This is a genomic window from Microbacterium sp. WCS2018Hpa-9, from assembly GCF_031843745.1.
Lineage (GTDB): Bacteria > Actinomycetota > Actinomycetes > Actinomycetales > Microbacteriaceae > Microbacterium.
This window is the reverse complement of sequence record NZ_JAVTIY010000011.1, coordinates 1-110,476: the sequence shown is the minus strand read 5'-3', so window position 1 is coordinate 110,476 and position 110,476 is coordinate 1. Positions and strand designations below refer to the sequence as shown.

95 protein-coding genes are annotated in these 110,476 nt (G+C 68.2%); 56 read left to right on the top strand and 39 right to left on the bottom strand.

Translation table 11 applies throughout. The features are described from left to right. Nucleotides 1-33: 33 nt before the first annotated feature. Genes RQG82_RS18880 through RQG82_RS18865 form a run of 4 tightly spaced genes read right to left on the bottom strand, consistent with a single transcriptional unit; the run spans nt 34 to nt 4,109 of the window. Entirely contained in the window at nt 34-801 is a 768-nt protein-coding gene (locus RQG82_RS18880) for an ABC transporter ATP-binding protein (protein ID WP_311260331.1), read from the bottom strand. After that, on the bottom strand, nt 798-1,763 hold the full coding sequence (locus RQG82_RS18875; RefSeq protein WP_311260334.1) for an ABC transporter ATP-binding protein: 966 nt from the start codon (nt 1,761-1,763) through the stop codon (nt 798-800). Before RQG82_RS18875 ends, RQG82_RS18880 begins: the two co-directional genes overlap by 4 nt. A gap of 46 nt (nt 1,764-1,809) precedes the next feature. Next, entirely contained in the window at nt 1,810-2,787 is a 978-nt protein-coding gene (locus RQG82_RS18870; RefSeq protein ID WP_311260330.1) for a branched-chain amino acid ABC transporter permease, read from the bottom strand. 5 nt (nt 2,788-2,792) lie between these two features. Continuing rightward, nucleotides 2,793-4,109: a branched-chain amino acid ABC transporter permease gene (locus RQG82_RS18865; protein ID WP_311260329.1), complete on the bottom strand. Its 1,317-nt coding sequence runs from the start codon at nt 4,107-4,109 to the stop codon at nt 2,793-2,795. A 298-nt stretch (nt 4,110-4,407) separates the two neighbouring features. Between RQG82_RS18865 and guaB the strand changes: the two genes are divergently transcribed. The 9 genes from guaB to RQG82_RS18820 all read left to right on the top strand — a co-directional run bounded on the left by guaB (nt 4,408) and on the right by RQG82_RS18820 (nt 14,359). Beyond that, nucleotides 4,408-5,910, top strand: a complete 1,503-nt coding sequence (guaB, locus tag RQG82_RS18860; protein ID WP_056375811.1) for an IMP dehydrogenase — start codon at nt 4,408-4,410, stop codon at nt 5,908-5,910. Nucleotides 5,911-6,105: 195 nt separating this feature from the next. Next, nucleotides 6,106-7,149, top strand: coding sequence for a response regulator (locus RQG82_RS18855; protein ID WP_311260328.1), 1,044 nt, complete (start codon nt 6,106-6,108; stop codon nt 7,147-7,149). Further along, on the top strand, nt 7,149-8,138 hold the full coding sequence (locus RQG82_RS18850; protein WP_311260327.1) for an ATP-grasp domain-containing protein: 990 nt from the start codon (nt 7,149-7,151) through the stop codon (nt 8,136-8,138). The genes RQG82_RS18855 and RQG82_RS18850 overlap by 1 nt, the downstream gene beginning before the upstream one ends. Continuing rightward, the gene (locus RQG82_RS18845; RefSeq protein ID WP_311260326.1) at nt 8,135-8,848 is read left to right on the top strand and encodes a PHP domain-containing protein; all 714 of its coding nucleotides are present in this window, start codon (nt 8,135-8,137) and stop codon (nt 8,846-8,848) included. Before RQG82_RS18850 ends, RQG82_RS18845 begins: the two co-directional genes overlap by 4 nt. Next, on the top strand, nt 8,833-10,335 hold the full coding sequence (locus RQG82_RS18840; protein ID WP_311260325.1) for a glycosyltransferase: 1,503 nt from the start codon (nt 8,833-8,835) through the stop codon (nt 10,333-10,335). Before RQG82_RS18845 ends, RQG82_RS18840 begins: the two co-directional genes overlap by 16 nt. Beyond that, nucleotides 10,332-10,475: a hypothetical protein gene (locus tag RQG82_RS18835; protein WP_311260324.1), complete on the top strand. Its 144-nt coding sequence runs from the start codon at nt 10,332-10,334 to the stop codon at nt 10,473-10,475. Before RQG82_RS18840 ends, RQG82_RS18835 begins: the two co-directional genes overlap by 4 nt. After that, nucleotides 10,472-10,819, top strand: a complete 348-nt coding sequence (locus tag RQG82_RS18830) for a response regulator (protein WP_311260323.1) — start codon at nt 10,472-10,474, stop codon at nt 10,817-10,819. Before RQG82_RS18835 ends, RQG82_RS18830 begins: the two co-directional genes overlap by 4 nt. Then, entirely contained in the window at nt 10,816-12,603 is a 1,788-nt protein-coding gene (locus RQG82_RS18825; RefSeq protein ID WP_311260322.1) for a PAS domain-containing sensor histidine kinase, read from the top strand. Before RQG82_RS18830 ends, RQG82_RS18825 begins: the two co-directional genes overlap by 4 nt. Nucleotides 12,604-12,670: 67 nt before the next feature. Further along, the gene (locus tag RQG82_RS18820; RefSeq protein WP_311260321.1) at nt 12,671-14,359 is read left to right on the top strand and encodes an ATP-binding cassette domain-containing protein; all 1,689 of its coding nucleotides are present in this window, start codon (nt 12,671-12,673) and stop codon (nt 14,357-14,359) included. Between the two features lies 1 nt (nt 14,360). Here RQG82_RS18820 and RQG82_RS18815 read toward each other — a convergent pair whose 3' ends face one another. Beyond that, nucleotides 14,361-15,440, bottom strand: coding sequence for an FAD-dependent oxidoreductase (locus tag RQG82_RS18815; protein ID WP_311260320.1), 1,080 nt, complete (start codon nt 15,438-15,440; stop codon nt 14,361-14,363). A gap of 76 nt (nt 15,441-15,516) precedes the next feature. On the opposite strand from RQG82_RS18815, the gene RQG82_RS18810 reads away from it, so the two are divergent. The 8 genes from RQG82_RS18810 (at nt 15,517) to RQG82_RS18775 (ending at nt 24,694) form a co-directional block, all read left to right on the top strand. Beyond that, nucleotides 15,517-16,632 (top strand): GuaB3 family IMP dehydrogenase-related protein, encoded by a 1,116-nt coding sequence (locus RQG82_RS18810; RefSeq protein WP_042539210.1) that lies wholly within the window; start codon nt 15,517-15,519, stop codon nt 16,630-16,632. Between the two features lie 57 nt (nt 16,633-16,689). Further along, nucleotides 16,690-17,448: an SURF1 family cytochrome oxidase biogenesis protein gene (locus tag RQG82_RS18805; protein ID WP_311260333.1), complete on the top strand. Its 759-nt coding sequence runs from the start codon at nt 16,690-16,692 to the stop codon at nt 17,446-17,448. Between the two features lie 236 nt (nt 17,449-17,684). Further along, complete coding sequence (locus RQG82_RS18800; RefSeq protein ID WP_311260319.1) at nt 17,685-22,304, top strand: ExeM/NucH family extracellular endonuclease; 4,620 nt, start codon at nt 17,685-17,687, stop codon at nt 22,302-22,304. Between the two features lie 126 nt (nt 22,305-22,430). Further along, nucleotides 22,431-22,721: a WXG100 family type VII secretion target gene (locus RQG82_RS18795; RefSeq protein WP_311260318.1), complete on the top strand. Its 291-nt coding sequence runs from the start codon at nt 22,431-22,433 to the stop codon at nt 22,719-22,721. A gap of 26 nt (nt 22,722-22,747) precedes the next feature. Further along, nucleotides 22,748-23,296 carry a hypothetical protein gene (locus RQG82_RS18790; RefSeq protein ID WP_311260317.1) on the top strand — a complete coding sequence of 183 codons (549 nt, stop codon included), beginning with the start codon at nt 22,748-22,750 and terminating at the stop codon, nt 23,294-23,296. Beyond that, on the top strand, nt 23,289-23,594 hold the full coding sequence (locus tag RQG82_RS18785; RefSeq protein ID WP_311260316.1) for a hypothetical protein: 306 nt from the start codon (nt 23,289-23,291) through the stop codon (nt 23,592-23,594). Before RQG82_RS18790 ends, RQG82_RS18785 begins: the two co-directional genes overlap by 8 nt. 3 nt (nt 23,595-23,597) lie before the next feature. Next, on the top strand, nt 23,598-24,347 hold the full coding sequence (locus RQG82_RS18780) for a hypothetical protein (protein ID WP_311260315.1): 750 nt from the start codon (nt 23,598-23,600) through the stop codon (nt 24,345-24,347). After that, complete coding sequence (locus RQG82_RS18775) at nt 24,320-24,694, top strand: DUF2510 domain-containing protein (protein WP_311260314.1); 375 nt, start codon at nt 24,320-24,322, stop codon at nt 24,692-24,694. The genes RQG82_RS18780 and RQG82_RS18775 overlap by 28 nt, the downstream gene beginning before the upstream one ends. Before the next feature lie 15 nt (nt 24,695-24,709). Here the strand turns inward: RQG82_RS18775 and RQG82_RS18770 are convergent, their stop codons facing one another. Continuing rightward, on the bottom strand, nt 24,710-25,513 hold the full coding sequence (locus RQG82_RS18770; protein ID WP_311260313.1) for a DeoR/GlpR family DNA-binding transcription regulator: 804 nt from the start codon (nt 25,511-25,513) through the stop codon (nt 24,710-24,712). 250 nt (nt 25,514-25,763) lie between these two features. On the opposite strand from RQG82_RS18770, the gene RQG82_RS18765 reads away from it, so the two are divergent. From RQG82_RS18765 to RQG82_RS18715, 11 genes are all read left to right on the top strand, one after another. Then, complete coding sequence (locus RQG82_RS18765) at nt 25,764-27,059, top strand: sugar ABC transporter substrate-binding protein (protein ID WP_311260312.1); 1,296 nt, start codon at nt 25,764-25,766, stop codon at nt 27,057-27,059. Between the two features lie 83 nt (nt 27,060-27,142). Next, on the top strand, nt 27,143-28,066 hold the full coding sequence (locus tag RQG82_RS18760; RefSeq protein WP_311260311.1) for a sugar ABC transporter permease: 924 nt from the start codon (nt 27,143-27,145) through the stop codon (nt 28,064-28,066). 3 nt (nt 28,067-28,069) lie between these two features. After that, a complete protein-coding gene (locus RQG82_RS18755; protein WP_311260310.1) occupies nt 28,070-28,915 on the top strand; it encodes a carbohydrate ABC transporter permease in 846 nt (281 codons plus the stop codon). Between the two features lie 46 nt (nt 28,916-28,961). After that, on the top strand, nt 28,962-29,825 hold the full coding sequence (locus RQG82_RS18750) for a ketose-bisphosphate aldolase (protein WP_311260309.1): 864 nt from the start codon (nt 28,962-28,964) through the stop codon (nt 29,823-29,825). Between the two features lie 30 nt (nt 29,826-29,855). Further along, nucleotides 29,856-31,052, top strand: coding sequence for an ADP-dependent glucokinase/phosphofructokinase (locus RQG82_RS18745; protein ID WP_311260308.1), 1,197 nt, complete (start codon nt 29,856-29,858; stop codon nt 31,050-31,052). Continuing rightward, the gene (locus RQG82_RS18740) at nt 31,049-32,026 is read left to right on the top strand and encodes a carbohydrate kinase (RefSeq protein WP_311260307.1); all 978 of its coding nucleotides are present in this window, start codon (nt 31,049-31,051) and stop codon (nt 32,024-32,026) included. Before RQG82_RS18745 ends, RQG82_RS18740 begins: the two co-directional genes overlap by 4 nt. Nucleotides 32,027-32,067: 41 nt before the next feature. Beyond that, nucleotides 32,068-32,538, top strand: coding sequence for a DUF3817 domain-containing protein (locus RQG82_RS18735; RefSeq protein WP_311260306.1), 471 nt, complete (start codon nt 32,068-32,070; stop codon nt 32,536-32,538). Further along, the gene (gene guaA / locus RQG82_RS18730; RefSeq protein WP_056508382.1) at nt 32,535-34,121 is read left to right on the top strand and encodes a glutamine-hydrolyzing GMP synthase; all 1,587 of its coding nucleotides are present in this window, start codon (nt 32,535-32,537) and stop codon (nt 34,119-34,121) included. Before RQG82_RS18735 ends, guaA begins: the two co-directional genes overlap by 4 nt. A 154-nt stretch (nt 34,122-34,275) precedes the next feature. Continuing rightward, the gene (locus RQG82_RS18725) at nt 34,276-35,214 is read left to right on the top strand and encodes an L-lactate dehydrogenase (RefSeq protein ID WP_311260305.1); all 939 of its coding nucleotides are present in this window, start codon (nt 34,276-34,278) and stop codon (nt 35,212-35,214) included. Nucleotides 35,215-35,329: 115 nt separating this feature from the next. Beyond that, nucleotides 35,330-35,758: a YciI family protein gene (locus RQG82_RS18720; protein ID WP_311260304.1), complete on the top strand. Its 429-nt coding sequence runs from the start codon at nt 35,330-35,332 to the stop codon at nt 35,756-35,758. A 1-nt stretch (nt 35,759) separates the two neighbouring features. Next, nucleotides 35,760-37,049, top strand: coding sequence for an RNA polymerase sigma factor (locus tag RQG82_RS18715; protein WP_311260303.1), 1,290 nt, complete (start codon nt 35,760-35,762; stop codon nt 37,047-37,049). A 79-nt stretch (nt 37,050-37,128) separates the two neighbouring features. Here the strand turns inward: RQG82_RS18715 and RQG82_RS18710 are convergent, their stop codons facing one another. After that, nucleotides 37,129-37,401 (bottom strand): GlsB/YeaQ/YmgE family stress response membrane protein, encoded by a 273-nt coding sequence (locus RQG82_RS18710; RefSeq protein WP_042539239.1) that lies wholly within the window; start codon nt 37,399-37,401, stop codon nt 37,129-37,131. Between the two features lie 160 nt (nt 37,402-37,561). Beyond that, nucleotides 37,562-38,488 (bottom strand): Bax inhibitor-1/YccA family protein, encoded by a 927-nt coding sequence (locus RQG82_RS18705; protein WP_311260302.1) that lies wholly within the window; start codon nt 38,486-38,488, stop codon nt 37,562-37,564. Between the two features lie 87 nt (nt 38,489-38,575). Here RQG82_RS18705 and RQG82_RS18700 point away from each other — a divergent pair, with 87 nt between their 5' ends. Then, nucleotides 38,576-39,562 (top strand): glycerophosphodiester phosphodiesterase family protein, encoded by a 987-nt coding sequence (locus RQG82_RS18700; RefSeq protein ID WP_311260301.1) that lies wholly within the window; start codon nt 38,576-38,578, stop codon nt 39,560-39,562. 24 nt (nt 39,563-39,586) lie between these two features. On the opposite strand, the gene RQG82_RS18695 is transcribed toward RQG82_RS18700, so the two are convergent. Next, on the bottom strand, nt 39,587-40,048 hold the full coding sequence (locus RQG82_RS18695) for a hemerythrin domain-containing protein (RefSeq protein ID WP_311260300.1): 462 nt from the start codon (nt 40,046-40,048) through the stop codon (nt 39,587-39,589). A 29-nt stretch (nt 40,049-40,077) separates the two neighbouring features. Continuing rightward, entirely contained in the window at nt 40,078-40,473 is a 396-nt protein-coding gene (locus RQG82_RS18690; protein ID WP_311260299.1) for a YccF domain-containing protein, read from the bottom strand. Nucleotides 40,474-40,640: 167 nt separating this feature from the next. On the opposite strand from RQG82_RS18690, the gene RQG82_RS18685 reads away from it, so the two are divergent. The 4 genes from RQG82_RS18685 (at nt 40,641) to ligD (ending at nt 48,329) form a co-directional block, all read left to right on the top strand. Then, nucleotides 40,641-43,475: a lamin tail domain-containing protein gene (locus tag RQG82_RS18685; protein ID WP_311260298.1), complete on the top strand. Its 2,835-nt coding sequence runs from the start codon at nt 40,641-40,643 to the stop codon at nt 43,473-43,475. Nucleotides 43,476-43,631: 156 nt separating this feature from the next. Continuing rightward, nucleotides 43,632-46,085: a UvrD-helicase domain-containing protein gene (locus RQG82_RS18680; protein ID WP_311260297.1), complete on the top strand. Its 2,454-nt coding sequence runs from the start codon at nt 43,632-43,634 to the stop codon at nt 46,083-46,085. 26 nt (nt 46,086-46,111) lie between these two features. Beyond that, nucleotides 46,112-47,236: an SseB family protein gene (locus RQG82_RS18675; protein WP_311260296.1), complete on the top strand. Its 1,125-nt coding sequence runs from the start codon at nt 46,112-46,114 to the stop codon at nt 47,234-47,236. 40 nt (nt 47,237-47,276) lie between these two features. Continuing rightward, nucleotides 47,277-48,329, top strand: a complete 1,053-nt coding sequence (ligD, locus tag RQG82_RS18670) for a non-homologous end-joining DNA ligase (protein WP_311260295.1) — start codon at nt 47,277-47,279, stop codon at nt 48,327-48,329. Nucleotides 48,330-48,332: 3 nt separating this feature from the next. Here the strand turns inward: ligD and RQG82_RS18665 are convergent, their stop codons facing one another. Both RQG82_RS18665 and RQG82_RS18660 read right to left on the bottom strand, forming a co-directional pair. Continuing rightward, a complete protein-coding gene (locus RQG82_RS18665; RefSeq protein WP_311260294.1) occupies nt 48,333-49,376 on the bottom strand; it encodes an ATP-dependent DNA ligase in 1,044 nt (347 codons plus the stop codon). Nucleotides 49,377-49,428: 52 nt separating this feature from the next. Continuing rightward, the gene (locus tag RQG82_RS18660) at nt 49,429-50,880 is read right to left on the bottom strand and encodes an NAD(P)/FAD-dependent oxidoreductase (protein ID WP_311260293.1); all 1,452 of its coding nucleotides are present in this window, start codon (nt 50,878-50,880) and stop codon (nt 49,429-49,431) included. Between the two features lie 41 nt (nt 50,881-50,921). Here RQG82_RS18660 and RQG82_RS18655 point away from each other — a divergent pair, with 41 nt between their 5' ends. After that, nucleotides 50,922-51,407 carry a hypothetical protein gene (locus RQG82_RS18655; protein ID WP_140036409.1) on the top strand — a complete coding sequence of 162 codons (486 nt, stop codon included), beginning with the start codon at nt 50,922-50,924 and terminating at the stop codon, nt 51,405-51,407. A 48-nt stretch (nt 51,408-51,455) separates the two neighbouring features. Here the strand turns inward: RQG82_RS18655 and RQG82_RS18650 are convergent, their stop codons facing one another. Both RQG82_RS18650 and RQG82_RS18645 read right to left on the bottom strand, forming a co-directional pair. Further along, nucleotides 51,456-52,691, bottom strand: coding sequence for an acyl-CoA dehydrogenase family protein (locus RQG82_RS18650; RefSeq protein ID WP_311260292.1), 1,236 nt, complete (start codon nt 52,689-52,691; stop codon nt 51,456-51,458). Nucleotides 52,692-52,770: 79 nt separating this feature from the next. Then, the gene (locus tag RQG82_RS18645; protein WP_311260291.1) at nt 52,771-53,433 is read right to left on the bottom strand and encodes a TetR family transcriptional regulator; all 663 of its coding nucleotides are present in this window, start codon (nt 53,431-53,433) and stop codon (nt 52,771-52,773) included. Between the two features lie 268 nt (nt 53,434-53,701). Here RQG82_RS18645 and sucC point away from each other — a divergent pair, with 268 nt between their 5' ends. Together sucC and sucD are read left to right on the top strand one after the other, a co-directional pair. Continuing rightward, nucleotides 53,702-54,868 carry an ADP-forming succinate--CoA ligase subunit beta gene (gene sucC / locus RQG82_RS18640; protein WP_311260290.1) on the top strand — a complete coding sequence of 389 codons (1,167 nt, stop codon included), beginning with the start codon at nt 53,702-53,704 and terminating at the stop codon, nt 54,866-54,868. A 27-nt stretch (nt 54,869-54,895) separates the two neighbouring features. After that, nucleotides 54,896-55,798 (top strand): succinate--CoA ligase subunit alpha, encoded by a 903-nt coding sequence (gene sucD, locus RQG82_RS18635; RefSeq protein WP_042539277.1) that lies wholly within the window; start codon nt 54,896-54,898, stop codon nt 55,796-55,798. 149 nt (nt 55,799-55,947) lie between these two features. On the opposite strand, the gene RQG82_RS18630 is transcribed toward sucD, so the two are convergent. Next, nucleotides 55,948-57,405, bottom strand: coding sequence for an NCS2 family permease (locus RQG82_RS18630; protein WP_311260289.1), 1,458 nt, complete (start codon nt 57,403-57,405; stop codon nt 55,948-55,950). A gap of 91 nt (nt 57,406-57,496) precedes the next feature. Here RQG82_RS18630 and RQG82_RS18625 point away from each other — a divergent pair, with 91 nt between their 5' ends. From RQG82_RS18625 to purH, 3 genes are read left to right on the top strand one after another with little or no spacing between them, the layout of a single operon-like run. Beyond that, nucleotides 57,497-58,882: a DUF6350 family protein gene (locus tag RQG82_RS18625; RefSeq protein WP_311260288.1), complete on the top strand. Its 1,386-nt coding sequence runs from the start codon at nt 57,497-57,499 to the stop codon at nt 58,880-58,882. Between the two features lie 43 nt (nt 58,883-58,925). Beyond that, nucleotides 58,926-59,513, top strand: a complete 588-nt coding sequence (gene purN / locus RQG82_RS18620) for a phosphoribosylglycinamide formyltransferase (RefSeq protein ID WP_311260287.1) — start codon at nt 58,926-58,928, stop codon at nt 59,511-59,513. A 40-nt stretch (nt 59,514-59,553) separates the two neighbouring features. Beyond that, nucleotides 59,554-61,161: a bifunctional phosphoribosylaminoimidazolecarboxamide formyltransferase/IMP cyclohydrolase gene (gene purH, locus RQG82_RS18615; protein ID WP_311260286.1), complete on the top strand. Its 1,608-nt coding sequence runs from the start codon at nt 59,554-59,556 to the stop codon at nt 61,159-61,161. A 29-nt stretch (nt 61,162-61,190) separates the two neighbouring features. On the opposite strand, the gene RQG82_RS18610 is transcribed toward purH, so the two are convergent. The 10 genes from RQG82_RS18610 to RQG82_RS18565 are packed head-to-tail and all read right to left on the bottom strand — an operon-like array spanning nt 61,191 to nt 71,772. After that, nucleotides 61,191-61,730: a hypothetical protein gene (locus RQG82_RS18610; RefSeq protein ID WP_311260285.1), complete on the bottom strand. Its 540-nt coding sequence runs from the start codon at nt 61,728-61,730 to the stop codon at nt 61,191-61,193. Then, entirely contained in the window at nt 61,727-62,827 is a 1,101-nt protein-coding gene (locus RQG82_RS18605) for a C45 family peptidase (protein WP_311260284.1), read from the bottom strand. The genes RQG82_RS18610 and RQG82_RS18605 overlap by 4 nt, the downstream gene beginning before the upstream one ends. Further along, complete coding sequence (locus RQG82_RS18600; protein WP_311260283.1) at nt 62,824-63,501, bottom strand: FMN-binding negative transcriptional regulator; 678 nt, start codon at nt 63,499-63,501, stop codon at nt 62,824-62,826. Before RQG82_RS18600 ends, RQG82_RS18605 begins: the two co-directional genes overlap by 4 nt. Further along, nucleotides 63,471-64,490 (bottom strand): P1 family peptidase, encoded by a 1,020-nt coding sequence (locus RQG82_RS18595; protein ID WP_311260282.1) that lies wholly within the window; start codon nt 64,488-64,490, stop codon nt 63,471-63,473. The genes RQG82_RS18600 and RQG82_RS18595 overlap by 31 nt, the downstream gene beginning before the upstream one ends. Beyond that, nucleotides 64,487-65,260 (bottom strand): ATP-binding cassette domain-containing protein, encoded by a 774-nt coding sequence (locus RQG82_RS18590; protein ID WP_311260281.1) that lies wholly within the window; start codon nt 65,258-65,260, stop codon nt 64,487-64,489. The genes RQG82_RS18595 and RQG82_RS18590 overlap by 4 nt, the downstream gene beginning before the upstream one ends. Continuing rightward, entirely contained in the window at nt 65,257-66,252 is a 996-nt protein-coding gene (locus RQG82_RS18585) for an ABC transporter ATP-binding protein (protein ID WP_311260280.1), read from the bottom strand. The genes RQG82_RS18590 and RQG82_RS18585 overlap by 4 nt, the downstream gene beginning before the upstream one ends. Beyond that, complete coding sequence (locus tag RQG82_RS18580) at nt 66,249-67,133, bottom strand: ABC transporter permease (RefSeq protein WP_311260279.1); 885 nt, start codon at nt 67,131-67,133, stop codon at nt 66,249-66,251. Before RQG82_RS18580 ends, RQG82_RS18585 begins: the two co-directional genes overlap by 4 nt. Further along, nucleotides 67,130-68,095, bottom strand: a complete 966-nt coding sequence (locus RQG82_RS18575) for an ABC transporter permease (protein WP_311260278.1) — start codon at nt 68,093-68,095, stop codon at nt 67,130-67,132. The genes RQG82_RS18580 and RQG82_RS18575 overlap by 4 nt, the downstream gene beginning before the upstream one ends. 1 nt (nt 68,096) lies before the next feature. Beyond that, nucleotides 68,097-69,707: an ABC transporter substrate-binding protein gene (locus RQG82_RS18570; protein WP_311260277.1), complete on the bottom strand. Its 1,611-nt coding sequence runs from the start codon at nt 69,705-69,707 to the stop codon at nt 68,097-68,099. 37 nt (nt 69,708-69,744) lie between these two features. Then, the gene (locus RQG82_RS18565; RefSeq protein WP_311260276.1) at nt 69,745-71,772 is read right to left on the bottom strand and encodes a primary-amine oxidase; all 2,028 of its coding nucleotides are present in this window, start codon (nt 71,770-71,772) and stop codon (nt 69,745-69,747) included. A gap of 141 nt (nt 71,773-71,913) precedes the next feature. On the opposite strand from RQG82_RS18565, the gene RQG82_RS18560 reads away from it, so the two are divergent. Together RQG82_RS18560 and RQG82_RS18555 are read left to right on the top strand one after the other, a co-directional pair. Continuing rightward, nucleotides 71,914-72,933, top strand: a complete 1,020-nt coding sequence (locus tag RQG82_RS18560; protein WP_311260275.1) for a LacI family DNA-binding transcriptional regulator — start codon at nt 71,914-71,916, stop codon at nt 72,931-72,933. Beyond that, the gene (locus RQG82_RS18555) at nt 72,930-74,081 is read left to right on the top strand and encodes a CoA transferase (RefSeq protein WP_311260274.1); all 1,152 of its coding nucleotides are present in this window, start codon (nt 72,930-72,932) and stop codon (nt 74,079-74,081) included. Before RQG82_RS18560 ends, RQG82_RS18555 begins: the two co-directional genes overlap by 4 nt. Here RQG82_RS18555 and RQG82_RS18550 read toward each other — a convergent pair. Next, complete coding sequence (locus tag RQG82_RS18550) at nt 74,078-75,427, bottom strand: PucR family transcriptional regulator (protein ID WP_311260273.1); 1,350 nt, start codon at nt 75,425-75,427, stop codon at nt 74,078-74,080. The genes RQG82_RS18555 and RQG82_RS18550 overlap by 4 nt on opposite strands. An 89-nt stretch (nt 75,428-75,516) precedes the next feature. On the opposite strand from RQG82_RS18550, the gene gabT reads away from it, so the two are divergent. The 8 genes from gabT (at nt 75,517) to RQG82_RS18510 (ending at nt 86,572) form a co-directional block, all read left to right on the top strand. Next, nucleotides 75,517-76,842, top strand: coding sequence for a 4-aminobutyrate--2-oxoglutarate transaminase (gabT, locus tag RQG82_RS18545; protein WP_311260272.1), 1,326 nt, complete (start codon nt 75,517-75,519; stop codon nt 76,840-76,842). After that, complete coding sequence (locus RQG82_RS18540) at nt 76,839-78,023, top strand: acyl-CoA dehydrogenase family protein (RefSeq protein WP_311260271.1); 1,185 nt, start codon at nt 76,839-76,841, stop codon at nt 78,021-78,023. The genes gabT and RQG82_RS18540 overlap by 4 nt, the downstream gene beginning before the upstream one ends. Next, on the top strand, nt 78,020-79,468 hold the full coding sequence (locus tag RQG82_RS18535; protein ID WP_311260270.1) for an aldehyde dehydrogenase family protein: 1,449 nt from the start codon (nt 78,020-78,022) through the stop codon (nt 79,466-79,468). Before RQG82_RS18540 ends, RQG82_RS18535 begins: the two co-directional genes overlap by 4 nt. Before the next feature lie 80 nt (nt 79,469-79,548). Beyond that, nucleotides 79,549-81,048: an AlkA N-terminal domain-containing protein gene (locus tag RQG82_RS18530; protein WP_311260269.1), complete on the top strand. Its 1,500-nt coding sequence runs from the start codon at nt 79,549-79,551 to the stop codon at nt 81,046-81,048. Then, nucleotides 81,045-81,542, top strand: coding sequence for a methylated-DNA--[protein]-cysteine S-methyltransferase (locus RQG82_RS18525; RefSeq protein ID WP_311260268.1), 498 nt, complete (start codon nt 81,045-81,047; stop codon nt 81,540-81,542). The genes RQG82_RS18530 and RQG82_RS18525 overlap by 4 nt, the downstream gene beginning before the upstream one ends. Nucleotides 81,543-81,902: 360 nt before the next feature. Beyond that, the gene (locus RQG82_RS18520) at nt 81,903-83,834 is read left to right on the top strand and encodes an ABC transporter ATP-binding protein (protein WP_311260267.1); all 1,932 of its coding nucleotides are present in this window, start codon (nt 81,903-81,905) and stop codon (nt 83,832-83,834) included. Beyond that, nucleotides 83,831-85,645 (top strand): ABC transporter ATP-binding protein, encoded by a 1,815-nt coding sequence (locus RQG82_RS18515; RefSeq protein WP_311260266.1) that lies wholly within the window; start codon nt 83,831-83,833, stop codon nt 85,643-85,645. Before RQG82_RS18520 ends, RQG82_RS18515 begins: the two co-directional genes overlap by 4 nt. Nucleotides 85,646-85,771: 126 nt before the next feature. Then, entirely contained in the window at nt 85,772-86,572 is an 801-nt protein-coding gene (locus tag RQG82_RS18510; protein ID WP_311260265.1) for a hypothetical protein, read from the top strand. A 51-nt stretch (nt 86,573-86,623) separates the two neighbouring features. On the opposite strand, the gene RQG82_RS18505 is transcribed toward RQG82_RS18510, so the two are convergent. The 7 genes from RQG82_RS18505 to RQG82_RS18475 form a co-directional block, all read right to left on the bottom strand. Then, nucleotides 86,624-88,057, bottom strand: a complete 1,434-nt coding sequence (locus RQG82_RS18505; RefSeq protein ID WP_311260264.1) for a GH1 family beta-glucosidase — start codon at nt 88,055-88,057, stop codon at nt 86,624-86,626. Further along, the gene (gene yicI / locus RQG82_RS18500; RefSeq protein WP_311260263.1) at nt 88,054-90,288 is read right to left on the bottom strand and encodes an alpha-xylosidase; all 2,235 of its coding nucleotides are present in this window, start codon (nt 90,286-90,288) and stop codon (nt 88,054-88,056) included. Before yicI ends, RQG82_RS18505 begins: the two co-directional genes overlap by 4 nt. Next, a complete protein-coding gene (locus RQG82_RS18495; RefSeq protein WP_311260262.1) occupies nt 90,288-91,175 on the bottom strand; it encodes a carbohydrate ABC transporter permease in 888 nt (295 codons plus the stop codon). The genes yicI and RQG82_RS18495 overlap by 1 nt, the downstream gene beginning before the upstream one ends. Then, nucleotides 91,175-92,140, bottom strand: a complete 966-nt coding sequence (locus RQG82_RS18490; protein ID WP_140038630.1) for a carbohydrate ABC transporter permease — start codon at nt 92,138-92,140, stop codon at nt 91,175-91,177. Before RQG82_RS18490 ends, RQG82_RS18495 begins: the two co-directional genes overlap by 1 nt. Before the next feature lie 58 nt (nt 92,141-92,198). Then, nucleotides 92,199-93,506: an extracellular solute-binding protein gene (locus tag RQG82_RS18485; protein WP_311260261.1), complete on the bottom strand. Its 1,308-nt coding sequence runs from the start codon at nt 93,504-93,506 to the stop codon at nt 92,199-92,201. A 124-nt stretch (nt 93,507-93,630) separates the two neighbouring features. Continuing rightward, nucleotides 93,631-94,644: a LacI family DNA-binding transcriptional regulator gene (locus RQG82_RS18480; RefSeq protein ID WP_311260260.1), complete on the bottom strand. Its 1,014-nt coding sequence runs from the start codon at nt 94,642-94,644 to the stop codon at nt 93,631-93,633. 210 nt (nt 94,645-94,854) lie between these two features. Further along, the gene (locus RQG82_RS18475; RefSeq protein ID WP_311260259.1) at nt 94,855-95,313 is read right to left on the bottom strand and encodes a GNAT family N-acetyltransferase; all 459 of its coding nucleotides are present in this window, start codon (nt 95,311-95,313) and stop codon (nt 94,855-94,857) included. A 179-nt stretch (nt 95,314-95,492) separates the two neighbouring features. On the opposite strand from RQG82_RS18475, the gene RQG82_RS18470 reads away from it, so the two are divergent. Next, nucleotides 95,493-97,712: an NADP-dependent isocitrate dehydrogenase gene (locus RQG82_RS18470; RefSeq protein WP_311260332.1), complete on the top strand. Its 2,220-nt coding sequence runs from the start codon at nt 95,493-95,495 to the stop codon at nt 97,710-97,712. Between the two features lie 124 nt (nt 97,713-97,836). Here the strand turns inward: RQG82_RS18470 and RQG82_RS18465 are convergent, their stop codons facing one another. Next, entirely contained in the window at nt 97,837-99,357 is a 1,521-nt protein-coding gene (locus RQG82_RS18465) for a L,D-transpeptidase family protein (RefSeq protein WP_396653638.1), read from the bottom strand. Nucleotides 99,358-99,453: 96 nt separating this feature from the next. Further along, nucleotides 99,454-99,861 carry a RidA family protein gene (locus RQG82_RS18460; protein ID WP_140036438.1) on the bottom strand — a complete coding sequence of 136 codons (408 nt, stop codon included), beginning with the start codon at nt 99,859-99,861 and terminating at the stop codon, nt 99,454-99,456. A gap of 25 nt (nt 99,862-99,886) precedes the next feature. On the opposite strand from RQG82_RS18460, the gene RQG82_RS18455 reads away from it, so the two are divergent. The 5 genes from RQG82_RS18455 to nagB all read left to right on the top strand — a co-directional run bounded on the left by RQG82_RS18455 (nt 99,887) and on the right by nagB (nt 107,412). Continuing rightward, nucleotides 99,887-101,104 (top strand): alanine racemase, encoded by a 1,218-nt coding sequence (locus tag RQG82_RS18455; RefSeq protein ID WP_311260257.1) that lies wholly within the window; start codon nt 99,887-99,889, stop codon nt 101,102-101,104. Next, nucleotides 101,095-104,349 (top strand): family 20 glycosylhydrolase, encoded by a 3,255-nt coding sequence (locus RQG82_RS18450; RefSeq protein ID WP_311260256.1) that lies wholly within the window; start codon nt 101,095-101,097, stop codon nt 104,347-104,349. The genes RQG82_RS18455 and RQG82_RS18450 overlap by 10 nt, the downstream gene beginning before the upstream one ends. A gap of 79 nt (nt 104,350-104,428) precedes the next feature. Further along, nucleotides 104,429-105,616 (top strand): ROK family transcriptional regulator, encoded by a 1,188-nt coding sequence (locus RQG82_RS18445; RefSeq protein ID WP_311260255.1) that lies wholly within the window; start codon nt 104,429-104,431, stop codon nt 105,614-105,616. A 58-nt stretch (nt 105,617-105,674) separates the two neighbouring features. Continuing rightward, nucleotides 105,675-106,640 (top strand): ROK family protein, encoded by a 966-nt coding sequence (locus RQG82_RS18440; protein ID WP_311260254.1) that lies wholly within the window; start codon nt 105,675-105,677, stop codon nt 106,638-106,640. Then, a complete protein-coding gene (nagB, locus tag RQG82_RS18435) occupies nt 106,633-107,412 on the top strand; it encodes a glucosamine-6-phosphate deaminase (protein ID WP_311260253.1) in 780 nt (259 codons plus the stop codon). The genes RQG82_RS18440 and nagB overlap by 8 nt, the downstream gene beginning before the upstream one ends. 12 nt (nt 107,413-107,424) lie before the next feature. Here nagB and RQG82_RS18430 read toward each other — a convergent pair whose 3' ends face one another. Genes RQG82_RS18430 through RQG82_RS18415 form a run of 4 tightly spaced genes read right to left on the bottom strand, consistent with a single transcriptional unit; the run spans nt 107,425 to nt 110,118 of the window. Further along, complete coding sequence (locus tag RQG82_RS18430) at nt 107,425-107,832, bottom strand: NUDIX domain-containing protein (protein WP_311260252.1); 408 nt, start codon at nt 107,830-107,832, stop codon at nt 107,425-107,427. Next, nucleotides 107,825-109,189, bottom strand: coding sequence for an FAD-linked oxidase C-terminal domain-containing protein (locus tag RQG82_RS18425; protein ID WP_311260251.1), 1,365 nt, complete (start codon nt 109,187-109,189; stop codon nt 107,825-107,827). The genes RQG82_RS18430 and RQG82_RS18425 overlap by 8 nt, the downstream gene beginning before the upstream one ends. Beyond that, a complete protein-coding gene (locus RQG82_RS18420) occupies nt 109,186-109,557 on the bottom strand; it encodes a YrdB family protein (RefSeq protein ID WP_311260250.1) in 372 nt (123 codons plus the stop codon). The genes RQG82_RS18425 and RQG82_RS18420 overlap by 4 nt, the downstream gene beginning before the upstream one ends. A 30-nt stretch (nt 109,558-109,587) precedes the next feature. Further along, nucleotides 109,588-110,118, bottom strand: coding sequence for a hypothetical protein (locus RQG82_RS18415; protein WP_311260249.1), 531 nt, complete (start codon nt 110,116-110,118; stop codon nt 109,588-109,590). A 72-nt stretch (nt 110,119-110,190) separates the two neighbouring features. On the opposite strand from RQG82_RS18415, the gene RQG82_RS18410 reads away from it, so the two are divergent. Then, nucleotides 110,191-110,476 (top strand): hypothetical protein (locus RQG82_RS18410; protein WP_311260248.1); only part of this gene is annotated, 286 nt, incomplete at its 3' end.

Genomic DNA, 110,476 nt, shown 5'->3' with positions numbered 1-110,476 from the left:
CGCCCCCCCCCCCTTCTCCGTGTGTCTGCCGCGTCAGGCGGCGTCGGTGCCGAGCGTGCCGAGGTAGAGGCCGATGACCTTCGGATCGTTCAGCAGGTCGCGCCCTGTGCCCTCGTATGCGTCCTTGCCCTGGTCGAGCACGTAGCCGCGGTCGCAGATCTGCAGGCAGCGACGAGCGTTCTGCTCGACCATGATCGTGGTCACGCCCGCCTTGTTGATGTCGGAGACGCGGATGAAGGCATCGTCCTGGCGCACGGGGGAGAGGCCGGCCGAGGGCTCGTCGAGCAGCAGCACCGACGGGTCCATCATGAGCGCCCGCGACATCGCCACCATCTGGCGCTCGCCGCCCGAGAGCGAACCCGCGCGCTGCTTGAGGCGCTTGCCGAGCTCGGCGAAGATGCCGGTGACGAACTCGAGGCGCTCTGCGTAGATCTTGGGGTTCTGGTAGAGCCCCATCTGCAGGTTCTCCTCGATCGAGAGCGAGGGGAAGACGTTGTTCGTCTGCGGCACGAAAGCGACGCCGCGTTTGACGAGCTTGTCTGCCTTCAAGCCGACGATGCTCTCTCCGTTCAGGGTGACGTCGCCGCCGCGGACGTTGACCATGCCGAAGATCGCCTTCAGCAGGGTCGACTTGCCGGCGCCGTTGGGGCCGATGATGCCGATCAGCTCTCCCTGTCGTGCGACCAGGTTCGCGCCGTTGAGGATGTTCACTCCGGGCAGGTAGCCCGCGTGCACGTCCTTCAGCTCGACGACGATGTCGTCGGGTGTCGGCGACGACGCTGCGGGGGTGGCGGCGCTCATGCGTTGCCCTTCTGGTCGGGGTCGAGAGTGCTGGTCGCTTCGAGCTCCGCCTCGGCTTCTGCTTCGATCTGCTCTCGGAGCTTGGCTGCTGCGGCGTTCTCGATCACGGGGATGCGACCGGTGACGGCACCGAGATCGAGATCCTGATGCGCGCCGAGGTAGGCGTCGACCACGGCGGGGTCTTCCATGACCTCGTCAGGCGGCCCCTCGGCGACGATGCGCCCCTCTGCCATGACCACGACCCAGTCGGCGATGTGGCGGACCATGTGCATGTCGTGCTCGACGAACAGCACGGTCATGCCGAGACCCTTGAGATCGAGGATGTGGTCGAGGAGCGACTGTGTGAGGGCCGGGTTGACGCCGGCCATCGGCTCGTCGAGCATCACCAGGGTCGGGTCGCTCATGAGCGCGCGGGCCATCTCGAGCAGCTTGCGCTGCCCGCCCGAGAGCGATGCGGCGAAGTCCTTCTCCTTGGCGTCGAGCTTGAAGCGGGCGAGCAGCTCGCGCGCCTTCACCTCGATCTCCTGGTCCTGCTTGCGCCACAGGAACGGGAAGAGGCTCGACCAGAAACCCTCGCCGCGCTGCCCCGGAGCCCCGAGCTTCATGTTCTCGAGCACCGTGAGCAGCGACAGCGACTTGGTCAGCTGGAACGTGCGCACCTGCCCCATGCGCGCCACCTTGAACGAGGGGACGCCCGAGAGGCTCACCCCGTCGAACGACCAGGTGCCGCTGTTGGGCTTGTCGAATCCGCACAGCAGGTTGAACAGCGTCGTCTTGCCGGCGCCGTTCGGGCCGATCAGCGCCGTGATCGCGCCGCGCGGGATCTCGACGTGATCGACGTCGACGGCGGTCAGGCCGCCGAAGCGTCGCTGCACGGCGTCTGCCACGAGGATCGGATCGACCTTCGGCACTCCGGGAGCCGCAGGGCCCTTCGCGAGACCGGTGGTCTTCGGACGTCGGATGCTCCCGGTGGCGGGCGCCGTCTCGGCGCTCTCGTCGGGGGTCAGTTCATTTGACAAAGGTCATCTCCCTCTTGTCTCCGAGGATCCCCTGAGGACGGAAGATCACGAGCAGCATCAGTGCGACACCGACGAAGATGAACACCAGGGTCGAGGCCTGGCTGTCGGACATCGGCAGGATTCCCGCCTTGGCCATGGACGGCAGCAGGTTCGCCATGAACGCGAACACGACCCAGAAGAGGATCGCGCCGAGCGTCGGGCCGAACACCGTGGCTGCTCCACCGAGCAGCAGAGCGGTCCACAGGAAGAACGTGAGCGAGGTCGTGTAGCTGCCGGGGACCACGGCCGAGGGGAGGACGAACACGATCCCTCCGGCTGCGCCGATCACACCACCGACCACGAGCGCCTGCATCTTGTAGGCGAAGACGTTCTTTCCGAGCGAGCGCACGGCGTCCTCGTCTTCACGGATGCCCTTGAGTACACGCCCCCACGGGCTGCGCATGAGCGACCAGACCAGAAGGATCGCGACGAGCAGGACGATGAGTCCGAACACGCGGTTCCACAGGTCGTTCGCGCTGTAGGTCCACGGCCCGAACCCGTAGGTTCCCGGGGGGAAGGGATTGGAGTCGCGGAACCCGCCGTTGAACTGCGCGAGACCGTCGGCCGAGTTGGTGTACTCGTCGAAGATCTGGGTGGTGAAGAGCAGGCGCACGATCTCACCGGCCGCGATCGTCGCGATGGCGAGGTAGTCGGCTCGCAGCCGCAGCGTCGGGATGCCGAGGAGCACTGCGAACAGCGCGCCGCCGAGCAGGCCGATGAGCATGCCGATCCACCAGGGGAGACCGAAGGTCAGCACGGAGATGGCGTAGCCGTACCCGCCGATGGCCATGAAGGCGGCCATGCCGAAGTTGAGGAGTCCCGCGTATCCGAAGTGCACGGCCAGACCGGTCGCCGCCAGCGCGTACGCCAGGGTGACGGGGCTGAACAGATAAGCGGCCGTGTTCGAGAAGATGCTTCCGAAGTCCATGGCGATCAGCCCAACCTTTCCCTGCGTCCCAGCAGACCCTGCGGTCTGACGAGGAGGATCACGATGAGCACGACCAGGGCGCTCGCATACTTCAGATCCGAGGGGATCCAGAGGGTGGAGACCTCGACCGCGATGCCCACGATGAGCGAGCCGACGAGCGCGCCGAACGCGGTGCCCAGGCCGCCGAGGGTGATGGCGGCGAAGATGAGCAGCAGCATCTGCATGCCCATGTCCCACTTCACACCGGGGCGGAAGTACGCCCAGAGGATGCCGGAGATCGCCGCGAGGGTGCCGGACAGGATCCAGACGTAGCGGACGACCTTGTCGACGTCGATGCCCGACGCGGCGGCGAGCTGCGGGTTGTCGGAGATGGCCCTGGTGGCCTTGCCGATGCGGGTGCGTGTCAGGAAGAACGCGACTCCGACGATCACGACGATGCTGACGACGATCCCGATCAGGTCGATGTACGACAGCGAGATCGGCCCGAACCGGAACGGCTCGGGGCTGGCACCGGGCAGCTGGCGGGTGCCGCCGCCGATCATGTACTGGAAGGCGTAGCGCAGAGCGAGCGACAGGCCGATGCTGACGATCATCAGCTGCACGACCCCGAGCCCTCGTCTGCGCAGCGGACGCCAGATGCCGGCATCCAACGCCCAGCCGAAGAGACCGCCGCCGATCACTGCCGCGATGATCCCGAGCCACAGCGGCAGATGCCAGAAGCTCGTCGTCACGAGGGCGACGAGGCCGCCCCAGGTGACCATCTCGGCGTGCGCGAAGTTCGACAACCGGGTGGTGCCGTAGATGAGTGCGGCGCCCATGGAGGCGAGCGCGAGCAGCAGGCCGAAGTTCAGGCCGCCCACGAGACGCGAGAGGAGCTGATCGATGAAGGACGTCGTCATCCTCTCGCCCTCACCGAGGAAGAGGTTGAGGATCTTGGTGCCGGTCAGACCGAACTCGACCTCGAACGACGCCGTCGTGCCGGCGATCGGCTGCGTGCCCTCCGGAAGCTGCGCCGCGTCGACGATCACACCGTCAGGGAGTGTCTCCTCGTCGACGGTGAGCGTGTAGGTGTCCTTCTCGGGAACGTACAGGCGCCACTTGCCCTCGGCGTCCGTCTCGGTCTCGCCCTCGAAGCCGCCGCCCTCGATCGTCATGACGACGCCTTCGACGGGGTCGTCATCGAACGTGATGACACCGGCGAAGTAGAACTCGGTGATCTCCTGGCCGTCGTCCGTCTCTTCGGCGGAGGCCGCTGCAGGAGGCTGCAACCACAGGAAAGCGATGGCGAGGAGCGACGCCAGCAGGATGATGACCCACCGCATTCCGCTTCGATTCGCCGAGATCGTCGGACGCACAGAACCTCCAGCCCAGTACACAGGCCATGACGGAGTTGTGCATCGGCCCTGATGTACGACGGTATGAGCGTAATGTGTCGGCTCTGTTTCAACCAAGGCACGATCTGCTCACAGTGAGAACGATCCCATCACGAAGTTGCGAATATGGCCCCTCTCGGCGCGTCGTGCTGCGCAGGACGCCTGGAGGCACGGGAATTTCCTCAGCCTCCCGACGCTTAGAATTGGTACACCCTCACCCCAGATCGCGCCCGCAGGAGGACAATCCATGGACCAGCACGACCCCTTCGGCTTCGTCGGACTCACGTACGACGACGTGCTGCTCCTCCCGGGGCACACCGACGTCATCCCCAGCGAGGCCGACACCTCGTCGCGGATCACTCGCCGGATCTCGGTCGCGACACCGCTGCTGTCCAGCGCGATGGACACCGTCACCGAGTCTCGGATGGCCATCGCGATGGCCCGAGAGGGCGGCATCGGCATCCTGCACCGCAACCTCTCGATCGCCGACCAGGCCGCGCACGTCGACCGCGTCAAGCGCAGCGAATCGGGCATGATCACCGATCCGATCACGACATCGCCGGATGCGACCGTCGAAGAGGTCGACGCGCTCTGCGCCAAGTACCGCATCTCGGGTCTTCCGGTCGTCGACCCCGACGGACGCCTCGTGGGCATCATCACCAACCGCGACATGCGCTTCGTCTCGGGCTTCGAGCGTCAGACCACCTTCGTGAAGGACGTCATGACGTCGGAGGGCCTCGTCACCGCACCGGTGGGCGTGGCCGCAGGCGAGGTCATCGCGCTCTTCGCACACCACCGCGTCGAGAAGCTGCCGCTCATCGACGACGACGGCAGGCTCGCGGGCCTCATCACCATCAAGGACTTCGACAAGAGCGAGAAGTACCCGCTGGCCACGAAGGACGACCAGGGTCGCCTGCGCGTCGGCGCGGCCATCGGCTTCTTCGGAGACGCCTGGGAGCGCGCGGAGGCCCTGCGCGACGCCGGTGTCGACGTGCTCGTGGTCGACACGGCCAACGGCCAGTCCCAGGGCGTGATCGACCTCGTCAAGCGGCTCAAGGCCGACGAGAGCTTCGCGCACATCGACGTGATCGGCGGCAACGTCGCGACGCGCGAGGGCGCTCAGGCGCTCGTCGACGCGGGCGTCGACGCCGTCAAGGTCGGCGTGGGACCCGGTTCGATCTGCACCACGCGCGTCGTCGCGGGTGTCGGCGTGCCCCAGGTCACCGCCGTGTACGAGGCATCGCTCGCGGCACGCCCCGCCGGTGTCCCCGTGATCGCCGACGGCGGACTGCAGTACTCGGGCGACATCGCCAAGGCCCTCGTCGCCGGTGCTGACGCCGTGATGCTGGGCTCGCTGCTCGCCGGTACCGACGAGTCGCCGGGCGAGATCGTGTTCCAGTCGGGCAAGCAGTTCAAGCAGTACCGCGGCATGGGCTCGCTCGGAGCCATGCAGACCCGCGGCAAGCAGACCTCGTACTCGAAGGACCGCTACTTCCAGGCCGACGTGCCGAGCGACGACAAGCTCATCCCCGAGGGCATCGAGGGTCAGGTGCCGTATCGCGGTCCGGTCGGCGCCGTCGCCTACCAGCTCGTCGGCGGACTGCGCCAGTCGATGTTCTACGTCGGTGCTCGCACCATCGAGGAGCTCAAGCAGCGAGGCAAGTTCGTGCGCATCACCGCGGCAGGGCTCAAGGAGTCGCACCCGCACGACGTGCAGATCGTGGTCGAGGCGCCGAACTACAAGCGCTGAGACAGAGACAGACAGAGGGCCGGATGCCACAGCATCCGGCCCTCTGTCGTGCTGCGCGGTCGTTGCGGTCTATTGATATGCCAGTATTTAGAGACACCCGCTCGACTTCCCCTCGAGCTCTCCGCGCGAAGGGCGCAGGGAGTGACATGCCGGACGCTGATCGGCAGGGGACTTCCCCAATGAGAGCCGCAGAATATGCCCCAGGATGCTCCCCGCGTCCTCGTCGTCGATGACGACCCTGACGTCGCCCTGCTCGTGAAGACCGTGCTCGAGAGGCGGGCCGGCTGCGAAGTCTCGGTCGCGCATGACGGCCACTCCGCCGTCGAGCGCCTCGAGACCTTCACCCCCGATGTGGTCGTCACGGACATCGAGATGCCCGGTCTCGACGGCCTCGAGCTGCTGGCAGAGCTGCGTCGCAACGATCCGCTGCTGCCCGTCATCGTGATGACCGCGCACGTCTCGGTCGAGTATGCGGTGTCGGCCCTGCGCGCGCAGGCCGACGAGTTCCTCACGAAGCCCCTCGACAACGTCAAGCTCGTCGAGGCCGTCCTGCGCCTCGCGACCGAGGGCCGCGCGCGGCGTGAGGCCGGCCGCACCAGGGAGGTCGTGCTCGCCATCGGCGCGCACCCCGACGATGTCGAGATCGGCGTCGGCGGGATCCTCGCCGCGCACGCCCAGGCCGGCGACACGATCACCGTCCTCACCCTCTCGCGCGGTGCTCGCGGCGGAGACGCCGACAGCAGGCAGCACGAGTCGCTCGCGTCGGCCGAGATCCTCGGCGCACGGTTGTTCGTCAAGGACCTCGTGGACACCGAGATCTCCGGCGGCGGCGCCACGGTGCGGTTGATCGAGGAGGTCGTCCAGGAAGTGCAGCCGACCATCGTCTACACCCACTCATCGAACGACCGCCACCAGGATCACCGCGCCGTGAGCGAGGCGACGATCGCCGCGACCCGCAGAGTCGGTACGGTCGCGTGCTACCAGAGCCCCTCGGCCACCATCGACTTCCGTCCGACGCGGTTCGTGCGGATCGATCAGTACATGGCGCAGAAGCTGCGACTGCTCGAGTGCTTCGGCTCGCAGACGGCGACGCGCGACTACCTCGAGCCCGACTTCGTGACGGCCACCGCCCGATACTGGTCGCGGTTCGGCGGCGGAGCTGCCGTGGAGCCACTCGAGGTCGTGCGCGAGACCGCCGAGTTCATCGGCGCCCACGAGCTCACCCGACGGGAGAGCTGATGGCCTCGCGCGTACTGGTGACGGGAGCCGGGGGACCTGCCGGAGTGGCCGTGATCCGCTCGCTCCTGGGCCGATCCGACCTCGAGGTCTTCGCGGCCGACATGGACGGCTGGGCCAGCGGGATCTACCTCGTCCCGCCGACGCATCGCCGCCTCGTGCCCCCGGGGCGCGACGACGACTTCGTCTCGACGATCGCCCGCATGGTCGAGGAGGATCGGCTCGATCTCGTGATCTCCACGGTCGATGTCGAGCTCGCGGCCCTCGCCGGCCGCCGCGACGAGCTGGCCCCGGCGGTGCTTGCCGCACCTTCGCAGGACACGCTCTCCGTGGCGCTCGACAAGCTGCTGCTCGCCGAGCGCTGCGAGGCGACGGGGCTCACCCCACGCACCGTGCTCGCGGGTCCCGACGCACTGGCCGTCGACTGGGAGTTCCCCGCCTTCGCCAAGCCTCGCCAGGGCGCAGGCAGTCGTGGCGTGCGACTCGTGCCCGATCGGGCGGCGCTCGAAGCGCTGCCCGAGGACGAGGGCCTCATCGTGCAGGACTTCCTCCCCGGCGAGGAGTACTCGGTCGATGTGATCTCAGACGCCTCGGGCTCAGTGGTGGCGGCCGTGCCGCGGACCCGGGCCAGGGTCGACTCCGGTGTCGCGATCGCCGGACGCACGGTGCACGATGAGGAGCTCGAGAGCGCTGCATCGTCGATCGCACGTGCGATCGGTCTCGTGGGGGTCGCCAACGTGCAACTCCGGCGCGACCGTGCAGGCCGCGCCGTGCTCCTCGAGGTGAATCCGCGGTTCCCCGGTGCTCTTCCGCTCACGATCGCCGCGGGGGTCGACATCCCCTCGCTCGTGGCCGACCTGTTCCTCGGCCGCGAGATCCCGTCGAAGATCGCCTTCCGTGAGGTCGCCTCGGTGCGGTTCCTCGAAGACGTGATCCTCGAGGTCGACGAGGTCCTCGTCTCGGCACACGCGGGGCATCAGGAGGAGCTGTGACTGACGCGCTGCTTCGAGGCGATCACCATGTGCACTCGACGTTCTCGGACGACGCGGTCTCGACTCTCGCCGAGAACGTCGCGGCAGCCTCGGCGGCGGGGCTCACGACCGTGCGCCTGGTCGACCATGTGCGCCGGTCGACGCCGTGGGTGCCCGACTATCTCGCCGCGGTGCGCGCGCTGCAGGTGCCGGACGGTCTCACCGTGCTGACCGGTGTCGAGGCGAAGATCCTCGATGCCTCGGGTGATCTCGATATCCCCGAGCTGCCCGCCGGGATCGACCGCATCCTGATCGCCGACCATCAGTTCCCCGGCGTCGACGGACCGCTCGGCCCGAGCGCCGTCCGAGAGCGGATCGAGGGCGGCTGGGCGCCGGATGACGCGCTCGATCAGCTGGTGTCCGCGCTGATCTCGGCCATGCGCCGCCATCCGGGAAACCAGTTGGCGCACTGCTTCTCGATCCTGCCGAAGATCGGTCTCTCCGAGAGCGACCTCGGTGCCGATCGCGTCTCGGCCTGGGCCAAGACGGCGGCCGAGACCGACACGATCGTCGAGGTGAATGAGAAGTGGGGGTGCCCCGGCATCCCGCTTCTCGACGCACTGCGCGCCGCCGGCGCCGAGATCGTCGCGTCGACCGACAGCCATGTGGCCTCCGACGTCGGACGCTACTCGCGGGTGGTCGAGATCCTCGACGGATGGAGGTCTCGCTGATGCCCGAGCTGAACTGGGTCGAGACCCTCGTCGTCGTGTTCCTCCTGCTCTGCGTGCTGGTGGGAACGCTGCCGGTCATCAACACGGCCCTGCAGTTCCTCACCCTGCCCCTGCACGCTTTCCGCAACCACTACGGCAAGGCGGCCCCGTACCACCCCCGCATCGCCGTGCTGATCCCCGCGTGGAACGAGGGGCTCGTGCTGGGGCAGGCGATCGAACGCCTCACGCAGCTCGAGTATCCGGCCGACCGTGTGCGCATCTTCGTCATCGACGACGCATCGACCGATGACACCCCCGAGGTGGTCGCGGCGAAGGCTGCCGCGTTCCCCGGCCGCGTCGTGCACCTGCGCCGCGACAAGGGTGGCCAGGGCAAGGCGCACACGCTCAATCACGGACTCGACATCGTGCTCGCGGACGAGTGGACAGAAGCGGTCCTGATCATGGACGCCGACGTGATCTTCGCCCGGGATTCGCTGCGCAAGATGAGCCGGCACCTGGCCGACGAGAAGGTCGGGGCCGTCACGGCCTACATCGCCGAGGGCAGTCGCGACCGCAACTACCTCACCCGGTTCATCGCGATCGAGTACGTCATCGGACAGCTCTCGGCCCGTCGCACCCAGAACGTCGGGGGAGCGATCGCGTGCCTGGCCGGGGGAGCGCAGCTGCACTCGCGGGCGAACCTCGAAGCCATCGGCGGTCGGATTCCGACCGGCACGCTCGCCGAAGACACGATGACGACCTTCGAGGGCCAGCTGGCCGGTCGTCGGATGGTGTTCGAGCCCCGCGCGGTCGTCCTCGCCGAGGAGCCCCGCACCATCGACAGCCTCTGGAAGCAGCGCCTGCGGTGGGCCAGAGGCAACGTGCAGCTGACCTCGATCTACCGCCATCTGTGGTTCCGACCCAGCCGGGTGCACAACCTGGGCAGCTTCGCGTTCGGGCTCGCGTGGTTCACCATCCTGCTGCTGCCGGCGTTCATGATCCTCGCCGCGACTGCGCTGCTCGTGCTGCTCGTCCTGCACAGCGACATCGCCGAGTTCGTCTTCCGCATCATGTGGATCTCCGCAGCCTGCATCTATCTGTTCTCGATGCTCTTCGCGGTGCAGCTCGACGGGCGGATCGGCCGCCAATCCTGGCGCGAGGCGCTGATGTTCCCCGGACTCGGGGCTCTCATCCTGATGGCGATCGCACTGTTCCCCTGGCTGTTCGAGGCGGGTCTGAGCGACCTCGGACTCACTCTCACCGATGAGAACAGGTTCATCTGGGCGGTGGTCTTCTACCTCTGGGGGCCGATCTCGATGCTCGGAGTCTGGCTAGCCCGTGCCGTCGAGCCACTGCCCGCGGGGCGCTTCTTCGCCGGCCTCCTGCTCTACATCTGCGGGTACGGTTCGCTTCTCTGCGCCATCACCGTGGACTCGTACATCAAGGAGTGGCGCCACGCCGACGCCGCATGGATCAAGACAGAGAAGATCGGACGGGTCGACTCATGACCGAAGCACCTTCGAGAAGCGCTGAGGAGGAGGAGATCGCCGCCGATGCCCGTCGCGAGAAGCTTCTGATCCCGCAGGCGCTCCTCGCCCTGGGCATCGTCGTCGTCGTCGTGATCGTGCGAGAGCTGTTCCTGCGATGACCGGGCGGCCGCTGGCCCTCGTGGTCGAGGACAGCGCAGATCAGACGGCGCTGCTGCAGCGCTACCTCGACCGTGAGGGCTTCGACGTGTTCGCTGCGGTGGATGCCGAATCGGCAATCGCCGCGTTCGCGACGATTGCTCCCGCCGTCGCCGTGGTCGACCTGCTGCTCCCCGGCATCAGAGGCGCGGAGTTGGCGCGTCTCATCAGGGTCCGTTTCCCGGACTGCTTCCTCATCGTGAGCTCGGTGCTCGACGTCGCCGACTACCCCGACGCCGACGCCGCGCTCCCCAAGCCGATCATCGGTGCGGATCTGCGAGCGCTCCTGCGAGATGTGACACGATGACGCCGACGACGACCATCGTGCAGCAGACGATGGAACGCAGCTGGCGTCGGTACTTCGACAACCCGACGCCGCTGATGAAGCAGGGGCCGACGGCGATCGCGGTCGCGGTCGCGGCTGTGCTCATGTGGACGGTTCCGGGGATCCCCGTGACCGACACGGCTTTCGCGGTCTTCGGTCTCGTCACCATCGCCGCAGTGACGGCACTCGCCGCCGTGCTCTCGGCTCGTGGGGTGTACGAGGGCTGGGTCGTGATGCTCATCCCGATGATCGACATCGTCGCGTTGGGCGCCATCAGGACCGGCACCGGCGGGCCGGCATCGCTCTTCTCGTCTTTCGTCCTCCTTCCGGTGATCTGGATCGCGGCCGCACCGGGACGCAGGCAGGTTGTCATCGTGGCGGTCCTCTCGTCGATCGCGCTCGTGATGCCGAACCTCATCGATCCGCCCGACGACCCGGCCGACTGGCTGCGCGGTGTGATCGGTCCATTGGTCTTCGCGACGGTGGGGGCCATCGTCAACGAGCTGTCGCGCCAGCAGCGTCTTCGCACGACCCAGGCCGAGGCCCACGTCGGCGAGCGCACCGCCGCGCTCGCCGCCAACCAGATGATTCTCGAGCAGCTGAAGTCGAGCGAGCAGCAGTACCGCGCGCTCTCCGAGTCGTTCGCGAGCCTGTGGAACTCGATCACCGGGCAGGCGGTCATCGCCACCGACAACTGCGGCGTGATCACTGCATGGAATCCGGGTGCTGTGCGGCTGCTCGGCATGGCGGTGCCTGATGCGCTCGCCGCGGTGCAGGTCGACCGTTTCTTCCCGTCGCAGGCGCTCGCGCAGTTCGCGACGAACTCGACGGAGGGCGCTGACGACGGTCTCCACCCCGGCATGCGTGCGCTGTTCGACGACGCCGACGCCGGGCTGCCGGTGGATTCGCACATCGAGGTGGCGAGAGTGGGCGGGTCGACGGTTCCCGCTCGTGTCACTGTCTCCCCGTATCAGGACTCCGACGGTTCGCGGCACGGCTACCTGCTGGTGATCACCGATGAGACGCGTGCGGTCGAGGTCGCCCGCATGAAGGACGAGTTCGTCGGGATGATCTCGCACGAGCTGCGGACCCCGCTGAGCGCGATCATCGGATTCCTCGACCTTCTGCAGAACGATCCGGCCCAGCCCCTCACGACCGAACAGCAGGAGTTCGTCGACATCATCGAGCGCAACGCGCAGCGCCTGCTGAATCTCGTCGGCGACCTGCTGTTCACCGCCCAGGTCGAATCCGGTCGATTCCCGCTCGAACGCCGAGAGGCCGACGTCGCCGAGCTGGTGCGCAATGCCGTCGCGTCTTCAGGTCCGCACGCGCAGCGGGAAGGCATCGAGATCGTGGCCGAGATCCCGTCGAGTCCGGTGCTGATGACCGTGGATTCGGGTCGCATCGGCCAGGCCCTCGACAATCTGCTGTCGAACGCGATCAAGTTCACCGCGGCGGGAGGGCGGGTGACCGCGAGCGTGCGTCAGGTCGACGGAGCCGTCGAGCTCGCCGTCCGAGACACCGGCGTGGGGATCCCCGAAGACGAGCAGGGCATGTTGTTCACCCGGTTCTTCCGCGCATCGACCGCGACCCGCAACGCTGTGCCCGGCGTCGGTCTGGGGCTCACGATCACGCGGGCGATCGTGCTCGCCCACGGCGGCACGATGGATGTGACGAGCAGGGAGGGCGTCGGCACCGAGTTCCGGATGCTTCTGCCGGCATCACCCCGCACCGAGGCGATCCAGGTGGTCGGCCGTCGCAGCTGACCGGCCGCCGACCCGGTTCTGATAGCCTGGTCGGCTCGCCATGCGGGCGGAAGGACGGCCACGCGCGGTGGGATACATAGATGTTGCAGGGGTCTCGCTGACCCTTCCTGACGGCAGACCGCTGTTGGACGAGACGACGTTCCGCGTCGGAGCCGGTTCGACGAGCGCGCTCATCGGACCCAACGGGGCGGGCAAGACGACGCTGCTCCGCATCATCCGAGGCGATCAGGCCGCGGATGCCGGCGTCGTGACGATCGACGGCGGGCTCGGTGTGATGGATCAGTTCGTCGGCCACGGCGAGACCGGCCAGACGGTCCACGAGCTGCTCGTGAGAGTGGCACCGCGGCGCATCCGCCAGGCCGCCCAGGCACTCGAGGCGGCGGAGGACGCGCTGATCGAACGAGACGAGCACGACACCCAGATGGCCTACGCGACGGCGATCGCGGAGTATGCGGATGCCGGCGGATACGAGCACGAAACCGTGTGGGATCAGTGCACGGTCGCCGCTCTCGGCGTGCCGTTCGAGCGTGCGCGATTCCGCGAGCTCACGACGCTGTCGGGAGGCGAGCAGAAGCGGCTCGCTCTCGAGGCGCTTCTGCGCGGACCGGACGAGGTGCTGCTGCTCGACGAGCCGGACAACTACCTCGACGTGCCGACGAAGCGCTGGCTCGAGGAGCAGCTCAGGCAGACGCCGAAGACCGTGCTGCTCGTCTCGCACGACCGAGAGCTGCTGGCGCGGGCGGTCGACCGTCTGATCACTCTCGAACCCGGCGGTGCTGGGGCCTCGGCGTGGGTGCACGGTGGCGGATTCGCGACCTACCACCGGGCGCGCAGCGACCGCATGGACAGGCTCGACGAGCTTCGCCGTCGGTGGGACGAGCAGCACGAGAAGCTGCGGACCCTCGTCGCGAACCTCAAGGTGAAGGCATCGGCGAACGACGGATTCGCGTCGCGGTATCAGGCGGCGCAGACCCGTCTGCGCAAGTTCGAGGAGGCGGGCCCTCCGGAGGAGCGGCCACCGGCTCAGGACTTCGACATGCGACTGCGCGGTGCGCGCACGGGCAAGCGCGCGGTGGTCGCGCAGGGGCTCGAGCTCAGCGGTCTGATGCGGCCCTTCGATGCGGAGGTCTGGTACGGCGATCGGGTGGCCGTGCTCGGGTCGAACGGCTCGGGCAAGTCGCACTTCCTGCGGCTGCTGGCCCGCGGCGGCAGTGACCCTGACCCGACTCTGGGCCACGTGACCTCCACGGGCGAGCAACTGGCTGTCGTCGACCACAGCGGGCGGGCCACGCTCGGTGCACGCGTCGTGCCGGGCCTGTTCGCCCAGACGCATGCGCATCCGGAGTTCGTCGGCCGAACGCTGCTCGAGATCCTGCACAGGGGAGACGAACGGCGAGCGGGGATGCCGAGGGACGCTGCCAGCTCGGCGCTCGACCGGTACGGGCTCGTCCGCCAGGCGCAGCAGACCTTCGAATCGCTCTCCGGCGGACAGCAGGCGCGCTTCCAGGTGCTGCTGCTCGAGCTCTCGGGCGCGACGCTGCTGCTGCTCGACGAGCCGACCGACAACCTCGACATCGAATCGGCCGAGGCGCTCGAAGACGCCCTGCAGCGTTTCGAGGGAACCGTGCTCGCGGTCACCCACGATCGCTGGTTCGCGCGCTCGTTCGACCGGTTCCTCTTGTTCGGGTCGGACGGAGAGGTGTACGAGTCCGACGCTCCGGTGTGGGACGAGCGTCGGGTGGCGCGGGCGCGCTGAGTCAGGGCAGGCGGAAAGGCGCGGCCGCGAGAGCGGTCGGGTCGAGCGCCAGGTCAGCGAGTGTCGCGCCCACCCCCGGCGCGAACTTGAAGCCGTGACCGGAGAAGCCTGCACCCACCACGATCCGTCCCCGCCGATCGAGCACGAAGGCACTGTCGGACGTCGAGGTGTAGGTGCAGCTGACGGGCACCGCGGATGCCGGGTCGAGGCCCGGCATCCACTCGCGCACATAGTCGGCGAGAGCCTGCGCGTGCGTGACCGCGTGCGGACGGGCGTCGGGGTCGACGACGTCGCCCACGCGGTGGAAGCCGACCTTGACGCCCTCGCCGGGCGTCGGCCTGCCGTAGACCGTCGCCGGGTGAAGGTCGGGGTCGACGTAGTGATTGAACGACGGCCACACGTCGTTCGCCGAGGGTTGGAAGTGCGCGGGGAACTCCTCGGTGACCTCCAGCAGAGGCAGGCGGATGCCGGGCAGCATCCGCTCGGTCCAGGCGCCGACCGTGACGACGACGACGTCTGCCCGCACCCGCTCTTCGGACAGCACGAGGTCGACGCCCTCGTCGGTCTCCTCGATGCGCGCCACGGGGGTCTCCCAGCGCACCTCGCCGCCCGCCGCGACGATGCGGTGCTCGAGCTCGCCGAGGGCGGCGGATGCTCGGGCGACGCCCGCGTCGCGGGAGAACAGCACGTCACCACCGAAGCGCATGCCCGACCAGCGCGACGATGCCTCGCCGGCTGTCAGGATCTCTGCGTGGATGCCGCGCTCGACCAGACGCTGCGCGATCACGGAGAGGTCGACATCGCCGTGGGTCACGAGGCCATGGAGGCGCAGCAGCGGCTCGCCGTCGACCTGCCCGAGGGCATCCCACCCTTCCCGCGCGCGGCCGAGAAGGTCGAGGTAGTGCTCCTCGTCGTATGCGTTGTTGAAGTTGCGTGTCGCGCCGTGCGATGCGCCCTGGTGGTGTCCGCGAGCGAAGCGGTCGAAGACGACAGGCTTCATCCCTCGTCGCGTGAGCTCCCACGCGGTCGCGAGGCCCATCACGCCGCCGCCGATGACGGCGACCTCCATCGAATCCGACATATTGCCTCCCGAGCTCGTTCTCAGTCTTCCAGCCGTCGGTGTCATCGCGTGCGCCCGGTAGTCTGGGGTGGTGACCATGGAGATCGAGCTGGGCCGAGGCAAGCGTGCGCGTCGTGCGTACACGTTCGACGACATCGCGGTGGTGCCCTCGAGGCGCACCCGCAACCCCGAGGACGTGTCGACCGCCTGGACCATCGATGCCTTCGGCTTCGGCATCCCGGTGCTCGGCGCCCCGATGGACTCCGTCGTGAGCCCGCAGACGGCGATCATGCTCGGACAGCTCGGCGGACTCGGCGTCCTCGACCTCGAGGGTCTGTGGACCCGCTACGAGAACCCCGAGCCGCTTCTCGCCGAGATCGCCGCCCTCGACGAGGGCGAGGCGACCGCTCGCATGCAGCAGCTCTACTCCGAGCCGATCAAGCCGGCGCTCATCACGCAGCGCCTCGCCGAGATCCGAGAGGCCGGCGTGACCGTCGCCGGATCCCTGACTCCGCAGCGCACGCAGGAGTTCTACGACACCGTCGCCGCGGCCGGCGTCGACCTGTTCGTCATCCGCGGCACCACGGTGTCGGCCGAGCACGTCTCGAGCGTCGACGAACCGCTGAACCTCAAGAAGTTCATCTACGACCTCGACGTGCCCGTCATCGTCGGCGGAGCCGCGACCTACACCGCGGCGCTGCACCTCATGCGCACGGGCGCGGCCGGCGTCCTCGTCGGATTCGGCGGGGGAGCGGCATCGACCACCCGCGCCACGCTCGGCATCCATGCTCCGATGGCCACGGCCGTCTCTGATGTCGCCGCCGCTCGTCGTGATTACCTCGATGAGTCCGGTGGACGCTACGTGCACGTGATCGCAGACGGCGGCGTCGGCACGTCCGGCGACATCGTCAAGGCGCTCGCGATGGGCGCCGACGCGGTCATGCTCGGCGTCGCACTCGCCCGCGCCACGGACGCACCGGGTCGCGGCTTCCATTGGGGTCCCGAAGCGCACCACCCGAAACTCCCTCGCGGCCGCCGCGTCGAGGTCGGCGGCATCGGCACGCTCGAGGAGATCCTCTACGGTCCCGCCCCCGTCGCCGACGGCACGTCGAACCTGATCGGTGCGCTGCGCAAGTCGATGGCAACCACCGGATACTCCGACCTCAAGGAGTTCCAGCGGGTCGAGGTCGTCCTCGCGCCCTACGAGGCCTGAGGCACGCACGACGCTGTGACTTCTGCTGCTCTGTTCCCGCCGACCCTCCGCGAGGTCATGCTCCGGGGACGCTGGATCGGGATGCTCGTGCTGTGCCTGGTCGTCGCCGGCGTGTTCGCGTGGCTCGGGCAATGGCAGCTCGAGCGCGCCATCGAGACCGATCCGCCGCCCGCCGGAGCGACCGAGCAGGTGCGGCCGCTGACCGATGTCGTCGAGCCGGGGCAGTATCTGCCCGAGCCGCTGGTCGGGCAGAAGGTCGAGACGACCGGAACGTGGATCCCCGATGACTTCCTCATCGTGTCGAGCCGATTCAACGACGACGTCGAAGGCTACTGGGTGACCGGTCAGCTGCGAGTCGCGGAGCGCACGTCGATAGCGGTGGCGATCGGCTGGACCGCCGACCGCGCGGTCGCCGAGGCGGCCGTGGCGGAGCTGAACGAGGGTGACGCAGAAGCATCGATCATCGGACGGGTCATCTCGGACGAAGGTCCCTCTCTGCCGCCGAAGGATGATCCGCAGCGCATGGACCGGATGTCGACCGCCGCGCTCCTCAGCCACTGGCACGATGTCGACGACCTCGATGTCTATCGGCCGTACCTGGCCTCGGTCACGGCGACGGCAGGTCTCACCGACATCTCCTCACCGGCGCCCGACGAGCAGTCGCCGGTGAACTGGCTCAACATCTTCTATGCGGCGGAATGGGCGATCTTCGCCGGGTTCGCGTTCTACCTCTGGTACCGACTCGCGAAGGACCAGTGGGAGCGTGAGGTCGAGGAGTTCGAGGACGCTGCCGCCGGCACCGGCGGGACTGCCTGAGTCAACGCGCATTCGCGCGATCGGCCGCGCGCATCTGAGCGCTTCTCCACGCGATATTCCACCTTCGTCAGGGGCCTGTCGGGACGTTCGGTGAGGGCTTGGTTACCAATCGGAAAACTACGTTGAGGATGTCCGAGGGCGTCCGTATGCTCGCTCACATGTGCGTCGGCTGAGAGCTCGCACAGACGCGGTTTCACGAGAGCCGTCGCCAGACCATACCCGAGGAGACAACACAGATGATGTCCGCTCCCGACGCCGCGAACCAGCAGGTTCCCGGGTCAGATCGCAGAAGTCGGGGGCGTCTCGGCGTCCTCGCCGCCACCTGCGTCGCAGCTCTCGGCGCCAGCGCCCTGATCGCCGCGCCAGCCTCCGCAGACGTTTCAGGGACGGGGGTGGTGATCAACGAGGCGTACCTCTCCGGAGGCAGCGCCGGTGCGGCGTTCACGAACAAGTTCATCGAGCTCTACAACCCCACGGCCGCGCCCGTCACCCTCGACGGGCTCTCGCTGCAGTACCGATCGGCGACGGGAACGGCAGGCTCCAACGGCGTCGCACCGCTGACCGGCGTCATCCCCGCCGGGGGCCACTATCTCGTGCAGGCAGGCAGCAACGGAGCCAACGGCGCCGCCCTGCCGACGGCCGACGCCGTGAGCACCCTCAACCCCAGCGGCACGAACGGCACGCTCGCACTCGTCGAGGGCACGGCGGCGGTCACGTTGACCCCCGGCTCGGTCACCGGGGTCGACGGCGTCATCGACGTGCTCGGCTACGGCACCTCGAACACCTTCGAGACCGCCGCGGCGACGCCGCCCACCGGCAACACCGACGTGAAGTCGCTCAACCGCACCGGCGGCAAGGACACCGACGACAACAAGGCCGACTTCAGCCTGTCGCCGACCATCACGCCGCAGAACGCCGGCACAGTTCCCGACCCTGAGCCCGAACCCGAGCCCACCGAGGTGTCCATCGCCGACGTGCAGGGCACGACCGACGTCTCGCCGCTGAACGGCCAGACCGTCACGGTCGAGGGTGTCGTCACGGCCGACTACCGCACCGGCGGCTACAAGGGCATCGTCATCCAGACCGAGGGCTCCGGCGGAGCGACCGACGCGACGCCGGGAGCATCGGACGGCGTGTTCGTCTTCCTGAACGCGCTCGCTCCCACGGTCGCGATCGGCGACCTCGTCTCGATCACGGGATCCGTCAGCGAGTACTTCGGCCAGACCCAGATCAACCCGACCGCGGCAGCGGGAGTCTCGGTGGTGCAGGCAGGCGCGGGTGTGCCGGCTCTCACGCCGCTCCCCGACGTCACCGTCGGCGCCGACCGCGAGCAGTACGAGAACATGTACGTTGCGCCCGCAGGCACCTACCGGCTCGCGTCCAGCCACCAGCTCTTCAACTTCGGCACGCTCTGGCTGAACGCCGGCGCTGACCTGAACGTCAAGAGCACCGAGACGGTGCGCCCCGGTGCCGAGGCCTCCGCGATCGCGGCGGCCAACCGGGCCAACCGCATCCTGCTCGACGACGGATGGTCGATCCAGGTCTCGAACAACGGCCACCCGAACGACCAGCCGTACTTCACCAAGGACCTCGTCGTGCGCAACGGCGACACCGTCGACTTCAGCGACAGCGGCTACGTGCTGCAGTACGGCTTCGACGACTGGCGTCTGCAGCCGGTCGTGCCGATCGACAGCACGTCGCCGGCCGACCTGAAGGCGGGCTTCGCGGCGACGAACCCCCGCACCGACTCGGCTCCGGCCGTGGGCGGCGACGTGCAGGTGGCGTCGTTCAACGTCTTCAACTACTTCACGACGCTGAAGAGCGAGAACTCGAACGCCCGGGGCGCGGCGAACGCTGCCCAGTTCGAGATCCAGAAGTCGAAGATCGTCGCGGCGATCAACGGGCTGGACGCCGAGATCGTGTCGCTGATGGAGATCGAGAACTCGATCAAGCTGGGCGGAACCCTCGATGAGGCGCTCGCCGACCTGGTCGACGGACTCAACGATGCGCTCGGCAGCGAGGAGTGGGACTACGTCCGCACCCCCGACGAGCTCAACAGCTCGGCGACCACCGACTTCATCACCAGCGCGATCATCTACAAGAAGGACGACGTCAGCACCGTCGGCGAGAGCCTCACGGTCACGGACGAGACGGTGTGGGGCAACGCCCGCGAGCCGATCGCACAGGCCTTCGACATCGAGGGCCGGGTCGTCACCGTGGTGGCGAACCACTTCAAGTCGAAGTCGGCACCCGAGGGAGGCGGCGCAGAGCCCGCGGACGGACAGGGCTTCTTCAACGCCGACCGCGTGAAGCAGGCGAACTCGCTCAAGGGCTTCACCGCCGAGATCGAGGAGACCACCGGCAGCAGCGACATCCTGCTCATCGGCGACTTCAACGCCTACGCGAAGGAAGACCCCATCGAGGTCTTCACGAGCGAGGGCTGGAGCGACGTCGCACGCGAGAAGGCACCAGACGAGCACACGTACTCGTTCGACGGGGAGCTCGGCTCGCTCGACCACGTGCTCGCCTCGCCGTCGCTGGCGGAGTCGATCACGGGCGCAGGGGTGTGGAGCATCAACTCTCCCGAGTGGAGCGATCGCGGCTACGCGTTCGGCGCCACCGAGGCAGGCACGCCGTTCCGCTCGAGTGACCACGACCCGATCATCGTCGGCGTCTCCTCGGAGATCCCGCCGGTGAGCATCGATGTCGTCACGATGAACGACTTCCACGGGCGCATCGAAGCCGACGGCGCTGCCGCAGGCGCGGCGGTCGTCGCCGGAGCGGTGCAGCAGTTCCGCTCAGAGAACCCGAACACGATCTTCGCCGGCGTCGGCGACCTGATCGGCGCTTCGACGTTCACCTCGTTCATCAACGATGACAACCCGACGATCGACGCGCTCAACGCGGCCGGTCTCGATGTCAGCGCTGCGGGCAACCACGAGTTCGACCAGGGCTGGGAAGACCTGCGAGATCGCGTGCAGGACCGCGCGGACTGGGAGTACATCTCGTCGAACGTGTTCGTCACCGAGACCGGCGAGCCTGCGCTCGCACCGGCCTGGGTGAAGGAGCTGGACGGCGTGCGCGTCGGCTTCGTCGGCGCCGTCACCGAAGACCTCGACTCGCTCGTGTCCCCCGAGGGCATCGCGGATCTCGAGGTGCGCAGCATCGTCGACTCGGTGAACGCCGTGGCCGACGATCTCCGCGACGGAGACGCCGCCAACGGCGAGGCGGACGTCGTCATCCTCCTCGTCCACGAGGGCGCATCCAGTGCCGAGCTGTCGAGCATCACCCCGGACTCGCCTCTCGGCGAGATCGTCTACGGGGTCGATGAAGACGTCGACGCGATCGTGTCTGCGCACACCCACCTCGCGTACAACCACGTCATCGACGGCCGCCCGGTCATCTCGGCGGGTCAGTACGGCGAGAACCTGGGACTGATGAACATCCAGGTGGACCCGAAGACGAAGGACCTGATCTCGATCACCAACGAGATCAAGCCCCTCACCGCTGCGGGCAAGCCGCTCTACCCGGCGGTACCTGAGGTCGCCGACATCGTCGCGAAGGCGAAGGCGGAGGCCGACGTACTCGGTGCGGTCAAGGTCGGCGACATCACGGCCGACTTCAACCGCGCTCGTCAGACGAACGCCTCGGAGAACCGCGGTGGCGAGTCCACCATCGGCAACTTCGTCGCCGACGTGCAGAAGTGGTCCACCGGCGCCGACATCGCGCTGATGAACCCGGGTGGCATCCGAGCGAACCTGACGTACGCCTCGGCGAACGCCAACGATCCGAACGGCAACGTTACCTACCGCGAGGCGGCGACGGTGCAGCCGTTCGCCAACACGCTGGTGACGCTGACGCTCACCGGTGCGCAGCTCAAGGGCGTGCTCGAGGAGCAGTGGCAGCCGGCAGGCTCGGCTCGTCCGTTCCTCAAGCTCGGCGTCTCGGAGGGACTCGTTTACACCTACGACCCCGCCGCGGCCCAGGGTTCGAGGATCACCTCGATCACTCTCAACGGCACGCCGATCGACGCGGCCGCGAACTACACGGTCGCGGCGAACTCGTTCCTCGCCGGCGGTGGAGACAACTTCTTCACCTTCAAGGAGGGCGACGACAAGCGCGACACCGGCAAGATCGACCTGCAGTCGATGGTCGACTGGTTCGACGCGAACAAGACCGCGACCCCCGACCTCGCGCAGCGCGCGGTGGGTGTCTCGGTCAGCGCGCCGGATGCCGACGGCTACCGTGCAGGCGACCAGGTCACGGTTGCTCTCTCCTCGCTGGCATTCAGCGCGGGGGAGCAGGCACCGGGTGAGGTGACGCTGTCGCTCGGCGGCACCCCGCTCGCCGCGGGCGCGGTCGACCCGACCATCGTCGACACGACCGATGAAGCAGGGCGTGCGACGCTCACCTTCACGGTGCCGTCCGGCGTCTACGGCGAGCAGCAGCTCGCCGTCGCCGTCGCCGGCACGGGGACGACCGCACAGGTGCCGTTCACGATCGCGGGTGAGGAGCCGGTCGAGTTCGCCGGCTCGATCGACCTCGGCTCGTCGAAGGTGGCCGCGGGCAAGAAGCTCACGGTCACGGGTGAGGGCTACCTGCCGGGTGAGACCGTGAGCGTCGAGCTGCGACCGAAGAAGGGCTCGGTCGTCGAGGTCGGCACCGTCCAGGTCAAGGCCGACGGCACCTTCTCGACCTCGGTGACGGTGCCCAAGAGCACCCAGCCCGGCAAGTACACGGTCGCGGTGTCGCAGGCAGACGGAGACGAGGCGACCGCCACGGTCACCGTCAACCGCGCAGGCGGCATCGGCGGCATCATCGACTGGCTGTGGGATCTCATCAACGGCTGGTTCTGACCTCGATAGGCGGCGCACCCGCCTGACACGCACGAAGGCCGTCGGGAGCGATCCCGGCGGCCTTCGTCGTTCGCGCAGGCTCATGGTGCCTGGAGGCGTGCGCAAAGTGGATGTTAGGGTGCTGGCGTGGGGGTAGCAGTCGAGGTCGATTTCGACCAGATCCAGACGATGATCGATGTCCTGCTCGGGGCGCTGTCCGATCTGCAGGCCGAAGGTGCCTCGCTCGACAGCGCATCGCAGCTCATGCTCGCAGGGTGGGACGGTGAAGCCGCCGATGCCTACGAGAGCCGGCACGATCAGTGGCAAGCCGATCAGACTTACACTCTCGACGAGCTGACGAGTGCGATCAAGGCCCTGCAGCGGGCTCTCGCCAGCTATCGCCATGCCGAAGAGACGATCATCGACCTGGTCGTCTGACGACCCGACCCCTGGATGCTGCTGACATGAATCCGTCTGATGACCTGACCGCTCGCCTCGACGCGCTTCGCACCCAATCCCGTCAGATCGCCTCGGACTTCTCGGCCGAGATGGAGCGTCTGACGCGCGAGGTGGCCCAGCGTGGCGCACTCGTCGTGGTCGACGTCGACGCCCGGCGGCTGATCTCCTCGGTCGTCGTCGATCCGGAGCACTTCGTGAACGCGGCAGCCACAGCGCTCTCCTCCGCCACCGACTCCGCTCTGGCGCTCGCGGGCGTCTCGGCGATGCCCGATGTCTCGACGAAGGCGCACGAGGTCATGCGACTGCTGCTGGAGGGACTACCGGCCAGCGACGCGATCGATGTCGTCGTCGCCGAGCCCGAGGGTGAGCCAGAGCGCCATGTCTTCCCCGAGCTGACGGTCGAGGTGAACGCGCTGGGGCAGTTCTCGGTGACGGTGGATGCCGAATGGAGGGCGTCCGCCACCGCGGTCGAGTTCGCGAATGCCGTGAAGGCGAATGTGAATACGGTGATCGCGCGACGCTCAGACCATGAGGGCGGGGGGAACGATGAGTGACGGGTACAAGGTCGATACGGGAGTCCTGAGGGGCGACGCCGAACTCTGGCGGGGATGGGGCGAGACGCTCGCGACGGGAGCCGACAGCATCTCGGACACCTTCGAGTACTGGGCGTTCTCGGATCAGCCCGGTTTCGAGGCTCTCCGCGACGAGTACTTCGCCGCGGCCGCCGACCTGCGGCAGAAGGTGCGCGACGGCGGCGCTCTCTTCCGCGCCATGGGGTCACGGCTCGAGCAGGTCGCCGAGATCTACGAGAAGACCGAAGACGAGGTCGGCCGCGACATCAGGGGGGCGTGAGGCATGCATCCGGAGGCCATGGGGCAGTGGATCATCGACGTGATCGACGACGGGCTGCGAGAACTCGCCAATGCAGAGCGCGGGGCGCCGGTGGTGGCGCGCGCATGGGCCGACGACCTTTCGACGTTCGGCATCCCCTGGCCCGATTGGGCGAAGGATGCCGCTTATCACGCGGCGATGGCAGCACTGCTCGCCGACATCGGGATCATGCGGGAGATACTCAACGCCATGCGCGACTTGGTCGCGCGGATGGGTTTCCCGACCGTCCTGCGCGCCGAAGCGGACAAGCTGGTTCAGGGGATCGGCAGCGTGCAGAGCCGCGTCGATGCGGAGTGCACGACGGCTCGCCTCCGGGGGCTGGGAAGCGATGCGTGGGAGTCGGACGCCGCCCGGCACTACCTCGCGGCGTACGACACCCATGAGGACCAGGTCGACGAACTCCAGGAGTCGGTCGACGGACTCGTTCGCGTGCTCCGGGACGCGGCCGCCTCGCAGGATGCGTGGTACTCGTCGAATCTGTTCAACGCGATCGGCGGGGTGGTCGGCATTGCCGGGCTCGTGGCCACCATCATCGGCGGGTTCGCGACACCTGTCGCCTGGGTAGGGCTGGCGATCGGCATCATCGGACTGCTGCTGAACGTGATCGGATACTTCATCGGACGCGGCGACTCCGAGTCGCGCGCGTCCGTGCTGTCGGACGTCCTCTCCTCCACGGCGTTGCCGTCGTGGCCCAAGCCCTCGTTCGCCTTGTGAACGGCGTGAGCCCCGCGGCACCGGGATGGTACGACGTGCACCGACAGACCCAGCGGTGGTGGGATGGGCGACAGTGGACGGAGAATGTCATCCATCACGGCCGGCCCATCACCGCCACGGCGCTTCGCGCGGCGACCACCAGGATGCAGTGGATGTGGGTCGGAGTCGGCGTGGCCGCATGGGTGGCGTTCCTCGTCTTCTCGTTCGCTTTCGGCCCGAGCGCGGCGTTCGCACTCGCCGCGCTGCCCGTCGTTGGAACGGCGGCGATCGTCGCGGCGGCCATCACGGGATCGCGCCTGATAGCGGCGGTCCCGCCGACTCCGGGCAGCCCGATCGACGCACGCTGACGGAAGCGCAAACCCTCACGGAACGAGGATCTGCACCTCTGCCTGGGCGAGAGCGGTGGCGAAGGCCTGTGAGGGCGGGGCGTCCGTGACCAGATAGTCGGCCCGATCGAGCGTCGTCACCTGGGCGAACAGTCGTCGCCCGAATTTTGACGAGTCGGCGAGGATGGCGGTGCGATCGGCGCGCTGGATCATCTCGGCCATCATGTTCGCATCGCCCATGTTCGACGTCGAGAAGCCGGCCTGGTCGATGGCACCCACCGCGATCAGCGCCAGATCGCAGCGGATGTCTACTTCGGGTCCGCCCGGGGTCATCATGAACGTGACGGGGCCGGTGGTGGCTTGGGTGATCGCGCGGACAGCGCCACCGAACACGTAGAGGTCGCGGAAGGCGGAGGGGGAGATCTCGGCGGGGATCCGCAGGTTGTTCGTGGCGATCGTGAGGTCTCGATGGTTGCGAAGTGCCCGCGCGAGGGCCAGAGTGGTCGTTCCGGCGTTGAGCATCACGACCGCTCCGTCGTCGATGAGCCCCGCGGCGAGGCGCGCGATCGTCTCCTTCTCCTCGGTCTGCATCCGCAGGCGCACGTCGAGCGCGCGGTCCTTGAGCTGACCCTCCGCGCTGACGGCCCCTCCGTGTGTGCGGATCACGACGCCTTCACGGTCGAGCTGGTCGAGATCGCGGCGGATCGTGTCGATGGAGACGTGAAAATGTTCGGCGAGACCGCCGACGGTCACCTCTCCCACCTGCTCGACGTACGAGGCGAGATCCGCCTTCCGGCCCGCCGGGAGGCGGCGCTTGGGCGACGGTGCGGTTGCTTCCATGCACACATCTCTAGCACATAGACGCGGGAAAGTCGGCAGAGTCCAGCAGAAAACCGCAGATCGAATGCGGCGCAGATCAAATCTGCACCGCCGCGCCGTGGCAGCGATGTGGGGAGAGATCTGTGAGTACATCCATCGAATAGTGCAAAGAAATGCTTGACGTTCCTGCAAATGAACGCATAACATTGCTCAAAACCGCATGAACAAGCATCGAAGCACGTATGCGGCACGATCTCGAAGAGGAGAAGTGATGATCACAGTGGGACGAGGGCGACGCATTCTCAAGCTCGCCGGCGCCGCGACAGCAGCCGTGACAGTCCTGGCCGTGGCTGGGTGCGCGGCAGGCGACAGCGGAGCCGACGGCGGGGATGGCGGAGACGTCACGATCGAATTCGCGCAGTGGTGGGAGCCCGAACTCCCCGACGGCGAGTTCCGAGCGCTCATCGACGAGTTCGAAGACGCGAACCCCGGCATCACGGTCAAGCTCGTGAGCGGACCGTACGCATCGACCAAGGAGCAGCTCTTCGCCGGAGCCGCATCCGGCACCATGCCAGACGTCGTCGGCCTCGACGGCGCGTGGGTCAACGACTTCGCCTCTCAGGGCGTCATCGCCGACCTGACCGCCCTCATGGAGGAGAACGACTACGACGACAGCGAGCTGGCGAGCCAGATCCAGGTCGACGGCAGCACCTACATGATCCCGGTCGTGAACTTCGTCTACCCGATGTTCACGAACGACACCCTGCTGGCAGACGCGGGCGTCACCGCCCCGCCCACCACCCGCACGGAGTTCGCGGATGCCGCCTCGAAGGTCTCTGCCCTCGGTGGCGACGTCTCCGGCTGGGTCCTCCCGCTCTCGCTCGAGGCTCCCAACGGTGTGCAGAACGACGTCATGTCGTGGGTCTGGGCCTCTGGCGGCTCGATGCTCAAGGACGGCGAGCCCGACCTGACGAACGACGACGTCACCTCGGCGGTCGACTTCATCGGCGGCATGTGGGACGACGGCTCGATCGCCTCCGGCTCCTTCACGATGAAGGAGCAGGACAAGGTCGAGGAGTTCACCAACGGCCGCGTCGGCATGATGATCGACTCGCTGGCGCACATCAACCTGATCCGTGAGACCAACCCCGACCTCGAGTTCTCGATCTCGGCGCTGCCGGCGGAAGACGGTTACGACGGCGAGCGGGGCATCCCCTACGCGTCCTGGGGCATCGGCGTGGCCGAGAACTCGGAGCACAAGGACGCGGCGTTCAAGCTGGTGTCGTTCCTGATGAGCGAGGAGACGAACTCCGAGCTCTCGACGATGGCGAACGCGTTCCCCGGCAACTCGAAGTCCGTTCCCGGATTCGTCGAGGACGACGAGCTGTTCAAGCAGGCGTTCGAGATCTACCAGGCCGGATACCCCGCGAACGAGTTCACCGGACTCCCCGTCGCCGAAGAGCTGATGCGTCAGCTCGGCGAGCAGCTGCAGTCGGCCTTCGACGGACAGCAGTCGATCGACGACGCGCTCACGAAGGCGCAGGAAGCCTGGGCAGGGGAGTTCTGACCTCTCTCCGCCCGTCTGAACCGGGTGCCGCATCGCGACCCGATGCGATGCGGCACCCGACCAACCAAGGAGCCATGCTTCCCATGAGTCTGAGAACATCCGACGACACCGAGGTGATCGTCACCGGAGTCGCGATGTCACGTCGCCGGCGGCAGCTGCGCAAGACGACCGAGTCGTACGCCTTCCTCTCGCCCACGATGATCCTGCTGTTCGTGCTGATGATCGTCCCGATCGTCATGGTGATCGGTTACTCGTTCCAGGACAACGTGATCCTGAACAAGTCGCCCGAGTTCGTGGGCGTCGCCAACTACGTAGAGATCCTGTCGGACCCCCGCTTCTGGAAGGCGACCGGCAACACGATCCTCTTCACGGTGGCGAGCGTGGTGGCGCACCTGGTGCTCGGACTCGCCTTCGCGATGATGCTCAACAGCCCGCTGCTCGGACGCTTCTCCCGCTCGTTCTTCCGGGCGCTGTACATCCTGCCGTGGTTGTTCACGGTCGCCGTGATCGCCGTGCTGTGGCGCATGCTGCTCGCCCCGAACGGTGTGGTCAACTTCTTGCTCAACACCGACATCGAGTGGCTGGCATCGCCTCAGCTCGCACTCGGCACCATCATCTTCATCAACATCTGGGCCGGCTACCCCTTCTTCATGGTGAGCCTGCTCGCCGGGCTCCAGGGAATCCCGGGCGAGCTCAACGAGGCGGCGACCGTCGACGGTGCCGGCGCGATCCAGCGGTTCTGGAACGTCACGATCCCGCAGCTGCGGCCGATCATCGTCAGCCTCGTGCTGCTCGACCTGATCTGGACCTCGCAGCAGTTCGCCCTCATCTGGATGACCACGGGTGGCGGACCGATCGATGTCACCGAGGTGCTCAGCACCTTCACCTACAAGCTCGCCTTCGCCAAGTACGACTTCTCGCTCGCGGCCACCTCCGCCGTGCTGGTCCTGCTGATGTCGATGGTGCTCGCCGTTTTCTACGTCCGTCACCAGAAAGCGAGGGACTGACTCATGGCTCTCACCGTGCAGAACCAGCGTCGCGTCGCCAAGACCGGCGTGATGATCGGCCTCATCCTCGGTGCCGTCTTCGCCGCAGGTCCCGTGCTCTGGATGCTGTCGAGCTCGTTCAAGTCGAACACGCAGATCTTCGAGCTGCCGCCCCGCCTGGTCACCGACACGTTCTCGTTCGACGCGTACATCGCCATCTTCACGAACCCCGAGACGATGCGGTTCTTCTTCAACAGCTACGTCGTCGCCGGCTCCGTCACGATCCTGACGCTCCTCGTCGCGATCCAGGCGGCCTACGCGTTCAGCCGCTTCGAGTTCCGCGGCAAGCGCATCCTGAACGTGGTGATCGTGAGCGTTCAGGCGGTGCCGCCGATCACGCTGCTGATCCCGTACTTCGGCCTGATGGTCGCCCTCGGGCTCTACAACTCGTACCTCGGGCTGATCCTCACCTACATGGTGTTCACGCTGCCCTACGCGATCATCATGATGACCGGCTACTTCAACACCCTGCCCAAAGAGCTCGACGAGGCCGTCCGCGTCGACGGCGCCGGATCCATGACCGCCCTGTGGCGCATCCTGGTGCCGATCTCGATCCCCGGCATCGTGTCGGTCGGCATCTACACGTTCATGATCGCGTGGAACGAGTACCTGTTCGCGCTGACGCTGACCCGCACGATCGACATGCGCACGGTGCCCATCGGCATCCAGTTGCTCATGGGGCAGCACTCGTACGAGTGGAACCAGATCATGGCGATGAGCGTGCTCGGGTCCATCCCCGTGCTCATCCTCTTCCTCATCTTCCAGCGGTACTTCATCAGCGGTCTCACGGCGGGGTCCGTGAAGAGCTGACGTCGCGCCGACGGACATACGACCACCACGAAACAGGAGAAAACACGTGCTCTACACCGGCAAATCCATCCTCGATGTCGCCAATGCGAACAACTTCGCCATCCCGGCGTTCAACATCAGCGACTGGGCGATGTTCAACGGAATCATGGACATCAGCGAGCAGAAGGCCGCTCCGGTCATCATCGCGATCCACCCCGATGAGGTCGCGCACATCACGACCGATCTGATCCCCGCGATGCACGCCCGCGCCCACCGGTCGAGCGTGCCCGTCGCGATCCACTGGGATCACGGCGGAAGCTACGAGCAGATCATCGCGGCGATCAAGGCGGGCTTCACCTCGGTGATGATCGACGCGTCGCTGCTGCCGTTCGACGAGAATGTGGCGCTGACCCGCAAGGTCGTCGACGCCGCTCATGCCGTGGGCATCCAGGTCGAGGGCGAGCTGGGCACGATCGGCGCCAACGACAGCTACGGCGAGTCCGGCGCTGCGGAGATCATCTACACGAACCCGGAAGACGCCGTGCGCTTCGTCGAGGAGACCGGTGTCGACAGCCTCGCCATCGCGATCGGCACCTCGCACGGTCTGTACCCGAGTGACAAGAACCCCGAACTGCGCCACGACCTGCTCGAAGAGATCAAGGCCGCGATCGGCATCCCCCTGGTGCTGCACGGCGGCTCCTCGAACCCGGATGCCGAGCTGCGCCGCGCGGTCGAGCTGGGCATCAACAAGATCAACATCTCCAGCGACATCAAGGTCTCGTACCACAACCGCATGCGTGAGATCCTCGGCACCGATCAGCGTCTGCGCGAGCCCAACGCGATCCAGCCGGCGGCGCTCGAGGCCATGAAGGTCACGGCTGCTGAGAAGATCGACCTGTTCGGCGCAGACGGCAAGGCGTCGCTGTACTGAACCTCGGACCTCGGAAGGATGATCGGCGACGTGGACAGAACGCTCGTACTCGGACTCGGCGGCACCGTCGACTACGAGCTCACGTGGGATTCGTCGGTGTTCGACAGGCTCGCGCACGCGCACGGTGTGCGCCGGCATGAGCTGACGACCACGTCGCCGATCACCGACGAACGCTCGCTGCTGGTGGCGGTGCTCGCGTTCGTCGCCTCGGGAACAGGGGCGGAGCGCTTCGTCGCCTCGTCCGAGGTGATCGAGGCGTTCGTGTCGCACTTCGCGCACACGATCACGCTCGGGGGCACCGGGGTGCGCGCGGGGCTCGTGCTCGACGCTCTCGGCATCCCGAGTGTCCAGCACCTGGTGAGTATCGACGACAACGTGCGCCGGCTGCTTCCGGAGTCGATCTCGTACATCTGCTCGGCCACCGAAGACACCCTCGATCCGCACCTCATCGTGCAGTACCCGGTGGGGGCCGCAGTGCGGCTCACCGACGGAGACGTGGTCTCGCCCGCCCCCAACCGCCTGATCTTCGCCAACGACCCGCCGAACCGGCGCATGGCGATGGCTGCCGACCTCGCCGACGCGCTCGCGGACGCGGGGGTGTTCCTCGTCTCGGGGTTCAACACGATGCAGGATCACGATCTGCTCGAGCTCCGGCTCACCGAGGTGCGGCGGGCGATGCAGCGCCTGCCCGATGACGCCCTCGTCTACTACGAGGACGCGGGCTTCTACACTCGGAGCTTCGCCGAGACGGTCAGGGCTCGCCTGCTGCCGCAGATCGACGTCTACGGCATGAACGAGGACGAACTGCAGGAGTACGTCGGCCGGTCGGTGAATCTGCTCGATGAGTCAGACGTCATCCGCGCTCTCCACGAAGCGCAGATGATCATCCCCGCACGTGCGCTCGTCCTGCACACGTGCTACTGGGCGATCGCCACAGGGCCGGATGCCGGTCGGCACCGCGCCGCCCTCGACAGCGCCGTGCGTGTCGCCGCCACCCGCTACCGCGTGGGCGACGGCCTGACCGCGCGCGACGTTGAGGAGACCTCCGCCCTCAGTCGCCACGGGGGAGGGGAGGCGCTCGTCGCCGCCGTCGAGGGTGCGCTGCCGGATGCCGTGGGCGTCGCGGCGTTCTCGCTCGACGTCGCAGCTCCGACTACGGTCGGCCTCGGAGACACGTTCGTCGGGGGATTCCTCGCCGGAGCCGTGGGATCGAAGGAGACCGTGTGAATCCGATCCTGCTGTCGTCGAACCGACCCGCCGAGCGCTTCTACCGCGGTGGAGCGCGCATCAGCGACTTCCGGGGAGAGGGGGCCTCCGCGCCCCGCGAACCCGAGGACTGGATCGCGTCAACGACCACGGTCAACGGCGAGGCGCTCGTCGGACTCACCAGACTCCCCGACGGACGACTTCTGCGAGAGGCGGTCGCCGACGACCCGGCCGCGTGGTTGGGCGAGCGCCACGTCGCACGGTGGGGCGCCGACACCCGCCTGCTGGTCAAGCTCCTCGACGCCGGGCAGCGCTTGCCGGTGCACGCGCACCCGCATGACGACTTCGCGGCGACGCATCTCGGCACCGCGCACGGCAAGGCGGAGGCCTGGTACATCCTGCAGGGCGGCACGGTGCACGTCGGACTGCGCGACGACGTCGAGGTCGACGCGCTCGCCGACCTCGTCGACCGGCAGGACTCGGCGGCTCTGCTCGACCTGCTGCACGCGGTGCAGGTGCACCCCGGCGACGTCGTCTGGGTGCCGCCGGGTGAGCTGCACGCCATCGGCGCCGGCATCCTGCTCCTCGAACTGCAGCAGCCCGAGGATCTCTCGATCCTCCTCGAGTGGCACGGCTACGCGATCGACGGCGCCACGGTCGGCCACCTCGGTCTGGGTTTCGAGGTCGCGCTCGCCGCGGTGAACCGGAGGGGCCGGTCGCGCAGTGACCTCGAGTCGCTGATCGGCACCGCGCCGGCATCCGGCTCGGTCTTCCCGCGCGCCGCCGACGAGTACTTCCGACTCGAGCGTGTTCCCGTCGACGGCCCGACGGTCATCGACCAGGGCTTCTCGATCATGATCGTGAGCGGCGGCGACGTCGTGATCGACGGCGTCGAGCATCATGCGGGCGCCACACTCGTCGTTCCGCACGCGGCCGGAGCGCTCGACGCGACCGGCGCCGGTGAGCTGCTCGTGGCACGCCCGCCGACCCCCTGACGCCGGAATCGACGCGGATTCCGCCCGGGTAGACTGGAGTCATGCCCGAACCGAAAGTCGCCAGCTTTCCGGCGATCCGTGGTGCGCTGAAGTTCTACCAGATCGCGTCGATCATCACCGGAGTCATGCTGCTCCTGCTGGTCGCCGAGATGGTGCTGAAGTACACGCCGATCCGACTCGAGCTCTTCGCAGGGGGATCCGGCGGTCTGCTGTGGTTCGCACCCGTGGTCGAGGGGCCTGAAGGCCTCGAATCGACCGGCGACGGACTCAACATCTCGCTCTTCATCCTCGTCGCGCACGGCTGGTTCTACGTCGTCTACCTCTTCGCGTGCTTCCGGATGTGGAGCCTCATGCGCTGGCCGTTCCTGCGCTTCATCCTGCTCGCGCTCGGCGGCGTGATCCCGCTGCTGTCGTTCTTCATGGAGGCCATCGTCGCCCGCGACGTCAAGGCCTACCTCGCTTCGAGGGAGGCCGCCTCGGCCCCCGCCCCTGCCACGGAAGGTGTCCGGTGACCGAACAGTCCGAGACCCAGCAGCGCCCCACGCTCGTCGTCGACTTCGGCGCGCAGTACGCGCAGCTGATCGCCCGTCGGGTGCGTGAGGCCGGCGTCTACAGCGAGATCGTGCCGCACACCGCCACGGCCGCCGAGATCGCCGAGAAGAACCCCGTCGCGATCATCCTCTCGGGTGGTCCGTCGTCGGTCTACGAGGAGGGTGCTCCGCGCCTCGACCCCGCTGTGTTCGAGCTCGGCGTGCCCACACTGGGCATCTGCTACGGCTTCCAGTACATGGCGCAGACCCTCGGCGGCGAGGTCGCGAACACGGGTCTCCGCGAGTACGGCGCGACGGATGCCGTCATCTCGGGCGACGGCGGCACGCTGCTCGGCGGCCAGCCTGCCGAGCAGAACGTGTGGATGAGCCACGGCGACCAGGTCGCCAAGGCGCCCGAGGGCTTCGACGTGCTCGCCACGACCGACGCCACCAAGGTCGCGGCGTTCGCGAACGAGGAGCGCGGCTTCTACGGCGTGCAGTGGCACCCCGAGGTCAAGCACTCCGACCACGGCCAGCGCGTGATCGAGAACTTCCTGCACAAGGGCGCGGGTCTCGCGTCCGACTGGAACAGCGGCAACGTGATCGCCGAGCAGGTCGAGCGCATCCGCGAGCAGGTCGGTGACGCGCGAGTCATCTCGGCGCTCTCCGGTGGCGTCGACTCGGCGGTCTCGACGGCGCTCGTGCACAAGGCGATCGGCGACCAGCTGACCGCGGTCTTCGTCGACCACGGCCTCCTGCGCAAGGGCGAGCGCGAGCAGGTCGAGAAGGACTACGTCGAGTCCACCGGCGTCCGTCTGATCACGGTCGACGCGGCAGACGTCTTCCTCGGTCACCTCGCGGGCGTCACCGACCCCGAAGAGAAGCGCAAGATCATCGGTCGCGAGTTCATCCGCGCCTTCGAGAAGGTGCAGCTCGACCTCGTCGCCGAGGCGAAGGCCTCGGGCGGCGCCCCGGTCAAGTTCCTCGTGCAGGGCACGCTGTACCCCGACGTGGTCGAGTCCGGTGGCGGTGCGGGCACGGCCAACATCAAGTCGCACCACAACGTCGGCGGGCTGCCCGACGACCTCGACTTCGAGCTCATCGAGCCGCTGCGCGCCCTGTTCAAGGACGAGGTGCGCGCGATCGGCCGCGAGCTCGGCATCCCCGAGGCGATCGTCGGCCGCCAGCCGTTCCCCGGACCCGGCCTCGGCATCCGCATCATCGGCGAGGTCACGCAGGATCGTCTCGAGATCCTGCGCGAGGCCGACGCGATCGCGCGTGAAGAGCTCACCAAGGCCGGTCTCGACCAGGACATCTGGCAGTGCCCCGTCGTGCTCCTCGCCGATGTGCGCTCGGTGGGTGTGCAGGGCGACGGCCGCACCTACGGTCACCCGATCGTGCTGCGTCCTGTGTCGAGCGAAGACGCCATGACGGCCGACTGGACGCGTCTGCCCTACGACGTGCTGTCGAAGATCTCGAACCGCATCACCAACGGCGTCCGCGACGTCAACCGCGTCGTGCTCGATGTGACGTCGAAGCCGCCGGGAACCATCGAGTGGGAGTGACGAAGGAGCTCCCACTCGCATAGGCACTGCGTGGCACTTGACCGCGCCAGCGGGCGAGTGGGAGTGAGCGTTCTGCTCCCACTCCGGTGACGTCGAACGGGCACGGACCATCACGGTCCGTGCCCGTTCGCGGTATTTCGGGCAGGATGAGCGTATGACCAAGGCGCGGACGAAGATCACGGTTATCGGTGCGGGCAGCGTGGGGGTGAGCGTGGCCTATGCCGCGTTGATCCGGGGGAGTGCGGCCGAGGTCGCGCTCTACGACATCGCCACCGACAAGGTGGATGCCGAGGTGCTCGACCTCGCGCACGGCACGCAGTTCACGTCGGCGGCGGTGAGCGGCGGCTCCGATCTCGCCGTCGTCGAGGGCAGCGACGTGATCGTGGTGACCGCGGGGGCGAAGCAGCAACCAGGGCAGACCCGTATGGAGCTCTCGGGCATCAATGCGCGGCTGCTCGAGACGCTGATGCCGCAGCTCGTCGAGCGCGCTCCCGACGCGGTGTTCATCATCGTCACGAACCCGGCCGATGTGATGACGGTCGTGGCGCAGCGGGTCTCGGGGCTTCCGCCCCACCGGGTGTTCGGCTCCGGCACGGTGCTCGACACCTCGCGTCTTCGCTGGCGCCTCGCGCAGCGGGCGAATGTGAACACCGCGAGCGTGCACGCCGACATCGTGGGCGAGCACGGCGACACCGAGTTCCCCCTGTGGTCGAACGCGACGATCGGGTCGGTTCCGATCCTCGACTGGCCGGTCGACGAGCGCTTCACGGTCGAGGAGCTCGATCGGATCGCGGTCGAGGTCCGCGACGCGGCCTATGCCGTCATCCGCGGCAAGGGAGCGACGAACCTCGCCATCGGGGTGAGCTGCGCCCGCATCGCCGAGGCAGTGCTGCACGACGAGCGTGCCGTCCTTCCGGTGGCGACCGTGCTCGACGGGGAGTACGGCATCCACGGAGTGGCACTGTCGGTGCCGTCGGTCGTGGGCGCGGCCGGCGCCGTTCCGCTGGCCGAGACGCCGATGAGCGACCACGAGGAAGCCCTTCTGCAGGCCTCGGCCGACGCGATCCGCGTGGCGATCGAGGACCTGGGCTGATCTGTCTCGAGAGATTCTCGAAGATCTTTCGACACCGGTGTCGATCTGAGGCATCCTCGTTCGACGTCTTCAATGAGAGGGTCGAGAGGCGGCCCCACCCACCAAGGAGAACACCATGAAGTACATGCTGATCATGCGCTCGAACGACGATGCGGTCGAGGCCTACAAGGAGATGCCGTTCGAGCAGGTCATCGAGGCCATGGGCAAGTACAACGAGTCGATGATCAAAGCCGGCGTGCTGGCCGCCGGCGAGGGCCTCAGCGACGCCGCCGAGGGATTCGTCGTCGACTTCAGCGCCGAGACCCCGCTGATCACCGACGGCCCCTACGGAGAGACGAAGGAGCTGTTCAACGGCTTCTGGATCCTCGAGGTGTCCAGCCGTGAAGAGGCGGCGGAGTGGGCGAGCCGGGCACCGCTCGGAGCGGGGTCGTTCCTCGAGGTGCGACGCGTGACCGACGAGTCCGACTTCCCCTCCGACAACGAGTGGATCGAGAAGGAGAAGGGCTGGCGCGAAGAGGAAGAGGCGCGTCGCGCCCAGCAGTGAGATGACCGACACACCTCACCGCGAGACGGCTCGCTCCGCACCTGACGAGGGTGCGCGGCGGGCCATCGCCGCCGTGTGGCGCATCGAGTCGGCGAAGATCGTCGCGACGCTCACGCGCGTGGTGGGGGATTTCGGCCTCGCAGAGGACCTCGCGCAGGAGGCCCTGCTGGATGCCCTGCAGCAGTGGCCCGTCGACGGCGTGCCTCGCAACGGGGCGGCCTGGCTCACGGCGGTCGCGAAGCGCAAGGCGATCGACGGCTGGCGCCGACGTGAACGGCTCGACGACCGCATGGCTGTGCTCGCCCACGACCTCGAGCGGGAGCAGTCCGAGGCGGCAGACGCACCCCCGTGGGACCCGGATGCCGTCGACGACGACGTGCTCCGGCTGATCTTCATCTCGTGCCACCCGGTGCTCTCGCGCGAGGCTCAGGTGGCGCTGACCCTGCGCGTCGTGGGCGGCCTGTCGAGTGAGGAGATCGCACGGGCCTTCCTCGTGCCGACGGCGACCGTGCAGCAGCGCATCGTGCGGGCCAAGAAGACCCTCGCCGCCGCGAATGTGCCCTTCGAGATGCCGCCTCGTGAAGAGCACACGGCGCGGCTGGGAGCGATCCTGGGCGTGCTGTATCTGATCTTCAACGAGGGCCACGCGGCCAGCAGCGGACCGGACTGGATGCGTCCTGAGCTGAGTCTCGAGGCGATCAGGCTCGCACGCGTGCTGGCGGCTCTCATGCCGCGCGAGCGTGACGCGCACAGCCTCGTCGCCCTCATGGAGCTGACCGCCGCGCGATTCCCCGCCCGGGTGGATGCGAACGGTGACCCTGTGCTGCTCGCCGATCAGGACCGTCGTCGCTGGGATCGCGGTCGCATCGCCCGCGGGCGTGCGTCGCTGGGTGCTGCAGATGCCCTCGGCACAGGTCGTGGCCCCTACGGTCTTCAGGCGGCCATCGCCGAATGCCATGCGGTCGCGGCATCGATCGACGAGACCGACTGGGACCGCATCGTGGTGCTGTACGAGGCGCTCGGCCGCATCGCTCCGTCGCCCGTGGTCGAGCTCAATCGGGCGGCGGCCGTGGCGATGGCGACGGGGCCGGCATCCGCCCTGCAGATCATCGACCGGCTCGCATCCTCGGGTGTCCTCGCCGGATACCACCTTCTTCCCGCCACGCGGGCGGAGCTGCTGCTGCGGCTTGGGCGTGACGACGAGGCTCGCAGCGAGTTCGCCGTGGCGGCGTCGCTCGCGGGCAACGACCGAGAGCGTGCGCTGCTGCAGGCCAAGGCCGACGAGCGCTGAGCGTCGCCGCCCGCACACAGAGAACCGCCCTCTTCTCCAGCGAGGCTGGCGAAGAGGGCGGTTCCGGTACTGCGGTGTGTCAGCTGCGGGCCTTGCTGCCGCGGTTGACGACCAGGCCGTAGATCAGCAGCACGATGATCGAGCCGCCGATGGCGAGGAGCCAGGTGCCGAGGTCCCAGAACTCAGTCAGAGGACGGTTCAGGATCAGGCTGCCGAGCCATCCGCCGAGGAATGCCCCGACGACGCCGAGCAGCAGGGTGATGAGCCATCCGCCGCCCTGCTTGCCGGGCAGGATCAGCTTTGCGATGGCGCCAGCGATGAGGCCGAGAAGAAGAAATCCGAGAAAGCTCATGTCAGCTCCTATGTATCGTGAGCCCCGGGGTGCCAGGGCTCGTAGGATCCATCGTGCCCTCTCAGCTGATTATCAGCCAACCCCTTGCGCTGAGGCCTCCAGGTATGCGAAGAGGCCCGCCTCCCAGGGGGAGGCGGGCCTCACGGCGAAGCGATTCGCGTCAGTTGCTGCCGCGGACGATCGCGATCATGCGCAGGATCTCGACGTAGAGCCAGACGACCGTGACCATGATGCCGAAGGCGCCGAGCCAGCCGTACTTGCGGGGGGCGCCGTTGCGCACGCCCTGCTGGATCTGGTCGAAGTCGAGCACCAGCGAGTAGGCGGCCATGATGACGACGAGGACACCGATGATCAGGCCGAGCGGGATGCCCATGATCTCAGCGCTGTAGAGACCGAAGGCCTGGCCCTGGGGCAGCACGCCCGTCCACATCAGGACGAGGTTGAGCAGCGAGAAGACCAGGTAGCCGACCATGGCGATCATGAAGATCTTGGTGGCCTTCTTCGACGCGCGGATCTTGCCGCTCGCGAAGAGCGCCAGCGTCACGCCGACGACCGAGACGGTGGCGAGCGTCGCCTGGATGACGATGCCGGGCCAGATGACCTCGAAGAACGCCGAGATGCCACCGATGAAGAGGCCCTCGAACGCCGCGTAGGCGAAGATCAGCGCGGGGCGGACCTTCTTGCGAGACGTGAACGAGATCACCATGGCGAGGACGAAGCCGCCGAGCGCACCGACGATCCAGGGCAGCATGTTCGGCTGGAACTGGTCGTAGGGGTTCTGCTCAGGGGCGACGACGCCGCCGAGCGTCACGAACCAGCCGACGGCGGCGGTGACGAGCAGGATGGCGAAGAGTCCGGCGGTCTTCCAGACGGTGTCCTCGACGGACATGCGGTCGGTCTCGATCGCGCCGGCGGGGGGAGCGGCGTACATGCCCTCCAGCTGGGCGTTGGCGGCGGCATCCATCGCTCCGTGCTGGAGCGACGCGGCCTGCGCACCCTGAGCGCCCTGCGGCGCACCCGGGTAGGTCGCGACGTTGCGCGGATCCTGCTGCTGGAACGCCGGGTTGTTGAAGGCGAAGTTGCTCATGTGGGCCTCACTCCAAAGTGGGTTGTAGGTCGCTTTCCTCCACGATACCCGGAATCCCGGGTCATCAGGGTGTCCTACGCTGAGAGCGTGCCCAGGAAATCGCCTCTCGTGATCGGGCACCGCGGTGCGCCCGGTTACCGTCCGGAACACAGTCGTTCGTCATACGAACTGGCACTCGCGATGGGGGTGGATGCGGTCGAACCCGACGTCGTCGCCACGAAGGACGGCGTGCTCGTCGTGCGGCATGAGAACGAGATCTCGGGCACCACCGACATCGCCGAGCACCCCGAGTTCGCCGACCGCAAGACGACCAAGCGCGTCGACGGCCAGGCGCTGACGGGCTGGTTCACCGAGGACTTCACGTGGGAGGAGCTCTCGACGCTGCGCAGCCGCGAACGACTGCCCGAGGTGCGGTTGTCGAGTGCGACCTTCAACGGCTCGCAGGCCATTCTGCGGCTCACCGACGTGCTCGACATCGTGCGCGACGGGTCGGTCGAGCACGGGCGCGAGATCGGCGTCGTGCTCGAGGTCAAGCACGCCACGTACTTCGCGGGCATCGGCCTCGATCTCGCGCCGCTGATCGAGCGCGACCTGCGTGATGCCGGGTGGGCAGACGGCGAGCTTCCGCTGATCATCGAATGCTTCGAGTCGACGATCCTGGGCGAGCTCAAGGCGCGGGGCGTCGCCGCCTCGTACATCTACCTGATCGAGGCCTCGGGGCGCCCCTACGACCTTCTGGTCGCGCAGGGCAAGCAGGCGCTGACCTACAAGGCCACGGTCACCCCGCAGGGCCTCGACGGACTGGTCGGTCAGGTCGATGGCATCAGCGTGAACAAGCGGATGCTGCTCGCCGCCGGCAACTCGATCGTCGCCGACGCCCATGCCCGAGGACTCAAGGTCTTCACATGGACGTGCCGACCCGAGAACGCGTTCCTCTCGGCGGAGTTCCGCGGTGCGGGCGGCAAGAGCGCCTACGGCGACTACGAGGCGGAGTGGGGCGCGATCGCCCGCACGGGGGTCGACGGGGTGTTCGTCGACCACCCCGATCTCGGCGTCAGGTTCTTCCGCGACTGACGGTCGGGTCGACGGACGGTCGGGTCAGAGCGGGCCCAGCACGTCCGGCACAGGTCGATCGAGATGCAGCGCCCGCAGCGGCGCGAGGATCTCCCGCTCCTCGAAGCGGAAGTGCGACTCCATGATCGCCCCGATCCCGTCGAGGTGGCGCTCGATCGCGTCGGCGCTCTCGCCGCCTTCGACGGCTGCGCGCAGGCTGCCGAGCAGGTGGGCGAGCATCGAATGATCCTGCATGAGCTTGTCGATGACCTCGCCCAGTTCGGGGTGCTCGATGCGGAGCGCGGGGAACAGCGCCCGGTCCTCGCTCCGGTGATGCCCGTCGAGGGCGGAGCAGAAGCCGATGCAGAACAGCGCGAGCTCGCGCGCGGCATCCGGCGCAGCTGAATCGTTGTCGAGCGCCGTCCGAGTGGCCTCGAGGGCCGCGCGGAGTCGGGTGTGGGCCTGGCGGAGTTCTTCATCCCAGGCGATCAGGCGATCGGCATCCATCCCGGCCAGTCTAGAACCGGCGTCGGGTGTCAGAGTGTGCGGTCGAAGGCACCGCTGCGAGACACGATCTCCTTGCCGAGCGGCATCAGCGAGACGGGCACCATCTTGAAGTCGGCGATGCCCATCGGGATGCCGATGATCGTGATGCACAGGGCGAGGCCCGAGACGATGTGGCCGATCGCCAGCCACCAGCCCGCGAGGATCACCCAGAGCACGTTTCCGATGAACGAGCCGACTCCGGAGGTCGGCTTGCTGACGATCTCACGTCCGAACGGCCAGATCGCGTAGCGGGCGATGCGGAACGAGGCGATCGCCCAGGGGATCGTCACGATCGGGATGCACAGCAGGATGCCCGCCAGCATGTAGCCGAGGAAGAGACCGAGTCCGGCGAAGATCAGCCAGATGATGTTGAGGATCGTGCGCACCGCCTGATTGTCGCATCGGCGCCTGGGTGTCCGCCGGTGCGTGGCCGCGCCCCGGTCGATGGCGAACCGCCACCGGTCGTTCACCATCCGTGCACCTGCGGGTCGTCGGGCGGCCATGCGGCATCGCTGATGTGGAGTCATACCCCTCTGATTCCCCCAGGAGCCCCATGTCCCGCCTGCAATCCGCGGCTGCGGTCACGACGGTCTGCGCGCTCAGCGCAGCCGCTCTGCTCGCCGTGCCCCTCGCCGCCACCGGAGCCGAACTCGGCATCCGGATCAACGAAGTCGAATCCAGCGGGGGTGTTCCCGGAGACTGGATCGAGTTCGTCAACACCTCCGACGCGGTCGTCAATCTGAGCGGCTTCGTCGTCAAGGACAACGGTGACGACGAGTCGTATGTGTTCCCCGACGGATCGCTCGTCGAACCCGGCGCCCACCTCGTGCTCGATGAGGCAGGCGCCGGCGTGGACGGCTTCACCTTCGGTCTCGGAAAGGACGACCAGGTTCGTCTGTTCGACCAGAGCGCGACGCTCGTCGACGAGACCGCCTGGACGGCACACGCCGCTGTCACGTGGGGTGCCCGTGAGGTCGCAGGCACGGTCGAGTGGGCGGAGACCACCGAGTCCACGAAGGGCGCGGCCAACGTATTCGCTCCGGAGGCACCTCTCGAGGGGTCGATCGTCATCAACGAGGTCGATTCGCAGCCCGCGGACTGGGTCGAGTTCTACAACTCCGGTGACGCCGCACTCGACATCTCGGGGTACGAGATCCGCGACAACTCCGACGATCACCGCTGGCAGTTCCTGCCGGGAACCGAGATCGCTGCAGGCGGATTCCTCGTGGTCGAGGAGGGCACGATCGGCCTCGTCGACGGCGTCGAGACCGCGTTCCGCGACCCGATCGGGATCGGCAGCGCCGATCGCATCCGACTGTTCGACGCCGCCGGCGCGATGATCGACGACACCCTTCCCTGGGAGGGGCACGCCGCGATCGACGGCGACTCCGCCGCGGCGACTCTCGCACGCTGCCCTGACGGCGAGGGCGCCTTCGTGCTGGCCCACCCGACCATGGGCGGCGCGAACTCGTGCGTGATGCCCGATGTGGTCGTCAACGAGATCGAGTCCAACGGTGACGCGACCGACTGGGTCGAGGTCGTGAACTCCGGCAGCACGGCGGTCGACCTCTCCGGCTGGACGATCATGGACGGCGATCCGGTCGGCCACGCCGCTGAGACGACTCCGCTGCCTGCGGGAACCGTCCTCGACCCGGGTGCGTACTTCGTCTTCGACCAGCCGAAGGACTTCGTCTTCGGCCTGGGCAACGGCGACACTGTCACCGTGCGCGACGCGAACCTCAACGTCGTCGATGAGCACGTGTACGACGCGCACGCGGAAGGCGTGCTCGCCCGCTGCGCAGACGGCAGCGGAGACTTCATCGACATCGCCGTCTCGACCAAGGGGCAGCGCAACGCGTGCGGCAACGCGGTGCGCATCAACGAGGTCGAGTCCGACGGCGGCTCGCCGGGTGACTGGGTCGAGTTCGTCAACCCGACGGCATCCGACCTCGATGTCTCCGGCATCGTCGTGAAGGACGATGACGACACGCACTCCTACGCGATCCCGGCCGGCACCACGATCGGTGCGGGCGGATACCTCGTCGTCGAGGGTGCCGACCTCGGCTTCGGTCTGGGCGACGGCGACACCGTGCGCCTGTTCGACGGCGGTCTGCTCATCGACTCGACCACCTGGGGTGCAGGGCACGCCGCGACCACCTGGGGGCGCTGCCCCGATGTGACGGGAACGTTCGCCGTCACCGCGGAGAGCACCAAGGGCGAGGCCAACACCTGTGCAGGAGAGATCGAGGTCTCGCCGTGGCCCGGCTCTGCCGAGGTCCGGGTGCTCGACACCGCGCCGAACTTCCTCGAGGACAGCTCGGGGCTCGACGTGCAGGAGACCGCCGACGGATCGTTCCTCTGGGCCGTCGACAACGGCGAGGGACGCATCTGGAAGCTCGAGGCCCATGCCGACGGCTCCTTCTCGCAGATCCCCGGCTGGGAGTCGGGCAAGCGCGTTCGGTTCCAGAAGGATGCCTCGGACCCGGGTGCCGCAGGCCCCGACACCGAGGGCATCACCGTCGACGGCGACGGGGCGGTCTACGTCGCCTCGGAGCGCGACAACGGTGCCAAGGGCGTGAACCAGAACACCGTCCTCAAGGTCGACCCCGAGGCGTCCGCCGGTGACCTCGTCGCCCAGCAGGAGTGGGATCTGACCGCGCTGCTTCCGGCGGTGGGAGCGAACCTCGGCATGGAGGCGGTGCAGTGGGTGCCCGACACTGCGCTCGACGGCGTGCTCTTCGACGACAACACCGGAGCGGCTTATGACTCGACCGACTATGCCGGTCACGGCGACGGTCTCTTCTTCGTGGCCGTCGAGGACAACGGTCACGTCTACGCGTTCGCGCTCGGTGCCGACGGTCAGGCGACTCTGGTCTCGGAGATCGCACCGGGTCTGGCCGGCGTCATGGCGCTCGACTACGACAGCGTGCTCGGCGTGCTGTGGGCGGTCTGCGATGACGGCTGCGAGGGGCAGTCGGCGCAGATCACCCTGAACGGCACGGCTCAGCCCGGCCTCGCGCACTTCGCCCGACCCGTCGGCATGCCGGACATCAACAACGAGGGATTCGCGACGGCTCCGGCCTCGCTGTCGGTCGACGGTGAGCGTCCGGTCTGGTGGTTCGCCGATGGCTTCGCATCGGAGGCGCTGCGCGTCGGCACCCTCCCCGGCGTGACCGGGGAGAACCCGGGGGAGAACCCGGGCGAGAGCCCGGGGGAGAACCCCGGCGAGAACCCGGGCGCGAACCCGGGCGAGGACCCCGACGACGCCACAGACCCGAGCGGGCTCGCCGCGACCGGCTCCGAAGTGCCCGTCGCGATGATCGCACTGGCGCTGATGCTCGTCATCGCCGGCGCGCTGGTCGCTCGCCGACGTCGTCACTCGGCCTGATACGACGCATCGACACGAAGACGGCCTGGTGCATGATGACTCGTGCACCAGGCCGTCTTCGTGCGCGCTGCCGTCGAGCGCGTTCTGCGCCTCGTCGTCGCCGCGGACTCTCCACCCGACGGCAGTGTCGGTGGCGCGGCCTAGACTCGTAGAGCCATGACCGAAGCCCCCCTCATCGTCCCCGGATCCGTCGGCCCCCGCTCCACCGGAGCACAGGGACAGGACGACCTCCTCGCCGGCCTCAACCCGCAGCAGCTCGAGGCGGTGACCTATCGCGGCCCCGCGCTGCTGATCGTGGCGGGCGCCGGTTCGGGCAAGACCAGCGTGCTCACCCGCCGCATCGCGTCGCTCCTGAGGGCGCGAGAGGCCTGGCCCAGCCAGATCCTCGCGATCACCTTCACCAACAAGGCGGCCGGTGAGATGCGCGAGCGCGTCGAGGCGATCGTCGGCGACGCCGCCCGGGGCATGTGGATCTCGACCTTCCACTCCGCCTGCGTGCGCATCCTGCGTCGAGAGGCCCAGCAGTTCGGGTTCACCAAGTCGTTCACGATCTATGATTCGGGCGACTCGCGCGCGCTCATCAAGCGTCTGGTCAAGCAGCACGAGGCCGACGCATACGGGCTCACCCCCGGAGCCGTGCAGTCGCGCATCTCGAAGCTCAAGAACGAGCTGTCAGACGCCGACGCCTATGCGCGCCAGGCCAACATGAGCGACCCCGCCGAGCGGATCTTCGTCGAGCTGTTCGCCGACTACCAGCGGCAGCTGCAGAAGGCGAACGCGTTCGACTTCGACGACCTCATCGGGCAGACCGTCCATCTGTTCCGGGCGTTCCCGCAGGTCGCCGACACCTACCGCCGTCGCTTCCGTCACGTGCTCGTCGACGAGTATCAGGACACGAACCACGCCCAGTACGCGCTCATCCACGAGCTGACACGGCCTGTGACGGGCGAGAGCCCAGACCCGTATGCCTCCAACGGCATGATGATCTTCGAACCCGAGACCACTCCCGAGCTCGAAGGAGCCTCGCTCACCGTGGTGGGTGACTCCGACCAGTCGATCTACGCCTTCCGCGGCGCCGACATCCGCAACATCAGCGAGTTCGAGCGCGACTTCCCCGGCGCCCGCGTCGTGCTGCTCGAGCAGAACTATCGGTCGACTCAGAACATCCTCTCCGCGGCGAATGCCGTGATCGGCAACAACTTCGACCGCAAAGACAAGAAGCTCTGGAGCGACAAGGGCGACGGCGACATGATCGTCGGCTTCACCGGGTACTCGCAGCACGACGAGGCGCAGTTCGTGGCCGACGAGGTCGAGGTGTTGCACCGAGCCGGAATGCCGTACTCCGAGATGGCTGTCTTCTATCGCACGAACTCCCAGTCGCGCGCCCTGGAAGAGATCTTCATCCGCTCGGCCGTGCCTTACAAGATCATGGGCGGCACGAAGTTCTACGAGCGTGCCGAGATCAAAGACGCCCTCGCATATCTGGTCGCCGTCGCGAACCCTGCCGACGAGATGGCGGTGCGACGCATCCTCAACAAGCCGCGCCGCGGCATCGGCGACGTCACCGAGACGGCGATCGCCCGCTTCGCCGAAGACCACGACATCACTTTCCGTCAGGCGCTGTCTGTGCCAGAGCAGCTGGGATTCGGCCCGAAGATCCAGGCCGGCATCGCCCAGCTCGATGCCGTGCTGGCCGAAGCGACCGAGATCATGCTCCCCGCCTCCGGTGAGGTCCCCGCGCCCACGACCGTCGCCGACGGGCTCAGCGTGCTGCTGTCGAAGAGCGGCTACCTCGACGCGCTGCGTGCGAGCCGCGACCCTCAGGACGAGGCGCGCGTCGAGAACCTCGACGAGTTCGTCGCCGTCGCGCGAGACTTCGCACGCAACAATCCCGACGGGACGATCGTCGACTTCCTGACGGAGGTCGCTCTCGTCTCCGATGCCGACGACCTCGACGACGAGTCGGGCTCGGTGTCCCTGATGACGATGCACACCGCGAAGGGGCTCGAGTACGACGCGGTGTTCGTGACCGGCGTCGAAGAGGATCTCATCCCGCACCGCATCTCGGCAGGCGAGCCGGGGGGACCGCAGGAGGAACGTCGACTCTTCTACGTCGGCATCACCCGCGCACGCAAGCGTCTGCACCTGTCGCTGGCGATGACCAGGGCCCAGTTCGGAGAAGTCTCGGTCGCGATGCCCAGCCGATTCCTGCAGGAGATCCCCGCAGGGCTCATCGACTGGCGCCAGTCGCCGGGCGACGTCAACTCCCGCGGTGGCATGCAGTCCCGCGCGCTCAACGCGCGCCGAGGTGGCGGATTCGGCAGCTCCGGTTCTGGTGACCGCTTCGGTGTGAAGCAGCTGCCAGGACGCGACTCGCTCAAGCCCCTGTCGACGGCGATGGACAAGTTCCCCAACCGCGTGACTGCGAAGATGCGTGACAACGGCGACCTCGAACTCGCAGCCGGTGACCGCATCCGCCACTCGGACTTCGGCGAGGGGCGAGTCGACGCGGTGACGGGTGAGGGGGCGAAGCGCATCGCGCACGTGCGTTTCGATTCCGCCGGCCAGAAGAAGCTGTTGATCAAGGTCGCGCCGATCGAGAAGATCTAGCCCGGTGGCGGGTTAGGCTGGCTGATATGGCCCTGTTCTCCCGCCGCAAGAAGTCCGCTGACGATGTCGTCGCCGACCACTCCGAGACCGAGGAGTCTGCAGTCGATGCTGCGGAGGCCGCGGAGGCGCCCTCCGAAGCCACCGAGGTGACGCCCACCATCGGGATCTCCGTGCAGGCGTTCCGCGGTGTCGGAGCGCAGGCGGGACCCGAGGTCGAGCTGCCCGATCCCGACGCGACTCCCGCGGCATCCGCACCGGTTGTCGCGCCTTCGCCCGCGGCGCCGGCACCTGCGCCCGTGGCCGAGCCCGAGCGCAAGCTCCCGCTGGCACCCGCGCTGCCGCCCGAGCAGACCGAGACCGTCGCGGGCATGAAGGACAACGTCCTGCTGCGCGAATCGCTCAAAGAGGTCGAGCAGGGCGCGACCAACGAGCAGCTTCTCGGCGTTCTCCGCCAGGCGCTGCAGGGCCACATGTACATCCGGGTGAACGGCGACGCTCGTGCACAGATCAGCGAGGGCAAGCCCCTCGCGGTCGCGGTCGTGCGCGACGGCGAGCGTCAGTTCATGCTCGCGTTCAGCTCGGCCGCCGCCGTGCGGGATTCCGTGCAGCTCGAGAAGGACCCGACGGCGACCTCGGCCGTCGCGCAACCCGTCACCTCGGTTCTGCAGCAGGTCGTCTCCGGAGATTTCGCCGGCCTCATCGTCGACAACGCCTCCGCTCCGCACCGCGTGGTGTTCCCGACCGAGCTGCTGCAGAAGGCTCTCGAGCAGGCGGATGTCGACATGACCGTCAAGTCGCTCATCGCCGCACCGCGCGAGCAGGACTCCGCCTCCAAGGTCGGCGAGGCGCTCGCGACGAAGCGCATGTGGGTCGCCGTCAACGAAGGCAACCCCGGCGGACAGGTCGGCATCGCCGAGGCGCAGACGCCTGACGGCAAGCGGTTCCTCCAGCTGTTCTCGCACCCGCTCGAGGTGCTCGCGCTCGGACGCGGCGATCGACCGCTGCCGTTCGAGCCGCTGCAGCTGGCGAAGATCCTCTCCAGCCACATCGACATGGCCGGTGTCATCATCGACCCGGCCGGGCCCAGCATCGTGGTCGAGCGCGACGCGCTCACCTCCGTGCTGATCCTGGCGATCGATATCGACGACTGACGGGCTTCCGCGCGTCGCACCCGCCCCCTAGGGTCGGAGCATGGCCTCAGAACGCGTGCCCCTGACCGTCATCGATCCTGACGGGGAGCGCGAGGTCGTGCTCTCCAGCCCGAACAGGGTGGTGTGGCCGAAGGACGGCATCACGAAGGCCGAGCTCGCGGAGTACTTCCAGCTCGTCAGCGCTCCGTTCCTCGAGGCGAACGGCAACCGTCCCGTCTCGCTCGAGCGCTTCCGCGACGGGCTCGGCAGCGATGGCTTCTTCTCGAAGAACCCGCCCAAGGGCACGCCCGACTATGTCGACGCCGTCACGGTGACCTACAACAGCGGGCGACGGCATCCACAGATCGTGCTCAACCGACCGAGCGCGATCGTCTGGGCGGCGCAGATGAACACGATCGTGTTCCACCCCTGGGCGTCCCTCGCCTCCGACCCCGACAACCCGGTCGAGTTGCGGATCGACCTCGATCCGCAACCGGGAACCGCGTTCGCCGATGCGATTCCCGCCGCACACGCGCTGCGGGAGGTGCTCAGCGAGGTCGGTCTCGACGCGTTCGTGAAGACCAGCGGCAACCGCGGGCTGCATGTGTTCGCCCCGATCGAACCGACGCACGAGTTCCTCGACGTGCGGCACGCCGTGATCGCGGCCGGCCGAGAGCTGGAGCGTCGGATGCCCGAGCAGGTGACGATGAGCTGGTGGAAGGAGGAGCGAGGGGAGCGGGTCTTCATCGACTTCAATCAGGCGAACCGAGACCGCACGATGGCCGGGGCCTACAGCCCTCGTGCTCTCCCCGCAGCCACGGTCTCGACTCCTGTGCACTGGGACGAGCTCGATGGCCTCGACCCCGCCGCGTTCACCGTGCGCAGCATCCCGCGTCGACTCGAAGAGGTCGGTGATCCCTGGGGAGGCAAGCAAGACAAGCCCGGGCGCATCGACACGCTGCTGGAGTGGTGGGAGCGCGACCTGGAGGCGGGCCTGGGCGAACTGTCGTTCCCGCCCGAGTTCCCGAAGATGCCGGGGGAGCCGCCGCGAGTGCAGCCCAGCAAGAAGGTCGACGCCAATTGGGATGCGAACGGCGACCCGATCGACGAGTGAGGTTCAGCCGATGACCTCGGCCAGGTCGTATCCGGCCACGGTGTCGAGCTGGTCGTAGGTGCACGAACGGGCATCCCGGTCGGGTCGCCAGCGCTCGAACTGCACGGTATGCCGGAACCGCGAACCCTCGAGCTGGTCGTAGCGCACCTCGAGCACGAGCTCGGGTCGCAGCCGCACGAACGACACGTCCTTCGATCCGCTGAACCGCGAGCGCTCGCCCTCTCCGGTGACGGCATCGCCTGCATCGTCGCGCTCCACCAGCGGGGCGAGCTCGTCGACCAGAGCTGCGCGGCGTGCGTCGCTCCATGCGGCCACGCCGCCGACCTGCCGCAGCGTGCCGTCGGAATCGTAGAGGCCGACGAGCAGCGACCCGACTCCCGATCCGGATTTGTGCACCCGGTATCCGAGCGCGACCACGTCGGCCGTGCGGGCGTGCTTGATCTTGACCAGGGTGCGCTTGCCGGGGGCATACGGCTGATCGAGCGGCTTGGCGACCACGCCGTCGAGGCCAGCGCCCTCGAACTCGGCGAGCCAGCGCACGGCCGCGTCACGATCGCGGGTGGTGCGCGTGATGTGCAGGGGATGCTCGACCTCGGCCATCAGCTTCTCCAGGCGCTCACGCCGCTCGGCGAATGGGGTGCTCAATAGGTCTTCATCGTCGACGGCCAGCAGGTCGAACGCGATGAACATCGCCGGTGTCTCTGCCGCCAGCTTGGCGACCCGCGAGGCTGCGGGGTGGATGCGCTGGCTCAGTGCTTCCCAGTCGAGCCGCTGCGCTCCCGCCGATCCCGTGGCGACGACGATCTCGCCGTCGAGCAGGCACGGGCCGGGCAGCAGCCGGGGGATCGCCTCGACGAGCTCGGGGAAGTACCTGGTCAACGGCTTCGCTCCGCGGGAGCCGATCTCGACAGTCTCGCCGTCCCACGCGATCAGCCCTCGGAATCCGTCCCACTTGGGCTCGAACAGCAGCCCGCTGGTGGTCTTCGCGGGGTCCGGGACGGAGGCTGCCGCCTTCGCCAGCATCGGGGACGGGATCTCGTAGCGCATGGGTCCATCCTGGCGTCGGTGGCGCCGCGGCAGAAGGGTGACTTGGGAGCCGTCAGCCGAACAGATCTCCGAGCGAGACGCGCGTGCCCGCATCCTTCAGCGCCGTTCGGGCAGCGTGCCATCCGGCCATGCCGTTGACCCCTGGCCCCGGCGGGGTCGACGCCGAAGCGAGATACACGCCGTGCATCGGTGTGCGCCAGGGCGCCGTGCCGAGCACCGGTCGGCGCAGCGCCTGCGGAATGGTGAAGGCACCGCCCAGGATGTCGCCGCCGATCTCCGACGGGTTGACCGCCTCGCGCGACGATGCGGGCACCGAGTGGTGGGCGAGGATGAGGTCGCGGAACCCGGGCGCGAACCGCTCGACCTGACGGGTGATGAGCTCTGTGGCGTCGAGGTCGGAGTCCTGCGGCACATGGATGTATGCCCACAGCACAGCCTTGCCCTCGGGCGCTCGGCTCGGATCGAAGACCGACGGCTGCACAGTCAGAACGTACGGCCTGTCGCTGATCCGACCGCGGGCGACGTCGTTCTCACTCTCCCAGATCTCCGCCGCCGATCCGCCGATATGCACGGTGGGCGACTGTGCGACGTCGGTATTCGTCCACGGGATCGGTCCGTCGAGCGCGAAATCGACCTTCGCGGCAGCCGGTCCGTAGCGATAGCCGCGGATCGCCCGCGCATACGACGCGGGGATGTCGGGATGGGTGAGAGTGAGCCGCGGCGACGTGTTCAGCATCAGCAGATCGCCTCGGGCGGGGTCGCCCCAGTCGAGTGACGCGAGGTCGGTGATGTGGGCGCCCGATTCGACGGATCCGCCATGGGCCTCGATGTCGGCGACCATGCTGTCGGCGATGTTCTGCGCGCCGCCTCGCGGGTACATCCATCCCCCGGCGTGCGCCTGCGCGGCCAGCAGCAGCCCGGCGGCGGCGCCCGCGAGGGAGGGGAGGGGAGTGTTCGCGTGCGCCAGGACGCCCGCCATCAGGCCAGCAGCCTCCTCGGTGCGGAAGGCGCGGCGGGCCAGGGGCGTGCCCTGATCGAGCATCCGCAGTGCGAACCTGAGAGCCGTGATCGGCTCGCGCGGAACCCGCAGCATCTGATTGCCGGTGAAGTCGACGACACCCTCGACATGGGTGCTGAGCGGGCGCAGGAGCGACAGCCAGGCGCGCTCGTCGGCGCCGAGCCCCGCCGCGGTGCGCTCGATGTCGCGCCAGGCGATGCCGGCTCTGCCGCCGTCGAGCGGATGCGCGTACGAGATGTCGGGCAGAATCCAGTCGACCCGCTCGGCGAGGCCGAAGGCCTGGAAGAACGGCGACGAGAGGGCGGCCGGATGCACTGCGGCGCAGACATCGTGGCGGAAGCCGGAGAGGGTCGATTCTGCGGTGCGGACCCCGCCGCCGATGGTGTCCGCCGCCTCGAGGACGCGCACCTCGTAGCCGGCGCGGGCGAGGGTCACGGCCGCCGCCAGGCCGTTCGGTCCGGAGCCGATGATCGTCGCGCGTGCCATTCGGCCAGTCTTCCATGCCCGGGCGTGAGATCCTTGAGGAAATGAATGAAGTTCAGGGCCCGACCCCCACAGGCAATTCCCGTCCGTACCGAACCCTCGCGGAGGCGCTCCGTGCGCACCGCATCGCCGAAGAGAACCATGAGTTCATCGCGGCGATCACGGATGCCGTCGGCATCTCGTCCTACATCGACCGAGGCCGCTACATCGAGGCGATCCGCCGCGGCGAGGGCGCCTCGCTGCACATCGGCAAGACCTACACCAACGGCTTCGCCGAAGACGAGGTCGTCGTCGTCGGTTCGACGCCCCTGCGTCTGCGGCCGAGCGAAGGCCGTGCCCCGTACTTCTTCGTGACGCACCCGAGCGAGTTCCGACCGATCGCTCCGGTCAAGGCGAAGCGCACCACGACTCCTCGAGTCGCTGCGGCGCCGAAGGCCGAGCGTGCGACGAAGACGAGCGAGCGCGACTACGGCGTGTGCGATGTCTGCTTCATGGTGAAGACGCCGGCCGGTGGTTGCGGCTGCGACTGACCTCCGCACCTGCGGCGACACGGTGTCGCCGCAGGAGCGACCGCCGGGTCAGGCGAAGGCGCTCATCCCGGTGATGTCGCGTCCGAGCAGCAGCGCCTGCACGCTCTCGGTGCCCTCGTAGGTGTGGATGGCCTCGATGTCGGCCATGTGCTGCATCACGCCGTTCTCGAGCAGGATGCCGTTGCCGCCGAGCAGATCGCGGGCGATGGATGCCACGCGCCGTGCTGCGCGGGTGTTGTGGAACTTCGCCAGTGACGCCTGCGTGGGGCGCAGCTCGCCGGCGGTCTCGAGGTCTGCGAGGCGACGGCAGTAGAGCTGCATCGCGGTGAGGTCCTCGAGCATGTGGGTGAGACGTTCCTGCACCATCTGGAACTTGGCCAGCGGCTTGCCGAACTGGATGCGCTGCGTCGAGTAGGCGAGCGCGGCCTCGTAGCAGGCGGTCGCGTGACCGAGCGCCGACCAGGCGACGCCCGAGCGCGTCGCGTAGAGCACGATCGAGGCGTCCTTGAAGCTCTTCGTCCCCGGCAGCACGGAGTCGAGGGGCACGCGCACGTCGTCGAGCACGATGTGCGCCTGGTGGATGGCTCGCAGCGATGCCTTGCCGCGGATCGGCGTCCCGGTGTATCCGGGGGTGTCCTGTTCGACGAGGAAGCAGCGCACGGCGCCATGCTCGGCCGCGGTCTCGTCGTCGACGCGGGCCCACACGAACGTGATGCCGCCCGAGGCTCCGTTGCCGATCCACTTCTTCGCCCCGCGGATGACCCATTCGTCGCCGTCGCGGCGCGCGACGGTCTCGAGCGAGACCGAGTCCGAGCCGTGGTCGGGCTCGGTGAGGGCGAAGGAGCCGAAGACCGAGCTGTCGGCGAGAGCGGTCAGCCACTTCTCCTGCTGCTCGGGAGAGCCGAAGAGTGCGAGAGTGCGCAGCGCGAGCCCGCCCTGCACGGCGAGCACGGTGCCGAGCGACCCGTCGCCGCGGGAGATCTCCATGTTGACCAGTCCCGCCGCGAGGGGGGAGAGGCGAGTGAGCGACGGATGCTCGATGCCGTCGACGACCAGATCCATCTCACCCATGCGGCGAGCGGCGTCGAGAGGGTACTCCGCGCGGTCCCAGGCATCCGCCATCTGCGGTCCGACCTCGTCGATGTACGCCTTCGCGCGATCCCAGGCGGCTCGATCGGCGTCGGGGATGTCGGCGAAGACGGCGTAGTAGTCGCTGTCCTGTCGTCCGGTGATGTCGTACGACGAGACGCCCTCGCCGGGCAGGGGGGAGGCTGCGGTGCTCATGGTGACTCCTTCGTGACACCAAGTATCGTACTCCTCGATACTCGGTTCCACGACTCCGTTCGGGTGGAGTCGCTCGGGGTCAGTCGAGCTGCGTGCGCAGGCGCCGGGTGACCTCGGCGATCGGCATCGACCGGGGGAACACCGCGACGACGACGTCGTCCGGCGCCTCGGCGGCCGCCTCCGAGGGCACGCCGTAGCGGCGGCGCACGTCGGCGAGGGCCGTCTGCAGCGTCGAGAGCGGCACCTTCTTCTTGCCGCGCAGCAGCTGCCGCAGCACATGGTTGTGCACCGCGGTCACGAGGGCCGAGAATCCGACGGCATCGAGAGGATCGATGCCGGGGAGCGAGCTGCGCAGGTAGTCGTCGAACAGCCGCTCGTAGCGGAACACCGTGATGATCTCGCGTTCACGGAGCACCGGCACCTGGCGAACGATCTGGTAGCGCCGACGCGCGAGCTCCGGGTCGTGCGCGAAGTGGGCGAAGACCGACTCGGATGCCGCGCATACAGCGCCCCAGGGGTCTTCGTGCCCCTCGGCGAGGAACGTCCGCATCTGCTCGAGCAGAACCTCGTGGTCTGCGAAGACGACATCCTCCTTGCCGCCGAACTGGCGGAAGAACGTCGACCGTGAGACCCCTGCGGCCTTCGCGATCTGCTCGACGGAGGTCTGGTCGAAGCCCTGTGATGCGAAGAGCTCGAGTGCAGCGGCCACGACGCCGGTGCGCAGTTCTGCGGATTCGTGCATGGGACGAGCCTAGACCTCGGCATCGAGCGCTGCAGCCGCGGCTGCAGCGCAACACTGCACGTCTGGCGGATGATCTCTCGCACGCTGCATCCTGCGCTCACGCGGGCAGTCGTGACACGCTCCGCTTAACCTGATCTCCATACCGGTATGCGCTCCCGGCGGCCTTTTGTCCGCCGGGAGCGTTCAGTTCGAGGTAGTAGGCTGGGCAACTGGTCGATGTCTCGACATCGAGAGAATTACCAGACAGCAGCCCAGTGAAGGAACCACAGTGGATCTGTACGAGTACCAGGCACGAGACGTTTTCGAAAAGTACGGAGTGCCGGTTCTCGCCGGCATCGTCGCCGACACCCCTGAGGAGGTGAAGGCAGCCGCTGAGAAGATCGGCGGAGTCGTCGTCGTCAAGGCTCAGGTCAAGACCGGTGGTCGCGGCAAGGCCGGCGGCGTCAAGGTCGCGAAGACCCCCGAAGAGGCATACGAGGCGGCCAAGGCCATCCTCGGACTCGACATCAAGGGCCACGTCGTCAAGCGCGTCATGGTCGCGCAGGGTGCGCGCATCGCCGAGGAGTTCTACTTCTCCGTGCTGCTCGACCGTGCCAACCGCTCTTACCTGAGCCTCTGCTCGGTCGAGGGTGGCATGGAGATCGAGGAGCTCGCCGTCGAGCGCCCTGAGGCACTCGCACGCATCGAGGTCAACCCGCTGACCGGCATCGACAAGCAGAAGGCCGTCGAGATCGCCCGCGCCGCCAACTTCCCCGAAGACCTCATCGAGAAGGTCTCCGACGTCTTCGTCAAGCTCTTCGACGTCTACAAGGGCGAGGACGCGACTCTCGTCGAGGTCAACCCGCTGGTCCGCACCGAAGAGGGCGACATCATCGCTCTCGACGGCAAGGTCACGCTCGACGACAACGCGTCCGAGATCCGTCACCCCGAGCACGAAGCGCTCGAAGACAAGGACGCTGCCGACCCGCTCGAGGCCAAGGCCAAGAAGAGCGGTCTGAACTACGTGAAGCTCGACGGCGAGGTCGGAATCATCGGCAACGGTGCAGGACTCGTCATGTCGACGCTCGACGTCGTCGCCTACGCCGGTGAGAACCACAACGGCGTCAAGCCCGCCAACTTCCTCGACATCGGCGGCGGCGCCTCGGCTGAGGTCATGGCCGCAGGCCTCGACGTCATCCTCGGCGACCCGCAGGTCAAGAGCGTGTTCGTGAACGTCTTCGGTGGCATCACGGCGTGCGACGCCGTCGCCAACGGCATCAAGGGCGCTCTCGAGACCCTCGGCAGCGCAGCCTCCAAGCCGCTCGTCGTGCGCCTCGACGGCAACCGCGTCGACGAGGGTCGCGCGATCCTCGCCGAGTACGCGCACCCGCTCGTCACGCTCGCCAGCACCATGGACGAGGGCGCCGACAAGGCCGCCGAACTCGCCAACGCCTGATCGCAGAGAGACACAAGGACTAAAGAAATGTCGATCTACCTCAACAAGGATTCCAAGGTCATCGTCCAGGGCATCACCGGCGGCGAGGGCACCAAGCACACGGCGCTCATGCTGAAGGCCGGCACCCAGGTCGTCGGTGGCGTGAACGCCCGCAAGGCCGGCACCACGGTCTCGCACACCGACAAGGACGGCAACGCCGTCGAGCTCCCCGTCTTCGCCTCCGTGGCCGAGGCCATGAAGGAGACCGGCGCCGACGTGTCGATCGCCTTCGTCCCCGGCGCCTTCACCAAGGACGCGATGATCGAGGCCATCGATGCCGAGATCCCGCTGCTCGTCGTGATCACCGAGGGCGTCCCGGTGGGCGACTCGGCCGAGGCCTGGGCCTACGCGCAGAGCAAGGGCAACACGACCCGCATCATCGGACCGAACTGCCCCGGCATCATCACCCCCGGTGAGGCGCTCGTCGGCATCACGCCCGCGAACATCACCGGCAAGGGCCCGATCGGTCTCGTGTCGAAGTCGGGCACCCTGACCTACCAGATGATGTTCGAGCTGCGCGACCTGGGCTTCTCGACCGCCATCGGCATCGGCGGCGACCCGGTCATCGGCACCACGCACATCGACGCGCTGGCCGCGTTCGAAGCCGACCCCGAGACCAAGGCGATCGTGATGATCGGCGAGATCGGCGGCGACGCTGAAGAGCGTGCGGCGGAGTACATCAAGGCGCACGTCACCAAGCCGGTCGTCGGCTACGTCGCGGGCTTCACGGCTCCCGAGGGCAAGACCATGGGCCACGCAGGCGCCATCGTCTCGGGCTCGGCAGGCACCGCTCAGGCGAAGAAGGAGGCCCTTGAGGCCGCCGGTGTCAAGGTCGGCAAGACGCCGTCCGAGACCGCCGCTCTCATGCGTGAGATCGTCGAGTCGCTCTAAGCGCTACAATTGAAGAGAAGGCCCTGGACTCCACTCCGGGGCCTTCTTTCATGCCCGCGGAAGTCCGACCGCAGCATCCACCGATCACGCGCTGAGACGCGAAGAGGGGCGGATGCCGCAGCATCCGCCCCTCTTCGTTCGTGCGTCGCTCAGGCGACGCCGAACAGTGCCTCGATCGGTCCGCGCGCGAAGAACACGACGAAACCGGCGGCGACCACCCACAGCAGCGGGCTGATCTTCCGGGCCTTGCCGGAGAACGCCTGCACGAGCACCCAGCTGACGAAGCCCGCGCCGATGCCGTTGGCGATCGAGTAGGTCAGCGGCATCACCGTGACCGTCAGGAACACCGGCAGCAGCACGCTGAACTCGGTCAGATCGATGTACTTGATCTGGGCCATCATCATCGCTCCGACGATCACCAGCGCTGCGGCGGCGATCTCGGTCGGCACGATCGAGGTGAGCGGCGTGAGGAACATCGCGAGCAGGAACATGCCACCGGTGATCAGGTTCGCGAACCCGGTTCGCGCCCCCTCGCCGATGCCCGCGCCGGACTCGATGAACACGGTGCTCGACGACGACGAGGTGCCACCACCGATGATCGCACCGACGCCCTCGACGACGAGCGCCGACTTGATGCGAGGGAAGTCGCCGTTCTCATTCGCGAGGTCCGCCTCTTTGGCGAGTCCCGTCATGGTGCCCATGGCATCGAAGAAGTTCGAGAAGACCAGGGTGAAGACGATCATCACGATGGCGACGAGGCTGACCTTGCTGAAGTCGAAGCTGAAGTCGACCGCGCCGACCAGGCTCAGGTCGGGCAGTCCGAACGGTGAGCCGGTGAGCGTGGGAACAGTGAGACCCCAGCCTCCGGCGTTGCCGTCTGCTGCGGCGCCGAGGTGCCAGATGGCCTCGACGATGACGGCCAGGACCGTGCCCGAGACGAGGCCGATGAGCAGCCCGCCCTTGACCTTGCGGGCGACCAGGATGCCGGTGACGATGAGCGTGACGATGAAGAGCACGGTCGGGACGGTCGCGACGGAGCCGCCGACTCCCAGACCGACCGGCGGAGATGCACTGCCGGTGGCGGTCACGAAGCCCGAGTTGACGAAGCCGATGAAGGCGATGAACAGGCCGATTCCGACCGTGATCGCGATCTTGAGCTGGAACGGAACAGCGTCGAAGATCATCTTCCGAAGGCCGGTGGCCGCGAGGAGCACGATCACGAGACCGTTGATCATGACGAGCGCCATGGCCTCGGGCCAGGTGACCTGGCCGACGACCGAGAACGCGACGAAGGCGTTGATGCCGAGGCCGGCTGCGAAGCCGAAGGGCAGGCGGGTGATGAGACCGAACAGGATCGTCATCACGCCGGCGGTCAGCGCGGTCGCGGCACCGACGGCGCTGAAGTCGAGGGTGTTGCCTGCGACATCGGCCGAGCCGGACAGGATGATCGGGTTGAGGATCACGATGTAGGCCATCGTGACGAAGGTCACCAGACCCCCTCGGATCTCGGTGCCGATCGTGGATCCGCGCTTGCTGATCTCGAAGAAGCGGTCCAGGGCGTTCGTGGGTTCGGCGGTAGAGCGGGTGGGGGACGGGGCAGTTGTCATCGGGAAACCTCCGCAGGAGACGATATCGTGTCGCGCGAGTCGCGCGCGCCCCCAGGCGACGACAGGGTTCTCGTCGTAGTCTCGATTCGATATGCAACGCCTCCTCGTCGCGCTCCTCGCCGCCTTCGATGCCGCTATCGCTGCGGCGGTCGGTCTCGTGGTTCTGCTGGCGCCGCTCACCCTGCTCTGGATGCTGTCGTTCGGCGTCACAGCCGACTGGGGAGCCCTCTGGCCGCTCGCCGGCTCACTGTGGCAGTTCGGTCACGGCGTGCCGCTGAGCATCGAAGTGCCGACAGAGGTGCTGCGCACCACAGGCATCGCGCCCGACGCCGCCGCCTTCACGCTCTCGGTGACCCCGCTCGCGTTCCTCATCTTCACCCTGCTCTTCGCGGCTCGCTCCGGCGCCCGTGCCGCCCGCGCTGGTGCGTGGCTGCTGGGCACGCTCTCGGGGTCGCTCGCGTTCGCGGCGATCGCGACCGGAGTCGCGCTGACCTCGCATCTCGCCGCGGTCGAGACGCCCGTCGCGGAGGGCATCCTGCTGCCGACCGCCGTCTATCTCGTGGGCGCCGCGTGCGGCGCGGTGCGCATCGCCTGGGAAGACGGCGACGGCGGGTTCCTCGACCGCATCCACGACGTCGTCGATTCGTGGGGCGACTGGGGACCGGTGCCGAGCGCAGCGGTCCGCGGGACGGCCTTCGCGGTGGTGGGGGTCACCGCGGTCTCGGCGGTGGCGGTGGCTGTTCTCGTCGCTGCACGGGGCGGCGAGATGGTGGCGCTGTTCCAGGCCGCTCGAGTCGATGCGCTCGGCGCCGGGGTCATCACGCTCGGGCATCTCGCCTATCTGCCCACCATCATCGTCTGGGCAGCCTCCTGGCTCGCCGGCCCCGGATTCGCGGTGGGAGTCGGCACTGCGGTGTCTCCCGCGGGCACCCAGCTCGGAGTGGTGCCAGGCATCCCCGTGCTCGGTCTTCTTCCCGAGAGCACGTCGATCTGGATGCTCATCGTGATCATCCTCCCGATCGGCGCCGGAGCCTTCGCCGGATGGGCCGTCCGCTCGCGTCTCGTCTGGGAGGGCACGCCTCTCGGAATGGCTCCTCGTGCGGTGATCGCCGCGGGCATCGGCGTACTGACCGCCGCGGTCGCCGCGATCGCCGCCCTGCTCGCAGGAGGATCGATGGGCCCGGGGCGGCTCGCCGAAGCCGGACCGGCGGCGCTGCCATTCGCCCTCGCTCTGGGCGGCGAGGTCCTGCTCGGCGCGGCGATCCTGCTTCTGTCGCCTCGGAACCGGGACGAGCTCGCAGAAGAGCGCACCGACCGGTGGGTCGCCGAGATGACGGCATCCGACGCGGTCTCGAGCGAGCCCGGCGATGCGATGGTCGGCTGGCGCGAGGCACCGTCCGACTACGACACCGCGCCGCTCGATGGCGCAGGGGGATTCCGGCTGCCGAAGCGCGACCCGGGCGATCCCGTCAGCTGACACGCGGGTCGGGCGCCGGCGCCGGCCCCGATAGACTGGGCGCGTGCTCACGGTCGCCGTTCTCATCTCGGGCACCGGCTCGAACCTTCGCGCCCTCCTCGAGGCTGCTCGCCACCCCGATTTCCCTGCGCGGGTGGTGGTCGTCGGCGCCGACCGCGAAGCCGACGGCCTCGCCCACGCCGAGGAGTTCGGCATCCCGAGCTTCACGGTTCCGTGGCACGAGCACGAGTCTCGCGAAGCATGGGGCGAAGAGCTCGGCCGCCAGCTCGCCGTCTGGAATGCAGACCTCGTCGTGCTCAGCGGGCTGATGCGTCTGCTCCCCGCCGCGCTCGTCGCAGACCTCGCGCCGCGGCTGATCAACACGCATCCCGCCTACCTGCCGGAGTTCCCCGGCGCACACGGCGTGCGCGACGCACTCGCCGCGGGCGTCTCGGAGACCGGCGCGAGCGTGATCGTCGTCGACGACGGCGTCGACACCGGGCCGATCCTCGCGCAGGAGAGGGTGCCGGTCGTCGCAGGCGACACCGAGCACACCCTGCACGAGCGCATCAAACCCGTCGAACGCCGACTGCTCATCGACGTGGTGCGCCGCATCGCGACCGGTGACCTCTCGCTGACCTCCGCATCCTGAACCGATCCACGCACGCCCCCCTCGCACGAAGGAGCCCATCATGGCCGGACCCCGCCACGACCATTCGCTGTACCGCGACCGCGACACCGTCCCGGTGCGCCGGGCGCTCGTCTCGGTGAGCGACAAGACCGATCTGCTCGTGCTCGCGGCGGCCCTCGCCGATGCGGGTGTGCAGATCGTCTCGACCGGCTCGACCGCCTCCACCATCCGCGAGGCCGGGTTCGAGGTGACCGATGTCGCCGCCGTCACGGGCGTCGCCGAGATGCTCGACGGTCGCGTGAAGACGCTGCATCCCAAGATCCACGGCGGCCTGCTCGCCGACCTCCGCCTCGAGGACCACGAGCGTCAGCTCGCGGAGCTCGACATCGCGCCGTTCGAGCTCGTCGTCGTGAACCTCTACCCCTTCGTCGAGACTGTCGCCTCGGGCGCCGAGGGCGACGACGTGGTCGAGCAGATCGACATCGGCGGGCCCGCCATGGTTCGTGCTGCGGCCAAGAACCACGCGAACGTCGCGATCGTCGTCTCGCCGCAGTCGTACCCCGGCATCGTCAGCGCGATCGAGAACGGTGGCACCACGCTGGCTCAGCGCCGCGAGCTCGCGGCCCGCGCCTTCGCACACACGGCCGCCTACGACACGGCAGTCGCATCGTGGTTCGCCGAGGGGACCCTCGGCGACGGCGACGACCTGCCCACGCACCTCACGATCCAGGCCGAGCTTCTCAACACGTTGCGCTATGGCGAGAACTCGCACCAGCGCGGCGCGATCTACACGCGCGTCGGAGGCCACGGCATCGCGCAGGCGAAGCAGCTCCAGGGCAAGGAGATGTCGTACAACAACTACGTCGATGCGGACGCAGCGCTCCGCGCGGCCTACGACATGGTCAAGCCGGCCGTCGCGATCATCAAGCACGCGAACCCGTGCGGCATCGCCACCACCGCGCCCAACGCCCTCGACCCGATCGCCAGCGCGCACATCCGTGCGCATGAGTGCGACCCCGTGTCGGCGTACGGCGGAGTGATCGCCGCCAACGGCACGGTCACCCTCAAGATGGCCGAGAACCTCAAGGACATCTTCACCGAGGTCATCGTCGCGCCGTCGTTCGAATCCGCAGCGCTCGAGGTCTTCAAGGCCAAGAAGAACCTGCGTCTTCTGCAGCTGCCGGAGGACTGGCAGCAGGAGCGCATGGACGTGCGCCTCGTCTCGGGAGGTCTTCTGCTGCAGGATGCAGACCGCTTCCCCGACGACATCGTGTCGGTCGCGAAGAACTGGGAGCTCGTCTCGGGCGAGCGCCCCAGCGACGAGGAGATGGAGAACCTGATCTTCGCGTGGAAGGCGTGCCGCGCCGTCAAGTCGAACGCCATCGTCCTCGCGAAGGACAACGCCACGGTCGGCGTCGGCATGGGCCAGGTCAACCGCGTCGACTCGTGCCGGCTCGCCGTCGAGCGCGCGGGCGACCGCGCAGCGGGGTCGGTCGCGGCATCCGATGCGTTCTTCCCCTTCGCCGACGGCGCGCAGGTGCTCATCGACGCGGGCGTGAAGGCGATCGTGCAGCCCGGTGGCTCGGTGCGCGACGAAGAGGTCGTGGATGCTGCGCGCAAGGCCGGCGTCACGATGTTCTTCACCGGGGAGCGTCACTTCTTCCACTGAGTTCTACGACCGTCGAGGACGGTCGAACCTCACAACACCACGATGGCGGACATCGCGACTGTCGATGCCGCCATCGTCGTGTGATGCAGGCGATGGCGCCAGGACCGCTCCGAGCGCAGCGCGATCGCCGAAAGCACTACCGCTCCCAGAGCCAGAGTCACGCTGAGCACCTGCGGCATCCCTGCTCCTCCGCCGTGCGAGTGCGCGGACGTGACGGTCGCGTCAGCGACGTCAGCCGCAGGGATCGCAGCCATGAGGAGGATCAGCGCAGCGGTCGACACGAGCCCGAGTGCGAGGTGGGCTGAGAGCATGCCGCCTGCGGGCGCGCTCCGGTCCCCGAGCACAGCGGGCACCCGGCAGCGGATCGCGAGGGCGATCGCCGAAGGGAGCATCACCGCGAACCAGACGACGGGTGGCAGCAGCGCGACCGTCATGGCATCGCCCATGCCCGCCAGCATGAGCACGGCCGCGGCGATCTCGGGAGCACCGACTCCGCGTCGCATGCCGATCAACGACCCTGCCCCGATCGCCGCCAGTGCCAGCGCGCCGAGGTGCAGGAGGTCGTTCATCGGACGGACGCGGGGCGCACGTCGCTCAGGATGCCGACACGACGCCACTCGGCGTCGATGACGTCGGCCGGCGCCGCGGCGGCGAAGGACAGAGCCCCCGTCGCGACGTCGAGAGCGACCGTGAGCTTCGTCTCCCAGCGGAGATGCTCCGGCTGATCGGGCCGCGCGCGCACCGAGATCGGTGCGTCGGGGATGGCTCCGAACGCGAGAGCGCGTTCGCGATCGTCGATGATCCGGGCAAGATCCGCGGCATCCGTCAGACACCGGTATCGCGGAACACTCGTGGTCTCGTACGGCGAATACTCGCCGGCGGCGAGCGTCTCGTCGAGGAAGTGGTTCGTATGAGCCAGCGTGCGGCCGCGCGGAACAGGCAGCACCGCAACGCCTGCGGGAGAGACCTCGACGGCTGCGGCCTCGGGTAACCGACCGGTGAAGGCCGCGACGGTCAACACGCTGGAGGCTGCGAGCGGGACGCTCCGGGCGATCGCGACCGCGTCGGCCACCGTGGCTGCACGGTCGAGGATCATGCGGGCGAGCACGTGCACCGGCACACCCGCCTGCGACCCGTCGGAGCGGTGGTGGAGGATGTTGAAGTGCAGCCCGAGGCCGCGGTCGTTCACGCCGATCTTCGCCGGTTGGCCGAACTCGCAGAAGGTCACGACACCGGTTCCGGACGCCGACCGCAGACGACGCACGACGGTCTCATTCGACAGGGTCTCGTGCCAGTCCCAGGTCTGCAGAGTGCGGGGTGCGCTCGCCTCGTCGGGCACGAACACGACCGTGGAGCACTCCATCGACGGCGTCATGCGTGCCAGGATCTCGGTGCGAGCCGTCAGCAGGTGCACGTCGGTCAGCGACAGACCGCTGCCGTCAGCGATCCCGACGAACTCGTCGGCGATCTCGGGGGCGTGGGTCCCGGTCATCGCCCGGCATTCGTCGGCGATCGCCCTGGCGCGCTCGGCCGGAACACCGGATTGCGCGAAGAGTCTCAGATACGAGTCGCGGGCAGCGGCGAGCTGAGGCGACCAGTGGGCACCGAACCGGCGTCCTTCCTCCTGCGGCTCGCCTGCCTCCGCAGACCACTCGTGGACGATCACCGGTCTCCTCCGATGCGCTCGACGAGTTCCGCGACGTCTCCGTAAGGGCAGCCGCGTGCACGGGATGCGGCGGCGACGCGCTCGCGCACCTCGCGGGGTTTGTCCTGACTGACCTTGAAGACCGCGCGCTGCTCGATGATCTCGAACCGGAACGACACGATCCCCCCGACGATGCGCTCGAATGTGGGCAGCGAGCTCTGCATGTCCCACGCCGTCGACTCGAGGCTCTCGAGCTCCTCGACGGTTCGTGTGACGACGTGCATGCCGTCGCTCGCATCCTCGAGCACGGTCACTCTCGCCGTCAGATGCACCGCCGCGTAGTCCCACGTCGGCACGTTGGGATCGTCGGCGTAGGCGGTCGGCGACACGTAGTCGTGGGGGCCTGAGAAGACCAGCAGCACCGAGTCGCCGTCGGTGATCTGCTGCCACTGCGGGTTCTTGCGCGCGATGTGGCCGAGCAGCTCTCCGCCGACGAAGCCTCCGTCCGGCGCCATCCGTTCGATGATCACCGGAGTGTGCGTGACGGTGGGTGCGCCGGCTTCGCCACCGCCGTTCGTCACGACGAGCGCGAACGGGTGTCGGCGAACCAGTTCGTTGACCTCGTGCTGCGACGGTGCGAGGTACTTCTCGAACTCGTACACGGTCAGCCCGCCGCGCAGAGGATCGCGTCCCATGCCGTCTCGCCCGCGAGGGTGGCGACGGCGGTGGAGTTCAGCGAGAGCCGGCCCCGTGACGTGCTGGGGTTCTCGGGCAGCGCGACCTCGTCGGTCGTCAGCGCGAAGAGAGTGTCGCCGTCGAGCGGGGTGTGGAAGGGCTGGATGCCGCGGTGCATCGAGCTGTGCACCTGCAGGCCGAACTGCTTGAGCTCGGTGTCGGTGAGCTGCACGTTCGTGACGACAGCCGTGATCGTGGTGTTGCCCGACATCGAGTCGACCAATCGGGACTCGCCGATCGCCTCCTCGTAGTCCAGGGCCGGGTGGCGGCGCTCGCCGGTGTTCGCGTCGTAGTTGCCGCGGATGATCCTGCCGGAGCGATCGAGGATCACTCCGTAGGGGTTGAGCACCGTCACGACGAGGACCTTCACATCACCCACCTGGCGGAACGCGACACCCTGACCGGTGAACTCCACGCGCGCGGGGTCGACCTTGCCGGACGACGCCGAGGCTCCACCGCCGACGCGGCCGACTTCGACGACTCCCTGGCGTGCGGCCTGCAGAGCGGCCCTGCCCAGGGCGGTATCGGGGAAGACGGAGTTCTCGCGCACCGAGTAGTCGTAGATGATCGCGCCGGACACGAGCTGCAGCTGATCGAAACCGGAGCGGTGCTCGGCACGCTCGAACAGCGCCTCCGACACGCCCGCAACGGCGGAGAGGCCGTACACCGAGCCGCCCGCGAGGCAGATGGCGTGGTTGTATCCGTACAGGCCGCTGGCGCCGACGGCGCCTCCACGACGGTCGGTGAACGTCCGTGCACCGGCGGGGATCGACAGCACTGTCGCACCGGTCGGACCCTCGGCGTACTCGGCCGTTCCGAGGAGCACGCCGGGGAAGTCGTACTCGACCTGCCCGCGATCGGTGCCGTGCACGGGAGAGAGGGCGTAGTCGCCGTTGGATCGACGCGGTCCTGCGGCAAGGACGGGGGCGAGACGGTGGGTGTCGGTCACGATGAGAGCTCCTGGAACAGTTGACGCGAATAGGGATGGCTGGGCAGGTCGTAGAAGACCTCGGTCGGGGCGTGCTCGACGATCTCGCCGGCGCGCATCACCGCCACGTGATGGGAGATGTAGCGGACGGCCGCCAGGTCGTGCGAGATGAACAGGGCGGCGAAGCCGTGCTCCGCCTGCAGGTCTTGGACGAGGTTGAGGATCTGCGCCTGCACCGAGACATCGAGCGCGCTGACGGCCTCGTCGAAGACGATGAAGGCGGGGTGGGTCACGAGTGCACGTGCGACGCTCACTCTCTGCAGCTGTCCTCCCGAGAGCTGGTGGGGCCGGCGAGCGGCGAACGATGCCGGAAGGCCGACGCTCTCGAGCATCGCCAGGGCGCGCTCCTCGGTCGCCGGCGTACGACGCTCGTGCACGAGCACGGGTTCGAGCACCGACGAGAGCACGGTGGAGCGCGGGTCGAGTGCCCACCGCGGATGCTGCAGCACCGCCTGCATCCGCCCGGCGCGGGATCGCAGGCTCCGGGCGAGCGGTGCTCCCTGGAACCGCACGGCGCCGGAGTCGGGGTGCTGCAGTCCGAGAACCACGGCCCCCGTCGTCGTCTTGCCCGAGCCGGACTCACCGACGAGGCCCAGCGTCTCACCGGGTGACACCGAGAACGAGACGCCGGACATGGCCCTGACCTCTCGCCTGCTCGCACCGAAACCCGATGAGAAGGCGACGCTGACGTCGTCGAGTTCGATGGTGGGAGCCACGCCGGACGCGCTCATGCCGACACCTCCTCTTCGGGGATGAGTCCTGCTCGCCGATCCGCCAGCACGAGTTCCGTCGTGCGGATGCAGAGACTGTGGCGCGGTGCCACGGGCTCGGGTCGAACGATCTCGCACGCGTCGATCCGGTGAGCGCAGCGTGCGGCGAACGCGCAGCCCTCCGACTCGCCGTGCAGCACCGGAGGAGAGCCGGGGATGCTCGACAGCCGCTCTCCCCGCTTCGCACGCGAGGGATCCGTCGCAGCGAGCGCTCGAGCGTACGGGTGCACGGGGGTGCCGAGCACGGCTGATGCCGGGCCGCGTTCGACGACCCTGCCGGCATACATGACGGCGACCTCGTCGCACCAGCGAGCCACGGCCGGCAGGTCGTGGCTGAGCCAGAGGATGGTCGTGCCCTGCTCCTTCGCCTGAGCGAACAGCAGCCGGATGACCTCTTCGCGCACCTGACTGTCGAGCGCTGCGGTCGGCTCATCGGCGATCAGCAGGCGGGGTCGGCGGCACATCGCCATCGCGATGGCCACACGCTGGGCCATCCCGCCTGAGATCTGGTGGGGGAAGAGGCGGATGACGCGCTCCGGATCGGTGATGCGCATGCCCTCCAGCAGCTCGACCTGACGGCGGGGAGATCCGTCGTCGCCGACGGAGCGGAGCACGAGCTTCAGCTGGGCGCCGATGCGCATCGTCGGATCGAGCGAGCCGATCGGATCCTGCGCGATGTAGGCGAGTGTGTTGCGTCGGTAGTCGCGCAGTGCGTCGTCGTCGAGACCGAGGACGTCGAGTCCGTCGACCTCGACCAGACCGCTGACGATCTTCGCCGAACGCGGCTGCAGGCGGCCGATGACGGCGGCGAGCGTCGACTTGCCGGACCCTGACTCACCCACGATCGCGACCGAGCTGCCGTCGGCGACGTCGAGGTCGACCCCGTCGAGGGCCCTGACCGTGGTGGCGCCACTGAACTCCAGTGCCAGATCGCTGATGCGTACGGCGGTCATCTGAGGGACCTCGTCTCTCGCGGTTCGAATCGGTCACGGAGGCCGTCGCCGATGATGTTGATGCAGAGGATCGAGACCACCAGCACAGCGCCGGGGACGATCACGAGCTGTGGAGCCTGGGTCATGTACAGCATCCCCTGTTGGATGAGCAGACCCAGAGAGGCTTCAGGAGCCTGCACGCCGAAGCCGAGGAAGCTCAGTCCTCCCTCGACGAGGATCGCGACGGAGAGCGCGTAGCTCGCCTGCACGGCGATCGTGCCGGCGATGTTCGGCAGCAGCCGGCGGACGAAGATCACCGGGGTTCGGACTCCGCTGATGCGAGCGGACACGATGAAGTCGCGCTCGGCCACCGCCCGGGTCGCGATGCGCACCACCCGGGTCATGAGAGGGATGGTGATGACGACGATGCTGATGATCGCCGCCGGTCGACCGGGGCCGAGGAGCGCGGAGACGAGGATCGCCAGCACGAGAGCGGGGAACGCGTAGAGGACGTCTGCGACGCGCATCACCGCCTCGTTCACCGCCCCGCCGTAGTAGCCGGCGAGCATCCCGAGCACGGTGCTGACCACCGCCGAGCAGACGACGGCGACGATCGAGACGACGAGGGTGGTCGCCGTGCCTTGGAACAGGCGGGGCAGCAGCGAGCGACCGAGGTTGTCGGTGCCGAACGGCGCGAGTGCCGAGGGGCCCTCGAGCCTGCCGCCGACCGTCGCGGTCGTCGACCCGGCGAGGCCGGTGAGCACGGCGATCACTGTGATCACGACGACGAGGCCGAGCACGATGATCGCGGTGCGCAGCACGGCGTCGCTGCGACGCCAGGCGCCGCGCGTCGCGTCGCCCGCCGCGCGGACGCGGTGCGTGGCTGTGGGGGCGATGGTCATCGGCGGCTCCCTCCGGTCAGGCGCAGACGGGGGTCCAACGCATTGGCGATGAGATCGACGAGCAGGCTCGCGACGATGAACACGACGGCGGCGAGCAGCACCGCGCTCTGGACGATCGCGTAATCGCGTCGCCCGAGGGCCGTCTGCAGGTACGAGCCCATGCCCGGGATGTTGAACACGAACTCGACGATCACGGTGCCGCCGAGGAGCACGGCGACGAGGGCGCCGACGATCGTGAGGATCGGGGCTGCGGCGTTGCGCAGCACGTGGTGACGGACGATGAACCAGGGGGTCTCGCCTCGCGCCACCGCGGCCTGCACATGCGGTTCGACGAGCACGTTCATGACGGCATCCCTCGTGTTCCTGGCGACCACCGCCACACAGCCGACGGCGAGAACCGCGACCGGCAGCACGAGCGCCCCGAAGAAGCGCGCAGGGTCGACGGCGAACGGGGCGAAGCGGCCCACCGAGACGCCGAGCCCGAGGGTCGAGACGGCGAAGACCACGACACCCGCGAGCAGGAACTCCGGGATGCTGATGCCAAGAGCGCTGACGATCCGACCGACGGCGCCGGCAGAGCCCTCCGATCGCAGTGCCGCGAAGAAGCCGAGCGGGATGCCGACGAGCAGGGTGACGATGATCGTCAGCAGCGCGATCGTCGCGGTGACGGGCAGGCGGGCCGCGAACTCGTCGGTGACCGACACGTTCGAGACGAACGAGTATCCGAGGTCACCGGTGAGAACGCCGAACAGCCAGTGGAAGTACTGCGCGACCACCGGGTCGTCGAGCCCGGAATCGGCCACCGCCTGGGCCCGCTGCGCCTCGGTGGCGAGCGGACCCAGGACGAGGTCGATGTAATCGCCCGGCATCAGACGGACGGACGCGAAGATCAGCACCGAGACGACGACGAGCGTCATCAGTGCGGCGCCGATGCGCCGGAGCGACCACAGAGCGACGGCCATGTCAGCTGGCGCGGAACTGGGTGATGTACCGCAGGAAGTTGCCGTAGCCCTCGTCGCTGCTGAGCGTCGGCGACAGCGACTCGGTGTTCCATCCGATCGTGGACGGACGCAGCACCAGCGGCACCATCTCGCTCTGCTCGTCGGCGACGGCGCAGAGGTTCTCGAACACGGCGGCCCGGTCGGCCCCCGGCTCGGTCGAGTATCCCTCGGCGATCAGCCCGTCGAGCTCGTCGGAGCCCTTCATGAAGACGGCCGAGAAGCCGGCGACCTCGGGGTTCCACCACGTCGTGACCATCGCAGGGTCCGCGTAGCCGGCGAACCAGCTCAGCGCGAGGTCGAAGGTCGCGGGGCTGCCGTAGACCTGGGCGGAGTAGGTCGCGTAGTCGACCTGCTGGATGTCGACGGTCACACCGATCTCGGCGAGGTTCTGCTGCATGACCTGTGCGATCTGGGCGAGAACCGGCTCGTCGGTGTACACGACGAGGTCGAGCTCGAGGCCTCCGATCTCGTCGATCACGGCTTTCGCCGCGGCGACGTCGTGCGCGGCCGAGGGGAGGTCCTCCGCGAGGCACGAGTCGGGGAGGCCGGCAGGGGTGACCCCGGTGGCCGCCGTCGAGCCGCCGAACGCGAGCTCGTTGATCGCGTCACGGTCGATCGCGCTGTTGATGGCGAAGCGCACGTCTTCATCCTGCAGCGCCTCGTCGCCCGTGAGCGAGTTGATCATGAGGTAGTGGAAGTCGGTGTTCTTCTGCCCGACGACACTGACTTCCTGCGCGTTCGCGAGGAGCTCGGCAGAGTCGATGGAGTTGAGCACGGCGAAGTCGGCCGATCCGTCGCGGAGGGCTGCGGCCCTGGTGGCCTCATCGCCGACGATGTCGATCGTCAGAGTCGAGAAGCCGAGCGCGTCGGCATCGGGGTGGTGCTCGTTCGGCTCGAACGTCCACTCCTCGTCCTGTCGGTGCGCGGTCGCGACCAGGGGACCGGTGCCGACCATCTCGGTGGTGATGTCGACCTCGCCCGCCTCGATCTCAGCCATCGGCAGGACGGCGGCAGGGGTGTTCGCCAGCGCGGCGAGGAACGGGGCGTACGGCTCCGACAGGGTGACGGTGACCTCGAGGTCGCCGGTCTCCTCGACCGACGCGATCGGCCCGAGCTGACCTGTCCAGGTCGTCGGAGTGTCGAGCAGACGCTGCAGGCTGCCGACGACATCGGCAGCCGTCATGGCGCGTCCGTTCGAGAACACCGCGTCATCGGCGAGCGTGAAGACGTACTCGGTGTCGCTCGGCGTCTCCCACGACGTTGCGAGCGACGGAGCGACGTCGAGGTTCTCGTCGATCGTGGTGAGGGTCTCGTACGAGAGCCCCTCCAGCATCCACGAGCGTGCGGTCGCCGCGCCCTGCGGGTCGAGACCGCTGGCCTCTGCGGTGTCGTAGTCGACCTGGACGACGAGGTCGCCGCCGCCGTCGAACGCGTCATCTGCGACGGCGAGGAAGCCGGGTGCCGCCTCCTCCTGGGTCGGTTCGGTGTCTGGTGAGGCGCCGGCGGCGCATCCGGTGAGTGCGAGGACGGCGATGGCGGACATCGCCACCCCCGCGCGAGCTGCTGTGTGCATGTCGGTGTTTCCCTTCGGGATGCCGGACGACGGCTGATCAGCCGTGATGCGACGACGGGCGGACAGAGAGGTGATGCAGATGGTGCTCGGACTGCGCAGAGCCTGTGTCCTCGTGAGCGCAGGCGCATGCGGTGGGGGAGGCCGGGACGTCGAGGGTCGGGTTCCGGTCGAAGAAGTCGTGGGGTGTGAGGGTGAACCCGCACGTGTCGACGGGCATGATCGGCCAGTCCTCGGTGCGGGGGAAGTGCGTGAGACCGAACGTGTGCCAGAGCACCAGGTCGGCGCCGTCGAGCGAGGCGTCGTCGGCGACGAAGGCGGGGAGTCCCTGCTCGGGCGCGCTCTGATTGACGACGTCACCGGCGGGGTAGCGCTCGTCAGGGTCGTAGGCGGTGACCCACAGGTCGGATGTCGCGAACCGTGCACGCGAGGCGATCACCGATTCGGGCTGAGCGAGCAGCACGGGCTTGCCCTCAGGTGTCAGGACGTAGGAGGTCGGTCGGCCCAGGCGGTTCGTCGCGGTCGCGCTGCTCACGCGCCAGGTGCGATCGACCGTCGCGTTGGCGCGACGGCGTCCTTCCTGCTCGCTGCGCAGGCGGGTGGTCGTGAATCCGATCGCGCTGCCGTGCACGTTGTGGTCGTCGATCGGCAGGGCCCCGACATCGATCTCGTCGATCACGGCCGGGCCGTCGTCGACCGCCATGTCGAGGCGGGCGCAGAACAGATGCTGGTGATAGGGGGCCGCGAGCCCCGGTGCCAGCTCGCTCGCGAACCGGCTGGTGCGCTCGTCGTAGGCGGCGGTGAAGACGAGTCCTGTGGCCTTGGCCTCGAACTCGATCTTGCCGTCGAGGTAGAGATACCAGTAGAAGCCGTAGTCGTAGTTGCCGACGGTGACGAAGAATGAGATCACCAGGCGGCGCTGTCGTCGCACATCGCTCGAACCGGTGAACTGCTCGGTGTGCTTCCAGAGCACACCTGCATCCTCCTCGTGGATGCAGATCGCGTTGGACAGCACCTTCACGTCTCCGCGTGCATCAGCGATCGGCACGTCCAGGTAGGTGATGTCGCCGACACAGTCACAGCCGAGTTCGAGCGAGTTCACCAGCCGTCCGAGCTGGTACTCGCCGGTGTCGAAATAGTTCTGCCAAAAGCGCACCGGGCCCGGGTCTCCATAGGGCACGAGCATCTCCGCGATCGAGGCGCGGTGCACGATCGGACGCACACGCCCGTCGTCCTCGAAGCCGATGCCGTGCAGGATGAGACCCTCGCGCATGTCGTAGCCGACGCGCAGCGACCACTTCTCCCACGAGATCACGTCGCCCTCGAACGAGAAGCTCGGCCCCTCCGGCTGCGTGATGACGATCGGCTTCTGCGTCGTGCGCTCGGGGCCGAAGGTTCCAGGCACGTGGTAGTCGGCGGTCTCCTGAGGGATCGGCATCACCCCTGTGTCGATGACGTCGACGACGGTTCGGCTCGCAAGATCGACGTACGCGACGAGACCGTCGATCGGGTGCGCCCACGGCATGGTCTGCGGGGTCGGCTGGTGGTGTCCGAGCACGCGTGCGAGCCGGCGACCGCTCTCGCCCTCGATCGGGTATCGGCCCGCCGACAGACCGGCGAGCGCCACGGTGCTCGGGTCGTCGATTCCTCGGGCCGAGAGCGCGGTGGCCCAGCGCTCGTCGGCGCCGATGAGTTCGCGGATGATCGCGTGCTCCTCCTGCAGCAGCGGCACCTGGCCGTCGCGCTCGGGGTCGATGTCGACGTCCTTCGCGAGCGTGCCGGAGCCGAGATCCACCGAGAGCGCCCGAGCGCGCCCGCTGTCGACGTCGAGGAGCTGCACCCGGGCGCGGCGGGCGACGGGGCGGCCCGCGCTGACCTCTGCGCGGTCGGGCTCATCGAGTCCGATGTAGGCGATGCGGTGCTCCTCGTCGAGGGCGCCCTGGGTGCGCAGGATCTCGGCGACGCGCTGCAGCTCGTCCGCGGAGAGCGTCGCGTACGGCGCACCGGACTCATCGCCGAGGCGGCGCGAGCGCTGGACGTGGTCGGACGAGGAACAGCTGCAGTTCATGGAGTCTCCATCGGAAGTCGGTGCCGGAACGTCTGCGTGCCGGAACGTTCCGGCAAAAGTATGCGAAAAGCGTGTTACGGCGCAAGACCCGATGTGTTTCGAGTGGATTACGGCTTGCTCCGTGTGGTTAGACTCGGCCGCATGCAAGAGTCACGACGCGCCAGATTGATCGATGTCGCTCGGCGCGCGGGTGTCGGAAAGACCACGGCGTCCGACGCGCTCAGCGGCGGCGGTCGCGTGTCGTCGGCCACTCGGGAGGCCGTGCTGGCGGCGGCAGCCGAGCTCGGATACTCAGTCAACACGGCGGCGAGGCACCTCCGTGGCGGCGCGATCGGCACCATCGGGATCGTGCTCCCCGAGGTCGTGTCCCGGTCGTCGTACTACATGGCGTTCACCTTCGGAATCGTCACGAGCGCTGCGGCCCACGACATCGACGTCACCATCGTGAGCCCTTTGGCGTCGTCGGGCCGTTCGCGGCCCATCCGGGCGGACGGGCTGATCATCGGCGACCCCGTCTCCGGAGACCCCGGGCTGCCGTCGCTCATGGCCTCAGGCATCCCGATCGTCACCCAGGAGCACCTGCCTGATGACATCGAGGGGGTTCCCGACGGTGTCATCTGGTCGTCGCACGAGGCGGCGATGCTCCGGCTCTTCGACGAGGTCGACGTCACGAAGGCCCAGCATCCTGCGTTGCTGGTCGCCCCGGATGCGACGGACTGGTCGCGCCAGCTCGTCTCGGGATATCGGAGGGGGTGCACGGCGCGCGGCCTCGAACCGGTCATCGCGCCGATCTCGTTCGAGGCGCCCTGGCATGCCGTGCGCGAGTCGACCGAACGACTGCTGCAGACGAATCCGGAGACCGACGTGATCATCTGCGGACCGGACTCCAGCGCGATCGAGGTCGTCGCCGTGCTCGGACGCCTCGGCCGCACCGTAGGCGAGGACATCACGGTCGTCTCGTGCGTCGATCATCCGTCGCTGCCGTTCCTGACTCCGTCGATCACCTCGATCGATCTGCGCCCCCGTGACTCGGGAGTCGCCTGCGCCGAGCTGCTCATCGACCTGCTCGACGGTCGGGCAGCATCCGGCACCGATGTGGAGTTCCCGATCACCGTCGTCGCCAGGGAGTCCACTTCGCAGCCGCTGCGGGTGCGCCGGTGAGCGCGCCGCTCGACGGGATCGTCGTCGCCGATTTCTCCCGCGTGCTCGCGGGTCCGCTGGCGACCATGACGCTCGCCGATCTGGGTGCGCGGGTCATCAAGGTCGAGAGGCCCGGCTCGGGCGACGACACGAGAGCGTGGGGTCCGCCCTATGCCGAATCCGGGATCACGACGTACTTCGAATCCGCCAACCGCGGCAAGGAATCCGTTGCTCTCGACCTCGCCGATCCGGGCGACGCGGCACACGCGCGCGAGCTGATCGCGAGAAGTGATGTCGTGATCGAGAACTTCCGACCGGGGCTCTTCGCGAAACTCGGGTTCGACTGGGACTCGCTCTGCGTCGAACACCCCGGTCTCGTCTACGTCTCGGTCAGCGGCTTCGGCCTGGGTGCCGGTGCCGCGCTTCCCGGCTACGACTTCGTCGCCCAGGCGGTCGGCGGCCTCATGCACATCACCGGTGAGACCGACGGCGATGCGATGAAGGCGGGTGTCGCCCTCGTCGATGTGCTGACCGGCAAGGACGCGGTGATCGGCATCCTCGCGGCCCTCCGCCGGCGGGAGCTGACCGGGCACGGCTCGAGGATCGACGTCAACCTGCTGTCGAGTCTGCAGGCGGCGCTGGTCAACCAGGTGTCGGCGCACCTGGGCGCCGGCACCGAGCCCGGCCGGCTGGGCAACCGGCATCCGTCGATCGCTCCCTACGAATCGCTGAGCTGCGCCGACTCTCCGATCGCGGTCGCGTGCGGCAACGACGCGCAGTTCGCCCGGATGACCACCGAACTCGGATGCCCGCAGCTCGCCGCCGATCCGCGGTTCCTCACGAGCCCCGACCGCGTCGCGCATCGCGAGGCACTCGTCGTCGAGCTCGAGTCTGCGTTGGCCGCCGACACGGCGGCGGCGTGGGCCGCGAGGCTGAATCGCATCGGCGTCGCCGCCGGCGTCGTCAACTCGATCGGCGACGGGATCGCGCTCGCCGAGGATCTCGGGCTCGATCCTGTGTGGGATGCCGTCGGCGGCGACGGGCGCCGGTCGAGGCAGATCCGCTCACCGCTCACCTGGTCCCCGGCGATCCCGGTGACGGCGTCCGCACCTCCGCGGCTCGGCGAGCACGATGAGTCCGTGCGGGCGTGGTTGGATGCCGATCGCTAGAGCCCACGATCGCGGAGTGCGAGCCACAGTTCGGCCGTGACGTCCGGATCGTCGAGCGAGGCGCCGAGCATCTTCTCCGCGGTGGCGATTCTCGGCCTGATGGTGTTCCGATGCACCCCGAGCTCCCGTGCGGTCCGCTCGGCCTGCTGACGATTGCGCAGGTACGCGATGACCGTGCGCCGCAGTTCCGGATCGCCGCTCGCGAGCAGATCGGCCCAGCGGCGCGACCGCGAGTGCGGATCGGTGCGGGCCCCTGCGTCGGGATCCGTGCGGTGGAGGGCCATGACCCGGGCAGCCGCGGCAGCGACGTCTTCCAGGCCGACCGGCCCGCTGAGGACTCCGGAATCGGGCGTCGCGTCCGCCTCGGCAGAGAGCAGGGTGAGGTGCACCCCCGAATGCGCGGTTCCGGCGCCGAATCCGCCGTCTACCGTGGCGCCGACGCCTGCGAGAACCCGGAAGAGCATCGGCAGCTCGATATCGGAGGCGGCGGCGAGTGCGCGGGCGGCTGCGGGTTCACCGCGAAATGCGAGTTCAGCGATCCACGCCTCGGGTGTCGGGCCCCCTCGCTCCCGCGCGTTCAGCAGCCGCAGAAGGGCGGTGGCGGTGAGGGCGAGTCGGCGATCTGAGCTGCCGAAGGGTCTCCCGGCGCCGAGGGCGAGAGCGCCGCGGGTGCGTTCGCCGTCTGTCACCGCGTGCGCGACGACCGTCGAACCGTGCGATACGAACGACGCCGCCTCGACCCCGGAACGCAGCAGCGACCTCTCCACGTCCGCGCGCACGGACGGCAGCATGGCTTCGAGCGACGGGGGATGCAGGATTCCTGCCGAGCCGCCCTCACCGATCGGCAGCCAGGCGACCCATCCGCCGATGGCCTGCGCCATCACGCGAACGACCGCGGAGAGCGGATCTGGCCCCGCTGCAGCCTGCACGAGCCGGGTGTGGGCGTGAGCGGTGCGCATCGCCTCCTCCTGACCGCCGCGTCCCGCGATCGACCAGAACGCCCGAGAGACGTCGAGGAACGGGACGCCGTCGGGCACTTCGAAGATCGGGATCCCCGCCGTGCGGCATCTCTCCACCAGCGCGGACGGCGCGTGCTCCCACCCTTCGCCGAGACCGATCCCGATCGCACCGATGCCCTGCTCGGCGAGTCGGTCGACATAGAGGTCGGCCGAGTGAGCGTGCAGCGGGATGCCGGTGGTGAGCAGCAGTTCGCCGCCGTCGAGATAGCGACCGGGGTCGTCGAGCTCCGAGACATGCACTCCCGTGATTCCGCGTGCGGCGTCGAACGGGGCGAGCGGGCGCAACGAGGAGCCGGATGCGAGAGCGAGTTCGCCGAGGGAGACCATGTCGTCATTGTGCAGTACGCACAGGTGAATCATCAAGACTAGGCGAAGTGTCACCCTTGACGTCTCGGCGGCACTCTAGCGTCGACCTCATGACCACCGCTCCGCATCTGATCACCGAGATCCCCGGGCCGCGATCGCGCGAGCTCCATGCTCAGCGCACCGCCGCCGTCGCCTCCGGGTTCGGAATCACCCTTCCCGTCTTCATCGCCCGCGCCGGCACCTCCACGCTCGAGGACGTCGACGGCAACATGCTCATCGATCTCGCTTCGGGCATCGCCGTGACCAGCGTCGGCGCGGCCAATCCCCGCGTGCGCGAGAACGTCGCGGCGCAGCTCGACCTCTTCACCCACACCTGCTTCATGGTGACCGAGTACGAAGGGTTCGTGCGTGTGGCCGAATGGCTCAACGCCCACGTGCCCGGCGACTTCGAGAAGCGCACAGCGTTGTTCAGCACAGGGGCCGAGGCCGTCGAGAACGCGGTGAAGATCGCGCGGGCGCACACCGGCAGGCCCGGGGTGCTCGTGATCGACGAGGCCTACCACGGCCGTTCCCTGCTGACCATGGCGATGACGGCCAAGGAGCACCCGTACAAGACCACGTTCGGCCCCTTCCCGAACGATGTCGTGCGTGGACCGAACGCCAACCCGCTGCGTGGCGAGGGCGCCGATGCTGCGCTCGCCGAGATCGAGCGGATCGTCATCGAGCACGGGGCCGACCACTTCGCCGCGCTCGTCGTCGAGCCCATCCAGGGCGAGGGCGGGTTCATCGTTCCCGCTGAAGGGTTCCTTCCGGGGCTCCGCCGGATCGCGGACGCGCACGGGATCGTGCTCGTGATCGACGAGATCCAGAGCGGCCTCGGCCGCACGGGTCGTCTGTTCGCGAGTGAGCACGAGGGAATCGCCGGCGACATCACGCTCACGGCCAAGGCGCTCGGTGGCGGGCTGCCGCTGAGCGCCGTCACGGGCCGCGCCGAGATCATGGACGCGGCGCACACGGGCGGCCTCGGCGGCACCTACGCGGGCAACCCTCTCGCCTGCGCCGCGGCGCTCGCCGTGTTCGAGGTGCTCGAAGACCCCGAGCTGCTGCCGGGTGTCGCTCGTATCGAGCAGAGCATCCGTGCCCACCTCGAGCCGCTGCTCGCCGAGTTCCCGGTGATCGCCGAGGTGCGAGGGCGAGGAGCGATGATGGCGCTCGAATTCGCTGACCCCGACACGCTCGCGCCCCGCGCCGACCTCGCCCAGCGCGTCACCGCTGCCTGCCACGCGGCGGGCGTGCTCACCCTGACCTGCGGCACGCACGGCAACGTCATCCGCCTGCTGCCGCCGCTCGTGATCGAGCCGGCCGTGCTCGACACCGGGCTCGAGATCCTCAGCCGTTCCATCCGCTCCATCGCCGCCGAGGAGGCCGCAGCATGACCGCCGTTCCCGACCTGCTCGACTTCGACGAGATGCTCAGCGACGACGAACGGGCGACGCGCGATCGCGTGCGTGCGTTCGTCGAGGCCCGCATCCGTCCCCACATCGCCGATTGGTACGACCGCGCGATCTTCCCGACCGAGCTCGTGCCGGAGCTGGCCGAGCTCGGACTGCTCGGCATGCATCTCTCGGGGTACGGGTGCGCCGGTCGAAGCGCCGTCGAGTACGGACTCGCCGCGATGGAGCTCGAAGCGGGTGACTCTGGTCTGCGCACCTTCGTGTCGGTGCAGGGTTCGCTCGCGATGAGCGCGATCCACAAGCACGGCAGCGAGGAGCAGAAGCAGGAGTGGCTGCCCCGCATGGCACGCGGCGAGGCCATCGGATGCTTCGGACTCACCGAGCCCAACTCCGGATCAGACCCCTCGAGCATGACCACGTTCGCTCGTCGCGACGGCGACGGCTGGGTGATCAACGGTGCGAAGAGGTGGATCGGTCTCGCCTCGATCGCCCAGGTCGCGATCATCTGGGCGCAGACTGACGACGGCGTTCGTGGCTTCATCGTGCCCACCGACTCCGACGGGTTCGTCGCGACGCCGATCGCGCCGAAGCTCTCGATGCGAGCATCGATCCAGTGCGACATCACGCTCACCGACGTGCGCCTGCCGGCGAGTGCGCAGCTGCCGGAGGCTCGCGGCCTCCGCGCCCCGTTCTCGTGCCTGAACGAGGCTCGGTACGGCATCGGCTGGGGTGTGATCGGCGCCGCCCGCGACAGCTACGCCACAGCGCTGTCGTACTCTCGCACCCGCATCCAGTTCAATCAGCCGATCGCCGCGTTCCAGCTCACGCAGCAGAAACTCGTCGACATGGCGGTCGAGATCGAGAAGGCCCAACTGCTCGCTCTGCGCCTGGGCAGGCTGAAGGATGCGGGACGACTCCAGCCGCATCAGATCTCGGTCGCCAAGCTCAGCAACACCAGGGCTGCCATCGCCATCGCCCGGGAGGCGAGGACGATCCTCGGGGGCAACGGGGTGTCCGGAGACTACTCGCCGCTGCGCCACGCCGCCAATCTCGAATCCGTCCGCACGTACGAGGGCACCGACGAGGTGCACACTCTCGTGCTCGGCGCCCACATCACCGGCTTCTCCGCCTTCCGCAGCACCGTCACCGAGGGAGCATCATGACCGTCATCGCACTGCGCCATTTCATCGACGGAACCTGGGTCGAGGGCGGGGGAGAATTCCTCGTCGATCTCAACCCGAGCCGACCGAGCGATGTCGTCGCCGAAGGCCCCGGTGCGTCGGACGACGATGTCGACCGCGCCTATGCGGCGGCCCGCGCGGCGTTCGACGGCTGGCGTCGCACACCGGCGCGCGCACGTGCAGGCATCCTGCTCCGCGCTGCCGACATCATCGAGGCGCATCGCGAGGAGTGGGGGAGGGAGCTGGCTCGCGAAGAGGGCAAGACGCTCGTCGAGGCGATCGCCGAGACCGGGCATTCCGCGAACATCCTCCGCTTCCACGCGCAGGAGGTCGAACGCCAGAGCGGCGGTGTCTTCGAATCTCCGACACCGGGCGAGCGGATCCTCCTGATCCGGCGGGCCGTGGGGGTCGTCGGGGCGATCACGCCGTTCAACTTCCCGATCTCGATCCCGGCGTGGAAGCTCGCTCCCGCGCTGGTCTGGGGCAACACGGTCGTCTGGAAGCCCGCGACATTCGTCCCCGTGCTCGCGATGCGATTCGCGGAGGCGCTCGAGCAGGCCGGTCTGCCGCGGGGAGTGCTGAACCTCGTGAACGGCACGGCCTCAGTCGGCGAGGCGATCGTCTCGCATCCGGACGTGGATGCGGTGACCTTCACCGGATCCACGAAGGTGGGCCGGATCATCGCCGCGCAGCTGGCTGCGCGCGGCATCCCGTTCCAGGGCGAGCTGGGCGGCAAGAACGCGTCGCTCGTGCTCGCCGATGCCGACCTCGACATCGCCGTCGAGCAGGTGGCGATCGGCGCGTTCCGCGCCGCCGGACAGAAGTGCACAGCCACGTCTCGGGTGATCGTGCACGACGCGGTCGCCGACGAGTTCCTGCGCCGGCTCGCGGCACGCACCGAGCGGATGGTCGTGGGCGACGCCCAGGATCAGGCGGTCGAGGTCGGGCCCGTCGTCGACGCCTCCGCGCGGGACCGGGTCGCTGCCGCCATCGCGCGCGCTCGAACCTCGGCGACGCCGGTGGTCGCTCCGGAATCGTATGGGCCGGGCGATCTCGACGACGGCTACTTCATCGCGCCGTCGGTGTTCGAGCTGAACGAGGACGACCCGGGCGAGCTGTGGACGGACGAGCTGTTCGGCCCCGTGATCGGCGTGCGCAGGGTCTCGAGCACCGAGGCGGGGATCGCGCTGGTCAACGACAGCGAGTACGGCCTCTCGACCGCTGTCTTCACGACCGGCCTCGCGGACGCACTCAGCGCGATCGAGGACATCAGGGCGGGCGTCGTGCACATCAACTCGGCGTCGGCCGGTGCCGATCTGCACGTGCCGTTCGGTGGCAGCGGTGCGAGTGCGCTCGGCCCGAAGGAACAGGGGGCCGCGGCCCGAGAGTTCTTCACCGAGACCGCGACGGTGTATCTGAAGGGCTGATCTCACGGCGACGTCCGGGGGGCCACCGCGATGTCCGATTTCCGCCAGCCGGTGTCGGGTGCCAGTGGCAGAGTGGAGCCATGAGCTTCCCCGTGACCGACTTCGACGAGCGATATCGCGCGATCAGCGCACGTGACACGCGCTTCGACGGTCAGTTCGTGACCGCCGTCAGTTCGACCGGAATCTACTGCCGACCGAGCTGTCCCGCGCGCACGCCCAAGCCGCAGAACGTCACCTTCTATCCGACCAGCGCCGCGGCCCACGAAGCGGGATTCCGGGCCTGCAAGCGCTGCCTGCCGGAGGCGGCACCCGGCTCACCGGCGTGGGATCTGCGCAGCGACGTCGCAGCTCGGGCGATGCGTCTCATCGCCTCGGGCGTGGTCGAGCGCGAGGGGGTGTCCGGCCTCGCCGTGCGCCTCGGCTATTCGACTCGGCACCTCACTCGGCTGCTCTCGATCGAACTCGGTGCGGGTCCGCTCGCCCTCGCCCGGGCGCACCGGGCTCACACGGCGCGGATGCTGCTCGTCGGCACGGACATGCAGATCTCCGATGTCGCGTTCTCTGCGGGCTTCGCGAGCATCCGACAGTGCAACGACACGATCCGCGAGGTGTTCGGGCTGACGCCGGGCGAGCTCAGGGCCCGCCGGAAGATGCCGGCATCGGCGGTTCCGGGCGCGATCGACCTCGTTCTCCCGTATCGCGGACCCCTCGATGCGTCCGGCATCTTCCAATGGATGTCAGCCCGTGCGGTGTCGGGGGTCGAAGAGGCTACAGCCTCGTCGTTCTCGCGTCATCTGCGCATGGCGGGCGGGCCCGCGTGGTTCGAGGTGAGTCAGGATGCGGCCGAGCGACTGCACCTGCGTGCCCGCGTCGCGCAGCTCGGTGACCTCGCTCCGCTGGTGTCGACCGTGCGACGGATCTTCGATCTCGACGCCGACCCGCTCGCGGTCGATCAGGCGCTGAGCGTGCACCCCGAGCTCGCTCCGCTCGTCGCACGCACCCCCGGAATCCGTGTGCCCGGCTCTGCCGATCCGCATGAGATGCTGATCCGCGCGATGATCGGTCAGCAGATCACGGTCGTCGCCGCTCGCACCGCCCTCACCGCCCTGACCGAGGCGCTGGGGGAGCGCACAGAGCAGGGTCTTCTGTTCCCCACGATGTCGGCGATCGCCGAGCGAGGGGCCGAGGTGCTGCGAGGGCCGGGGGCTCGCATCAGGGCGATCGTCGGCGCTGCCACGGCGCTCGCCGACGGAACCCTGAGGCTCACGGTCGGCGATGATGGGGTCGAGCAGCGCGCGGCGCTGCTCGCGATGCCGGGCATCGGCCCCTGGACGGCCGACTACGTGCGGATGCGCGTACTGGGCGACCCCGACGTGATTCTCCCCGGCGACGTCGCGCTGCGGGCAGGGGCCGCCGCTTCCGGACTCCCGGGCGATCCGCTGCCGCTCGTCGCGTGGGCGGAGCGGGCTGCTCCGTGGCGCAGCTATCTCAGTGCGCATCTCTGGCGCGCAGCACCGGCGCGGCCTGTTCGACGGGCGCGCGCGTCCCAGACCACCACCCTTGTGAAGGAGACCTCATGAACGCCATCATCCAGACCATCCAGACCCCCGACGGACCGTTCACCATCCTCGCCGACGAGCGCCAGCGTGTGCTCTCCTCGGGGTGGACGGCCGATCAGGCGACGATCGTCGCCCGACTTTCGCCCCAGGGCCGCCCGACAGAGGTGCGCGAGCGCGACGCCGATGCAGCAGCCGCGGTGCTCTCGTTCTATGCGGGAGACCTCTCAGCGATCGATGCGGTCGCCGTCAAGCAGACAGGCACGACGCTGCAGCTCGCCGGATGGTCGGCGCTGCGTGAGATCGAACCTGGGGAGCCGTTGACCTACACCTCGTTCGCGGCGCGCCTCGGCAATCCGCGTGCGGTGCGGGCCGCGGCCTCGATCTGTGCCCGCAATGCTCCGGCGCTCTTCGTGCCTTGCCACCGTGTGCTGCGCACCGACGGCACGCTCGGCGGATTCGCCTGGGGCCTCGATGTCAAGGCGAGCCTGTTGGAGAGAGAAGCCGCGCGGGGCTGAGTGCGGAGGGATCGGCGAGCGCAGATGGGCTGTCGCTCGGCGCTGAGACCCGCGCACGACGTCGCCCGAGGAAGACGGCGTCGAGGATTCGGGAATCTCTCTTGCGCTCAGCTTGTTCACAGGAATAGGCTGGTGGGCTGTCGCACCGACCGGACGACATCGCCGAGCCCCTGAGGAGGACACCATGACATCGATCGCCGCTGTGCAGATCGCCGCTCTCGGCTCGACCCCGGTGCGCCCGCTCCGCTAGAGCCACTTTCCGACACGCACGACCTCACCGGATGCCGGACTCCGAGAGTCCTTTGCTGCGTCCGCCCCCCCTTCAGCAACCGCTTCCCATACGAAACTCGTCTGAGAGACATGTCTTCCTCGCCTTCATCGCAGAACGCCTCTTCCTCTTCCTCCCTCTCCACGCCGGCCGCCCTGTGGCGCCTGAAGCCCTTCGTGAAGCCCGTCATCTGGCGGCTCGCCGGAGGTGCCGCCAGCGCGCTCGTGGCCGCGATCATCGCCCTGATGATTCCGATCGTGCTCGAGCAGATCATGCGCGGACCCGTGCAGACGGGCGCGATCGACGCCATCGCCTGGGGCGCGCTCGCGGTCTTCGGCCTCGCCCTCGGTGAGGCGCTGATGGTCTGGCTGCGTCGCCAGTTCGTGCTCAACCCTGCGACGCAGGTCGAGTACAAGATGCGCACCGAGCTCTACTCGCGGCTCCAGACGCTGCCGGTCTCGTTCCACGACCGCTGGCAGTCGGGGCAGCTGCTGAGCCGAATGATGCAGGACATCGGCCTGATCCGCCGGTGGCTGGCATTCGGCCTCGTGCTGCTCGTGGTCAACGTGCTGACGATCATCATCGGCTCGGTGCTGCTGTTCCGCTGGCACTGGCTGCTGGGCGTCATCTTCATCGTCACCGCCATCCCGCTGTGGATCCGCGGCTACCTCTTCGAGAAGCGCTACGGCGCGCTCACGCGCCGCAGCCAAGACCAGGCGGGCGACCTCGCGACGAGCGTCGAGGAGAGCGTGCACGGCATCCGCGTGCTCAAGGCCTTCGGCCGGGGCAAGCACGCCCTCGGCCGTTTCAGCCGTCAGGCAGAGACGCTGCGCGAGACCGAGATGAGCAAGGCAGGCGCGATCGCGTCGATCTGGTTCTGGCTCGACCTCATGCCGCAGATCGCCTTCGGTCTCAGCCTGATGTCGGGCATCTGGCTGATCTCGCAGGGCGAGATCGACCAGGCGCAGCTGTTCGCGTTCTTCGCCATGGCCGTGGTGCTCCGCTGGCCCATCGAATCGATCGGCTTCCTGTTCTCGTTCATGCTCGACGCGCGCACCGCGACCGATCGCGTGTTCGACATCTACTCCGAGACGAACTCCATCACCGACCCCGAGAACCCGGTGCACATCGCGGAGCCCCGCGGCGAGCTGGCCTTCGAGGCGGCGCACTTCCGGTACCAGGATGCGGGAGCCCACGAGCGCGACCTGCTAGACGGCATCGACCTCGTGCTGCGACCGGGCGAGACCATGGCCCTCGTCGGACTGACCGGCAGCGGCAAGACCACGCTGACCACGCTGCCGACGCGCCTCTACGACGTCACCGGCGGTCGGGTCACGCTCGACGGCGTCGACGTGCGCGACCTGCCGCTCGCCGAGCTGCGCCAGCACATCGCGATGGCCTTCGAAGACGCCACGCTGTTCTCGGCGACCGTGCGTGAGAACGTGCTGCTGGGGCGTGCCGACCTCGACGTGCACAGTGAGGAGGCCGAGCGTGTGCTGCGCGAGGCGCTCGACGTCGCCCAGGCGGCCTTCGTGGACTCGTTGCCGGAGGGCGTCGAGACCGTCATCGGAGAAGAGGGGCTGAGCCTCTCGGGCGGACAGCGTCAGCGTCTGGCGCTCGCCAGGGCCGTCGCTGCCAACCCGAAGGTGCTTGTGCTCGACGACCCGCTGTCTGCGCTCGACGTCGACACCGAGGCTCTCGTCGAAGAGGCGCTGCGACACGTGCTGGCCGACACCACGGCCATGATCGTGGCGCACCGGCCCTCGACCGTGGCTCTCGCCGACCGCGTGGCGCTGCTCGAAGCAGGCCGGGTCACCGCTGTCGGAACGCACAGCGAACTGCTGAAGACGAGTCGTCACTACCGCCATGTCATCTCGAGCCTCGAGGCCGAGGAGGCGGCGCGCACGGGCGCGATCCCGATCATCCGCGATGAGCAGGACGAGATCGACGCCGCCGTTCAGGCCGGCATCCGCGAGGATGCCGCCGACCAAGACATCATCACCGAGAAGGAGGTGCAGCGATGAGCTCCGCGATCACCGGAACCCAGGACGAAGACCGCTCCAGCTACACCAAGGAGGAGAGCCGGGCCATCCGCCGTCGGTCGCTCCGACTGCTGGGCTCGCTCGTGCGTCCCCTGAAGAAGCAGATCGTGCTCGCGGCGGTCGTGCTCGTGATCTCGACGGCGCTCCAGGTCGCCGGCCCGATCCTGATCAGCATCGGGCTCGACCGGGCGCTGCCCGCCGTGCTCGAGCGCGCCGACTGGATGCCGACCTTCATGATCGGCGGGATCTACCTCCTCGCGGGTGCTGTCGCGGCGGCGATGATCGCCTGGTACGTGATCATCGCGGCCAAGCTCACCCAGGCGGTGCTGCTCGACCTGCGCAAGCGGATCTTCCTGCACACCCAGCGCCTGAGCCTGGAGTTCCACGAGTCATACACGTCCGGTCGCATCATCTCGCGCCAGACGAGCGATCTCGATTCCATCAAGGAGCTTCTCGACGGTGGGCTCAACGAGCTCGTCTCCGGCGTGCTGTTCGGTCTGTTCACGTTCATCGCGCTGTGCGTGTGGGACTGGCAGTCCGGGCTCATCCTCGCGATCGGCGGCGTGCCGCTGTTCTTCCTGATGCGCTGGTTCTACTCGCGCTCGCAGCTCGTCTACCGCGAGTCGCGTGTGATCAGCGCCAAGGTGATCGTGCAGTTCGTCGAGACGATGACGGGCATCCGTGCGGTGAAGGCGTTCCGCAAGGAGCCCCGCAACGACGTGACGTTCCAGAAGATCGCTGGCGAGTACCGTGACGTCAACCGCCGCTCGATGCTGCTGTTCGGCACGTTCGAGCCGGGGCTGATGGGGGTCGCGGCTCTGGTTCTCGGCATCGTCGTGCTCTGGGGCGGCATCCGTGTGTCTGAGGGGGCGCTCACCGTAGGCGTGCTGCTGTCGGCCGTGCTGTACGTGCGCAACTTCTTCGCTCCGATGCAGGAGATCGCAATGTTCCTGAACTCCTACCAGTCCGCCACCGCGGCGCTGGAGAAGGTGTCCGGCGTGCTCGAGGAGGTGCCGACGGTTCCGGATCCCGAGAAGCCGGTGGACCTCTGGGAGTCGCGGGGACACATCGAGTTCGATGAGGTGACCTTCGGCTACAACGGTGAGAAGACGATCCTGCCGAACTTCTCGCTCGACATCCCGGCGGGGCAGACCATCGCTCTGGTCGGCACGACCGGAGCGGGGAAGTCCACGCTCGCGAAGCTGATCTCGCGGTTCTACGACCCGTCGATCGGAAAGGTCACGCTCGACGGAGTCGACCTGCGCAACCTGCACCCGAAGGATCTCCGTCGAGCCATCGTCATGGTGACGCAGGAGGCGTACCTCTTCAGCGGCACGGTCGCCGACAACATCGCCCTCGGAAAGCCCGACGCGTCGCTCGACGAGATCCGTGCGGCCGCCCGCGCGGTCGGGGCCGACGAGTTCATCTCGTCGCTGCCCGACGGTTACGGCACCGACGTCAACAAGCGCGGTGGTCGCGTATCGGCAGGTCAGCGTCAGCTGATCTCGTTCGCCCGCGCCTTCCTCGCCGACCCTGCGGTGCTGATCCTCGACGAGGCCACCGCGTCGCTCGACATCCCCTCGGAGCGTCTGATTCAGGATGCTCTGCAGACGCTGCTCAAGGACCGCACGGCGATCATCATCGCGCACCGTCTCTCGACGGTCGCGATCGCCGACCGGGTGCTGGTGATGGAGCACGGGAAGATCATCGAGGATGACACTCCCGAGACGCTGATCAGCGGCACCGGCAAGTTCGCGCAGCTGCACGCCGCCTGGCAGCAGACCCTGGTGTGAACGAACGGGATTCCTGAACACCGAGGCCACGACCGATCATCGGTCGTGGCCTCGGTCGTTCGGCGCGGAGACGGCGAAGGCGGAGACGGCGGAGCGGTGAGGCGTCGGCCTGGGTAGCATCGAAGTATGGATCCGTTGCTGCTCGCCGTCGAGTTGTGGTGGATCGCGCCCGTCGCGGCAGGAGGGGTCGCCGCCGGTGCGGTCGGGTTCCGTCGTCGCAGCACGAGGAGCGGTCGCCGACTCGAGTACGACGCGGCTCGGCACGACCTCAGGGCCGCCCGGCAGGCGGCGGTCGAACGACGGATGGCCGCGAAGCTCGCCAGGGCCGATGTCGTGCGCATCTCGGCTGAACGCAGCGCTCGGCGCGCGACCCAGGAACAGGTCGCCGGTGCCAAGCGGATGCTGCGCGCCAAGGAGAACGACGCCAAGGCCGCCGCGGCAGACGTCCGCGCGAAGCAGGTGCGCCTCAGCGCCGCGCGCGCGGCCATCCCCGCGGCATCCGCACCCCGCCCTTTGGAGCGCCTGCAGGCGCAGCATGAGGCGATCGTGGTGCGCTGGATGAGCTACGAGACCGATGCAGGCCTGCAGATCGCGTACCCGGCGATGACCGATGTCAGACAGCCCGCCACAGCCGCGTATCTTCGGGCGGCAGCGCACGCGGTCGAGATGCGCCGTGCCGCCACCGGGCGGGTCAGCGCCGAGGACTTCGCCGCCTACCGCGATGCCGTCGCCGACCTCGAGCGCGCCTTCGAGGCGGCCGAGCACGCCGCGAGAGTGCAGGCAGGAGAGACGCCGTCAGCGTCGAGCTGGCAGGACGCCGCGCAGGATGTGTTCAGCCGATCCGCTGAGGCGATAGATCGTGCCGCAGGCGCCGCCGCCTCGGCCATCGCAGCGTGGAACGAGCGCAAGCGTCCGGGCAAGCGCTGAGCGCCGCCTCCACGGGTGGAGACGGCGCTCGACGGTCGCACAGACGGTCTCTCAGCCTTGGATCGTCCGCGACGCGATCAGCTGCGCGTACCAGTGCCCCGAGTCCTTGACGGTGCGGTCGAGCGAGTCGAAGTCCACGCGCACGATGCCGAACCTCTTGGCATAGCCATAACCCCACTCGAAGTTGTCGAGCAGCGACCACACGAAGTAGCCCCGCAGGTCGACACCGCGCTGGATCGCACGATGAGCGGCGGTGAAGTGCCGTCGCAGGTAGTCGGTGCGCTCGGGATCCGGCACTGAGCCGTCCTCTGCGACCTCGTCATCGAACGCGGCGCCGTTCTCGGTGACCATCAGCGGCTGGGCGGGGAACTGCTCCGACAGCGAGACGAGCAGCTCTTCGAGCCCCTCGGGTGCGATGTTCCACCCCATCGCCGTGTAGGGCCCCGGCTGCTCGACGAACTCGACCAGCTGATCGCTGCCCGGCCACGCCGTGCCTCCCGCCGTGCCCTTGTGTCCGTCGTTCTGCTGCTTCTCGGAGACCCCGTCCCACAACCGCACTGTCGCCGTGGAGTAGTAGTTCACTCCGAGCACATCGATCGGCTGATTGACGGTGGCGAGGTCGCCGTCGTGCACGAACGACCAGTCCGTGACCGAGGCCGTGTCGTCGAGGAGGTCTGCGGGGTACTCCCCACGCAGCATCGGATGCGTGAACGCGCGGTTCGCGAGAGCGTCGATCCGCCGCATGGCCTCATCCGCACCATCGCCGATGCCACGCAGCACATGGAAGTTCAGCGTCACCGAGTAGTCGGGGTCGCCGGTCGACGTGGCTCGGAGCGCCTGGATCGCGCGCCCGTGCGCGAGGTTCAGATGGTGCACGGCGGCCAGAGCGGACGCCGGCTCGTGCCGGCCCGGCGCGTGACCGCCCTGCCCGTATCCCAGATAGGCCGAGCACCAGGGCTCGTTGAGCGTCGTCCAGGTGTGCACCCGGTCGCCGAGCGCCGCGCCCATGATCGATGCGTATCGCTCGAAGGCGTCGGTCGTCGACCGAGAGGTCCACCCGCCTGCGTCTTCGAGGTACTGGGGGAGGTCCCAGTGATAGAGGGTCGCCACGGGTCGGATGCCGCGCTTGAGCAGCCCATCGACGAGACGCGAGTAGACGTCGATGCCCGCCTGGTTGATGCCGCCGTCTGCCGTGGGCACGATCCGCGGCCAGGCGATCGAGAAACGGTACGCCTGCAGTCCGAGATCCGACATCAGATCGAGGTCCTCGTCGACGCGGTGGTAGTGATCGCACGCCACGTCGCCGGTGTCGCCGTTCCACACCTTGCCCGGTGTCCTGCTGAACGTGTCCCAGATCGACGGCGTCCGGCCGTCTTCATCGGCCGCGCCCTCGATCTGGTACGAGGCGGTCGCCGATCCGAATGTGAAGCCCTCGGGCAGGACGAGCCCGGATCCGCGGTAGTCGTCGGCGGGGGAGAGAGTCACCGGGTTACCTCCGTCAGGTCGGCTTCGTAGATCTTCTCACGGCCGTCCGGGCTCGTCACGGTCACGGATGCCGAGCCCGATCCGCCGGGGAACACCCGCAGTCGAAGGCCGTCGTGATAGTCGTAGTCGGGTCTGTCGGTGCGCGCTCCCCAGGGGAGCACGGTGCCGGGGCGCACATACAGCGGGAGCGAGTCGAACGCGTGGGTCTCTCGGCGCCAGCCGCCACCCGAGATCGTCTCGCCGCTGAGCAGCGACGTCCACTCGCCCTCCGGCAGATAGAACTCCACGGTTCCGTCTCCCGAGAAGACAGGCGCGACGAGCAGGTCGGTGCCGAGCATGTACTGCCGGTCGAGGTAGCCGACGGCCGGGTCGTCGGGGAACTCCAGCTGCATCGGCCGCATCACGGGCAGACCGGTTCGCGATGCGATGATGCCCTGCTGATACAGGTACGGCATCAACTGCATCTTGAGGTGCGTGAATCGCCTCGTCACATCGACGGCCTCCTCGTCGAATGCCCACGGCACCCGGTACGAGCTCGATCCGTGGAAGCGCGAGTGCGAGCCGAGCAGGCCGAAGGCCGTCCAGCGCTTGAACACACCGGCATCCGGAGTGCCCTCGAACCCGCCGATGTCGTGGCTCCAGAAGGCGAAGCCGCTGAGCGCGAGCGAGAGCCCGCCGCGCAGGGTCTCGGCCATCGACGCGTAGGTCGACGTCGAGTCGCCGCCCCAGTGCACCGGCATGCTCTGCCCGCCGGCGGTCGCCGAGCGGGCGAACAGCACGGCGTCGTCGGCGCCTCGCGCCTCGACGAGCACATCGTGCACCGCGCGGTTGTAGAGATCGGTGTACAGGTTGTGCATGCGCTCGGGGTCGGAGCCGTCGGCCCAGACCACCTCGGTGGGGATGCGTTCGCCGAAGTCGGTCTTGAAGCAGTCCACGCCCTGCGCGATGAGGGCGCGGAGCTTCGCCTGGTACCAGGCGGTCGCCTCAGGGTTGGTGAAGTCGACGAGTCCCATCCCCGCCTGCCAGAGATCCCACTGCCAGACCGACCCGTCGGGGCGCACCACGAGGTAGCCCTGATCGGCCGCCTCACGGAAGAGGGGAGAGCGCTGCGCGATGTACGGGTTGATCCAGACGCAGACGCGCAGGTCCTTGTCGTGCAGTCGCGAGAGCATGCCCTCGGGGTCGGGGAAGACTCGGGAATCCCAGACGAAGTCGGTCCAGTTGAACTCGCGCATCCAGAAGCAGTCGAAGTGGAACACCGACACCGGCAGCTCACGCGCCGCCATCTCGTCTATGAAGGAGTTGACGGTCTTCTCGTCGTAGTCGGTCGTGAAGCTCGTCGACAGCCAGAGCCCGTACGACCAGGCCGGCACCACGGGCGGTCGTCCGGTGAGAGCGGTGTAGCGTCCCAGGACATCCTTCGGCGTCGGACCAGCGATGACGAAGTACTCGAGCACCTCGCCGGAGACGGAGAACTGCACGCGCTCGACCGACTCCGATCCGATCTCGTACGACACGTGGCCGGGGTCGTTCACGAGCACGCCGTAGCCGCGATTCGACAGGTGGAACGGGATGCTCTTGTACGCCTGCTCGCTGGAGGTGCCGCCGTCGGCGTTCCAGATGTCGACCGACTGACCGTTCTTCACCAGCGGTCCGAAGCGCTCGCCGAGACCGTAGATCAGTTCGCCGACGCCGAGGTCGAGCTGCTCGTGCACGAAGACGGACCCGTGCGGGGTCGAGCCGCCCTGGCGTGCGTTGTCGACGATGCCGGCGTCGACCTGCGCGTCGGCGGTGAGTCGCACGTATCCCTGGGCCTTGTGCCCGCTTCCGGTCACACGTCTGCCGTCGACCTCGAAAGCGAGGCCCCAGGGTGCACCCTGCGTGATCCGCGCGACGAGCGAACCCGCGTCGAGGACGCCCCCCGACTCGGTGACGGACACGGATGCCACTCCGGATCCTGCCCCGGGCAGGCCGAACCCGCCGTGCCAGCGACCTCCTTCGTGGTGCGCGATGCGGACGCGAACCACTCCTTCGGCGGGCGATGAGAGCGTGGTCGTCAGCACGGGGCGGTTCAGGGTGTCGCCGCGTTTGGCGATGACCATGGTGGGCGCCGTGATGACGATGCCGGCTCCGTCGGGGGTGTCGTGGGTCTCGGCGATGTCGTAGGCCTCCTGCGCGTAGAGCGCGGTGACGCCTGGACGCAGCTGCCAGAACCCGTCGGTGAACTTCATTACTTGACTGCTCCTGCCGTGATGCCGCGTGTGAGGGTGCGCTGGAAGATGAGGAAGAAGATGAGCGTGGGGATGATGCCGAGCAGCGCGGACGCGCTCGTGGTGGTGACGTCCATGAGCCGGTCGCCCTGAAGCACGCTGATCGCCACGGGGACCGTCTGGTTCGCGTTCGATGCGAGGAAGGTCAGCGGGATCAGGAACTCGTTCCACGTCCAGATGAAGAAGAAGATGAGCAGCACCGACAGGGTCGGGCGGCTGATCGGGAAGACGATCCGCCAGAGGATCTGCCAGCGACTCGCACCGTCGATGGATGCCGCTTCGAGGATCTCCTTGGGGAACGTGCCGTAGACCGACGACAGCAGATAGGTGCCGAAAGCCGCCTGGATGACCGTGAAGACGATGATCACCGACCACACATTGTCGTACAGGCCGACGGACTTGAACATGTAGTAGAGGGGGTAGAGCAGCGCCTCCTGCGGCAGCAGGTTGGCGAGCAGGAACAGCAGCACGATCCAGCTGCGCCCACGGACACGGCCGATGCCGATCGCGAAGGCGTTGAGCATCGAGATCGCGACGGCCAGCACCGAGACGATGCCGGCGATGAAGATCGAGTTCCACACCTTCTCGGGGAAGTTCACGCGCTCCCAGAACTTGATGATCCCGCCGAAGTCGAGGGTCTCGGGGAAGGCGAGGGGGCCTGAGGTCGCGTAGTCGACCGGGGACTTGAACGAGTTGACCAGCACGAGGTAGAACGGCGCGATGACGAGCAGCGCGCCGATCACGACGAGTGCGAGCATGAGCCAGTCGATGGGGCGCTTCTTCGTCATTCCGCCGCGAGGGCGTGTCTGGGACGGCTTGCCGGTGACGATGGCGGTGGTGGCGTGCATCAGAGACCCGCCCTTTCCTTGCGCTCGAGCGAGTTCTGCACGCGGATGAAGATGATCGACACGATCACCACGACGATGGTCAGCACGGTGGCGATGGTCGCGCCATAGCCGACGTTCCGCTTCGTGAAGAACTCCTGATAGGCGTAGTACGCGGGCACCAGGGTGGCGCCCGCGGGGCCGCCGCGCGTGATGATGTACACGGGGCCGAAGACCTTGAGGGCGGCGATGGTGCAGGTGAGCGTCACGACGAAGATCTCCGGGCGGATGATGCTCATCGTGATCGCGGTGAAACGCTGGAACCAGTTCGCGCCGTCGAGTTCGGCGGCTTCGTACAGCTCGGGATCGACGCGCTGGAGCGCCGCCATGAAGACGACGACGGGGTAGCCGAGCTGCACCCACACCATCACGACCATGAGAACGATGAGGGCTGACGGCATCTGGCCGAGCCAGTCGTAGGCGGGGATGCCGAACCATCCGAGGATCTGGTTGAGCGCACCGTCGCCACCCGGCCGGACGATCCAGCCGATCACGATGCCGGCGACGGCGATGGGCAGGATCTGGGGGAGGTAGTAGGTCGCGCGCAGGAAGCTGCCGACCTTGCCGCCGAACTTGCGTCCGACGACGTCGAACAGCAGCGCGGCGACGATCAGGCCGACGATCGTCGGCACCACGACCATGGCGATGATCATCCAGACGGAGTTCGTGAACGAGGTCCAGAAGTCGCTGTCGGTGAGGATCTTCTGCCAGTTCTCGAGGCCGATGAACTCGGGTGCGCGCACGCCCTTCCACTTGGTGAAGGTCAGATAGACGTTCCAGATCAGCGGGACGATGACGACGACGAGCAGCAGCACGAAGCCGGGGAGCAGGTACAACCAGTAGGCCCCGGTTCCGCCGCTGCGCTGCGGGATCGACGGCTCTTCGGGCGGCAGCTTCGTGCGGCCCTCGCGGCGAGTGACGAGTGACATGTTCATCTCCAGGAGGATGCGGGGGCGACGCCGTGCGGTCGTCGCCCCCGCGGGCGGATCAACGGAATTCGGAGGTGCCCTCGTCGTACTGCTCGCCGAGGTTCGTGTTGGTGGTCTCCGCGTCCTGCGTGTCGGTGATCAGGCCCTGGAGCTCCTGCACGATCACGTCGTAGAAGCCGGGAGCGGGCCAATCCGGGTAGAACGCGAGTCCGTCGGCATCGAGCACGCCGTTGAACGTCTCGATCAGCGCAGCGCTCTTCTCGTCGGTGATGTCGGCGGTGTCGGCTGCGACCGGAAGGCCGCCGTTGTTGCCGATGATCGCCTGGATCTCGGGACGCATCGTGATGTCGATGAACTCGTAGGCGAGCTCCTTGTTCGCCGCGTTCTCGGGCACGACCCAGAGGTTGCCGGACGAGCCGAGCGACAGGTCTGCGCCGGGGAATGCGGTCATCGTCCAGTCGAAGCCGGTCGCCTCTGAGACGAAGCGACCGAACCACCATGAGCCCGACACGAAGATCGGCGAGGTGCCGTTGATGAACGAGACGCCGGCGTCTTCGGCCTTGACCGAGGAGACGTCCGAGGCGATGTATCCCTTGTCGACGTACTCCTTGAGCGTCTCGGACGCGGCGGTGACCTCCGGGCCCTGCCAGTCGACCTCGCCGTCGTACAGCTGATAGGAGTCGACGAAGTCGCGGTCGCCCTCGAGCAGCGCGAGCTGGTACCAGAGCTGTCCGAGGGGGTACTCGGCGCCGGCCTCGGCGAGCGGGGTGACGCCCTGCGCGACGAAGGCGTCGAGGACGTCGACGAACTCGTCGTAGGTGGTGGGGATCTCCAGCCCCGCCGCGGCGAAGGCATCCTCGTTGTAGTAGACGCCGACGAACTCGCCGTAGTTCGGAACGCCGAACCAGGTGTCGCCGCCCATGACGCCGTCATCGGAGTACTTCGCGGTGGTCTGGAGCGAGGGGGCGAGCTTCTCGGCCCATCCGTACTCCTCGACGGCGTCTGAGATGTCGGTGATCAGCCCGGTGGAGGCCAGGAATCCCGCCGTCGCGTTGCCCTTGTTGAATTCCATGAGGTCGGGTGCCGCGTCGGTGTCGAGCACCTGGCTGGCCGTCTTCTGGATCTGCTCGAAGGACTTCTCCTCGAACTCGACGGTCGCTCCGGTCTCCTCTTCGAAGATCGCGATCGCCTCGGCCCAGGCCTTGCCCATGGCGCTGTCCGCGCCCTCGTAATGCCAGAGCTTGAGGGTGTCTCCGTCGCCGCCCTCGTCTGCCGAACCGGCGGTGCAGCCGCTCAGCGCGATGCCTGTCGCGGTGAGCGCGGCGAGAGCCGCCAGCGTCTTCGTCCTGCGTGTGGTGCGTGCCATCGTCGGCACTCCTTTCTCAGTGGCCCTGGGGCCGGACACTTCAGTGGGTCGGGTGTTCAGTTGTGATGAGGCAGTCGTCGAAGCGTTTCGATGACCGCGATGCGGCGGCGTTCTCCGCGGGCGGTCACTCCCGTGCGGGAGCGACCGATCCGGCGGAGTGGTACTCGGGAGGGATGAGATGGATCTGGGCGGGCGCGCCCGGTTCTTCCAGGTGCCGCACGGCGAGATCGACGGCGAGCTCGCACGACTTCTGCGGAATGAGCGGGATCGTGTCGATCGGAACCGCGAGCGAGGACGTGTCGAACGACGCGGCGGCCGAGATCACCGACACGTCCTCTCCCACCGACAGCCCGTGGGCCGCGAGCGTCTCGAGGAGGGCTTCGTGGACATCGCCGACGGCGTGCACGATGAACGCGCGCACGCCCCGGCTCAGCGCCAGCTCGGCGGCGGCGCGCACGGCTGAGGCGTCGGTCGTCGTGTCGCCGGTCGTCGCCCAGTCGAGGTCGACTCCCCGCTGGGCGGCCCTGTCCTGCACGCCGAGGAGCAGTCGTCGGGGGAAGTTCGACTTCCGATACGAGACGGCGGTCTGCCCGAGCAGTGTCACGGAGGTGTGCCCGGCATCGGCCAGTCGATCCACGGCGAGATGCCCGGCGCCTTCGAAGTCGAGGTCGACACAGGTCAGACCGTGCGCGTCGTCCGGGATTCCGATGAAGACGGTCGGCGAGCGCAGGGATCGGGCGATCTCCGCTCTCTCGTCGTCCGGCGCCACATCGAGCACGAGGATGGCGTCGACGAGGTTGCTCGCGGCGACGCGGTTCATCCCCTCGGAGGCCTGCTCGTCGGTCAGGAGGAGGATGTCGTAGCCACGGCGACGGGCGGCGACGGCTGTCGCGAGCACGAAGGCCATGTGCGTGGGGGCGTGCGTGTCGGCACGGAGCGGCTCGGTGAGTCCGAAGATCTGTGTGCGGCGGCCGGCCAGCATCCGTGCTCCGGCATCGGGCTCGTAGCCGAGTGTCTGCACAGCGTCTTCGATGCGTCGACGCGTCTTCTCCGAGACCGGGCGCTTGCCGCTGAGCGCGTAGGAGACCGTGCTGATCGACACTCCGGCGGCCTCGGCCACCTCGTGAATCGTCGTCATCAGGACTCCATCGTCGCTATCGGTGCATCGTCGAAGCGTTTCGCTTGTGCTTCCGAAAGCGATGATAGACAGAGTCGGACTCCGCGCGCAACCCTTTTGTGGTCAGCCGCAACAAATTCGTGCTCAAGGCTTCGGGAGCGATCCCATCACATCACCTGACAGGGCGACGAGGCCTCGATGGGGGAGGGGATTCGAGACCCCGCCGCCGGTCTACGAAGTGATGCGGATCTGGGCGATGACCTCGGAGTACTCGGTCTCGCCGACCGGGGTGAACCCGACGCGAAGGAAGAACGCCTCCGGGCCGTCTTCTCCGGCCTCATAGATGACGTTGACGTGGTCGAAGCCGCGATCGCGGGCCTCTTCGAGCAGGCTCTCGACCGCGAAGCGGCCGACGCCCTTGCCCTGGCCCTCGGCGTCGACGTTGATGCGCCACAGCACCGAGCGGAAGTGCTCCTCCGGCGCCTCGGCGTCGAAGTTCGCGCTGACGAACCCGACGACCTGGTCGTCTTCGAGGACGACCCGCTGCCAAGAGGTCTGCGGGTTGATGACAGTCGCCGCGATGCCGTAGGACACCGGAGCGAGGAACTGCTCCTGTCCGGGCTTGAGCGACAGGTTGTTCACGGCGACGATCGTCGCAGCTGAGAGTTCGACCATGCGCAGTTCGGACATAGTCACAGGCTAGCCCCTCGGCGGGTCCCCGCGCAGAAACCTCGACTTTCGTCAGGGGTGCACTGACCCAGAATGCCGGAAGTCGATGTCGGCCCCTCCTCGCGGCGAACGTGCGCCGGGAGCGCCTCAGGTATCTTGGTATCGAGACAAATATGCCCTCGCGAACGGAGAACCTCCTGGTGACCGACGACGCCATCATCTACACCCACACGGACGAGGCTCCGGCTCTCGCCACGGCTTCCTTCCTGCCGATCATCAAGGCCTACACGGGACAGGCGGGTATCGAGGTCGAGACCCGCGACATCTCGCTCGGCGGACGCATCCTCGCCGCATTCCCGCAGAAGCTCGCGCCCGAGCAGCAGGTCGGCGACTCTCTCGCCGAACTCGGCGGACTGGCGACGCTCCCCGAGGCGAACATCATCAAGCTGCCGAACATCTCGGCCTCGATCCCGCAGCTCAAGGGCGCGATCGCCGAGCTGCAGTCGCAGGGATACGACATCCCCGACTTCCCGGACGAGCCGACCTCCCTCGAGGAGAAGGACGTCCGCGCACGCTACGACCGCATCAAGGGCTCCGCGGTCAACCCCGTGCTGCGCGAGGGCAACAGCGACCGCCGAGCGCCGCTGGCCGTCAAGAACTATGCCAAGAAGCACCCGCACCGCAACAAGCCGTTCGCAGAGGGCTCGAAGACCCGCGTCGCGACGCTCGGTCACGACGACTTCAAGCACAACGAGCGCTCCTGGGTCGCCGCACACGACGACGTCCTGAGCTTCCGTCACACCGCCGCTGACGGCACCGTGACGATCCTCAAGGAGGGGCTGAAGGTTCTCCCGCGCGAGATCATCGACGCCACGTTCCTGTCGGCTGCGCACCTCGACGGCTTCCTCGCGGAGACGCTCGAGACGGCGAAGAACGACGACATCCTCTACTCGGTGCACCTCAAGGCCACGATGATGAAGGTCAGCGACCCGATCATCTTCGGCCATGTCGTGCGCGTGTTCTTCAAGGATGTGTTCGCTCAGTACGGTGACAAGCTCGCTGAGGCGGGTCTCAACCCGAACGACGGTCTCGGCTCGATCCTCTCGGGTCTCGGCGCCGTCGCCGGCGGCGAAGAGATCGCCGCGGCCTTCGACCGCGCGCTCGCCGAGGGACCGCGCGTCTCGTACGTGAACTCCGACAAGGGCATCACGAACCTGCACGTGCCGAGCGACGTGATCGTCGACGCCTCCATGCCCGCGCTCGTCCGCAACGGCGGCAAGCTGTGGGGCGCGGACGGCGGCGAAGCCGACACCCTCGCGGTCATCCCCGACTCCTCGTACGCGAGCGTCTACCAGGCCGTCATCGACGACGTGATCGCGAACGGACCGCTCGACCCCGCCACGATCGGAACCGTTCCGAACGTCGGTCTCATGGCCCAGGCCGCCGAGGAGTACGGCAGCCACGACAAGACCTTCGAGATCGCCGCTCCCGGCACGGTGCAGGTCCTCGACAGCGAGGGCACCGTGCTGATCGAGCACGAGGTCGGCGCCGGCGACATCTGGCGCGCGACCCAGACGAAGCACATCCCGGTCATGGACTGGGTCAAGCTGGCCGTCACGCGTGCTCGTGCGTCTGGTTCGCCTGCGGTGTTCTGGCTCGACGCGAACCGCTCGCACGATGCCCAGATCATCGCCAAGGTGCACCAGGGTCTCGCGACGCTCGACACCAAGGGCCTCACGATCACGATCCTCGCCCCCGAGGAGGCCACCCGCTACACGCTGGCGCGCATGCGTCACGGCCTCGACACCATCTCGGTGACGGGCAACGTGCTGCGTGACTACCTCACCGACCTGTTCCCGATCCTCGAGGTCGGCACCAGCGCCAAGATGCTGTCGATCGTCCCCCTGCTCGCGGGCGGCGGACTGTTCGAGACCGGTGCAGGAGGCTCTGCGCCCAAGCACGTGCAGCAGCTCGTGGAGGAGAACTACCTGCGCTGGGATTCCCTGGGCGAGTTCTTCGCGCTGGCTGCGTCGCTCGAGCACTTCGCAGACCGCACGGGCAACGAGAAGGCGCGCGTCCTCGCGGAGACGCTGGATGCCGCGACCGGCACCTTCCTCGAAGAGGACCGCTCGCCCGGTCGCGCCCTCGGCACGATCGACAACCGCGGAAGCCACTTCTATCTGGGGCTGTACTGGGCTCAGGAGCTCGCGGCTCAGAAGAAGGACTCCGAGCTCGCAGCGTCGTTCGCCCCGATCGCCGCCACGCTCGCGGAGAACGAGGAGAAGATCGTCTCCGAGCTCAACGCAGTGCAGGGCAAGCCCGTCGAGATCGGCGGCTACTACCGCCCCGACGACGCACTGGTCGAAGCCGTCATGCGTCCGTCCGCGACGCTGAACGGCATCGTCGACGCGCTGATCTGACAAGGATCAACGACAGGAGGGGCCGGATGCGCAAGCATCCGGCCCCTCCTTCGTCGTTCTCCCGAACACGGAAACCGTGGCCTTCAGAGCCGGCGATACGCCGGCTCAGTCGGGGGAGCGAGGGTCAGTAGTGGACCGACACCTCGAGGCCGACGGGCGACCATTCGTAGACGTACTTGGCGACGTCGATCGGCATGTTCACGCAGCCGTGGCTGCGCGGGTTGCCGAAGTCGTTGTGCCAGTAGGTGCCGTGGAAGCCCTCGTCGCCGTTGAAGTACGTGACCCAGGGGACGTTCGGCGTCTCGGTGATCGACCCGTCCGGCTCGCGGCTCTTCATCGTCTGCTCGCGAACATGCGCGTAGACCCTGAAGTTGCCGGTGTCGGTCGGCGTCGCGCTCTTACCCGAGGAGATCGCCCACGAACGCACGACGGCGCCGTTCTCGATGAGGGTCGCCGTCTGAGAACTCAGGTCGACATCGATCTTGCGCACCAGGTTGACCGATTCGAACGGGGTCTCTGCGACCTCGATCGGGAAGACGCCGTCGCCGGCCTCGAGCTTCGCCGCGATGTCCGATGCGAGGTTCGAGGTGTCGCCGATCGCCCGGCCGTTGGTGCCCTCGGCGACGGTGCGAAGCACCTTGCCGGCCGAGTCGACGATGTTCGTCGCGTTGACGGGTGCCCGGTTGACGGCACCGGGAAGGACATCGATGGTCGCCTGGATCGCCGCCTCATCTGCGACGATGCTCAGCTCGCCCTCGTCATCGACGACCGAGAACCAGGTCGAGGCGACGGTCGGGTCGACGGGAACCGTGCGCTCTTCGCCGATGTAGAAGCCGATCGAGCCGAGCATCGTGTTCAGCGAGGTGGCGACGGTCGTGGCGTCTTCATCGGTGACGGCGGGGGCGGCTTCGGCCGGACCGCCGGAGAACTCGAGGCTCTTTCCGCCATCCGCGATCGTGGCGACGATGGCCGCGGTGAGGCCGTCGACGTCGACGGCCGTGCCCGGAGCCGAAGGCGTGATCGCGTAGCCGCCAGCGGCGGCATCGAAGACGACGCCGGCGTCGACCGGGTCTTCGAAGCTCGTCGGCACTGCCTCGCGCAGCGCGGATTCCGCTGTGGCGGGGTCGAGAGTGATGTCGCCGGCGACGGGGTCGCCCATCCATGCGGTGACGTTCCAGAGCGGACGCTCCGCGAAGGCCTGGTCGGCGAGTGCGCTCGCGTCGATCGTGGCGCCGAGGTCGGCTCCCGTCAGCACGATGTCGTCGCCGGCTCCGGTGAGTGTGACCTCGGTCTCGGCGACGTGAGCCTCGATGGTCTCGGCCGCGGCTCCGGGAGTGAGCCAGCCGACGGAGATTCCGGCGACCGTGGTGCCAGGGGCGATCAAGATCATCGATGCGGCGCCTGCGCCGAGTGCCAGGGCTCCCACACCGAGGCCGATCCACAGTCCGAGACGCTTCTTCTTGGGTGCGGGCTCGTTGGGCGCCCAGGCGAGCGTCTGGTCGCTGCTGCTCGGCGGCTGGGAGTCGGTGGGCGCATCGCCGGAATCGGTGGGCGCGACAGACTGCAACTGGTCACCGGAGGCGGTCGCCTCGGTCAGCTTCTCGGTCTTCGCATCCTGCGCTGAGATCAGATCGGTCACGAACATCACCCCCCGGTTTCTCGCGTGTCCTTACCGATATGCTACGCGATCGCGTATAACGGGGAGGCAACGGTCCGCGGACCTGTGAATATCTCGATCGCGTCAGTCGGTGACGACCGCGAGACCGTCGATCTCGACGAGCATCTCTTCACGCGGGAGGCCGGTGAAGACGGTGGTGCGCGACGGCAGGATGCCGCTGGTCGTGTGCGCGGTCACGAAGGCGCCGTATGCGTCGTTCATGATCGCGAAATCCTCGCGCTTGGTCAGGTACACCCGCAGCATCACGACATCGTCGAAGGTCGCGCCCGAGGCCTCGACGATCGCCTTGACGTTCTCCAGGGTGCGGGTGGTCTGAGCCGCGACATCGCCCGGGAAGAGATATTCGTTCGTCTGGGGATCGACGGGACCCTGACCGGAGACCTGCACGATCGGGCCCTTCCGGATGCCCTGCGAGAAGGTGTGGGCGGGGGCGGGGGCGGCGTCGGTCGACACTCGGATCTTCGCGGTCATGAGGCCAGCCTAGTAGCCTTGTTAGATGCCTCTACAAATCCCGGATCCTGTTCTCGGCACCTGGGCGAAGGGTTTCCCCTCGCGATCCGCGGGGCTCCGACTCTCGGAGGTCGCCGGGGCGGGTCTGCACCTGTCCGACCTCGTTACTCCGGTTCTTACGGTGCATGAGGCCGCGCTCACGCACAACGAATCGACCGTCTTCGCGTGGGCGGCGGAACAGGGCGTCCTCCTCGCGCCGCATGGCAAGACGACGATGGCTCCGGCTCTCTGGCAGCGGCTGCTCGACGCGGGGGCGTGGGGCATCTCGGTCGCGACGCCGTGGCAGGCCGAGGTCGCCGTCGAGGCGGGGGTCTCCACCGTGCTCATCGCGAACTCGGTCACAGACGGCACAGCCGCGCGTCATCTCGGCGAACTGCTCGCGGCGGATCGCGATCTCCGGATCCTGTGCTGGGCGGACTCCGTCGACACCGTCGGCATCCTCGCCGACGCCCTCAGGGGCGCTGACCGCCCGCTCGACGTGCTCGTCGAACTCGGTGGCAGCGGAGGCCGCACCGGTGCGCGCAGCGTGGAGGAGGGTGAGCGCATCGCGCAGGCGATCCTCGCGGCACCCGGTCTGCGGCTCGCCGGCGTCACGGGATACGAGGGGCCGTTCGGCCCCGACCGGGAAGACGCATCGGTCGCGGCGGTCGACGAGTACCTGTCGACGCTGGTCGAACTGCATCGTCGTCTCGCGTACCCGACCGATGTCCGCCCCGTGCTCAGCGCCGGGGGCAGCGCCTTTCCCGACCGGGCCGCGGCGATACTGGCCCCGCATCGTGGGGATGCCGACATCGTGCTGCGATCAGGGGCGTTCCAGATCCATGACGACGGCTTCTATTCGCGCCTGTCTCCGTTCGGCCCGCTGACATCCACGGAGCCGCTGCGGTCGGCCATGCACGCCTGGTCGCGCGTCGTCTCTCATCCCGAGCGGGGACTCGCGCTCCTGGACGCGGGGCGGCGCGACGTGCCGTTCGATCTCGATCTGCCCGTGCCCCAGTCGGTCGCAGGGCGGATCACCGCTCTGAACGATCAGCACGCGTTCCTCGACCTCGCAGACGGGGCGGATGTCGCCGTCGGCGACGTCGTGCGCCTCGGGCTGTCGCACCCGTGCACGGCCTTCGACAAGTGGCGCGTGGTCGCGATCATCGACGACCCTGATGCCGCGGATCCGCGTGTGATCGGGGCGGTGGCGACATGCTTCTGAGCGCGGAGAAGCCGGTGCGGGTGTACCGAGGTGCCACGGTGGTCGACGGCACCGGCGCCGAGAGGTTCGTCGCCGATGTCGCCGTCGAGGGATCGCGCATCGTGGCGGTGATCCGTGAGGGCGACGAGAGCATTCTGGAGCTGCCGGCGGATGCGGTCGAGATCGCCGCCACGGGGCTGGTCCTGGCGCCCGGCTTCATAGACATGCACGCGCACAGCGAACTGGCCGTGCTGCAGGGAGCCGCGCACGACGCCAAGATCCTGCAAGGCGTCACGACAGAGGTGCTCGGCCAGGACGGACTCGGCTACGCACCGCTCGACGATGCTGCAGCAGCCGTGATCCCCGCTCAGATCGCAGGCTGGAACGGCACGCCATCCGCAGTTCCCTGGCGCTCGATGGGTGACCTGCTCGCCGCGATCGACGAGGTGTCGGTGGGCAATGCTGCCGTCCTGGTGCCCCAGGGCAACCTGCGGATGATGGTGGTGGGTCACGAGAACCGCGCGGCGACAGCCGAGGAGATCGCCGCGATGTCCGACATCCTCGGGGAGGCGCTCGACGCGGGAGCGTTCGGGATGTCGAGTGGGCTGACCTACACGCCCGGCATGTACGCCGACACCGCCGAGCTGGAGGCGCTCTGTCGTGTCGTCGCCGAGCGTGGTGGATACTGGGCGCCGCACACCCGAAGCTACGGCGGGGGAGCCCTCGACGCCTATCGTGAGGCGCTCGACATCGGCCGCCGCACGGGGTGTCCGATCCATCTGACGCACGCGACGATGAACTTCGCGCCGAACCGCGGGCGCGCGGCGGAGCTGCTGGCGCTCGTCGACGAGGCACTCGACGACGGCGTCGACGTCACTCTCGACACCTACCCCTACCTTCCCGGCGCCACGACGCTGGCGGCGCTGCTTCCGAGCAGGCTCGCCGAGAGCGGGGACCTGCTGGCGACCATCGCCGCCCTCGACGAGGCAGGCCGCGAGGCCGTGCGCATCGAGCTCGAGGAGATCGGCTGCGACGGGTTCCACGGCGAACGCGCCGACTGGTCGACGATCCAGATCTCCGGCACCTCCTCGCCCGACCTCGCAGACCTCGTCGGGCGCACGGTCGACGAGATCGCGTCGTCGTCGGGCAGACGCGCCGTCGACGTCGTGCTCGACACGATCCTCGCGGACGGCGGCGCGACCGGCATCCTGATGCACATCGGCGACGAGGACAACGTCCGCGCGATCATGCGGCACCCGCGGCACTGCGGCGGCAGCGACGGGATCCTGATCGGCGCGCGACCGCACCCGCGGGGCCGGGGAACCTTCCCCCGTTATCTCGGGCACTACGTGCGCGAGCTCGGGGTCCTCTCGCTCGAACAGGCAGTCCGGCATCTGTCCGGCACGCCGGCGAAGCGACTGGGTCTCGACCGGGGCGACGCACCACGAGGCGTGATCCGCGAGGGAGCGACGGCCGACCTGGTGCTGTTCGATCCCGAGACCATCTCGGCGGGGGCGACCTTCGACGCACCGCACCGGGGGCCGATCGGGATCGACGAGGTGCTCGTCGGCGGAGTGCCTGTGGTCGTCGCGGGGCGCGCGTCAGGCGCGACACCGGGGCGTGCTCTGACGATGGCACCCGCTGCCCATCGCGCGCCCGTCCCGAACATCCGCTCAGTGATCGACCCGGCTGTCGAACCCTTCGACTGGACGGCTGGCACCCCCGTCATGGCTCCAGACGCACTCGCCCCGAGCACATCCCGTCTGGGCGGCCCTCGCGAGGCTCCGGACTCGACCCCCGCGATCACCCTGCGCATCGACGAGTCGCTCGCCGACGAGCCGTTCGCCCGAGAGCGCGTCGGCGAAGAAGCCTTCCGGGTGAGGGTCGACGCCCGCGGGATCGAGGTCGCGGGCGCCGGCCCGGCAGGTGTGTTCCGTGGTGTCACCCTGCTGCGGCAGCTGCGCGAACCGGGCGCAGAACATGCTCGCATCCCGGCGGGCGTCTGGGAGTCTGCACCCGCCTACACCTGGCGGGGAGTGATGCTCGACGTCGCGCGGCACTTCCGCCCCGTCGATGATCTCGAGCGGCTTGTCGACCTGATGGCCGATCATCACCTCACGCACCTGCACCTTCATCTCACCGACGACCAGGGATGGCGCTTCGAGGTGCCGGGATTCCCGCGTCTGACCGAAGTGGGCGCTCGCCGCGAGGAGACGCAGCTGGGCCACGGGCCTCACGCGACGGTCGAGGCCGGTGTGCACGAGGGGTACTACACGGATGCCGAGCTGCGCGGCCTGGTCGCCTACGCCGCCGAGAGATTCGTGACGCTCGTGCCGGAGGTCGAGCTGCCGGGACACATCCAGGCGGGTCTCGCCGCCTATCCCGAGCTCGGCAACACCGACGTCGGCGAGCCTGTCGTCGTTCCGTGGTCGCGTTTCGGCGTGAACCCGCGGACTCTCGCCCCGACGGACGACGCTCTCGCCTTCGGGCGAGCAGCGATCGACGCGCTGTGCGATCTCTTCGATTCTCCGTGGATCGGCATCGGCGGTGACGAGGTGCCGGTGACCGAGTGGGCGCAGAGCGCCGCTGCGCGCGAACGGATGCGCGAGCTCGGTCTCGCGACTCCCCATGACGTGCAGCCGTGGTTCACGGAGCAGTTCGCGGCACACGTCCGCACCCGCGGACGCACTGCCCTCGCCTGGGACGAGGTGCTCGAGGGCGAAGTCCCCGAGGGCGTGCAGGTCCTCGCGTGGCGGGGCCCTGTCGCCATGCGGGAGGCGCTGCGGCGCGGCATCCCCGTGATCGCGTGTCCCGACCTCGAGGTGTATCTCGACTATCCGCAGTCGGAGTCGGGGGAGGAGCCGATCAGGGTCGGGCCGCCGCTGCCGATCGAGCGCGCATACGCGCTGCGCGTCGAGGACGGCGCGTCAGGCGGGCAGGCCAACGTGTGGACCGAGCACCTCCCCACGGGAGATCGTGTCGACTTCGCGATGTTCCCCCGCATCGCGGCGATCGCCGAGCGGCTGTGGGACGGCGGCGAACCTCCGCCGTATGAGGGGTTCGCCCGCAGGCTTCCGACCCACCTCAGACGCCTCGCCGAGTCGGGGGTGCGGTATCGTCCTCTCGACGGTCCGACGCCGGCACAGAGGCGTCCTGGAGTGCCGGGAAAGCCCCTCACTCGTGAGGCGCGGCAGGAGATCGTGGCCGGCCTCGTGGAGCGCCTGTCGGGGTCTCAAGGCACCGCCGACGGGGTACTCTCGGCATAATGTAACGTTTCCGTAACCCTCCCTGTGCTAACTGTGGCAGGGGTTGCGAAATTTTTGTTCGTAAGGTCTACTAACAAACATGTCCGTATCGGATGGATCGCGTCCTTCGACGTCGCCAGATTACGTCGCCGCGAGCGCACACGCCTTCGGCCCCGGGCGCCACCTGCGCTCGCGATCGAAGGTGCTCCCGGAGCACGCTCGCGGCCACAACCGCGCTCTCGTTCTGCAGACTCTCTATCACTCGGGCGCGATGAGCCGGGCTGACCTCTCGCGAGAGACCGGCCTGACGCGAGTCACCATCTCGGACCTCGTCGCCGAGTTCATCGCCGACGGCATCGTCGTCGAGATGGGAGTGCGCGAGACGGTCGGACCGGGCAAGCCTCCGATCCTCATCGACATCGACCGTGTCGGTCATCAGATCATCGGGCTCGATCTCTCGGGCCCCCATGCGTTCGTCGGCGCTCTGCTCAGTCTCGACGGTGACGTGCTCGAGCGCCGCGAAGTGCCGCGACCCGAGAACGCAGACGGCGACGCCGCCTACGCCGCCACCCTCGAGCTGGCACGCGCGCTCGCCGAGACGGCCACGCAGCCGATCCTCGGCGTCGGAATCGGCAGCCCGGGTGTCGTGCGCCCTGACGGCGTCGTGCTCAGCTCGCCGAACCTGGGGTGGAGCAACCTGCCTCTCGAGGCGAAGCTCGGCATCGATCTCGATCTGCCGGTGCTCGTGCGCAACGACGCCAACGCCGCCGTGCTCGCCGAATACACGTTCGGCGAGGCGAAGGCCGACTTCATGCTCATCAAGATCGGTCGAGGAGTCGGCGCAGGAGTCATCACCGGCAGCCAGCCGCTTCTCGGCAGCCGCTTCGCCGCGGGCGAGATCGGGCACGTCGTCGTCGGCACAGACGGCGGACCCCGCTGTGCGTGCGGCAAGGACGGCTGCCTCGAAGCCTGGTTGAGCGAGACGCGACTCCGCCCCGCCATCGCGGCCGCTCCCGAGTCGCGTGACGAGATCCTCCGCGACGCCGGCACCCGCATGGGCATCGCGATAGCCCCGATCGTGGCGGCCCTGGATCTGTCCGAAGTCGTGCTCTCGGGGCCGGAAGACCTGCTCGACGGTGTGCTGATCGACGCTGCGGTCGAGACCCTGCACGCACGCACGCTCGAGGGCGTCTTCGAGGATGCGCTCATCCGTCGCACCCACCAGGACGACATCGTGCTGCGCGGCGCCGCGGTGATGGTTCTCTCCAGCCAGCTGGGCGTCTCGTGAGCCGCGTCTGCGGAAGCTCCCGCGGCCTCGACCCGAAGACGAGCAGGAGCGCCATCCGATGACGGATGCGATCACCGTCGGCCTGTCCGGTCGGCCCATTCGAGTGGGCCTGGACGTCGGCGGAACCAAGATCGACGCCGTCGCGGTGTCGCCCGACGGAGAGGTCCTGGCCCGCCTGCGTCGCCCGACCGGATGGGGCGAGGAGGCGGTCGTGGTCAGCATCCTCGACGCCGTCGACGCGCTCTCCGTCGAAGGGGGATTCCCCCGCTCCGCCGTCGAATCGGTGGGCGTCGGCATCCCCGGGCTCGTCGACGCGGACACCGGCCGAGTCCTCCATGCCGTGAACCTCGGCGTCGAGTCGCTGGATCTCGCCGGTCGCGCCGGTCGACAGCTGGGAATCCCGGTGCGCGTCGAGAACGACGTGAAGGCGGCTGCGCTCGGTGCCGCCGTGCTGCGCGGCATCGACGGCTCGATGGCCTATCTGAACCTCGGCACCGGTGTCGCTGCCGGCATCGTCGTCGACGGCACGATCTGGCGTGGCTCGCGGGGAACCGCCGGCGAGGTCGGTCACCTCTCGGTCGACCCGAACGGACGGCTCTGCGGCTGCGGGCAGCGCGGGTGCATCGAGACCTTCTGCGGCGGTGGCGCCCTCGCCCGTGCCTGGGATCGGCCGGGGGCATTGCCGGTGCGCGACATCCTCGACGCGGCCGATGCGGGCGACGAGCGTGCCGCCGGTCTGCGCGCCGACCTGTTCCACGGGGCAGCAGCGGCGGTGCGGGCCCTCGTGCTCTCGGCAGACGTCGAACGGGTGATCATCGGCGGTGGCCTCACCTCGCTCGGGGAGAGACTCTTCGCCGGCGTCCGCAGCGCCCTCCAGGTCGGCGCCGAGGCCTCGCCCTTCATGCGTTCGCTGCACCTGGACGACAGGATCGAACTGCTCCCTGCCGGCTCTCCCGCCGCGGCCTTCGGGGCAGCGGTCGTCGGCGCAACCACCCCCTCTAAGGAGATCGTTTCCCATGGCTGAAGTCGTCATCGTCGAGAACGCAGAAGCAGCAGGTGCTCTGGTCGCCGCCGAGATCGTCGAGCTGATCGACGGGCGTCCGGATGCCGTGCTCGGCCTCGCCACCGGCTCGACGCCTCTCCCCGTGTACAAGGCGCTGCGCGAGAAGCTCGCGGGTCGCGATGTCTCGCGGGTGCGCGGTTTCGCCCTGGACGAGTACGTGGGACTCGACCCGGCGCATCCCGAGAGCTACCGCTCGGTCATCACCCGCGAGGTCGTGGAGCCCCTCGGGCTCGACCCGCGCCGGATCCACGTGCCCAATGGCGCACAGGACACGATCCAGCACGCGGGCGACGACTACGAGACCGCCATCGAGGCGGCCGGAGGAGTGGACCTGCAGATCCTCGGCATAGGCACCGACGGGCACATCGGATTCAATGAGCCGGGGTCGTCGTTCGCCTCGCGGACCCGCGTCAAGACGCTCACCGTGCAGACGCGCGAAGACAACGCGCGCTTCTTCGACTCGATCGACGACGTGCCGAAGCACTGCATCACACAGGGGCTGGGAACGATCCTGCGTGCGCGTCACCTCGTGCTGCTCGCCTTCGGCGAGGGCAAGGCCCAGGCGGTCGCGAACGCCGTCGAGGGGCCGCTGTCGGCCATCCTTCCCGGTTCGGCCATCCAGCTGCATCCGCACGCCACGGTCGTGGTCGACGAGGCCGCCGCGTCGCGCCTCAGGCTCGCCGATTACTACCGCTACACCTACGCCAACAAGCCGAGCTGGCAGGGCATCTGATCCGATCGGCGCTCAGCGCCGCGTCGCGGGCCATGCGAGCGGCAGCAGGTGCTCGAGGCTGAGCGGTGCCAGCGGCAGCGTCTCGGCGTCGGCGGGGGTGATCCATCGCAGCTCGGCGAGCTCGGCCTGCACCACCACCTCTGCGGCCGCGATGGAGACCGAGAACGCCTCGGCCACGACCCGGTGACCCGGCTCGTTCGCCGCTTCGGAGACGAATATGCCGAGGGGTTCGAGATCGGCCTCGTCCAGTCGCAGGCCGAGCTCTTCGTGCAGCTCGCGGATCAGCGTCTGCGACGGCGTCTCGCCGGGCTCCGGTTTGCCGCCGGGCTGCATGAAGCGCGTCGTGCCCTGTTTGCGCACCACCAGCACCCTGCCGGCGTCGTCGACGATGACCGCCGCGCTGACGTGGATGTCAGGCATCGGGTGCGAAGACCTTGCCGGGGTTCAGGATGCCGAGCGGGTCGAACACCCGGGTGATCTGGCGCTGCAGTTCCCACTGGTCGTCTCCGAGCTCGTCGGCCAGCCACCGGCTCTTCAGCGTTCCGATCCCGTGCTCGCCGGTCAGCGTGCCACCGAGCGCGATCGCGGCCCGGAAGAGCTCGTCTGCGGCCGCCCAGACCTCAGCGGGGGGCTCGGTGCCCTCGAAGATGAAGTTCGGATGCAGGTTTCCGTCGCCCGCGTGCGCCACCGTGGGAATGGTCATCGAGTAGGCCTTCTCGATGCGGGCGATCTCGTCGAACATCGCGGGCATCGCGCTGCGAGGCACCGACACGTCTTCGATGAGGGTCGTGCCGAGAGCGGACATGGCAGGGTGCATGGCGCGGCGGATCGCCAGCAGACGCTCGCCCTCGTCTCGGTCGTGTGAGACCTGAGTCGCACCGTGGTGAGCGGTCAGGATCTCGGCGATCGTCGTCGCTTCGGAGACGGCGGCCGGGCCATCCGTCTGAATCGTCAGCTGCGCGCTTCCGGCTGCGGGGGAGGGCAGCTCCAGGAGGGCGGCGACAGCGGCGAGGCTGGCGGAGTCCATCAGCTCCATGATCGCCGGCTGCACACCGGAGGCGGTGACGGCGGCGGATGCGGATGCCGCCGTGCGCACGTCGGGGAAGATCGCCGTCACCGTGCACGTGGTTCCCTCGACGAGTCGGCGAAGCTTCAGCGTGGCGCCCACGACCACGCCGAGAGTGCCTTCCGAGCCGATCACGAGCGAGGTGAGGTCGAGTCCCGTCACGCCCTTGACGCTGCGGTGGCCGAGGCGCATCAGACGGCCGTCTGCGAGCACCAGGTCGACCCCGAGGACCGCGTCTTTCACGACGCCGTACTTCGCGCAGAGCAGCCCGCCTGCTCCGGTGGCGATGTTGCCGCCGACGGTCGAGATCGCACGGCTGGCGGGGTCGGGGGCCCACCAGAGTCCGTGCTCTGCGAGCACGTCGTTGAGGTCGGAGTTGAGGATGCCGGGTTCGACGACGGCGAGCAGGTCGTCTGCTCGGATCTCGTGGATCGCGGTCATGCGGCGCGTGGAGAGGACGATCTCTCCCTCTCCGCCGTTCGCCGCGCCGGCGAGGCCGGTGCCAGCCCCGCGCACCACGATCGGAGTGGCCGTCCGGGTGGCGATGCGCATCACGGTCTGCACATGTTCCACGGTCTCGGCATGCACGACCGCGAGCGGCCGACCTGGAGCCGCGTGCCCTGATCGATCGGCGCGGGCTTCTTCGAGGATCGCGGCTTCGGTGTCGACGATGTCGCCGAGTGCCGCGACGAGCTGGTCGAGAGCGCTCATCGGATGCGACGCCGCCCGCTCACCACGCCGGCGCCGACAGCGACCACGGCGAAGGCGGTGCCGATGATCGGCTGATCCATGAGCCACCATGCGATCGTGACGCCGACGTAGATCAGCAGCTCGACGACCACCCGCAGGAACGGGTGCAGACGCAGCACGGGCCGCGGGGAGAGGAAGAGGGCCCAGACCAGGATCACGACGACGGGAGCTCCGATGCCGATGATGACGTTCCACGGGAACGGCCACATGGCGAATCCCCACAGCGCGAGCGTGCCCACGGCGACGATCAGGACCACCGATCGGACGATGTCGAGGGGAGTGATGTTCGGGCGGTCGACGCCGGGGACGGAGGCGGGATCCTGGGACATGGATCCAGTCTATTCGCCGCCGATGGCGGGTCAGAGCGCGGGGACGGCCTCGTCTGCGGCGGGTACGGCCTCGTCGGCTGCGGGCGCAGTCTCGTCGACGGATGCGGGTGCTTCTGTCGGAGCCGGAGCCTCGACCGGGGCGGGCGCTTCCACCGGGGCCGGAGTTTCGACGGGTGCGGGCGCTTCGGCCGGAGCCGGAGCCTCGACGGGGGCCGGAGCCTCCTCCACGGGCGCCGGAGCCTCGACCGGGGCCGGAGCCTCTTCAACGGGCGCCTCTTCGGGCGTGCCGGTATCGTCCGGGGCTGCCGGTGCTACCTCGGACGTCGCCTCAGCGGCCTCGTCCGCCGGCGCGTTTTCCGCGAACATGCAGGCGAGGTCGAAGAGCGGCAGGTCACGGATATCCCACAGCTGAGACAGGGTGGTGCTCGTCGCTGTTCCGCTCTCGGTGTCGGTCGTGTAGAAGAAATCGACGGTCGCGTCGCTGCACAGTTCCGAGAGTGTGGGGCGCAGGTCGATGGTTCCGTACCCGAGGGTCGGATCCTCGCCCGTCGGCGTGAGCACCGAAGAATCAGTGCCGCCACCGAGCGCCGCAACAACAGTCGCGCCAGCTGTGCCGGAGACCGCGATCGCGTAGTGAGTGGTGACCAGTCGGCCGTCGAGGAACTCGAACGTGACAGTGGTCCCCGAAACGGTCGGGGTGCCCTGTGGGAGTCCCGGCTCATTCTCCCCGCCGCCGGGGTTTTCTTCTCCGGGGGTTTCGCCGCCGGGGTTCTCTTCACCGGGGTTTTCTTCTCCGGGGGTTTCGCCGCCGGGGTTCTCTTCACCGGGGCTTTCTTCTCCGGGGGTTTCGCCGCCGGGGTTCTCTTCACCGGGGTTTTCTTCTCCGGGGGTTTCGCCGCCGGGGTTCTCTTCACCGGGG

What these genes read in the sequence shown, in the direction of transcription:
- RQG82_RS18880 (WP_311260331.1), bottom strand. Translation starts at nt 801, where the DNA reads ATGAGCGCCGCCACCCCCGCAGCGTCGTCGCCGACACCCGACGACATC.
- RQG82_RS18870 (WP_311260330.1), bottom strand. Translation starts at nt 2,787, where the DNA reads ATGGACTTCGGAAGCATCTTCTCGAACACGGCCGCTTATCTGTTCAGC.
- RQG82_RS18865 (WP_311260329.1), bottom strand. Translation starts at nt 4,109, where the DNA reads ATGCGGTGGGTCATCATCCTGCTGGCGTCGCTCCTCGCCATCGCTTTC.
- guaB (WP_056375811.1), top strand. Translation starts at nt 4,408, where the DNA reads ATGGACCAGCACGACCCCTTCGGCTTCGTCGGACTCACGTACGACGAC.
- RQG82_RS18855 (WP_311260328.1), top strand. Translation starts at nt 6,106, where the DNA reads ATGCCCCAGGATGCTCCCCGCGTCCTCGTCGTCGATGACGACCCTGAC.
- RQG82_RS18850 (WP_311260327.1), top strand. Translation starts at nt 7,149, where the DNA reads ATGGCCTCGCGCGTACTGGTGACGGGAGCCGGGGGACCTGCCGGAGTG.
- RQG82_RS18840 (WP_311260325.1), top strand. Translation starts at nt 8,833, where the DNA reads ATGGAGGTCTCGCTGATGCCCGAGCTGAACTGGGTCGAGACCCTCGTC.
- RQG82_RS18835 (WP_311260324.1), top strand. Translation starts at nt 10,332, where the DNA reads ATGACCGAAGCACCTTCGAGAAGCGCTGAGGAGGAGGAGATCGCCGCC.
- RQG82_RS18830 (WP_311260323.1), top strand. Translation starts at nt 10,472, where the DNA reads ATGACCGGGCGGCCGCTGGCCCTCGTGGTCGAGGACAGCGCAGATCAG.
- RQG82_RS18825 (WP_311260322.1), top strand. Translation starts at nt 10,816, where the DNA reads ATGACGCCGACGACGACCATCGTGCAGCAGACGATGGAACGCAGCTGG.
- RQG82_RS18815 (WP_311260320.1), bottom strand. Translation starts at nt 15,440, where the DNA reads ATGTCGGATTCGATGGAGGTCGCCGTCATCGGCGGCGGCGTGATGGGC.
- RQG82_RS18810 (WP_042539210.1), top strand. Translation starts at nt 15,517, where the DNA reads ATGGAGATCGAGCTGGGCCGAGGCAAGCGTGCGCGTCGTGCGTACACG.
- RQG82_RS18805 (WP_311260333.1), top strand. Translation starts at nt 16,690, where the DNA reads ATGCTCCGGGGACGCTGGATCGGGATGCTCGTGCTGTGCCTGGTCGTC.
- RQG82_RS18800 (WP_311260319.1), top strand. Translation starts at nt 17,685, where the DNA reads ATGATGTCCGCTCCCGACGCCGCGAACCAGCAGGTTCCCGGGTCAGAT.
- RQG82_RS18790 (WP_311260317.1), top strand. Translation starts at nt 22,748, where the DNA reads ATGAATCCGTCTGATGACCTGACCGCTCGCCTCGACGCGCTTCGCACC.
- RQG82_RS18785 (WP_311260316.1), top strand. Translation starts at nt 23,289, where the DNA reads ATGAGTGACGGGTACAAGGTCGATACGGGAGTCCTGAGGGGCGACGCC.
- RQG82_RS18780 (WP_311260315.1), top strand. Translation starts at nt 23,598, where the DNA reads ATGCATCCGGAGGCCATGGGGCAGTGGATCATCGACGTGATCGACGAC.
- RQG82_RS18770 (WP_311260313.1), bottom strand. Translation starts at nt 25,513, where the DNA reads ATGGAAGCAACCGCACCGTCGCCCAAGCGCCGCCTCCCGGCGGGCCGG.
- RQG82_RS18765 (WP_311260312.1), top strand. Translation starts at nt 25,764, where the DNA reads ATGATCACAGTGGGACGAGGGCGACGCATTCTCAAGCTCGCCGGCGCC.
- RQG82_RS18760 (WP_311260311.1), top strand. Translation starts at nt 27,143, where the DNA reads ATGAGTCTGAGAACATCCGACGACACCGAGGTGATCGTCACCGGAGTC.
- RQG82_RS18755 (WP_311260310.1), top strand. Translation starts at nt 28,070, where the DNA reads ATGGCTCTCACCGTGCAGAACCAGCGTCGCGTCGCCAAGACCGGCGTG.
- RQG82_RS18735 (WP_311260306.1), top strand. Translation starts at nt 32,068, where the DNA reads ATGCCCGAACCGAAAGTCGCCAGCTTTCCGGCGATCCGTGGTGCGCTG.
- RQG82_RS18725 (WP_311260305.1), top strand. Translation starts at nt 34,276, where the DNA reads ATGACCAAGGCGCGGACGAAGATCACGGTTATCGGTGCGGGCAGCGTG.
- RQG82_RS18720 (WP_311260304.1), top strand. Translation starts at nt 35,330, where the DNA reads ATGAAGTACATGCTGATCATGCGCTCGAACGACGATGCGGTCGAGGCC.
- RQG82_RS18715 (WP_311260303.1), top strand. Translation starts at nt 35,760, where the DNA reads ATGACCGACACACCTCACCGCGAGACGGCTCGCTCCGCACCTGACGAG.
- RQG82_RS18710 (WP_042539239.1), bottom strand. Translation starts at nt 37,401, where the DNA reads ATGAGCTTTCTCGGATTTCTTCTTCTCGGCCTCATCGCTGGCGCCATC.
- RQG82_RS18705 (WP_311260302.1), bottom strand. Translation starts at nt 38,488, where the DNA reads ATGAGCAACTTCGCCTTCAACAACCCGGCGTTCCAGCAGCAGGATCCG.
- RQG82_RS18695 (WP_311260300.1), bottom strand. Translation starts at nt 40,048, where the DNA reads ATGGATGCCGATCGCCTGATCGCCTGGGATGAAGAACTCCGCCAGGCC.
- RQG82_RS18685 (WP_311260298.1), top strand. Translation starts at nt 40,641, where the DNA reads ATGTCCCGCCTGCAATCCGCGGCTGCGGTCACGACGGTCTGCGCGCTC.
- RQG82_RS18680 (WP_311260297.1), top strand. Translation starts at nt 43,632, where the DNA reads ATGACCGAAGCCCCCCTCATCGTCCCCGGATCCGTCGGCCCCCGCTCC.
- RQG82_RS18675 (WP_311260296.1), top strand. Translation starts at nt 46,112, where the DNA reads ATGGCCCTGTTCTCCCGCCGCAAGAAGTCCGCTGACGATGTCGTCGCC.
- ligD (WP_311260295.1), top strand. Translation starts at nt 47,277, where the DNA reads ATGGCCTCAGAACGCGTGCCCCTGACCGTCATCGATCCTGACGGGGAG.
- RQG82_RS18665 (WP_311260294.1), bottom strand. Translation starts at nt 49,376, where the DNA reads ATGCGCTACGAGATCCCGTCCCCGATGCTGGCGAAGGCGGCAGCCTCC.
- RQG82_RS18660 (WP_311260293.1), bottom strand. Translation starts at nt 50,880, where the DNA reads ATGGCACGCGCGACGATCATCGGCTCCGGACCGAACGGCCTGGCGGCG.
- RQG82_RS18655 (WP_140036409.1), top strand. Translation starts at nt 50,922, where the DNA reads ATGAATGAAGTTCAGGGCCCGACCCCCACAGGCAATTCCCGTCCGTAC.
- RQG82_RS18650 (WP_311260292.1), bottom strand. Translation starts at nt 52,691, where the DNA reads ATGAGCACCGCAGCCTCCCCCCTGCCCGGCGAGGGCGTCTCGTCGTAC.
- RQG82_RS18645 (WP_311260291.1), bottom strand. Translation starts at nt 53,433, where the DNA reads ATGCACGAATCCGCAGAACTGCGCACCGGCGTCGTGGCCGCTGCACTC.
- sucD (WP_042539277.1), top strand. Translation starts at nt 54,896, where the DNA reads ATGTCGATCTACCTCAACAAGGATTCCAAGGTCATCGTCCAGGGCATC.
- RQG82_RS18630 (WP_311260289.1), bottom strand. Translation starts at nt 57,405, where the DNA reads ATGACAACTGCCCCGTCCCCCACCCGCTCTACCGCCGAACCCACGAAC.
- RQG82_RS18625 (WP_311260288.1), top strand. Translation starts at nt 57,497, where the DNA reads ATGCAACGCCTCCTCGTCGCGCTCCTCGCCGCCTTCGATGCCGCTATC.
- purH (WP_311260286.1), top strand. Translation starts at nt 59,554, where the DNA reads ATGGCCGGACCCCGCCACGACCATTCGCTGTACCGCGACCGCGACACC.
- RQG82_RS18610 (WP_311260285.1), bottom strand. Translation starts at nt 61,730, where the DNA reads ATGAACGACCTCCTGCACCTCGGCGCGCTGGCACTGGCGGCGATCGGG.
- RQG82_RS18600 (WP_311260283.1), bottom strand. Translation starts at nt 63,501, where the DNA reads ATGGGACGCGATCCTCTGCGCGGCGGGCTGACCGTGTACGAGTTCGAG.
- RQG82_RS18590 (WP_311260281.1), bottom strand. Translation starts at nt 65,260, where the DNA reads ATGAGCGCGTCCGGCGTGGCTCCCACCATCGAACTCGACGACGTCAGC.
- RQG82_RS18585 (WP_311260280.1), bottom strand. Translation starts at nt 66,252, where the DNA reads ATGACCGCCGTACGCATCAGCGATCTGGCACTGGAGTTCAGTGGCGCC.
- RQG82_RS18580 (WP_311260279.1), bottom strand. Translation starts at nt 67,133, where the DNA reads ATGACCATCGCCCCCACAGCCACGCACCGCGTCCGCGCGGCGGGCGAC.
- RQG82_RS18575 (WP_311260278.1), bottom strand. Translation starts at nt 68,095, where the DNA reads ATGGCCGTCGCTCTGTGGTCGCTCCGGCGCATCGGCGCCGCACTGATG.
- RQG82_RS18570 (WP_311260277.1), bottom strand. Translation starts at nt 69,707, where the DNA reads ATGCACACAGCAGCTCGCGCGGGGGTGGCGATGTCCGCCATCGCCGTC.
- RQG82_RS18565 (WP_311260276.1), bottom strand. Translation starts at nt 71,772, where the DNA reads ATGAACTGCAGCTGTTCCTCGTCCGACCACGTCCAGCGCTCGCGCCGC.
- RQG82_RS18560 (WP_311260275.1), top strand. Translation starts at nt 71,914, where the DNA reads ATGCAAGAGTCACGACGCGCCAGATTGATCGATGTCGCTCGGCGCGCG.
- RQG82_RS18550 (WP_311260273.1), bottom strand. Translation starts at nt 75,427, where the DNA reads ATGGTCTCCCTCGGCGAACTCGCTCTCGCATCCGGCTCCTCGTTGCGC.
- gabT (WP_311260272.1), top strand. Translation starts at nt 75,517, where the DNA reads ATGACCACCGCTCCGCATCTGATCACCGAGATCCCCGGGCCGCGATCG.
- RQG82_RS18540 (WP_311260271.1), top strand. Translation starts at nt 76,839, where the DNA reads ATGACCGCCGTTCCCGACCTGCTCGACTTCGACGAGATGCTCAGCGAC.
- RQG82_RS18535 (WP_311260270.1), top strand. Translation starts at nt 78,020, where the DNA reads ATGACCGTCATCGCACTGCGCCATTTCATCGACGGAACCTGGGTCGAG.
- RQG82_RS18530 (WP_311260269.1), top strand. Translation starts at nt 79,549, where the DNA reads ATGAGCTTCCCCGTGACCGACTTCGACGAGCGATATCGCGCGATCAGC.
- RQG82_RS18525 (WP_311260268.1), top strand. Translation starts at nt 81,045, where the DNA reads ATGAACGCCATCATCCAGACCATCCAGACCCCCGACGGACCGTTCACC.
- RQG82_RS18520 (WP_311260267.1), top strand. Translation starts at nt 81,903, where the DNA reads ATGTCTTCCTCGCCTTCATCGCAGAACGCCTCTTCCTCTTCCTCCCTC.
- RQG82_RS18515 (WP_311260266.1), top strand. Translation starts at nt 83,831, where the DNA reads ATGAGCTCCGCGATCACCGGAACCCAGGACGAAGACCGCTCCAGCTAC.
- RQG82_RS18510 (WP_311260265.1), top strand. Translation starts at nt 85,772, where the DNA reads ATGGATCCGTTGCTGCTCGCCGTCGAGTTGTGGTGGATCGCGCCCGTC.
- yicI (WP_311260263.1), bottom strand. Translation starts at nt 90,288, where the DNA reads ATGAAGTTCACCGACGGGTTCTGGCAGCTGCGTCCAGGCGTCACCGCG.
- RQG82_RS18495 (WP_311260262.1), bottom strand. Translation starts at nt 91,175, where the DNA reads ATGCACGCCACCACCGCCATCGTCACCGGCAAGCCGTCCCAGACACGC.
- RQG82_RS18490 (WP_140038630.1), bottom strand. Translation starts at nt 92,140, where the DNA reads ATGTCACTCGTCACTCGCCGCGAGGGCCGCACGAAGCTGCCGCCCGAA.
- RQG82_RS18485 (WP_311260261.1), bottom strand. Translation starts at nt 93,506, where the DNA reads ATGGCACGCACCACACGCAGGACGAAGACGCTGGCGGCTCTCGCCGCG.
- RQG82_RS18480 (WP_311260260.1), bottom strand. Translation starts at nt 94,644, where the DNA reads ATGACGACGATTCACGAGGTGGCCGAGGCCGCCGGAGTGTCGATCAGC.
- RQG82_RS18475 (WP_311260259.1), bottom strand. Translation starts at nt 95,313, where the DNA reads ATGTCCGAACTGCGCATGGTCGAACTCTCAGCTGCGACGATCGTCGCC.
- RQG82_RS18465 (WP_396653638.1), bottom strand. Translation starts at nt 99,357, where the DNA reads ATGTTCGTGACCGATCTGATCTCAGCGCAGGATGCGAAGACCGAGAAG.
- RQG82_RS18460 (WP_140036438.1), bottom strand. Translation starts at nt 99,861, where the DNA reads ATGACCGCGAAGATCCGAGTGTCGACCGACGCCGCCCCCGCCCCCGCC.
- RQG82_RS18455 (WP_311260257.1), top strand. Translation starts at nt 99,887, where the DNA reads ATGCCTCTACAAATCCCGGATCCTGTTCTCGGCACCTGGGCGAAGGGT.
- RQG82_RS18450 (WP_311260256.1), top strand. Translation starts at nt 101,095, where the DNA reads ATGCTTCTGAGCGCGGAGAAGCCGGTGCGGGTGTACCGAGGTGCCACG.
- RQG82_RS18445 (WP_311260255.1), top strand. Translation starts at nt 104,429, where the DNA reads ATGTCCGTATCGGATGGATCGCGTCCTTCGACGTCGCCAGATTACGTC.
- RQG82_RS18440 (WP_311260254.1), top strand. Translation starts at nt 105,675, where the DNA reads ATGACGGATGCGATCACCGTCGGCCTGTCCGGTCGGCCCATTCGAGTG.
- nagB (WP_311260253.1), top strand. Translation starts at nt 106,633, where the DNA reads ATGGCTGAAGTCGTCATCGTCGAGAACGCAGAAGCAGCAGGTGCTCTG.
- RQG82_RS18430 (WP_311260252.1), bottom strand. Translation starts at nt 107,832, where the DNA reads ATGCCTGACATCCACGTCAGCGCGGCGGTCATCGTCGACGACGCCGGC.
- RQG82_RS18425 (WP_311260251.1), bottom strand. Translation starts at nt 109,189, where the DNA reads ATGAGCGCTCTCGACCAGCTCGTCGCGGCACTCGGCGACATCGTCGAC.
- RQG82_RS18420 (WP_311260250.1), bottom strand. Translation starts at nt 109,557, where the DNA reads ATGTCCCAGGATCCCGCCTCCGTCCCCGGCGTCGACCGCCCGAACATC.